The 115343-nt window shown below is 58.0% G+C and carries 102 protein-coding genes, 3 tRNA genes and 1 pseudogene (2 of these 106 cut by a window edge); 64 read left to right on the top strand and 42 right to left on the bottom strand.

Annotated features, from left to right (window positions below):
• The 3 genes in view from ACI514_RS09140 to ACI514_RS09130 are tightly spaced (at most 4 nt apart) and all read right to left on the bottom strand, a layout consistent with a single transcriptional unit that may run on beyond the window.
• Positions 1–744, bottom strand: the 5' portion of a protein-coding gene (locus ACI514_RS09140) for an HlyD family secretion protein (RefSeq protein WP_160058043.1). It extends 201 nt beyond the left edge of the window; only the first 744 of its 945 coding nucleotides appear in the window; it begins with the start codon at positions 742–744; its stop codon lies beyond the left edge, outside the window.
• A gap of 4 nt (positions 745–748) precedes the next feature.
• Positions 749–949 carry a DUF1656 domain-containing protein gene (locus tag ACI514_RS09135; protein WP_007914938.1) on the bottom strand — a complete coding sequence of 67 codons (201 nt, stop codon included), beginning with the start codon at positions 947–949 and terminating at the stop codon, positions 749–751.
• Complete coding sequence (locus ACI514_RS09130) at positions 939–3074, bottom strand: FUSC family protein (protein WP_405123583.1); 2136 nt, start codon at positions 3072–3074, stop codon at positions 939–941. The genes ACI514_RS09135 and ACI514_RS09130 overlap by 11 nt, the downstream gene beginning before the upstream one ends.
• 171 nt (positions 3075–3245) lie before the next feature.
• Between ACI514_RS09130 and ACI514_RS09125 the strand changes: the two genes are divergently transcribed.
• From ACI514_RS09125 to ACI514_RS09115, 3 genes are all read left to right on the top strand, one after another.
• A complete protein-coding gene (locus ACI514_RS09125; protein WP_160058045.1) occupies positions 3246–4301 on the top strand; it encodes a tetratricopeptide repeat protein in 1056 nt (351 codons plus the stop codon).
• Between the two features lie 132 nt (positions 4302–4433).
• Positions 4434–5936 carry an ATPase domain-containing protein gene (locus tag ACI514_RS09120; protein WP_405123582.1) on the top strand — a complete coding sequence of 501 codons (1503 nt, stop codon included), beginning with the start codon at positions 4434–4436 and terminating at the stop codon, positions 5934–5936.
• Positions 5933–7603 carry an ATP-binding protein gene (locus ACI514_RS09115; RefSeq protein WP_405123581.1) on the top strand — a complete coding sequence of 557 codons (1671 nt, stop codon included), beginning with the start codon at positions 5933–5935 and terminating at the stop codon, positions 7601–7603. The genes ACI514_RS09120 and ACI514_RS09115 overlap by 4 nt, the downstream gene beginning before the upstream one ends.
• Before the next feature lie 101 nt (positions 7604–7704).
• Here ACI514_RS09115 and ACI514_RS09110 read toward each other — a convergent pair whose 3' ends face one another.
• The 5 genes from ACI514_RS09110 to ACI514_RS09090 are packed head-to-tail and all read right to left on the bottom strand — an operon-like array spanning position 7705 to position 14255.
• Positions 7705–8082 (bottom strand): response regulator, encoded by a 378-nt coding sequence (locus ACI514_RS09110; protein ID WP_003225116.1) that lies wholly within the window; start codon positions 8080–8082, stop codon positions 7705–7707.
• A gap of 44 nt (positions 8083–8126) precedes the next feature.
• A complete protein-coding gene (locus ACI514_RS09105) occupies positions 8127–9341 on the bottom strand; it encodes a hybrid sensor histidine kinase/response regulator (protein ID WP_160058047.1) in 1215 nt (404 codons plus the stop codon).
• Complete coding sequence (locus ACI514_RS09100) at positions 9335–9928, bottom strand: chemotaxis protein CheB (RefSeq protein WP_160058048.1); 594 nt, start codon at positions 9926–9928, stop codon at positions 9335–9337. Before ACI514_RS09100 ends, ACI514_RS09105 begins: the two co-directional genes overlap by 7 nt.
• On the bottom strand, positions 9925–10758 hold the full coding sequence (locus ACI514_RS09095; protein ID WP_122600440.1) for a protein-glutamate O-methyltransferase CheR: 834 nt from the start codon (positions 10756–10758) through the stop codon (positions 9925–9927). Before ACI514_RS09095 ends, ACI514_RS09100 begins: the two co-directional genes overlap by 4 nt.
• Positions 10758–14255 (bottom strand): response regulator, encoded by a 3498-nt coding sequence (locus tag ACI514_RS09090; protein ID WP_160058051.1) that lies wholly within the window; start codon positions 14253–14255, stop codon positions 10758–10760. The genes ACI514_RS09095 and ACI514_RS09090 overlap by 1 nt, the downstream gene beginning before the upstream one ends.
• A gap of 263 nt (positions 14256–14518) precedes the next feature.
• Here ACI514_RS09090 and ACI514_RS09085 point away from each other — a divergent pair, with 263 nt between their 5' ends.
• The 13 genes from ACI514_RS09085 to ACI514_RS09025 all read left to right on the top strand — a co-directional run bounded on the left by ACI514_RS09085 (position 14519) and on the right by ACI514_RS09025 (position 32021).
• A complete protein-coding gene (locus tag ACI514_RS09085; RefSeq protein ID WP_405123580.1) occupies positions 14519–14881 on the top strand; it encodes a response regulator in 363 nt (120 codons plus the stop codon).
• Positions 14882–15056: 175 nt separating this feature from the next.
• Positions 15057–18881: a hypothetical protein gene (locus ACI514_RS09080; RefSeq protein WP_405123579.1), complete on the top strand. Its 3825-nt coding sequence runs from the start codon at positions 15057–15059 to the stop codon at positions 18879–18881.
• Positions 18882–19008: 127 nt separating this feature from the next.
• Complete coding sequence (locus ACI514_RS09075; protein WP_405123578.1) at positions 19009–20319, top strand: glycosyltransferase; 1311 nt, start codon at positions 19009–19011, stop codon at positions 20317–20319.
• A 169-nt stretch (positions 20320–20488) separates the two neighbouring features.
• On the top strand, positions 20489–21346 hold the full coding sequence (locus ACI514_RS09070) for a phosphatidylinositol-specific phospholipase C domain-containing protein (protein WP_160058057.1): 858 nt from the start codon (positions 20489–20491) through the stop codon (positions 21344–21346).
• 78 nt (positions 21347–21424) lie between these two features.
• Positions 21425–22330, top strand: coding sequence for an AraC family transcriptional regulator (locus ACI514_RS09065; RefSeq protein ID WP_160058058.1), 906 nt, complete (start codon positions 21425–21427; stop codon positions 22328–22330).
• 343 nt (positions 22331–22673) lie between these two features.
• Positions 22674–23984 carry a sugar ABC transporter substrate-binding protein gene (locus tag ACI514_RS09060; RefSeq protein ID WP_160058060.1) on the top strand — a complete coding sequence of 437 codons (1311 nt, stop codon included), beginning with the start codon at positions 22674–22676 and terminating at the stop codon, positions 23982–23984.
• A gap of 154 nt (positions 23985–24138) precedes the next feature.
• The gene (locus ACI514_RS09055) at positions 24139–25065 is read left to right on the top strand and encodes a carbohydrate ABC transporter permease (protein ID WP_160058062.1); all 927 of its coding nucleotides are present in this window, start codon (positions 24139–24141) and stop codon (positions 25063–25065) included.
• Positions 25066–25073: 8 nt separating this feature from the next.
• Positions 25074–25904 carry a carbohydrate ABC transporter permease gene (locus ACI514_RS09050; RefSeq protein ID WP_095120887.1) on the top strand — a complete coding sequence of 277 codons (831 nt, stop codon included), beginning with the start codon at positions 25074–25076 and terminating at the stop codon, positions 25902–25904.
• A gap of 163 nt (positions 25905–26067) precedes the next feature.
• On the top strand, positions 26068–27171 hold the full coding sequence (locus ACI514_RS09045) for a sn-glycerol-3-phosphate ABC transporter ATP-binding protein UgpC (RefSeq protein WP_331695689.1): 1104 nt from the start codon (positions 26068–26070) through the stop codon (positions 27169–27171).
• 15 nt (positions 27172–27186) lie between these two features.
• Entirely contained in the window at positions 27187–28659 is a 1473-nt protein-coding gene (locus tag ACI514_RS09040) for a mannitol dehydrogenase family protein (RefSeq protein ID WP_405123577.1), read from the top strand.
• A 247-nt stretch (positions 28660–28906) separates the two neighbouring features.
• Positions 28907–30403: a xylulokinase gene (gene xylB, locus ACI514_RS09035; protein WP_405123576.1), complete on the top strand. Its 1497-nt coding sequence runs from the start codon at positions 28907–28909 to the stop codon at positions 30401–30403.
• Between the two features lie 13 nt (positions 30404–30416).
• A complete protein-coding gene (locus tag ACI514_RS09030; protein WP_405123575.1) occupies positions 30417–31355 on the top strand; it encodes a carbohydrate kinase in 939 nt (312 codons plus the stop codon).
• Between the two features lie 45 nt (positions 31356–31400).
• The gene (locus ACI514_RS09025) at positions 31401–32021 is read left to right on the top strand and encodes a hypothetical protein (RefSeq protein ID WP_007912129.1); all 621 of its coding nucleotides are present in this window, start codon (positions 31401–31403) and stop codon (positions 32019–32021) included.
• A gap of 112 nt (positions 32022–32133) precedes the next feature.
• Here ACI514_RS09025 and ACI514_RS09020 read toward each other — a convergent pair whose 3' ends face one another.
• Complete coding sequence (locus ACI514_RS09020) at positions 32134–33435, bottom strand: OprD family porin (RefSeq protein WP_405123574.1); 1302 nt, start codon at positions 33433–33435, stop codon at positions 32134–32136.
• 374 nt (positions 33436–33809) lie between these two features.
• Here ACI514_RS09020 and ACI514_RS09015 point away from each other — a divergent pair, with 374 nt between their 5' ends.
• Genes ACI514_RS09015 through ACI514_RS09000 form a run of 4 tightly spaced genes read left to right on the top strand, consistent with a single transcriptional unit; the run spans position 33810 to position 39725 of the window.
• The gene (locus ACI514_RS09015; RefSeq protein WP_160058093.1) at positions 33810–35882 is read left to right on the top strand and encodes a type VI secretion system tip protein VgrG; all 2073 of its coding nucleotides are present in this window, start codon (positions 33810–33812) and stop codon (positions 35880–35882) included.
• The gene (locus ACI514_RS09010) at positions 35879–36730 is read left to right on the top strand and encodes a DUF4123 domain-containing protein (RefSeq protein ID WP_160058095.1); all 852 of its coding nucleotides are present in this window, start codon (positions 35879–35881) and stop codon (positions 36728–36730) included. Before ACI514_RS09015 ends, ACI514_RS09010 begins: the two co-directional genes overlap by 4 nt.
• A gap of 58 nt (positions 36731–36788) precedes the next feature.
• Complete coding sequence (locus tag ACI514_RS09005; RefSeq protein ID WP_160058097.1) at positions 36789–37583, top strand: hypothetical protein; 795 nt, start codon at positions 36789–36791, stop codon at positions 37581–37583.
• 12 nt (positions 37584–37595) lie between these two features.
• Positions 37596–39725: a lipase family protein gene (locus ACI514_RS09000; protein ID WP_160058099.1), complete on the top strand. Its 2130-nt coding sequence runs from the start codon at positions 37596–37598 to the stop codon at positions 39723–39725.
• Between the two features lie 243 nt (positions 39726–39968).
• Here the strand turns inward: ACI514_RS09000 and ACI514_RS08995 are convergent, their stop codons facing one another.
• Entirely contained in the window at positions 39969–40265 is a 297-nt protein-coding gene (locus tag ACI514_RS08995) for a hypothetical protein (RefSeq protein ID WP_007912147.1), read from the bottom strand.
• 78 nt (positions 40266–40343) lie between these two features.
• Positions 40344–40742, bottom strand: coding sequence for a hypothetical protein (locus ACI514_RS08990; RefSeq protein WP_160058101.1), 399 nt, complete (start codon positions 40740–40742; stop codon positions 40344–40346).
• A gap of 14 nt (positions 40743–40756) precedes the next feature.
• Between ACI514_RS08990 and ACI514_RS08985 the strand changes: the two genes are divergently transcribed.
• Together ACI514_RS08985 and ACI514_RS08980 are read left to right on the top strand one after the other, a co-directional pair.
• Complete coding sequence (locus tag ACI514_RS08985) at positions 40757–41026, top strand: DUF2790 domain-containing protein (RefSeq protein ID WP_160058103.1); 270 nt, start codon at positions 40757–40759, stop codon at positions 41024–41026.
• An 89-nt stretch (positions 41027–41115) separates the two neighbouring features.
• On the top strand, positions 41116–41514 hold the full coding sequence (locus tag ACI514_RS08980) for a hypothetical protein (RefSeq protein WP_160058105.1): 399 nt from the start codon (positions 41116–41118) through the stop codon (positions 41512–41514).
• Here the strand turns inward: ACI514_RS08980 and ACI514_RS08975 are convergent.
• Positions 41511–41780, bottom strand: a complete 270-nt coding sequence (locus tag ACI514_RS08975; protein WP_007912157.1) for a DUF1652 domain-containing protein — start codon at positions 41778–41780, stop codon at positions 41511–41513. The two genes, ACI514_RS08980 and ACI514_RS08975, sit on opposite strands and share 4 nt — an antisense overlap.
• Positions 41781–42147: 367 nt before the next feature.
• Between ACI514_RS08975 and eco the strand changes: the two genes are divergently transcribed.
• Both eco and ACI514_RS08965 read left to right on the top strand, forming a co-directional pair.
• A complete protein-coding gene (eco, locus tag ACI514_RS08970; RefSeq protein WP_007912158.1) occupies positions 42148–42633 on the top strand; it encodes a serine protease inhibitor ecotin in 486 nt (161 codons plus the stop codon).
• 21 nt (positions 42634–42654) lie between these two features.
• Entirely contained in the window at positions 42655–42960 is a 306-nt protein-coding gene (locus tag ACI514_RS08965) for an NIPSNAP family protein (RefSeq protein WP_064362707.1), read from the top strand.
• Between the two features lie 33 nt (positions 42961–42993).
• Here ACI514_RS08965 and ilvA read toward each other — a convergent pair.
• Positions 42994–43980, bottom strand: a pseudogene (gene ilvA, locus ACI514_RS08960) (threonine ammonia-lyase, biosynthetic); the annotation flags it as partial.
• A gap of 250 nt (positions 43981–44230) precedes the next feature.
• Between ilvA and ACI514_RS08955 the strand changes: the two are divergent.
• Positions 44231–44569: a DUF2834 domain-containing protein gene (locus ACI514_RS08955; protein ID WP_160058109.1), complete on the top strand. Its 339-nt coding sequence runs from the start codon at positions 44231–44233 to the stop codon at positions 44567–44569.
• A gap of 56 nt (positions 44570–44625) precedes the next feature.
• On the opposite strand, the gene ACI514_RS08950 is transcribed toward ACI514_RS08955, so the two are convergent.
• Complete coding sequence (locus ACI514_RS08950) at positions 44626–45399, bottom strand: class I SAM-dependent methyltransferase (protein WP_160058111.1); 774 nt, start codon at positions 45397–45399, stop codon at positions 44626–44628.
• A 159-nt stretch (positions 45400–45558) separates the two neighbouring features.
• Between ACI514_RS08950 and ACI514_RS08945 the strand changes: the two genes are divergently transcribed.
• The 3 genes from ACI514_RS08945 to ACI514_RS08935 all read left to right on the top strand — a co-directional run bounded on the left by ACI514_RS08945 (position 45559) and on the right by ACI514_RS08935 (position 47399).
• Positions 45559–46092 (top strand): tetratricopeptide repeat protein, encoded by a 534-nt coding sequence (locus tag ACI514_RS08945; protein WP_160058113.1) that lies wholly within the window; start codon positions 45559–45561, stop codon positions 46090–46092.
• 63 nt (positions 46093–46155) lie between these two features.
• Positions 46156–46638 (top strand): sigma-70 family RNA polymerase sigma factor, encoded by a 483-nt coding sequence (locus ACI514_RS08940; RefSeq protein ID WP_405124204.1) that lies wholly within the window; start codon positions 46156–46158, stop codon positions 46636–46638.
• Entirely contained in the window at positions 46638–47399 is a 762-nt protein-coding gene (locus ACI514_RS08935; RefSeq protein ID WP_160058115.1) for a transcriptional regulator, read from the top strand. Before ACI514_RS08940 ends, ACI514_RS08935 begins: the two co-directional genes overlap by 1 nt.
• Before the next feature lie 118 nt (positions 47400–47517).
• On the opposite strand, the gene ACI514_RS08930 is transcribed toward ACI514_RS08935, so the two are convergent.
• Both ACI514_RS08930 and ACI514_RS08925 read right to left on the bottom strand, forming a co-directional pair.
• Positions 47518–48819 (bottom strand): ATP-binding protein, encoded by a 1302-nt coding sequence (locus ACI514_RS08930; RefSeq protein WP_160058117.1) that lies wholly within the window; start codon positions 48817–48819, stop codon positions 47518–47520.
• A 4-nt stretch (positions 48820–48823) separates the two neighbouring features.
• Positions 48824–49525: a response regulator transcription factor gene (locus ACI514_RS08925; RefSeq protein WP_007912171.1), complete on the bottom strand. Its 702-nt coding sequence runs from the start codon at positions 49523–49525 to the stop codon at positions 48824–48826.
• Positions 49526–49791: 266 nt separating this feature from the next.
• Here ACI514_RS08925 and ACI514_RS08920 point away from each other — a divergent pair, with 266 nt between their 5' ends.
• The 3 genes from ACI514_RS08920 to ACI514_RS08910 all read left to right on the top strand — a co-directional run bounded on the left by ACI514_RS08920 (position 49792) and on the right by ACI514_RS08910 (position 54887).
• Entirely contained in the window at positions 49792–50949 is a 1158-nt protein-coding gene (locus ACI514_RS08920; RefSeq protein ID WP_160058118.1) for an efflux RND transporter periplasmic adaptor subunit, read from the top strand.
• Positions 50950–50964: 15 nt separating this feature from the next.
• Positions 50965–54063: a multidrug efflux RND transporter permease subunit gene (locus tag ACI514_RS08915; protein WP_405123573.1), complete on the top strand. Its 3099-nt coding sequence runs from the start codon at positions 50965–50967 to the stop codon at positions 54061–54063.
• Positions 54064–54245: 182 nt separating this feature from the next.
• Entirely contained in the window at positions 54246–54887 is a 642-nt protein-coding gene (locus tag ACI514_RS08910; protein WP_405123572.1) for a DUF1345 domain-containing protein, read from the top strand.
• A 63-nt stretch (positions 54888–54950) separates the two neighbouring features.
• Here the strand turns inward: ACI514_RS08910 and ACI514_RS08905 are convergent, their stop codons facing one another.
• The 3 genes from ACI514_RS08905 to ACI514_RS08895 all read right to left on the bottom strand — a co-directional run bounded on the left by ACI514_RS08905 (position 54951) and on the right by ACI514_RS08895 (position 60522).
• The gene (locus ACI514_RS08905) at positions 54951–57491 is read right to left on the bottom strand and encodes an autotransporter outer membrane beta-barrel domain-containing protein (protein ID WP_238785120.1); all 2541 of its coding nucleotides are present in this window, start codon (positions 57489–57491) and stop codon (positions 54951–54953) included.
• 182 nt (positions 57492–57673) lie between these two features.
• Complete coding sequence (locus ACI514_RS08900) at positions 57674–59644, bottom strand: Ig-like domain repeat protein (protein ID WP_160060104.1); 1971 nt, start codon at positions 59642–59644, stop codon at positions 57674–57676.
• A 41-nt stretch (positions 59645–59685) separates the two neighbouring features.
• Positions 59686–60522 carry a hypothetical protein gene (locus ACI514_RS08895; protein WP_405123571.1) on the bottom strand — a complete coding sequence of 279 codons (837 nt, stop codon included), beginning with the start codon at positions 60520–60522 and terminating at the stop codon, positions 59686–59688.
• A gap of 231 nt (positions 60523–60753) precedes the next feature.
• Here ACI514_RS08895 and ACI514_RS08890 point away from each other — a divergent pair, with 231 nt between their 5' ends.
• The 5 genes from ACI514_RS08890 to ACI514_RS08870 all read left to right on the top strand — a co-directional run bounded on the left by ACI514_RS08890 (position 60754) and on the right by ACI514_RS08870 (position 66075).
• Positions 60754–61782 (top strand): LacI family DNA-binding transcriptional regulator, encoded by a 1029-nt coding sequence (locus ACI514_RS08890; protein WP_160058124.1) that lies wholly within the window; start codon positions 60754–60756, stop codon positions 61780–61782.
• A 151-nt stretch (positions 61783–61933) separates the two neighbouring features.
• The gene (locus ACI514_RS08885) at positions 61934–62716 is read left to right on the top strand and encodes a sugar phosphate isomerase/epimerase (protein ID WP_160058126.1); all 783 of its coding nucleotides are present in this window, start codon (positions 61934–61936) and stop codon (positions 62714–62716) included.
• Positions 62709–63728 carry a sugar kinase gene (locus tag ACI514_RS08880; protein WP_405123570.1) on the top strand — a complete coding sequence of 340 codons (1020 nt, stop codon included), beginning with the start codon at positions 62709–62711 and terminating at the stop codon, positions 63726–63728. The genes ACI514_RS08885 and ACI514_RS08880 overlap by 8 nt, the downstream gene beginning before the upstream one ends.
• 57 nt (positions 63729–63785) lie before the next feature.
• Positions 63786–65084 carry an MFS transporter gene (locus tag ACI514_RS08875; RefSeq protein ID WP_405123569.1) on the top strand — a complete coding sequence of 433 codons (1299 nt, stop codon included), beginning with the start codon at positions 63786–63788 and terminating at the stop codon, positions 65082–65084.
• A gap of 13 nt (positions 65085–65097) precedes the next feature.
• Entirely contained in the window at positions 65098–66075 is a 978-nt protein-coding gene (locus tag ACI514_RS08870; RefSeq protein ID WP_160058131.1) for a D-glycerate dehydrogenase, read from the top strand.
• Positions 66076–66192: 117 nt separating this feature from the next.
• Here the strand turns inward: ACI514_RS08870 and ACI514_RS08865 are convergent, their stop codons facing one another.
• The 4 genes from ACI514_RS08865 to ACI514_RS08850 all read right to left on the bottom strand — a co-directional run bounded on the left by ACI514_RS08865 (position 66193) and on the right by ACI514_RS08850 (position 71727).
• Entirely contained in the window at positions 66193–67380 is a 1188-nt protein-coding gene (locus tag ACI514_RS08865) for a pyridoxal phosphate-dependent aminotransferase (RefSeq protein ID WP_405123568.1), read from the bottom strand.
• Positions 67381–67421: 41 nt separating this feature from the next.
• Positions 67422–69047 carry a methyl-accepting chemotaxis protein gene (locus ACI514_RS08860; RefSeq protein WP_405123567.1) on the bottom strand — a complete coding sequence of 542 codons (1626 nt, stop codon included), beginning with the start codon at positions 69045–69047 and terminating at the stop codon, positions 67422–67424.
• A gap of 201 nt (positions 69048–69248) precedes the next feature.
• On the bottom strand, positions 69249–70391 hold the full coding sequence (locus ACI514_RS08855; protein ID WP_405123566.1) for a glycerate kinase: 1143 nt from the start codon (positions 70389–70391) through the stop codon (positions 69249–69251).
• A gap of 217 nt (positions 70392–70608) precedes the next feature.
• Positions 70609–71727: a sugar diacid recognition domain-containing protein gene (locus ACI514_RS08850; RefSeq protein WP_160058139.1), complete on the bottom strand. Its 1119-nt coding sequence runs from the start codon at positions 71725–71727 to the stop codon at positions 70609–70611.
• A 171-nt stretch (positions 71728–71898) separates the two neighbouring features.
• On the opposite strand from ACI514_RS08850, the gene ACI514_RS08845 reads away from it, so the two are divergent.
• From ACI514_RS08845 to rarD, 4 genes are all read left to right on the top strand, one after another.
• Positions 71899–73209: an MFS transporter gene (locus ACI514_RS08845; RefSeq protein WP_160058141.1), complete on the top strand. Its 1311-nt coding sequence runs from the start codon at positions 71899–71901 to the stop codon at positions 73207–73209.
• A gap of 198 nt (positions 73210–73407) precedes the next feature.
• On the top strand, positions 73408–74421 hold the full coding sequence (locus tag ACI514_RS08840) for an aldo/keto reductase (protein ID WP_160058142.1): 1014 nt from the start codon (positions 73408–73410) through the stop codon (positions 74419–74421).
• Positions 74422–74533: 112 nt separating this feature from the next.
• Complete coding sequence (locus ACI514_RS08835; protein WP_160058144.1) at positions 74534–76639, top strand: acyltransferase family protein; 2106 nt, start codon at positions 74534–74536, stop codon at positions 76637–76639.
• A 151-nt stretch (positions 76640–76790) separates the two neighbouring features.
• Positions 76791–77672, top strand: a complete 882-nt coding sequence (gene rarD, locus ACI514_RS08830; RefSeq protein WP_405123565.1) for an EamA family transporter RarD — start codon at positions 76791–76793, stop codon at positions 77670–77672.
• A gap of 144 nt (positions 77673–77816) precedes the next feature.
• Here the strand turns inward: rarD and hppD are convergent, their stop codons facing one another.
• Both hppD and ACI514_RS08820 read right to left on the bottom strand, forming a co-directional pair.
• Complete coding sequence (gene hppD, locus ACI514_RS08825) at positions 77817–78893, bottom strand: 4-hydroxyphenylpyruvate dioxygenase (protein WP_007912211.1); 1077 nt, start codon at positions 78891–78893, stop codon at positions 77817–77819.
• Positions 78894–79138: 245 nt separating this feature from the next.
• Positions 79139–80086: a DMT family transporter gene (locus tag ACI514_RS08820; protein WP_405123564.1), complete on the bottom strand. Its 948-nt coding sequence runs from the start codon at positions 80084–80086 to the stop codon at positions 79139–79141.
• Between the two features lie 78 nt (positions 80087–80164).
• Here ACI514_RS08820 and ACI514_RS08815 point away from each other — a divergent pair, with 78 nt between their 5' ends.
• The 3 genes from ACI514_RS08815 (at position 80165) to ACI514_RS08805 (ending at position 83283) form a co-directional block, all read left to right on the top strand.
• Positions 80165–81034, top strand: a complete 870-nt coding sequence (locus ACI514_RS08815) for a LysR family transcriptional regulator (protein ID WP_405123563.1) — start codon at positions 80165–80167, stop codon at positions 81032–81034.
• A 112-nt stretch (positions 81035–81146) separates the two neighbouring features.
• Positions 81147–82682, top strand: a complete 1536-nt coding sequence (locus ACI514_RS08810; protein WP_160058152.1) for a cyclic diguanylate phosphodiesterase — start codon at positions 81147–81149, stop codon at positions 82680–82682.
• A gap of 235 nt (positions 82683–82917) precedes the next feature.
• Positions 82918–83283, top strand: a complete 366-nt coding sequence (locus ACI514_RS08805) for a histone-like nucleoid-structuring protein, MvaT/MvaU family (RefSeq protein WP_405123562.1) — start codon at positions 82918–82920, stop codon at positions 83281–83283.
• 219 nt (positions 83284–83502) lie between these two features.
• Here ACI514_RS08805 and ACI514_RS08800 read toward each other — a convergent pair whose 3' ends face one another.
• Positions 83503–84021: a DUF4946 domain-containing protein gene (locus tag ACI514_RS08800; RefSeq protein WP_160058156.1), complete on the bottom strand. Its 519-nt coding sequence runs from the start codon at positions 84019–84021 to the stop codon at positions 83503–83505.
• 139 nt (positions 84022–84160) lie between these two features.
• Between ACI514_RS08800 and gloA the strand changes: the two genes are divergently transcribed.
• A complete protein-coding gene (gene gloA, locus ACI514_RS08795; protein ID WP_405123561.1) occupies positions 84161–84682 on the top strand; it encodes a lactoylglutathione lyase in 522 nt (173 codons plus the stop codon).
• A 251-nt stretch (positions 84683–84933) separates the two neighbouring features.
• Here gloA and ahpF read toward each other — a convergent pair whose 3' ends face one another.
• The 3 genes from ahpF to ACI514_RS08780 all read right to left on the bottom strand — a co-directional run bounded on the left by ahpF (position 84934) and on the right by ACI514_RS08780 (position 88260).
• A complete protein-coding gene (gene ahpF / locus ACI514_RS08790) occupies positions 84934–86496 on the bottom strand; it encodes an alkyl hydroperoxide reductase subunit F (RefSeq protein WP_405123560.1) in 1563 nt (520 codons plus the stop codon).
• 124 nt (positions 86497–86620) lie between these two features.
• On the bottom strand, positions 86621–87184 hold the full coding sequence (gene ahpC, locus ACI514_RS08785) for an alkyl hydroperoxide reductase subunit C (RefSeq protein WP_007912224.1): 564 nt from the start codon (positions 87182–87184) through the stop codon (positions 86621–86623).
• A 137-nt stretch (positions 87185–87321) separates the two neighbouring features.
• The gene (locus ACI514_RS08780) at positions 87322–88260 is read right to left on the bottom strand and encodes a site-specific integrase (RefSeq protein ID WP_405123559.1); all 939 of its coding nucleotides are present in this window, start codon (positions 88258–88260) and stop codon (positions 87322–87324) included.
• Positions 88261–88437: 177 nt separating this feature from the next.
• On the opposite strand from ACI514_RS08780, the gene ACI514_RS08775 reads away from it, so the two are divergent.
• Positions 88438–89454 (top strand): DNA-binding protein, encoded by a 1017-nt coding sequence (locus ACI514_RS08775; protein ID WP_405123558.1) that lies wholly within the window; start codon positions 88438–88440, stop codon positions 89452–89454.
• On the opposite strand, the gene gorA is transcribed toward ACI514_RS08775, so the two are convergent.
• Both gorA and galU read right to left on the bottom strand, forming a co-directional pair.
• Positions 89451–90809 carry a glutathione-disulfide reductase gene (gorA, locus tag ACI514_RS08770; RefSeq protein WP_405123557.1) on the bottom strand — a complete coding sequence of 453 codons (1359 nt, stop codon included), beginning with the start codon at positions 90807–90809 and terminating at the stop codon, positions 89451–89453. The genes ACI514_RS08775 and gorA overlap by 4 nt on opposite strands.
• A gap of 128 nt (positions 90810–90937) precedes the next feature.
• The gene (gene galU, locus ACI514_RS08765; RefSeq protein WP_007912230.1) at positions 90938–91777 is read right to left on the bottom strand and encodes a UTP--glucose-1-phosphate uridylyltransferase GalU; all 840 of its coding nucleotides are present in this window, start codon (positions 91775–91777) and stop codon (positions 90938–90940) included.
• A gap of 258 nt (positions 91778–92035) precedes the next feature.
• Here galU and ACI514_RS08760 point away from each other — a divergent pair, with 258 nt between their 5' ends.
• Together ACI514_RS08760 and ACI514_RS08755 are read left to right on the top strand one after the other, a co-directional pair.
• Positions 92036–92221, top strand: a complete 186-nt coding sequence (locus ACI514_RS08760) for a hypothetical protein (protein ID WP_160058168.1) — start codon at positions 92036–92038, stop codon at positions 92219–92221.
• 130 nt (positions 92222–92351) lie between these two features.
• The gene (locus ACI514_RS08755; protein WP_405123556.1) at positions 92352–92645 is read left to right on the top strand and encodes a hypothetical protein; all 294 of its coding nucleotides are present in this window, start codon (positions 92352–92354) and stop codon (positions 92643–92645) included.
• 3 nt (positions 92646–92648) lie between these two features.
• Here the strand turns inward: ACI514_RS08755 and ACI514_RS08750 are convergent, their stop codons facing one another.
• Entirely contained in the window at positions 92649–92879 is a 231-nt protein-coding gene (locus ACI514_RS08750; RefSeq protein ID WP_007912247.1) for a hypothetical protein, read from the bottom strand.
• Between the two features lie 71 nt (positions 92880–92950).
• Positions 92951–93307, bottom strand: coding sequence for a hypothetical protein (locus ACI514_RS08745; protein WP_095120936.1), 357 nt, complete (start codon positions 93305–93307; stop codon positions 92951–92953).
• Positions 93308–93517: 210 nt separating this feature from the next.
• Here ACI514_RS08745 and ACI514_RS08740 point away from each other — a divergent pair, with 210 nt between their 5' ends.
• From ACI514_RS08740 to ada, 5 genes are all read left to right on the top strand, one after another.
• Positions 93518–93820: a DUF1883 domain-containing protein gene (locus ACI514_RS08740; RefSeq protein WP_016984992.1), complete on the top strand. Its 303-nt coding sequence runs from the start codon at positions 93518–93520 to the stop codon at positions 93818–93820.
• Positions 93821–93848: 28 nt separating this feature from the next.
• Positions 93849–94025: a hypothetical protein gene (locus ACI514_RS08735; RefSeq protein WP_160058170.1), complete on the top strand. Its 177-nt coding sequence runs from the start codon at positions 93849–93851 to the stop codon at positions 94023–94025.
• A 94-nt stretch (positions 94026–94119) separates the two neighbouring features.
• The gene (locus tag ACI514_RS08730) at positions 94120–94830 is read left to right on the top strand and encodes a 2OG-Fe(II) oxygenase (protein ID WP_160058172.1); all 711 of its coding nucleotides are present in this window, start codon (positions 94120–94122) and stop codon (positions 94828–94830) included.
• 5 nt (positions 94831–94835) lie between these two features.
• Positions 94836–95501, top strand: a complete 666-nt coding sequence (gene alkB, locus ACI514_RS08725; protein WP_405123555.1) for a DNA oxidative demethylase AlkB — start codon at positions 94836–94838, stop codon at positions 95499–95501.
• 87 nt (positions 95502–95588) lie between these two features.
• A complete protein-coding gene (gene ada, locus ACI514_RS08720; RefSeq protein WP_405123554.1) occupies positions 95589–96656 on the top strand; it encodes a bifunctional DNA-binding transcriptional regulator/O6-methylguanine-DNA methyltransferase Ada in 1068 nt (355 codons plus the stop codon).
• A gap of 27 nt (positions 96657–96683) precedes the next feature.
• Here the strand turns inward: ada and ACI514_RS08715 are convergent, their stop codons facing one another.
• Positions 96684–97667: an MDR family oxidoreductase gene (locus ACI514_RS08715; RefSeq protein ID WP_160058178.1), complete on the bottom strand. Its 984-nt coding sequence runs from the start codon at positions 97665–97667 to the stop codon at positions 96684–96686.
• A 187-nt stretch (positions 97668–97854) separates the two neighbouring features.
• Here ACI514_RS08715 and ACI514_RS08710 point away from each other — a divergent pair, with 187 nt between their 5' ends.
• The 11 genes from ACI514_RS08710 (at position 97855) to ACI514_RS08660 (ending at position 108663) form a co-directional block, all read left to right on the top strand.
• The gene (locus tag ACI514_RS08710) at positions 97855–100293 is read left to right on the top strand and encodes an autotransporter (protein WP_405123553.1); all 2439 of its coding nucleotides are present in this window, start codon (positions 97855–97857) and stop codon (positions 100291–100293) included.
• A gap of 98 nt (positions 100294–100391) precedes the next feature.
• Positions 100392–101456: an NAD(P)H-dependent flavin oxidoreductase gene (locus tag ACI514_RS08705; protein WP_405123552.1), complete on the top strand. Its 1065-nt coding sequence runs from the start codon at positions 100392–100394 to the stop codon at positions 101454–101456.
• A gap of 175 nt (positions 101457–101631) precedes the next feature.
• Positions 101632–102399, top strand: coding sequence for a molybdate ABC transporter substrate-binding protein (gene modA, locus ACI514_RS08700; RefSeq protein ID WP_405123551.1), 768 nt, complete (start codon positions 101632–101634; stop codon positions 102397–102399).
• A 1-nt stretch (position 102400) separates the two neighbouring features.
• Positions 102401–103081, top strand: coding sequence for a molybdate ABC transporter permease subunit (modB, locus tag ACI514_RS08695; RefSeq protein ID WP_160058195.1), 681 nt, complete (start codon positions 102401–102403; stop codon positions 103079–103081).
• A gap of 3 nt (positions 103082–103084) precedes the next feature.
• Positions 103085–104164 carry a molybdenum ABC transporter ATP-binding protein gene (gene modC, locus ACI514_RS08690; RefSeq protein ID WP_405123550.1) on the top strand — a complete coding sequence of 360 codons (1080 nt, stop codon included), beginning with the start codon at positions 103085–103087 and terminating at the stop codon, positions 104162–104164.
• Between the two features lie 72 nt (positions 104165–104236).
• The gene (locus ACI514_RS08685) at positions 104237–105259 is read left to right on the top strand and encodes a DNA topoisomerase IB (RefSeq protein WP_405123549.1); all 1023 of its coding nucleotides are present in this window, start codon (positions 104237–104239) and stop codon (positions 105257–105259) included.
• Positions 105260–105426: 167 nt separating this feature from the next.
• Positions 105427–107064, top strand: a complete 1638-nt coding sequence (locus ACI514_RS08680) for an ATP-binding cassette domain-containing protein (RefSeq protein WP_405123548.1) — start codon at positions 105427–105429, stop codon at positions 107062–107064.
• 71 nt (positions 107065–107135) lie between these two features.
• Positions 107136–107366, top strand: a complete 231-nt coding sequence (locus tag ACI514_RS08675) for a hypothetical protein (RefSeq protein ID WP_405123547.1) — start codon at positions 107136–107138, stop codon at positions 107364–107366.
• Positions 107367–107484: 118 nt separating this feature from the next.
• Entirely contained in the window at positions 107485–107715 is a 231-nt protein-coding gene (locus ACI514_RS08670) for a hypothetical protein (RefSeq protein WP_007912278.1), read from the top strand.
• Positions 107716–107979: 264 nt separating this feature from the next.
• Positions 107980–108264 (top strand): hypothetical protein, encoded by a 285-nt coding sequence (locus ACI514_RS08665; RefSeq protein WP_160058205.1) that lies wholly within the window; start codon positions 107980–107982, stop codon positions 108262–108264.
• Between the two features lie 237 nt (positions 108265–108501).
• The gene (locus tag ACI514_RS08660; RefSeq protein ID WP_174244458.1) at positions 108502–108663 is read left to right on the top strand and encodes a hypothetical protein; all 162 of its coding nucleotides are present in this window, start codon (positions 108502–108504) and stop codon (positions 108661–108663) included.
• 206 nt (positions 108664–108869) lie between these two features.
• On the opposite strand, the gene ACI514_RS08655 is transcribed toward ACI514_RS08660, so the two are convergent.
• From ACI514_RS08655 to ACI514_RS08620, 8 genes are all read right to left on the bottom strand, one after another.
• A tRNA-Leu gene (locus tag ACI514_RS08655) sits at positions 108870–108956 on the bottom strand.
• 196 nt (positions 108957–109152) lie between these two features.
• Positions 109153–109226 (bottom strand) — tRNA-Cys (locus tag ACI514_RS08650).
• 46 nt (positions 109227–109272) lie between these two features.
• Positions 109273–109348, bottom strand: a tRNA-Gly gene (locus tag ACI514_RS08645).
• A gap of 60 nt (positions 109349–109408) precedes the next feature.
• Positions 109409–109969, bottom strand: a complete 561-nt coding sequence (gene pgsA, locus ACI514_RS08640) for a CDP-diacylglycerol--glycerol-3-phosphate 3-phosphatidyltransferase (RefSeq protein ID WP_007950102.1) — start codon at positions 109967–109969, stop codon at positions 109409–109411.
• A gap of 32 nt (positions 109970–110001) precedes the next feature.
• A complete protein-coding gene (gene uvrC / locus ACI514_RS08635; RefSeq protein WP_127927157.1) occupies positions 110002–111825 on the bottom strand; it encodes an excinuclease ABC subunit UvrC in 1824 nt (607 codons plus the stop codon).
• Positions 111826–111827: 2 nt separating this feature from the next.
• A complete protein-coding gene (gene uvrY / locus ACI514_RS08630; RefSeq protein WP_016984198.1) occupies positions 111828–112469 on the bottom strand; it encodes a UvrY/SirA/GacA family response regulator transcription factor in 642 nt (213 codons plus the stop codon).
• Between the two features lie 127 nt (positions 112470–112596).
• On the bottom strand, positions 112597–113040 hold the full coding sequence (locus tag ACI514_RS08625; protein ID WP_405123546.1) for a GNAT family N-acetyltransferase: 444 nt from the start codon (positions 113038–113040) through the stop codon (positions 112597–112599).
• Positions 113037–113798, bottom strand: coding sequence for a carbon-nitrogen hydrolase family protein (locus ACI514_RS08620; RefSeq protein WP_405123545.1), 762 nt, complete (start codon positions 113796–113798; stop codon positions 113037–113039). The genes ACI514_RS08625 and ACI514_RS08620 overlap by 4 nt, the downstream gene beginning before the upstream one ends.
• A 615-nt stretch (positions 113799–114413) precedes the next feature.
• Between ACI514_RS08620 and ACI514_RS08615 the strand changes: the two genes are divergently transcribed.
• A protein-coding gene (locus ACI514_RS08615; RefSeq protein ID WP_160058216.1) for a 3-deoxy-7-phosphoheptulonate synthase crosses the window boundary here: on the top strand, positions 114414–115343 show its 5' portion. 147 nt of this gene lie beyond the right edge of the window; 930 of the gene's 1077 nt are visible here — the first part of the coding sequence; it begins with the start codon at positions 114414–114416; its stop codon lies off the right edge, out of view.

Here is a 115343-nt window from a genome sequence, read left to right as displayed (position 1 = left end):
GCCGCCGAAGGTCTCTCCGCTCATCAATTGCACCCGCACCCGATCGCCCTCTGTAATTCGCGGCAGTTTGGTTTCTTCGAAATAACCACTGATGTAGAACGAATCACTGTCGACCAGTGCCAATAAAGCGCCGCCGCTCACCGCGTAGTCACCTTCACGGGTCAGCAGGTTGGTGACATAACCGCTCACTGGGGACTCGACGCGGGTGCGCTGCAAGTCCAGTTCGGCCTGGGTCAGCGCGGCAATCGCCAACTGCACGTTCGCCTCGGCCAGACCGAGATTGGCCTGATTGCGTAGAAGATCCGCTTGGGCCACCGCGACATCGGTACTGGATTTTTCCCACTCTTCTCCGGAGATCGCAAAACCCTGCTTGAGTGTACGCCGCCGGCGTTCTTCGCTTTGCCTCTGCTTGAGCAAGGCTTCACTGGCAACGATGGCCGCTTGCGACTGACCCAGCGTTGCCTTCGACACTTCCACCGAACGCCGCGAGTGTTCCACCGCGAGGCGGTAGCGCGCCGGGTCGATCTCCATCAACAATTGCCCCTTGTCGACATGCTGGTTGTCCTGCACGGCCAGACTGACAATGCGCCCCGAGACATCCGCCGACAGCGTCACCACATCGGCTCTGACCCGGGCATCGCGAGTCCACGGCGCGCGGGTGTAATGCTCCCAGGCAAACCAGCCGAGCACGATCGCCAACAGCACCACTGCCAACGTGATCAATCGCGTGAATAACACTTTCAAGGCATCAGGCTCCCATCAGCAAAATCAGCGTGGCACAGACGCAGGCATACAAAGCGCCTTCGAACAGCGCCTCATGCCAGACCAGACGCAGTACGCCAAGTCGCCGCAAACCCCAGTCCAGCAACATGAAAATCGGTATGGCCAACAGTAACGCCTGGGCAATGGGCGGCAGGTAGACGCCGCCAATTTCGAAATCAATGGGCAAGGGCTGCTTCTCCTTCCGGAACAGAGTGCTGGATAGCGTCACCGTGGCGTTGCAGAAATGACACGACGATCAATAGGGCCACACGCATACGAAACAGCGACCAGACATGCTCATGACTGGCGATGTGCAGTTCATCCAGTTCATCGCCCAGTGTGTGCAGCGTGGTCAGCAGTGGCGCCAATTGCACATCCTGTCGCCCGGCGACATAGCGCCCGGTCTTGCGCACGGCCGATGCCAGACGCTGAGTAAAGGCATCTGTCAGCAGCGCATTGTTGTGCGCTTGCTGCCGCAACTGGTGCATGGCCACACCCAGTGCCACGCACGCCAGGCTGATTTCATAGAGTTGCTGCATGGCCCGGTTGTTCACCGCTGGCAGCAGGCCGAGCATGCTGGTCAGGCGATCGACCATGCGGCTTTCAAAGGCAAACTGTTGTTCATCGGTCGCCGGGGTTTTGCTCAGTGCATACACCTGCTCGCGCGCTTCGTTATACAAACGGCGAAGGCGCCACGCCGGGCGAAACGGGAAAATCCACGCGTAAACGATCAGGGCAAGCATGGCTGCACTGACATAGGCGCCGGCAAATTCGAACCATTGAATCGCCGTGTTCTGTCCGGTACCGACATTCTGCGGGCCGAGCATCAGAAAACTCGACAACCCCAACCCCATACCGATACCCGCCGTCGCCGGACTGGCCAGACCGATTGCGATCACATACAGCAGCGGTGCCAGCAACAACGCCAACAGCTCGAAATCACTGATCGCCGGCACCAGCATGAATTGATAGAACGCCGAGACCACCAGCGCCAGCCCCAAGCCTCGCGCATAACTCTGCGCGGCTATCAGTGGACGCGGGAAAGTAGCCATCAGCGAGCAGAGGATTCCCACCAGAATCATTCCGCCTCGCGCACCGTCCCACGCGGTTTCGATCCAGATCAACCCGGCCACCAGCAACGCAGTGAAGGCGCGGATCGCATTCATCGACGCCAAAGTGAAGTCCAGATGCAGAGGGCTGACCTGGCCACGATAGAGACAACTGGCCTCGCGCCCTTCCTGAATGGCATCACTCAACTCGAGAATCTGCTCGAGTTGCTGCAACAGCCGCGCCTGCTCCCAGCGCAACGCCCAGGCCAGCGAGCGCAAGGTGGCGCTCATGTCTTCGGTCAACTGCTCGGCTTGATACGCCAACGCCTCGAACTGTTGCTGCAGCTTGATGAATTGCTGGCGTGTGGGCTCGGGCAGCGATCGCCCCTGCTCCGCCAACTGATCGAGAAGCGCCAGTTCGTCCGCACGCAGTCGCTGGATCTCCAGCGGCAGATCACCCTCCCAGCGCTCGGTGAGCAGTTCGCGCTGATGGCGTAGCGCGGTCAATCGCGAGGTCAACAACATCAGCTGGTTGCCCAACAGCAGTACCAGATGGTTGGCGCTGCGCAACCGTGGCGCATCGAAATACAAGTGCCGGCGCAGGCCTTCGAGGGCACTGATCTCACCGAGCAATTGCATTTGCCGGCGCTGGAAATCGGCCTCGCTTTCTTCCGTGCGAAGCACCGCCGCAGCGTGACTGGCGGCCAGTTTGATAACCTGATCGACCTTGGCGAAATACCCCTTGGCCACCGCTTGCGGGCGTGCCGTCAACAGGCTGACCACACACACGCAGGCCACGGCCAGCAAGGTTTCGGTAACGCGGGTGACGGCCAATAAAAAGGTGCCGTCCTGATCCGGAATCGCCAGCAACGCCACCACCACGGCGGTGTAACCACTGAGCACAAAGGCTTGCGAACTGGTGTAGCGCAGCAACGTACCGCCCGCCGTGCACAGCGCCAGCCACAGGGCCAGAGTGGTAATGAATGGCAGCGGTGCCTGTGGAAAGATGGCCATGATCAATACCGCCACCGCCGCCCCGAGGGTCGTGCCGATCACCTGACCGAAGCTGCGTGCCAGCGCCATCCCGGCCAACGGCTGGCTGACAATGACCACTGCCATGATCGACCACTTCGGCTGATCGAGATCGAACAAGAACGCCAGGTACAGCGTCAGCAAGCCCGCCGCAATGGTTCGCAGGGCAAACAGCAGTGCAGCCTGACCGGGGTGGATCACGGCTCGGAAATAATTGAACAGGGCTTGCATGGGCACACTCATCGAAACGACTTCTGCAAGCGTAGACACTGCATCGAAAGCCTGACGGGTAACTGAGTCGACGCAGCTTGTAGGGCGATTCGCATGCACAGGGTTTGACTCGTGGCCCGCGCTGACCGAAGCTTGCCGCTCTGCTCAAGAACGCCTGTTTCGGAAACCTGCATGCCTCAGTCTCGCCGCTACCTGCTTATCAGCCTGGGCCTTGTGCTTATCGTCGTCGTAGCCTGGTTGTCGGTGCGCAGCACCGTCCCGGTCATACCCGATGCAATCAAGCACGGTTATAGCGAAGCGCTCGATGCTGCCCGTAAGGGTCAACCGGGCGCAGCGCGTCAGTTGTATCAGCAACTGGGCCGCCCGGACATATCGGTGAAACGTCGCGTGTGGCTGCACGGTGAGCTGGCCAATTACCCCAGCCCGCAAGCGTTGAAACTGGCCGACACCGACCTGCAGAACGAAGCCCCCGCCGTGCGGCTGGCGGCAATCAAAAGCGTGGTGGGACTGGTGCCGGGCGGGCAACGCAGCCTGTTGCTCGGGCCGATGCTCGAAGATGAAGATCAAACCGTGCGCTTTGCCGCGATCAACGCCCTCCTCGGTTTGACCCCCGATGAACTGGGCCTTTACTTCGCGCCACTACAACAAGCGATCGACGGCTGGGAACAAACGCTCAAGGCGCTGCCGGAAAGCGCTGCCAACTATGCGCAACTGGCCCGGCTGCATATCCACAACGCAGAACTCAAAGAGGCGCAGGTCGCGCTCGACAATACGCTGCGCCTGGAGCCCGGCAATCTGCAGGCGCTGGTGATGCAGATCGATGTCCTCGACCGCCAGGGCCAAACCGACGCCGCTCGGCAACTGCTGGTCAAACAGCTCAAAGCGCAACCTGATTCTGCCTACCTGCAACATGCCTTGGGTCTTTGGCTGTTGCACCACGATCAGCGCGAATACGCTCTGCTCGGTTTGTCCAAAGCCGTTGAGCTGGAACCCGATAACAAGGATTACCGCTACGACCTCGCGACCACCCTGCACAGCGCCGAAGAACTGGAAGCGGCGCAAAACCAGTTGCAGGAAATCGTTCAGCGCCACCCCGCTGACCGCAAGGCGCGGGTTTTGCTGATCAATTACTGGAAAGAAAGCGGGCAATTGCAGAACGTGCAGATTCTGTTGGCGCAGCTGGAACAGCTCAACCCGGATGATCCGGCCTTGCAGCAGGGTCTCTGAGCCACTTTCGACAGCTCGATCGACACATCTCGCAAGGAATTTCGGAACTGCCATCACGCCAAAGGGTCAAGTTAATCAGGCCGCTCGATTCTCCCGACGGCCTCGCTTCCCCTAGTCATGAGAGGGCATTTTTTGTCTACTTCTAACGAGTTGATCAGTGCGAAAGCCGCTACCGGCATTGTGGGTCTGGATGACATCCTCGCCGGTGGTCTGTCTCGCGGTCATGTTTTTTTGCTGGAGGGTGAACCCGGTACCGGCAAAACCACGGTCGCTTTGCATTTTCTCCTGGCCGGCGCGAAAGCCGGCGAACGCTCGTTGTACATCACGCTCTCGGAAACCGAGCGCGAACTAAGGCAAGGGGCGTTGTCCCATGGCTGGACGCTGGATGACAACATCAAGATCTTCGAGCTGACACCCCCGGAAAGCCTGCTCAATGCTGAACACCAGCAGAGCCTGCTGTATTCCTCCGACCTGGAACTGGGCGAAGCCACCAAGCAGATTTTCGAAGCAGTCGAACGCTTCAAACCTACGCGTTTGGTGCTCGACAGCCTGTCGGAGATCCGCTTGCTGGCGCAGAGCTCTTTGCGTTATCGCCGGCAGATTCTGGCGATCAAGCATTACTTCGTGCGCTACAACGCGACCGTGTTGCTGCTCGATGACCTGACCACCGAGTCCCTCGACAAAACCGTGCACAGCGTGGCCCACGGGGTGATTCGTCTTGAAGAACTGACACCCAACTACGGCGCCGAGCGGCGACGCGTGCGGGTGGTCAAGTACCGTGGCCAGAAGTATCGCGGTGGTTTTCACGACTTCACCATCATGGGCGATGGCGTGCATGTGTTCCCGCGGCTGGTGGCGGCTGAACACCGCGGCGAGTATGCGCGCTTGCAGTTGACCAGCGGCATTCCGGAAATGGACGCTCTGCTCGGCGGCGGCATCGAAACCGGCTCCAGCACGCTGATTCTCGGCCCTGCCGGTACCGGTAAGTCGCTGATTTCGATGATCTTCGCCGCCGCTGCCGTATTACGCGGGGAAAAAGCCGCGCTGTTTATCTTCGATGAAGAACTCGGCCTGCTGTTCGAACGGATGAAAAACATCGGCATCGACCTCAAGGCGCTGCAAGCCACCGGCAATTTGTTGATCGAACAGGTCGACGCCGCGGAACTGTCGCCGGGTGAGTTCTCTCATCGCGTACGCCGCTGCGTCGATGAAGGTCAAATCAAAACCGTGGTTATCGACAGCATCAACGGCTATCAGGCGGCAATGCCAGAAGAAAACGCGCTGGTGCTGCACATGCACGAGCTGCTGCTGTACCTCAACCGCAAAGGCGCGGCGACCTTCATGACAGTTGCCCAGCATGGTCTGGTCGGCGACATGCAAGCGCCGGTCGACATTACTTATCTGGCTGACACGGTGATTCTGTTGCGCTACTTCGAAGCACTGGGCAAAGTCCGCCGCGCGATCTCGATCATCAAGAAACGCACCGGCAGCCACGAATCGACCATTCGTGAATACCGCATTTCCACGCAAGGCATGACCATCGGTGAACCGCTGGAAGCCTTTCAGGGCGTGCTACGTGGCGTCCCCACCTACCTCGGCGCGAGTAATCCGTTGCTGCAGGAAGAGCACTTGTGACGGTCCAGGTGCCGCTGGCCGAACGGGCGCTGATTCTGGCGCCCGTGGGTCGCGACAGCCAGATTGCGCTGATGATCCTCAAAGAGGCCGGCTACGGCGGAGTCGTCACGCCCGGTCTGGGTTCGCTGTGCACGGAGCTCGAGCAGGGCGCCGGTTTGTTGCTGGTCGCCGCCGAAGCCTTGCGCGGGCCGGAACTGGAAGCTTTGTTCCTGCATCTGGAGCAGCAGCCGGCCTGGTCGGATCTGCCTATTGTGCTCTTGACCCATCACGGCGGCCAGGAACAAGGCCCCTCCTCACGCCTTAGCGATCTGCTGGGCAACGTGACATTTCTTGAGCGTCCGTTTCATCCGGCAACACTGGTCAGTATGGTTTCTGCCGCATTGCGCGGCCGACGACGACAGTACGAGGCCCGCGATCGGCTGATTGACCTGAGTGAAAGCGAACGGCGCCTGCAATCGACGCTGGAAACCCTTGAGCAACAGGTCGAGGAGCGCACCGCACAGCTGCGCCACAATGAAGAAGCGCTGCGCCAGTCACAGAAAATGGAAGCGGTCGGCCAACTCACCGGCGGCATCGCCCACGACTTCAACAACATGCTCACCGGTATTATCGGCAGCCTTGAGTTGCTGCGCCGGCGCTTGGCCCGTGGGCGTCTGGACGACCTCGACAGCCTGATCGATCTGGGCGTGACCTCGGCCAACCGTGCCGCCAGTCTGACCCACCGCCTGCTGGCGTTTTCACGCCGACAATCGCTCGATTCAAAAGCCGTGCAGATGAACACCCTGGTGCTGTCCATGGGTGAGCTGCTGCAACGCAGCCTCAACGAAAGCATTCAGCTGGACATGCGCCTCAACGACAAGCTGTGGGTGGCCGAGGCCGACCCCAATCAACTGGAAAGTGCCCTGCTCAACCTGGTGATCAATGCCCGCGACGCCATGCCCGACGGCGGAAAATTGGTGGTCGAGACCAGCAATCAGGTGCTCAAGCGCGAATTCACCGAGGCCTACAGCAACCTTGAACCCGGTGATTACGTGATGCTCAGTGTGACCGACAACGGCAGCGGCATGCCGCAAAGTGTCATCAACCGTGCATTCGATCCTTTTTTCACAACCAAGCCGATTGGCCAGGGCACCGGGCTGGGCCTGTCGATGATTTACGGGTTCAGCAAGCAGTCACGCGGACATGTCTCGATCGACAGCGAAATTGATGAAGGCACCACGGTCCGGCTTTATCTGCCGCGTTTTCGCGGCGAAGAACTGTCCAGTCCGGACTCCGCTATTCAACAAGCCCCGGATGCGCTGGATGGCGAAACCGTGCTGATCGTTGAAGACGACCCGGCCGTGCGCGTGTTGGTCTGCGCGGTACTTGGGGAGTTGGGTTATGCCTTCGTCGAAGCCTGGGATGCCGACAGCGCCGTGCCGATTCTGAACTCGACGCAACGCATCGACCTGCTGATCAGCGACGTCGGCCTGCCGGGCATGAACGGCCGGCAACTGGCAGAAGTCGGCCGTCAGTATCGGCCGGGGCTGAAGGTTTTGTTCATCACCGGATACGCCGAGCACGCAGCGGTGCGTGGCGGGTTCCTCGATTCGGGAATGCAGATGATCACCAAACCGTTCACCTTCGATCTGCTGACCGCCAAGGTACGGGAGATGATCAAAAGCTGAAACGCTGAAACTGTAGGAGCTGCCGCAGGCTGCGATCTTTTGATCTTGTTCTTGATCATCAACATCAAAAGATCGCAGCCTTCGGCAGCTCCTACAGGGCTTCAGGCGAGCAATTCCTGAATTTTTTCCTGCAACACATCCAGGTCGAACGGCTTTTCCAGGATCGGCGCCTTGCGCGTGATCGGGCTGCCGGTTTCGCGGATTTCCTGCGGGTAACCGCTGATGAAAATTACCTTCAGGTCCGGGCGCAATTTGACCGCCGGTTCAGCGATCTGCACGCCGGAGATCCCGCCCGGCAAGCGGAAATCGGTGATCAACATGTCCAGATGCGGCTTGCTCGCAAGAATCTCGAACGCCTGCTCGCCGTTTTCCGCCTGCAACACGCGATACCCCTGCCCCGACAAGTAATCCGTCAGGACCATCAAGATAACCGGTTCGTCCTCGACGACGAGTACTACATCTTGTGCATCTACGCTCATGGGAAGCCTTTGTTCGGTCAATAGCTGCTGATACGACCGTACGGTCAATCAGAGGTTGCGTCGGATGTGCCGTTTTCCTGAATTGGCAGACAAACGCGAAACAGGGCGCCTTCGTTGATTTCACTCTCGACGACGATGGAGCCGCCATGGGCGGCGATGATCTGTTCGGAAATGAACAGACCCAGCCCGAGCCCGGCCACTACCGTCTTGGCGGAAACCCGTTCGAACTGTTGGAAAATACGCTTCTGGTTCTCCTGGCTGATGCCGATGCCGCGATCCTGCACCTCGACCCGCGCCTCATCGCCTTCACGGTAAACGCGCACCTGAATCGGGCTGCGACCGCCATAGCGCAGGGCATTGGTAAGCAAATTGGTCACCACCTGCTCGATACGGAACTCGTCCCAATTGCCTTCCACCGGCGCTGGCGCGGTAAACGACACTTCAGTTTCGGCAGCTTCAATCTGTTGCGCGAAGTTTTGCAGCAGGTTGCTGACCAATTGCACCAGATCGAAACGGCTCGGGCGGATCGACAGTTTGCCGGTGCGAATGCGCGACACGTCGAGCATGTCTTCGATCAGGCGGATCAGGCTTTTGATCTGCCGTTCATCGCGGTCGACCATGGCGTGCATCTTGTCCAGGGTGAATGCCGCTGCGTTGTCCCGAGCCAGGTGCATCTTGCGCAACTGGGTTTCGAGAATCAGGCCGTTTAGCGGCGTACGCACTTCGTGAGCGACGATGGACATGAAGTCATCACGCATACGCACCGCCTGCTCCAGCTCCAGCTGGGTGCTTTGCAGCTGTTGCAGCAGCGCTTCCTGCTCGCGTCGAGCCTGTTCCAGCGCTTCGAGCTGTTGCTTCATCGCCTTGCTCTGGCGGTACAGATCGACGAAGACATTGACCTTGCTCTTCACCGCATGGATATCCAGCGGTTTGTGCAGAAAGTCCACCGCCCCGCTCTCGTAACCCTTGAACGCATAATTGAGTTCACGGCCGGCGGCGCTGACGAAAATGATCGGGATGTTCTTGGTTTTCTCGGTGCCGCGCATCAACTCGGCGAGTTCGAAGCCGTTCATGCCCGGCATCTGCACGTCGAGGATGGCCATGGCGAACTCGTGTTGCAGCAGCAACGACAGCGCCTCATCCGCCGACAACGCTTTATAGACGGTACGGTCTTCACGCTTGATCAGCGCTTCGAGTGCCAGCAGGTTCTCCGGCAGATCGTCGACGATCAGCAGTTTGGCTTGGATATTACTCAGCATGCGATTCGTTCCAGCTCGACAAGCAGACGGCCGATGCCGTGAATGGGTAGGACATGATCCGGCTGCTGAATGTTCAGTGCAGCCTGGGGCATGGTGGCGACTTGCGCCTCTTCGGGATCCTGGACAATGGTCAATCCGCCACAGCGTTTGACCTGCGCCAGCCCGCGCGCGCCATCGTGATTGGCGCCGGTGAGCAGGACAGCGGCCAGTGATGAACCGTACGCGTCGGCGGCCGACTCAAACAGGTAGTCGATCGAAGGCCGGGAATAATGCACGCGGTCCTCAAGACTCAGCGACAGGCTGCGATCCTGCTCCACCGAAAGGTGATAACCCGGTGTGGCGAAATAAACCGTGCCGGGGGTGATGTCCTGCTTGTCCGTCGCCTCTTCGACCGGCAGCATCAGGCGCCGGGCGAACACCTCAGCCAACTGGCTGCGGCGCTCTTCAGGCAGGTGCAGCACAACAATGATCGGCAGCACGAAGCCTTGGCGCAGCGGCCCGAGCAGCGCGAGCAAGGCCTCAACGCCACCGGCGGAAGCACCGACCACTATCGCCTCGACGCGAGGTAAAGCCACGGCCTCGTTCATGTTTTGCGGTAGATCCGTTCTTGTTTCACCAATGCTTCGAACTGGTTGGCGTAACTGGAAAAATCCAGCGTCTCTTTGCTGCCGAGCACCAGAAAGCCGCGATGGCAAAGCGATTCATGGAACAAGCCAAACGCCCGATCCTGCAGCTTCTTGTTGAAGTAGATCAGCACGTTGCGGCAGGAAATCAATTGGGTTTCGGAGAACACGCTGTCCGTCGCCAGACTGTGGTCGGCGAAGGTCACGTTCTCGCACAGACTCTTGTCGAAAATCGCGTAACCGTACGCTGCCGTGTAGTAGTCGGCAAACGATCGCTGACCGCCGGCCTGCTGATAGTTGGCCGTGTACGCGCGAACATTCTCCATCGAGAAAATCCCCTGCTTGGCCTTGTCCAGCGAACGCGGGTTGATATCAGTGGCATAGATGATCGTGCGATCGAGCAGGCCCTCTTCGCGCAACAAAATCGCCATCGAATAGACCTCCTCGCCCGTGCTGCACCCGGCGATCCAGATCTTGATCGACGGATAGGTGCGCAGCAACGGCACCACTTCCCTGCGGATCGCGAGGAAGTGCGAAGGGTCGCGAAACATCTCGCTGACCGGGATCGTCAGCAATTGCAGCAGCTGCATGAAGGCCGTCGGATCGTGCAGAACCTTTTCCTGCAATGCCGAAATCGTCGCGCACTCGAACTGGCTCAGTGCGTGCTGTACCCGGCGCTTGATTGAAGCACCGGAATAATCGCGAAAATCGTAGCTGTACTTGAGATAAATCGCCTCAATCAACAAGCGCAGTTCGATTTCACTGTTTCGTTCGGCTGGTGTACTGCGTTCCACTAAATGCGTTCCATCTTCGGTAACCACACGCGAATCAACGAGAACAGCCGATCCAAATCGATGGGCTTGGCCAGGTAATCATTGGCGCCCGCCTGCAGGCAGCGCTCCTGATCGTCCTTCATGGCCTTGGCCGTTACCGCGATGATCGGCAGCTTGCGCCAGCGCGGATCCTTGCGGATTTCAATGGTGGCTTCGAAACCGTCCATTTCCGGCATCATTACGTCCATCAACACCAGATCGATGTCCTCGACTTCATTGAGTCTTTCAATCGCCTCACGGCCGTTCCGGCCGATCACCACGACTGCACCTTTGGTCTCCAGCGCGCTGGTCAGGGCGAAAATGTTGCGCACATCGTCGTCCACCAACAGCACTTTGCGACCCTCGAAGACCTTGTCGCGGCTGCGCGCAGTCTTGAGCATCTTCTGCCGTTCATGGGACAACTGCGATTCGACTTTGTGCAGAAAGAGTGTGACCTCGTCCAGCAGACGTTCTGGCGAACGTGCACCCTTGATGATGATCGAACGCGAATACTTGCGCAGTTCGGCTTCTTCATCGCGGGTCAGGTTGCGCCCGGTATAGACAATCACTGGCGGGAACGAGCATATGTCCTCGGTCGACATGCGCTTGAGCAGGTCATTGCCGAGCATGTCCGGCAGCTTCAAATCGATAACCATGCAGTCGTAGATCGTCGTGCGCAACAGCTCCAAAGCATCTTGCGCGAGGCCGACAGCGGTGATTTCGATGTCTTCGTCGCCGATTAGCCGCGCAATGCTTTCGCGCTGCAAATCGTCGTCCTCGACCAACAGCACACGTTTGACCTTCTGGGTCAGCTTGGCTTCGAGGCGGGCGAACACGTCCTTGAGCTCTTCGCGAGTGGTCGGCTTGACCGCGTAACCGATCGCGCCCATGTGCATGGCCGCTTCGACACGGTCTTCGACGGAAATCACATGCACTGGAATATGGCGGGTTTCGGCGTGTTCTTTCAGGCGCTGCAACACGGTGAGGCCAGAGTGATCGGGCAGGCGCATATCAAGCAGGATCGCGTCAGGCACGAACTCTTTCGCCAGGTCGTAACCTTCGTCCGCACCGTGGGCTACCAGGCACTGATAACCGAGTTCATGCGCCAGATCGTAGAGGATGTGCGCAAAGTTCGGCTCGTCTTCCACCACCAGAATGCAGCGCGTGGCGAACGGTGCCTTGTCGCGGTCGTCGGCGAAGCGCGGAATGTGCACCGGCGCCAACGGCGAAACCGCGACGGCGGGCGCGATACTCGGTGTTATGGACTGCGTCGGCGGGGTGAAGGTCAACGGCGCGGACGAGACTTCACTGGATTCGTCGTACTGCTGCGGCAGCACCAACGTGAACACACTGCCCTGCCCCGGCGCGCTGCTGACGCTGATCGAACCGCCGAGCAGGGTCGCCAGATCTCGCGAAATCGACAGCCCCAGCCCCGTGCCGCCGTATTTGCGGTTGGTGGTGCCGTCAGCCTGGCGGAACGCTTCGAAAATGCTTTCCTGCTGATCGGCGGCAATGCCGATACCCGAATCGCGCACGATGAACGCAATCCGATCATCAGGCTGGCCAGCGATCGTCAAACTGACGGTGCCCTTTTCGGTGAACTTCACAGCGTTGGACAGCAGGTTCTTGATCACCTGTTCCAGACGCTGACGGTCGGTGAACAACATCGCCGGCGTGCCGGGTTGCAAATCGACACTGAAGGTCAGCTGTTTGTCTGCCGCCAAGGGCTCGAACACATTGCGCAGGCCTTCGGCCAGACGCGCGACGCTGGTGTTCTCGGGAATCACTTCGAGCTTGCCCGCCTCGACTTTGGAGATGTCCAGAATGTCGTTGATCAGGTTGAGCAGATCATTACCGGCCGAGTAAATCGACTCGGCAAACTTGACCTGCTCGGCGCTGAGGTTGTCCTGCGGATTCTCCGCCAGCAACTTGGCCAGAATCAGCGAACTGTTCAGCGGCGTGCGCAGTTCGTGGGACATGTTGGCGAGGAATTCGGACTTGTACTTGCTCGAGCGCTGCAACTCTTCGGCGCGTTCTTCGAGCTGGACCTGGGCCTGATTGAGTTCGGTGTTCTTCAGGTCCATGGCGTCGCGCTGCTCGGCCAGGGTCTGCGCCTGTTCGGCAAGTTGCTCGTTGGTCTGCTCCAGTTCGACTTGCTGGGTTTCCAGATGCGCCTGGGATTCCTTTAGAATCCGTGATTGTTCTTCCAGTTCTTCGTTGGCGGTTTTCAGCTCTTCCTGCTGCACCTGCAACTCTTCGTTGAGCTGTTGGGTTTCGGCCAGCACTTCCTGCAAGCGTTGACGGTAGCGCGCAGCTTCGATGGAGGTGCCGATGTTGCCGGCAATCAGCTCCAGCAGTTCGATATCGCGATCATTGAGCGGACGCAGGAAACCCAGTTCGATCACGCCATTGACCCGATCGTCATCACTGGTGGGCACCACCAGCACGCTGTGCGGCAAACCTTCGCCCAGCCCTGAGCTGACTTTGAAGTAGTCCGACGGCACGGAGTCCAGACGAATCAGCCGCGCCTGTTGCGCCACCTGACCGACGATGCCTTCGCCGCTGTAGATCGACTGGTCTTGCTCTTCCTGCTCGCGGGAGAACCCGTAAGTGGCCACACGCTTGAGGCCGCCATGTTCTTCACGCACATACAGCGCAGCGACGGCGGTGCCGAGGTATTGCGCGCAAAATTGCAAAATGTTGCGCCCCAACAGATTCAGCGTCAGTTGCCCCAGCACCTGCTCGGCCAGTTCGGTCTGACCATTGCGCAACCACGCCTGTTGCTCCAGACGCACGGCACTGGCTTGCTGTGCGGCCAGGTTGGCGCTGTAGTTGGTCGAAAGGTTGACCAGATCACGTCGGCCAATATAAGCCAGCAAACCACTGATACCCGCGATGAACACGAGGTAGAGGCTGATGCTCCAGATCGTGGTGCGGCGCACCTCTTCATTGCGCGTCGTGCGCAGGACCTGTTCGGTTTCGATGACGTCTTCGAATTGCTTGCGGATCTCGTCGGTCAGGCGCTTGCCGCGACCGGCCTTGACCGCGCCCCGGTAATCGCCGCTGGATCGCTGCAGATCGATCATCGATTGCGCGTAATTGGCCCACTCGGTCTGCAACGCCTGCAGGCGGCGCAGACGATCGGTTTGCACCGGGTTATCGGCCGTCAGTTCGAGCAACGTATCGAGCGCCACGGTAATGCGCGGCTTGGCCGTTTCGTACGGGTCGAGGAAGTGCTCATCACCGCTCAGCAGAAAACCACGCATGCCGGTTTCCAGGTCCACGGTGAGCTTCACCGCTTCATTGGCGTTATTGATCACCCGGTCGGTGTGCTCCACCCATTGGATCACCGACAGCAGGTAAGTAATCAGCGATACGAAAAACACGGCGCTGAGCACACCGACGCCCAAGGGCAGACTGATGTTGCGGCTCAGGAGTTTGCGAAACCGTTGCTCATCAACCGTAGACGGAGAGGACATGGGGCAGCCTTGTCGAACTGTTGAAAAACAGGCAGTTTGCCCCAAAACGGCGGTGTGGATCCATTTTTCTCACACCTTTCGCTGCAAATTCCTACACTCACCGGCATGTTCGCGCCTCTGAACAGTTATCCTTGCGCCCCCGTCTGCGGCTATGCTTTTTTTGCGTCGGTCGGGGAACTTGTGGCACTGCGCCACTTACTGATGAAAGAGCCCGGCACTTTTGATCGACCGGCGACCCTGAACTGACTTTCGAGAGCCTTATTATGTCTGCCACCCCATCCACCATCCTGGTCGTAGAAGACGACAACATCGTGCGCATGCTGATTGTCGATGTGCTGGAGGAGTTGGAGTTCGCGGTGCTCGAAGCGGATGGCAGCGAACAGGCACTGGAAAAGCTTAAAGACTCAACTCAGCAGATTGATCTGATGATGACCGATGTCGGCCTGCCGGGCATGGACGGCCGTGAGCTGGCGACCGAAGCACGCAAACTGCGCCCCACCCTGCCGATTCTGTTTGCCAGCGGTTATGCCGAATCCATTGAAGTGCCTAAAGATATGCATGTCATCGGCAAGCCGTTTTCGATTGATAAGTTACGCGACAAAGTAAAAAGCATTCTGCAGAAATAATTAATATTCTTTCATCGTGCCTCTTCAAACAATGACGAAGGGGCATCACTGCCCGCCTCCACCCCGCGTAATACCCAACTTTATTAATAGCTGAATAATGCACTTACATAGCAACACTTGATGCGCAACAAATAACAAATGAGGATATCCAGCACATCAGACAAATGGATTTCTCATGAACATCACCAACATAAACCGGGCAACTCACGAAGATTTCTTGAATCCCGTTCGCCACACTCAACTCGACCACGCCGAACGCTTGGAAGTCATATACAAATTAAAACAGCGCCAAGACAAGGCCAGCCCCTCGCAAGCTATTTCTCTGGCAGGCGCAACCCTTACACTCGAATCCGGCTCAACGCTTGAGCGCGCGTTGCAACCTGGCCGGAAAATGCTGCAGAGGCTGTGTGAGCAGGAGGCCTTCAAAAAACTCACGGCTACGTTGAAACTTCCTGATGACTCACATTTTGCAGTGACGGCAAAAGGTGAAATACATGCAACTCACTCGGGAAACACCCTGGAGTTTGCCAACGCATTTAAACTTGCCCCCAACCTCAAAGATGACTTTTTGACACTTGTTGAAATGGCGGAGCTAGCCGGAGGCAGTATTTCCCTGGCTGAACAAATCGAGCTGGGACAATGGCTGAAATTTCATGATTTTCTGATCCCCCAAACCGCCGCTGAATGTTCCAGGCTAACAGTATTCATGGAGCTACCGCCTCCAGTGGCACCATTGTTTGGTAACTATTGGGAAATGATCAAGTCTGGAGTCGACAACGCGGTCACGCTTTCTGCGGATCAACGTAACGAATTCCGTAGACTCATCACGAGTTACTTGAAGGGGCAGTCGCTACTGGAGCACCTGTCGCACAGCATCTTTGGCGGGCAGGCGACACCGTTCAAACGCTCGGAAGCTGAGCCTGTTCTTGAACGACTGGTTTCCAGTCCCATTGCTCTTGAATGGGCCAAGGCCTATGTGCGCGATCTGGACTGGTATGGTGCGCGAGAAAATCAGCCACAATCAGATGAATCACTCAAGCAGTTGATGCTGACTTCCCTGCTGCTCGATCTTCATCCTCGCATCGGTGAGTCAGAGCCGCGTAATCGGGTGGCAGGTTTCGATTTATACGCCGTCGAGCATATTGAGAAATCTTTCGCCGACGTTCAGACAGCATTCGAACAGCACCTCATCCAGCATCACCGGATCAGCGAAAAAAATGCAGCGTTGGCCGCTCACTTGTTGCTCGCGGAGGCCGCGCCGGAATTTCTGGTGAAAGATCTGCCGACAACCCTGGCGTTGGGGACCCCGCAGTGGGTCGAATTCTGCCGAATCGTCGCAGTGCAGGAAACCATCGCGCCGGGGTCGACACGCTCGATGACCTATACCCGTTTGCAAGCACTATCGAAGCAGGGTCCGGTTTCAGGATTCGGCAAAACACTCGACGCACTGGCGGCAGGCGACGCGGTAATTGATTGGGCGGTACTCAACAAAATCATCACTGCGGATGACGTAGCGAAATCGATCCCGAGCGCCCTGGAAAAAGCGTCCGTTGCTTACGCCCGGTTTGCCGGAACACTCGCCGAGACGGCCGAAACTCTGACCCGCCCATTGCCTACCCGCAGAAGTATTTCACTGGACATCCTCAAGCAGGTCGCCAAAGGCTGCAGCTATCTGGAACATGACGTCATGTATCAGAAGAAAAATGCGGTGTGGGCAGATGCCTATGGCGAGCGGGTTTATCTATCGCCGGTAGAACTGCACATGTCCAATGACCTGGCGACCCAGGAATGGGACGTGAAGAAAGGAGAAAGCATCTACACCGCGTTCCCTCGCATGCTGCCGAATCTGATTGCGCCAGACGGGGAGTTTCATCGACAGTTCAATCGCGATTACCTGACGCACATGAAGGCAATGGGCACGCACTTGAAGCAGGCGTTTTGCGCAATGCCTATTGCAGACAGAACGCGCTTGCTGAAAGGCAAGGTGACGATTTTCAGTCTCAGACCCTCCGTTGCCAAACTCCAGACGCCCGCCGGCGTGTCAACCAATCCCCTATCGTCGACCCTTTACTCAGTCCTGGGTGCCACCTCACGCAAACCGACGGAAAGTCATAAAGAAATAGAAGAGTCAAAGGGTCGCTATGGTGTGGTCCTTTGTTCCGAGTTCGAAGGCCGGATGACCTGTTACGAACTTTTTACTCTGCACGGCACCTGTCGCGAAAACCCACAGTTGGCCGCGCTGATTGAAAAAGAAAACCTGCTGAGTACCAGCGTACGCAGCGACGCTACAGGCTACTCGCTGCCAGCGACAGTGCATCCACTGCCGACGAATATCGAGTGTTATACCCATGGCGTACCGCCCGGCCTCGTTGACGTCAGTTCGGGCGTGATCGATAAGATCGGGCAGTTGCCGGCATCTGCGCCCCCCGAAGAAATCAAAGGTTATTACCAGAGTTTCTACTCGACCGAATTCGACTCGTTGACGAATTTCGTACTCAAGCACCGACCGATCGCTACCTTTGATGAATTGGTCAGAGAATGTTGGGGGCAGACTCGCCTGGAGGCTGTTCGCGCCAAACGGGAAGCGGAACTGGACACCTTTCTTAATTTCGTGGTGCCGTTCAAATCCTGTATCGAAGACTTGAGTTCGGACGATGTCGAGCGACAAGTTCAAGGGGCTGGGGCGTGTGCGCTGGAAGCGGCGATGACTATTTTGCTGGTCGTCGGTGCCGTTGCTCAGGTTGTCAGCATCGTCGCCAAAACCATGACCGTTGCCACCAAAGCCAGCGCACTGGCCAAAGTGGGTCTGGGGCTGGTCAATAATGTATTCAACCCACTGGACGGCGTACCCGACCTGCTGTTCAAGGGGGGGAAACTGTTGCGCAAGGGATTCAACAAAGGTTTCGCCGAGCTGGAAAATGTGCTGTCCGATGCCCGTAAATGGTCGGGCACTCCCCCTCAACGCCACTTGGCCGCGACGATTGATCCAGACACGATTCGCCTCGCCGACTGGCGACCTGCGCAAGCGTCCGATGACCTCGTTCAGGTCTGGGCGACACGACACAATGATGAATGGTTTGCGCTGAACTTACGGGGCGAGGCCTGGGGGCCGGCTCTGAACAACATCAGGCCGCGAGAGAAGTTTTCATTCTTCAGGCTATTCAAACGAACAACGCCGTGGAGTTACACAAAAGCCTACTTGAAAAGAGCCACGCCCCTTGCTCAGGGCAAACTGGACAACACACTCCAACTACTGTCGCAGATCGAAAATGACGACGTCAGGTCTGTTTTCAAGTACGTTTTTGGTACGGATTCGGACGAAGCCATCAACTACGTGAGAAAGAATTTGCGGGCGATGCGCAGGGATCTCGAATTGCTGAGCCCACGCCATATGTCTTTTCGTCAACGTGGCAACGATACACTCGCCGCGTTAAAAACCACGACCTATGGAAACTGGAAAGCCAGTGTTGAAGCGGGTACACACCTGAATGACAACGCGACAAAGTTCCTTGCGATCTATCCTGATCAACTGGATGAATGGTACCGAGTGGCCAGGTACGACGATGCCCGGATGGGCGATGTGCTTGTCCACGAAATGTCTCACGGTACGCCAGGCACGCTTGATTTCTACTACGGAGAAGTCCACGCCGGTGTCATCCCGGCAGAATACGATGCGGTAGGCTTGATGGACTTCGCTCGAAATCCTCACCGAGCAAACCCGGGTAATCTGTACAACCCTCACAACGCTTTTGCGGTACCTGATGGCTTCAAAGAGTTCAAGGCGAATATCAACAGCTGGCCGAAATTCGTACAGGACCACCCAGCATTGATCAATGCTGAATCCTATGCAGTGGCGGTCGCGCTGATCGATCAGAGCCGGACCCATCGGGCCACCTTTGTGTTTAACCTTGCCACCCTCCGGCATGCCATAGACAGTAAAGAAGCAGGGGAATTTCTGAACGGGCCGCTCCTGCTGAATCTGGCGACCCCGCATTTCTAAAGCCGGTTTACGCATAATGCCGAGCTGCGGTATTGAAGGGTATTTTTGACAATCGGGCGCATGCCTTACCCCTGTGGTTTAATTGCGCCCTTTTTTACCCCTCGTTTGTCGTGAAGGAATGTTGTCCATGATTCAACCCGTCGCTACCAAAGTCCTGGTCATCGGTTACGTCTGGCCAGAACCACGCTCCTCAGCGGCGAGCGGGCACGTCATGCAGATCCTCGAAACATTCCTGCAACAGGGTTGGGACATCACCTTCAGCAGCCCGGCCGGCCCAGGCGAGCACAAGGCGGATCTTGCCGCACTCGGCATCCGCGAAGTCGCCATCGAACTCAACAACAGCAGCTTTGATCACTTCATCAGCGAACTGGCGCCGGACATCGTTTTGTTCGACCAGTTCATGATGGAGGAGCAGTTCGGCTGGCGGGTGGAAAAATACTGCCCTCAGGCCCTGCGAGTGCTGGAAACGTCGGACCTGCAAAGCCTGCGACATGCGCGTCATCAGCGTCTGAAGTCTCGTCTCAAGGTCAATCCGGACCAGAATGATTTCAGTGATGTATTTGCTCCAGACCTGCGCGACGAATTCGGGCTGATGGCCGAGACCGATCTGGCCAAACGCGAAATCGCTGCGCTGTATCGCTGCGATCTGAACCTGATGATCTCCGAAGTGGAAATCCAGCTGTTGATCGAACAGTTCGGTTTGCCTCGACAGTTGCTGCACTGGTGCCCGTTAATGATCGACCCGCCTGCGGCCACCTCTGCAAACTTTGCAGATCGGGCGAACTTCCTGAGCATCGGCAACTTCCGTCATGCGCCCAACTGGGATGCCGTGCTATGGATGAAAACCACGATCTGGCCGCTGATTCGCCAGCAATTGCCCCAGGCACAACTGCACATCTACGGCGCTTATACGCCGCCAAAAGCCACCGCGCTGCATAACGCCAGCGACGGTTTCCACATCATGAACTGGGCCGAAGATGCATTGCAGGTCATGTCTGCCGCCCGCGTCTGTTTGGCGCCGCTGCGCTTTGGGGCCGGGATCAAGGGCAAACTGGTCGATGCCATGCTGTGCGGCACGCCTAGCGTCACCACACCGGTTGGCGCCGAGGGCATGCACGGCGATCAGACCTGGCCAGGCTGTGTCACGAGCAGTGCAATCGAATTCGCCAACAATGCCGTTGCGCTTTACCAGAACGAGGCGCGTTGGCAGGAAGCCCGTCTGGCAGGATATACGCTATTGAAACAACGCTACCCACAGTCAGTACATGGTTTGGCGCTGATAGAGAAACTGCGTTATTGCCAACTAAACTTGCAGGAACTCAGAGCCAAGAACTTTACGGGCAGCATGCTTCGCCATCACTCACATAAAAGCACTCAATATATGTCGCAATGGATCGAAGCAAAGAATCGTCATACCACAAAAGATAAACCTCTATAAAAAAACAACAGCCGAACCAACATTAAATCAATATCAAAATAACAAAAACAACCAGCATCAATTTTAATATTGCCAACATACAACGCCTGCCCTTATAAAAACCTGCAAGCGCTACTTATCTAAATCATGACGGTAGCGCGCCTCTAAACAAGTTAATGCAGGTAAAACAATGAACACTCAATACAGCAATCATCAATGGATGACGGCGACACCCGCTATCGATACCCTGTCGCTTTTCGAACTGACCTTGCCGGGCACACACAACGCTGGCACTGACTGGAAAGCCTCTTACCCTTTTTTCGGCCCGCCGCGCCACTGGCTGGCGTGTCAGCACGATACGTTCTACAGCCAGCTTCGAAACGGTTCCAGAGTTCTCGACATACGTTTGACCTACGATCAAAACGCCGAGGGTCTCGGTAAATTCCCCATGCATCACGGTGGACACCGCAACTCCCGGACGCTAGGACATCTGGTAACCGACATCAACGATTTTCTCGCTAAAAACCCTGACGAGTTCATCATTGTCGACTTCCATGATTTGGCAGGCAGCAACTTCGACTTCAAATACTTCAACGAAATAATCATTCGTTTTCTGGGTGAACGACTGATACCGAGAGGCAACCGCTCGCTTAGTCTGGAACAACTAAAACGCATCAGCCCCATGCAGCGGGTTTTGGTTGCGGCGCGCTCTCATCAGGCTCTTCACAGCGGTGTCTTTATCGATTCGATCAATCACCAATGGTCCGGAAAAGACATTACCACTGCGAAAGAGTTACAACAGTTCATCGGCAACGTACTGGAGAATTCTTTCAGCGTCTGGGCCCCTTGGTCTTTATCAGCAACCAGCTACAGTATCGCCGGCGGGCCGGTGGATATTCATAGCGATCTTGACGTCTGGTTTGACCCTGCGAAAAGTGACTGGGCGCAACAGTGCAATATCATCAATGTTGATTTCATCGAAGAGTCGCGCATTGTCGAGTTTTGCCGCGCAGCCAACCTGAACAAGGTGCGTCAGCGTAACGCCTGATCGGCCAACTTTACCTACTGGCACAAACGGACCGGAAAGAGGCATGATCGGCGGCGAGAACAAAAAAAGCGCCCCGCCATGACCCGAACCGCCCGCGTGACCGACCCTTCATACGAGTTGATGGATGACCATAACGGGTTGTCCATCATCTACCGCCAGCACGGTTTTCCATGCCCGCTGGTGCGCTGGCATTTCCACAAGGAATACGAGCTGCACCTGATCGTCGCCAGCTCCGGCAAGGTGTTCATCGGCGACTACATCGGCAATTTTTACCCCGAAACCCTGTTTCTCACCGGCCCTAACTTGCCGCACAACTGGATCAGCCAGGTGGCCGAGGACGAGGTCGTTGAGAAGCGCGACATGCTGGTCAACTTCACCGACGAGCTGTTCGAGAGTGGCCATCAGGTGTTTGCCGAACTGAAAACCCTGGCGCCCCTGCTGGAACGTGCGCAGTACGGCATCGAGTTTCGCTGCAAGCGTACCATCCGCCAGGCCATGACGCTCATGCAGCGAATCGCCGACAGCAAGGGCATCACCCGCCTCGGGCACTTTTTCATCCTGATGGAGTTGCTTGCCGCCAGCGATGATTTCCAGTTGTTGTCCGGCGCCACCACCCCGCAACTCGCCGATGAGCACAACATCGATCGCACCAACCGGGCGGTCGATTACATCTTCAGCCACTACGCCCGGGATATTTCGCTGGAAGAAGTCGCCGACCATCTGGGCATGACGCCGACTTATTTCAGTCGTGTATTCAAGCAGGCCACGGGGCGCAATTTCATCGAGTTCGTCAATCGCCTGCGCATCAGCAAATCCTGCGAGCTGCTGGCTGATGGTGACAAACCGGTGACCGAGGTGTGTTTCGAATCCGGCTTCAACAATATTTCCAATTTCAATCGGCGCTTTCAGCAGCTCAAAGGTATGACGCCGTCGCATTACCGCCGGCTCGCGGTGCAGCGCCTGACTGAACAGAACCACCACTGACAACCCAATTCCCCTGTAGGAGTGAGCCTGCTCGCGATAGCGGTGTGACAGCTTGCAGAAATGTTGGCTGACATTCCGCTATCGCGAGCAGGCTCACTCCTACAAGGGGCTGTGTCGGCATCAGAAACCTGTACGCATTCGATAGCACCTCGACGCTGGAAAGCCCTGCCTTGCATTCACCACACCAAAGCCCAGTGCAAAAAAGTATCGACAAAAGTGCTAGGGATGATTTGTCAGTCCTGCAATTGAAGGCTGTAATCAGCGCACATTCTTCCTGCACAGGAAGACACAAAAACAATAACTGTCCTTCTGTAACCCGCTGGGTGCAGAAAAGGAGTGCACGATGCAACCGACTGCAAAAGCTCTGCTTGCCCTCACCTGCATGACCCTCAGCAGCGTCAGCCTTGGCGCCCAGACCCTGACCATCGCCACCGTCAACAACAGCGACATGATCCGCATGCAAAAGCTCTCGAAAACCTTCGAGACCGAGCATCCGGACATCAAACTCAATTGGGTCGTGCTGGAAGAAAACGTCCTGCGCCAACGCCTGACCACCGACATCGCCACTCAGGGCGGGCAGTTCGACGTGTTGACCATCGGCATGTACGAAGCGGCACTGTGGGGCGCCAAAGGCTGGCTGGAACCGATGAAGGATCTGCCGGCCAGTTACGCCCTCGACGACGTGTTCCCGTCGGTGCGTGAAGGCCTGTCAGTCAAGGGTTCGCTGTACGCCTTGCCGTTCTACGCGGAAAGCTCGATCACCTATTACCGCACCGACCTGTTCAAGGATGCCGGGCTGACCATGCCCGAGCGTCCGACCTGGGAACAGATCGCCGGCTTCGCCGAAAAACTCACCAATAAAGACAAAGAGCAGTACGGCATCTGCCTGCGCGGCAAGGCCGGTTGGGGCGAGAACATGGCGCTGATCACCACCGTCGCCAACGCCTATGGCGCGCGCTGGTTCGATGAGCAGTGGAAACCGGAATTCAGCGGCCCTGAGTGGAAAAACGCGCTGAACTTCTACGTCGACACCATGAAGAAATCTGGCCCGCCGGGCGCTTCCAGCAACGGTTTCAACGAAAACCTCGCACTGTTCAACAGCGGCAAATGCGCAATGTGGGTCGATGCCAGCGTCGCCGGTTCGTTCGTTACCGACAAAACTCAAAGCAAAGTCGCCGATCACGTCGGCTTCACCTTCGCCCCGCATCAAGTGACTGACAAAGGTTCGGCCTGGCTGTACTCCTGGGCGCTGGCGATTCCGACCAGTTCCAAAGCCAAGGATGCAGCGAAAGAGTTCAGCGCCTGGGCAACTTCCAAGGAATACGGTGAGTTGGTGGCCAAAACTGACGGCATCGCCAACGTTCCGCCGGGCACCCGCGCCTCGACCTACAGCGACGCTTACATGAGCGCCGCGCCGTTCGCCAAGGTCACGCTGGAATCGTTGAAAGCGGCTGACCCGAGCAAACCGACGCTGAAACCGGTGCCGTACATTGGCATTCAACTGGTGACCATTCCTGAGTTCCAGGCCGTGGGCACCCAGGTTGGCAAGCTGTTCTCGGCAGCGCTGATCGGCCAGACCACGGTGGATCAAGCTCTGACCGCCGCGCAGCAAACCACTGAACGCGAGATGAAGCGCGCCGGTTATCCCAAGTAACCGCAACAGCTCGCTCCTGCCTTTTGTAGGAGTGAGCCTGCTCGCGATAGCGGTGTATCAGTCACCGACGGTGTTGGATGGAAAACCGCTATCGCGAGCAGGCTCACTCCTACATTAGATCTTCATAGGTCTGTATGACTCGGTTGTGATCGCCATGAATACTTCAACTGCCAAAGCCCACCTCGACCTGTCGCCACCTGCGCGCAAGGTCCGCGTACGCAATCCCGGCTGGTTTCTGGTCAGCCCTTCGGTGGCCCTGTTGCTGCTGTGGATGATCGTGCCGCTGGGCATGACCATCTACTTCTCGATGATCCGCTACAACCTGCTCTACCCCGGCGAAAACGAGTTCGTCGGGCTTGAGAACTTCACCTACTTTCTGACCGACTCGGGCTTCATGCCCGGTGCCACCAACACGCTGTTGCTGGTCGGTAGCGTTTTGCTGATCAGTGTGGTGTTGGGCGTATTGATCAGTGCATTGCTGGAGGCCAGTGAATTCCTTGGTCGCGGCATCGTCCGGGTCATGCTGATCTCGCCGTTCTTCATCATGCCCACGGTCGGTGCGCTGATCTGGAAGAACCTGATCTTCCATCCGGTCTCGGGGATTCTCGCCTACGTCTGGAAACTGTTCGGCGCGCAACCGGTGGACTGGCTGGCGCACTACCCGCTGCTGTCGATCATCATCATTGTTTCGTGGCAGTGGCTGCCCTTCGCCATCCTGATCCTGATGACCGCGATGCAGTCCCTCGACCAGGAACAAAAAGAAGCCGCGCGCCTCGACGGTGCCGGGCCGATCGCGATCTTCTGGCACCTGACCCTGCCGCATCTGGCGCGGCCGATTGCTGTGGTGGTGATGATCGAAACGATCTTCCTGCTGTCGGTGTTCGCCGAGATTTTCACCACCACCAACGGCGGCCCCGGCTACGCCTCGACCAACCTCGCCTACCTGATCTACAACCAGGCGCTGGTGCAGTTCGACGTCGGCATGGCCTCGGCGGGCGGCTTGATTGCCGTGGTCATCGCCAACATCGCCGCGATCATTCTGGTGCGGATGATCGGCAAAAACCTGACTGACAAAGCCTGAGGCCTGCCATGACTCTTCAACAATCCCGCCGGCTGCAAAGCCTGCTGCTCGGCACCCTGGCCTGGGCCATCGCGATCGTGATTTTCTTCCCGATCTTGTGGATGGTGATGACCAGTTTCAAAACCGAAATCGACGCGTTCGCCACGCCGCCGCAGTTCATCTTCACGCCGACGCTGGAGAACTACCTGCACATCAATGAGCGCAGCGACTACTTCAGTTTCGCCTGGAACTCGGTGGTGATTTCCTTTAGCGCCACCGCGTTGTGCCTGCTGATCGCGGTGCCCGCCGCTTACTCGATGGCGTTCTACGAAACCCAGCGCACCAAAGGCACGCTGCTGTGGATGCTCTCGACCAAGATGCTGCCGCCGGTGGGCGTGCTGATGCCGATCTACCTGCTGGCGAAGAGTTTCGGCCTGCTCGATACACGCATCGCGCTGATCGTGATCTACACGCTGATCAACCTGCCGATCGTGGTCTGGATGGTTTACACCTACTTCAAGGACATCCCCAAAGACATCCTCGAAGCCGCCCGCCTCGACGGCGCCACGCTGTGGCAGGAAATGGTCCGCGTGCTGTTGCCGATTGCCAAGGGCGGCCTCGCCTCGACCGTGCTGCTTTCGCTGATTCTGTGCTGGAACGAGGCGTTCTGGTCGCTGAACCTGACCTCGTCGAAAGCCGCGCCACTGACCGCGTTGATCGCCTCGTATTCAAGTCCGGAAGGCTTGTTCTGGGCCAAGTTGTCGGCAGTCTCGACCCTGGCGTGTGCGCCGATCCTGATCTTCGGCTGGATCAGCCAGAAGCAACTGGTGCGCGGCCTCTCCTTCGGTGCCGTGAAATGAAGATCCCGAACCCGACACATCCCCCTGTAGGAGTGAGCCTGCTCGCGATGAGGCCGTGTCAGTCGCCATCATTGTTGAATGACACTCCGCTATCGCGAGCAGGCTCGCTCCTACAAAAACGCGTTCGATTCAACTGAATAATAAATTGCGGAGGCCCATCCTCATGGCTAACCTGAAAATCAAGAATCTGCAAAAAGGCTTCGAAGGTTTCTCCATCATCAAAGGCATCGACCTTGAGGTGAACGACAAGGAATTCGTGGTCTTCGTCGGCCCGTCGGGCTGCGGCAAATCCACCCTGCTGCGGCTGATCGCCGGTCTGGAAGAAGTCAGCGACGGCACCATCGAACTCGATGGCCGCGACATCACCGAAGTCAGCCCGGCCAAGCGCGATCTGGCGATGGTGTTCCAGACCTACGCGCTGTACCCGCACATGACCGTGAAAAAGAACATGTCGTTCGCCCTCGACCTCGCAGGCGTACCGAAAGCCGAAGTCGAGAAGAAAGTCGGTGAAGCGGCGCGCATTCTCGAACTCGGGCCGATGCTTGAGCGCAAGCCAAAACAACTCTCCGGTGGCCAGCGTCAACGCGTGGCGATTGGTCGCGCCATCGTGCGCAATCCGAAAATCTTCCTCTTCGACGAACCGTTGTCCAACCTCGACGCCGCGCTGCGCGTGCAGATGCGCCTTGAGCTGCTGCGCCTGCACAAAGACCTGCAAGCGACGATGATCTACGTGACCCACGATCAGGTCGAAGCGATGACCATGGCCGATAAAGTCGTGGTACTCAATGGCGGCAAGATCGAACAGGTCGGCTCGCCGCTGGACCTGTATCACAACCCGGCGAACCTCTTCGTCGCCGGGTTCCTCGGCACGCCGAAAATGGGCTTCCTCAAAGGCAAGATTGCCCGCGTCGACGGCCAGAGCTGCGAAGTCTCGCTGGACGCTGGTACGCGCATCACCCTGCCCTTCAACACCGCCAATTTGAGTGTCGGCAGCGCCGTGACCCTCGGCATTCGCCCGGAACATCTGGAACTCGCACAACCGGGCGACTGCACCCTGCAAGTCACCGCTGACGTCAGCGAACGCCTGGGCAGCGACACCTTCTGCCACGTCACCACCAACGCCGGCGAAGCCCTGACCATGCGCGTGCGCGGTGATCTGGCCAGCCGTTACGGCGAACAATTGAGCCTGCACCTGGACGCGGCTCAGTGCCATTTATTCGATGCCGAAGGTATCGCGTTGACCCGTCCGCTGCGCGCTGCGGCCTGATTTCGAGAACTCCCGATGAAACTCAATCAACAAAATCTCCATCGTCTGGCCAGCGAAGTGCAACTGCCGGCCTACAGCCTCAACGACACGCGCCAAGGCATCGCCCACATCGGCGTCGGCGGCTTTCATCGCGCACATCAGGCGTATTACACCGATGCGCTGATGAACACCGGCAAAGCCCTCGACTGGGCGATTTGCGGCGTCGGCCTGCGCACTGAGGACCGCCGCGCCCGCGACGATCTCAAGGAGCAGGATTACCTGTTCACGCTGTTCGAACTCGGTGACAGCGACGACACCGAAGTGCGCGTGATCGGCGCGATTCGCGACATGCTGCTGGCCGAGGACGGCGCGCAGGCATTGATCGAGAAACTCGCCGATCCGCAGATCCGCATCGTCTCGCTGACCATCACCGAGGGCGGTTACTGCATCGACGACAGCAACGGCGAATTCATGGCGCACCTGCCGCAGATTCAGCATGATCTGGCCCATCCCGAGGCGCCAAAAACCGTGTTCGGTTTCTTGTGTGCAGCCCTGGAAAAACGCCGCGCGGCGGGTATCCCGGCGTTTACCGTGATGTCTTGCGATAACCTGCCGCACAACGGCGCCGTGACGCGCAAGGCGCTGCTGGCGTTTGCCACACTGCGTAACAGCAACCTGTGCAGCTGGATCGACGCCAACGTCAGTTTCCCCAATGCCATGGTCGACCGCATCACCCCAATGACCAGCACCGCGCATCGCCTGCAACTGGCCGATAAACATGGCGTCGATGACGCCTGGCCGGTGGTCTGCGAACCGTTTGTGCAGTGGGTATTGGAGGACAAATTCGTCAACGGGCGCCCGGCCTGGGAAAAGGTCGGCGTGCAGTTCACCGACGATGTTTCGCCCTACGAAGAAATGAAGATCAAACTGCTCAATGGCAGCCACCTGGCGTTGACCTATCTGGGCTTTTTGAAGGGTTATCGGTTTGTTCACGAAACCATGAACGATCCGCTGTTCGTGCGTTACATGCGCGCCTATATGGATCTGGACGTGACCCCGCAACTGGCGCCGGTGCCGGGCATTGATCTGACGGATTACAAAAACACATTGGTGGCGCGTTTTTCCAATCAGGCGATTGCCGATCAGCTGGAGCGGGTGTGTTCAGACGGCTCGTCGAAGTTTCCCAAGTTCACTATTCCTACCATCAACCGGTTGATTGCCGATGGGCAGGAGACCAAGCGTGCGGCTCTGGTGGTCGCTGCGTGGGCGTTGTATTTGAAGGGGGTCGATGAGAATGGTGATACCTATTCGATCCCGGATCCGCGCGCGGCGTTTTGTCAGGCGTTGGTGGAGGATGATGCTTTAATCACGCAGCGGTTGTTGGCGGTTGAGGAGATTTTTGGCACGGTGATTCCGCGTTCGGCGGAGTTTGTCGCGGCGTTTGAGTGGTGCTGCAACAGTTTGCGCGAAGAAGGTGTGACGCGGACTTTGCAGCGGATTCTGGATTGAAAAGCCCCTCACCCTAGCCCTCTCCCGGAGGGAGAGGGGACTGACCGAGGCGTTCTTGCGGAATACATCGACCTGAAAGTCCGGAGTCGAACTCAGGTTTTGAACAGCCCCGGTTGAGAGAACCGGAGTCGAACTCAGCTTTTGAACAGCCCCCCGATCGGCTCCCTTTCCCCCTCGCCCCCTTGGGGGAGAGGGCTGGGGTGAGGGGGTAAGCTCTTGATCTTCACCACACCCGAGTGGTTCACACATGACAACACAACAACTGTTCCTAGGCATCGACTGCGGCACCCAAGGCACCAAAGCCATCATCCTCGACGCCATCAGCGGCCAAGTCCTCGGCCAAGGCGCCGCCGCACACACAATGATCAGCGGCGCCAACGGCCGCCGCGAGCAAGACACCCAGCAATGGCTGGAAGCCTTCACCCTCGCCACCCGCCAGGCATTGCTGGCGGCGAATGTCGACGGCCAGTCGATCCTCGGCATCGGCGTCTCCGGCCAGCAACACGGCCTGGTCCTGCTCGACGATCAAGGTGAAGTCCTGCGCCCGGCCAAGCTCTGGTGCGACACCGAAACCAGCGCCGAAAACGACCGCCTGCTGGTTCATCTGGGCGGTGAAAAAGGCTCGCTGGAACGCCTCGGCGTAGTCATCGCACCCGGCTACACCGTATCGAAACTGCTCTGGACCAAAGAACAGCACCCCGTGGTGTTCTCACGCATCGCACGCATTCTGCTGCCGCACGACTACCTGAACTTCTGGCTCACCGGCCGCGCCTGCAGCGAATACGGTGACGCTTCCGGCACCGGCTATTTCAACGTGCGCACTCGCCAATGGGACTTGCAACTGCTGCGCGACATCGACGCCAGCGGACGCCTGCAAGCGGCGCTACCTGAGCTGATCGATGCGCACCAAAGCGTCGGCACCCTCCTCCCGGCCATCGCCGAACACCTCGGCATCAACCCCAACGCGCTGGTATCGAGCGGTGGCGGCGACAACATGATGGGCGCCATCGGCACCGGCAATATTCAGCCCGGCGCGATCACCATGAGCCTCGGCTCCTCTGGCACGGTGTACGCCTATTCCGAAGTACCAAAAGTCAGCCCGGACGCTTCGGTCGCGACCTTCTGTTCGTCCAGCGGCGGCTGGTTGCCGTTGATCTGCACCATGAACCTGACCAATGCCACCGGCGCGATTCGCGAGTTGTTCGACCTCGATCTGCAGCAGTTCAACGACCTCGTCGCCCAGGCTCCCATCGGCGCCGACGGCGTGAGCATGCTGCCATTCCTCAACGGTGAACGGGTGCCCGCCCTGCCCCACGCCACCGGCAGCCTGCACGGCTTGACGCTGGATAACCTGACCCAGGCCAATCTGTGCCGCGCGGCCGTCGAAGGCACCACCTTCGGTCTACGTTACGGACTGGATTTGCTCCGCCAGAATGGTTTACAAAGCCGCAGCATTTGCCTGATCGGCGGCGGCTCGAAAAGCGCGGTGTGGCGGCAGATCGTCGCCGACATCATGAACACCCCGGTGATCTGCACCGAACAAAGCGAAGCCGCCGCCCTCGGCGCAGCGATTCAGGCGGCATGGTGCAAATCCTGGTCGAACGGCCACGAAGACACACTCGCCGATCTGTGCCAGCGCTGCGTGAAACTCGATTCAAGCAGTGAAACCCTGCCGATCGCCGCCAACGTCGCGGCGTTCCAGCAGGCCTATGAACGCTATCAACAGCATGTCGCAACCCTATAAAGAGCAAACAATTATGTATTTGGTGTGTGGCGAAGCCCTGTTTGATTTTTTCAGTGAAGACGACGCCAGCGGTCTGGCCTCGAAAGTGAATTTCAAGGCGATTGCCGGCGGTTCGCCGTTCAACGTCGCCGTCGGTTTGCGCCGTCTGGGCGTGGACTCGGCCTTGTTCGGCGGGCTGTCCACCGACTACCTCGGCCGCCGCTTGCAGCGAGTGCTGCAGGATGAAGGTGTGCGCCCGGACTATCTGGTGGATTTCGCCGCGCCGACCACGCTGGCCATGGTCGCCGTCGGTGCCAATGGCTCCCCGCATTACAGCTTTCGCGGTGAAGGCTGTGCCGATCGGCAACTGAGTCTTGCGCATCTGCCAGAGCTGAGCGCTGAGGTGCGCGGCTTGCACATTGGCTCATTCTCGCTGGTGGTGCAGCCGATCGGCGACACCTTGCTGACGCTGGTACAGCGCGAAAGCGGCAAACGCCTGATCACCCTCGACCCCAACGTGCGCCTTAATCCCGAGCCGAATATCGACCTGTGGCGCGAGCGCATCGCGACGCTGGTACCACTCGCCGACCTGATCAAGGTCAGCGACGAAGACCTGAGCCTGCTCTACCCCGAACAGGACCCGCAACGGGTGATCGAAGGCTGGCTCGAACATCGCTGCCAGATCGTTTTCCTCACCCGGGGCGGCGACGGCGCCAGTGTGTTCAGCCGCCAGCATGGCAACTGGTCGGTGCCGGCGGCCTCAGTGAAGATCGCCGATACCGTTGGCGCCGGTGACACCTTCCAGGCCGCGCTGATCACCTGGCTGACCGAGCACGGTCTGGATTCGGTCGAAGGCGTGCAGCAACTCGCTCGCGAGCAGATCGACGCCATGCTCAAGTTCGCCGTACAAGCCGCCGCACTGACCTGCAGCAAGACTGGCCCGGATCTGCCCTATCGTCATCAATTGAGCTGAGCGCGTAGACTGTCGGCCTTTTTGCGCACGACGGGATAACGGCTTTTGAATTACAGGCAGACGCTTGGACTACTGACACTGGCAACGCTACTGAGCGGGTGCGGCACCTCGCCGCCCCGCTCGCCGGAAGACATTTGCGAAATCTTCCGCGAAAAAAGCGACTGGTACGACGCTGCGCAAGTCACGCAAAAACGCTGGGGCGTGCCGATTCAGGTGCCCTTCGCGATCATGTATCAGGAATCCGGCTACCGCTACGACGCCAAGACTCCGCGCAAATACTTGCTCTGGGTGATCCCGTGGGGCCGCGTTTCGACCGCCTCGGGTTATGCGCAAGCCAAAGATGAAGTCTGGGCCGACTACCAGAAAAGCACCGGCCGCAGCGGAGCCGATCGCGAAGACTTCGACGACGCCATCGACTTTGTCGGCTGGTACATGGACAAGACCTATTCGATCAATGGCGTGTACAAGTACGACGCCTATAACCAGTACCTCAACTACCACGAAGGCTGGGGCGGATTCCGCAACAAGACCTACGCGAGCAAAGCCTGGCTGATGCCAACGGCGCGCAAAGTGCAGAACCGTTCGGATGTGTATGCGCGGCAATATGCCGGGTGCAAGGAAGATTTGAATCGCGGGTTCTGGAGCCGGTTCTGGCATTGGCTGTAAAAGCTCCGGGATCCCGTGTAGGAGCTGCCGAAGGCTGCGATCTTTTGATCTTGGTTTTTTAAAATCAACGTCAAAAGATCGCAGCCTGCGGCAGCTCCTACATTGGGAGCCGTTACAGGACGGAGAAGCTATAACTCACAATCAACCGGGTCTCATCCACATCCCGGGCAAACTTCTCATAATTGGTGCGATACGTAGCATTCCTCAAACGCAAACTCACATCCTTGAACGTGCCCGTCTGAATCACATACTTCAACTCGCTGTCGCGTTCCCACTCCTTGCCTTCCTGATCACTGCCCAACACCTTGATGTGATCACCGTTCACATAGCGAGTCAGGAAGCTCAAACCATTAATGCCAATGGCTTTGAAGTCATAGTCATAACGCAACTGCCACGAGCGTTCCTGCGCAGCGGCAAAGTCGTTGACCTGCACATAGTTGACCAGATACGGATTGCTGCCATCGAGGTACGGCATCGAGTTATCGCCGTTCATGCGCTGCCAACCGGCGCTGAACGTGTGGCCGCTGTGCGCATAGGACAGCATGCCGCTCAACGCACGGTTATCGATGGAACCGGCCTTGGCATCACCGCTGTCGGCACTTTTCAGCACGCGCAGATCCGCCTTAAGAACACCGCCAGCTAACGGTTGATTACCCAACAGCCCGACAAAGTGCTGACGATAAATGTCTTCAAGTTCAGCGTAGTGATACTGCGCAGTCAGGCGATCGTTGATCTTGTAGTCGAAGCCGTACATGTCGAAATGGTCGGCAGTGGTGTTGCAGGCGTAACGCTTGTTCTTGCAGTGCACGCGGATGTCTTGCGAATCGGTGGAATCGCGCGCGGTGTACTTGTCCAGACGCGCGGCCATGAAGGTCAGGTCTTTCAGCTCTTTAGAGGTGAGCATGGCGCCGTTGAACATCGTCGGCAGCAAACGACCGTCGTTGTATTTCAGCAACGGCAGATCCGGCAGCAGCGCGCCGTACTTCAGCACCGTGTTCGAGACCTTGACCTTAGCGGTCAGGCCCATTTTCGCGTACTGACCTTTCGAGCCGCGCGGGTCGTTGCCGCTCGATGGCAACAAGCCGCTGTTGCTGCGGTCCGGGCTGGAATCGAGTTGAAAGCCAAGCATGCCCAGCGCATCAATACCAAAACCCACGGTACCTTCGGTGTAGCCCGATTGCAGGTTGAGAATAAAGCCCTGTGCCGACTCTTCACGCTTGGAGGCGCCCTGATCGTTCGTGGTGTGCCCATCACGGAAATCGCGGTTGAAGTACACCGTGCGCGACTCGATTTTCGCCGTGGTGTCTTCAAAGAATCCGCTGGCCTGAACCTGTGCGGTAAAACCTGCGCACAGCACAAAGGCTCCGAAGCCAAACGACTGGCGCGGGGTGATGAGGGGAAATGGGGGACGCATGAAAAACTCCAACAATGCAGCGTTTGCGCAAGCGCGCAACAAGCCAGAAAAATAGCTCCCGTCCCGGGTCGGATTGAACCAGGAGAAAGTGAACACGCAGGGGTGAGCGGCAATGATGGCAGATGGCTTTGACGTGCTACAGGCGACTTTAGTCTGAATCTGACTGAGGATTCTTCAACGCAGGGTCGTGGGAAAAGTTGCCGGCAATCAACGCCAATTCGCAGCAAACACCCGGTTTCATTGGGCGAAACACCCGAACTAAGGGTTTTCCCTATACCGCAAACCTGCCAGACCTACGGCTTTTGTGCCTTGAACGGTGCCGCCGAATCCTCCATCATCCGTCACCTGCTTATTCAACGGACGGAATTCAAGGCATGCTGGACGCCAACGCAACCCACATTACCCTCACGCTTGAAGGCGCCAACGCCGACCTGCAAGTCCTCAGCTTCACCGGTCGCGAAGCCCTCAACCAACCGTTCCGTTTCGACCTCGAACTCGTCAGCGCGCGCCCCGACCTCAAACTCGAAGAGCTGCTGCACAAGCCCGGCGTCCTGACTTTCGGCCCGACCGGCGAAGGCAAGATCCACGGTCTGGTCTATCGCATCGAGCAAGGCGACTCCGGCAAGACCCTGACCCGTTACAGCCTCAGCCTGGTGCCACAACTGGCATACCTGCGGCACAACCACGATCAGCAGATTTTCCAGCAACTGACCGTGCCGAAGATCATCGCTCAGGTCCTGGAAGATCGCGGCATCCTCGCCGACGCCTACAGCTTCCAGCTCAACGCCGAATACCCGGAACGCGAGTACTGCGTGCAGTACGACGAATCCGACCTGCATTTCATCCAGCGCCTGTGCGAGGAAGAAGGCATTCACTTCCACTTCCAGCACAGCAGCAGCGGCCACAAACTGGTGTTCGGCGACGACCAGACCGTTTTCCGTAAGCTGAAACCGGTGAGCTACCAGCAAGACTCCGGCATGGCCGCCGACAAACCAGTGATCAAACGCTTCAACCTGCGTCTGGAAACCCGCACCACCCGCGTCAGCCGCCGCGACTACGACTTCGAAAAACCGCAGATCCTCCCCGAAGGCACCGCGAAAAGCACCTTTGCCCCGGACCTCGAAGACTACGACTACCCCGGCCGCTTCACCACCCGCGAGCGCGGCAAGTTCCTTTCCACCCGCGCGCTGGAACGCCATCGCAGCGACTACAAACTCGCCGAAGGCAAAGGTGACGAACCAACCCTCACCAGCGGCCATTTCCTCACGCTCGCTGAACACCCGCGCGCCGAGTGGAATGAACTGTGGCTGCTGCTGGAAGTCTTCCACGAAGGCAAACAACCGCAAGTACTCGGCGAGAACGTCACCAGCGACGTCACCGAGAACAAAAGCGATTTCCACCAGGGCTACCGCAACAGCTTCCTCGCCACCCCGTGGGACGCGCACTACCGCCCTGCCCTTGAACACCCGAAACCGAAAGTCCTCGGCAGCCAGACTGCCGTCGTCACCGGCCCCGCAGGCGAAGAAATCCACTGCGACCAGTACGGCCGCATCAAAGTGCAATTCCACTGGGACCGCGACGGTCAGTCCAACGACAAAACCACCTGCTGGATGCGCGTCGCCAGCGGCTGGGCCGGCGCGGCTTATGGCGGCATCGCCATCCCGCGCATCGGCATGGAAGTCCTCGTTACCTTCCTCGAAGGCGATCCCGACCAGCCGCTGGTCACCGGTTGCCTGTACCACAAGGAAAACGTCGTCCCCTACGACCTGCCGGCAAACAAGACCCGCAGCACCTTCAAAACCCTGAGCTCACCGGGCGGCAAGGGCTACAACGAATTCCGCATTGAAGACAAGAAAGGCGTCGAGCAGATCTATATCCACGCCCAACGCGACTGGGACGAAAACATTGAGCACGATCAGAAGATTCGTGTCGGGAATGAACGGCACGACACCGTTGAAGCCAATACGCTGAGTGAGTTCAAGGTTGAAGAGCACCGGATTACGCATCTGGATCGTATCAGTGAGATGCGCGCGGATGATCACCTGACCGTGGGCGTGACTCAGCATGTGAAAGTAGGTACGGCGCAGTTTGTCGAGGCCGGGACAGAGATTCACTATCACGCGGGTGAGAAAGTGGTGATCGAGGGCGGCATGGAGCTGACCGCCAAGGCGGGCGGGAGCTTTGTGAAGGTGGATGCCGGTGGTGTGACCATCAGCGGGGCTGAGGTGAAGGTGAATACCGGTGGTGCGCCTGGGGTGGGAACCGGGATCGGGATTCTGGAACCTGTCATACCGTGGGCCGCAGCGAAAGACAAAGCAGGTGCCCTGCTCGTCCCGGCCGCCGCACAGATGGCCTTGGCCAAAGCCGCTCGCGCTGCCGGCGACATACGTTGCCCGATCTGCGAAGCCTGCCGCGAAGGCAAATGCGATCTGGGAGCTACAGCATGAGCGAAGCACTCAACAACTGGCTAGGCGAACAGGCCAGACTCAATCGCGTGCTGATTCTGGCACTGGACAGCCTCGCCGAACCCAATCCGGTCACCTCGCTGTATAGCGCCGGCGTCATGCAACGCTCGGTACAACTTTACCGCCGTACCGAATACGCGCAGTTCGCCGCCATCAGTCCATGGCTGACCGAATTACAGAACCCGGGCAACGATGCGTTCCGCAAACTACTCGATGACCCACAGCGCAACTGGGGCTGGATCGGCAGCATGGACAAGGCTGATCTCGACAGCCTGACCCAGCACTGGATCGCTCGCATGGTCATCGACGAAGACGGCGAGCGCTCGCTGTTCCGTTTTCAAGACAACCGGGTTCTGGCCCGCTGCCTGGGCAACATGAAGGAAATCGAATGGCCGCTGCTGCTGGGTCCGATCAGCAGTGTGCTGTATTGGGAGGAGAATCAGTGGAGAAGTGCGGATAACGGCAAACCAGGCATGTATGCCGTACCTAACCCGGCACCATGGCTTCAAGCCCCTACGCCGCCAGAGCGAACCCGCGAAATCTTGCGTGCGAACCTCAAGCGCTGGTTGCTGGTGTATCACGCCGAAACCGCCGCAAAACTCTCAGAAACCCGCCCGATCCTCGAATGGCTGGAAGAGCAGATGGACCTGCTCCAGGCCTGGCAATGGAACACGCCAGAGCAGCGGGAGTTCATGTTGACCCTGCGCCTCGACCCCAGGAATGCCGAGGACCTGGCTTGGCAGCCCTTACCTGGAGAAACGCCGGAGAAGCATTTTGAGCGGTGTGAACGGTTTTTTGCTAAACACAGCGACGACTACGCACTGAATTAATATCGAAACTTTGGGTGTCGCTCGCTCGAAACGATCGCCCGAGTCAAAGGACAATCAAATGCGTCATCGCAATATTTCCAATGGGTTTGTTCGCAGCATCATGATCGGGTTGGGTGCGATTGGGGCTACTGGCTGTTCGGTTGCTCAGCAAGACAGTTTTACTTTAGTGACTGAGCTTCCCCCCGGGTTTCAGATATTGGTTGAAGCGCAATATGTGCCTCGGATGGGTGAGACGTGTTCTGTTCCAGTGAAGAAAGGCCGTGAACATCCGGGTTTCAAGTTCTTCGAACAGAAACGCAGTGAGAAAGCTCAAACTGCGAACTTTCAGGTTGCCCTTACAAGTGTGGAGGGCGGATGTCCGCTGGTTTTGGATAATCTCGACTATGAGATTTACGCCAAATACGCTGCTGGTCCGGTAGACGTAGGCAAAGACTATTCGGGAATCCAGTTTGAGGACGGCCCGACTGATGGGACTCATCCACCGTCTCCACTTAAGTTGCAACGGGAGTGCGAGTGGCTATTCCGCACTGTCGGGTCCAATCGCGTTATAGCAAAAATCCTTAAATGCGCTCCGGTGGCGACGCAAGAAGAAAAAAATGGTGCTATCGCCGAAGGGCCCTTGAAGCGTCCGCAGTTAGTGGGGAAGACATTGAGAGTCACCTTCACTGTGTCCAATGATGAGAGGCCGGCCGTAGGTGACAATTGGGTGAAATTTCCGAAAGGATGGAAGCGTTGCATGGGCAAGAGTCTGGAAGATCCCTATGCGTTCTGTCGCGGTAACACTACCGATTTCAAACCTTTCAAAATGCCGGACGGGCGAGATTGCACGATCTACCCGACGTGTACGGAATAAGGACATTCATCAATGACGGTCAAAAAAGCAGCACAACCACTACTAAAAGATGCCAAAGAGCCCTGCCCACTCAGAGGCACCAAAGTTCGATTTCGGCTAGTTGACGAGTCCGGGAATGGCAAGCCCTATGCCGGGCTTAAATATGTGGTCACCGACAGCGTTGGACAGCGATATGAAGGTACGCTAGACGCCACCGGTTTTGGTGAAGTTCTAAACCACTACGAAGGGCCTGTCGTGCTGACCGTGGATCAGCCTTACACCGGTAGCGAAGAAGACTATAACTGGTTGATGAGCCGGCCAAACTACCCGCTGAAAGTCAGCGAGCTGCAGGTTCGAGCCGAAAAAACGCGATTCATCCGTAAAGATGGCCAAAGAGTTGACAACAACCCAGCAAAATCTGAAGCGGATCAATTTTTTCATGTCGAAGTACGCCACCTCGTTGAAAAAAGCTCGCATCTCCCTCCGGAGTCAAAAGCCAAATACCCTCCCAATCAGAATCTGCTAAAAGTACTGGGCGACATCGGTTTCGGTCCGGAGCAACCAGATCTTTGGGGTGTTGCCCTGGTACCGAACACACTCACAGTTCTGGAAGTGCGCCCGCTGCGGGCTTTCCGCCCAATGCTCTCGAGAGACAACAAGTTTAGTGCATTGAATTTGTATCAACTCTCATTGTTTGCGGCATTGAGCTATTGTGACTTCGGACAGTCACCGGCGGAGCAGCCTACTGATACGGTGAGTTTCCCCCTCGAGCCCAGCGTAGGAAATATGTTTGGAGAGGGTATGGCTTGTTATAAGGAGTCTTGGAAGATTAACGCGCAGCAGTCTGCTGCGTACTATCCGCTTTATGAAGACGTCCCATACTCCAAGCGTTTCGAAATTTTGCCATTCGATCCGACTTTGTATGAACAAAACAAACCGCAACAGGGGGGCAAGCAGGAACACCCTGCAAAGTGGCATTTCTTTGATGACAGTAAAGCTGATGGTGGAACTAACACCCAAGCGTTCATGACACATCATGACGAGGTTGTTCTTATTTCCATACGTGGAACATTAGAACTCGTCGACTTTGTTCGAGATACCGATGCGGAGCAAATTCCTGTAAATCCTGGCGTAGGCAAAGCTCACCAAGGCTTTTACCAGGCCTATCAAGCAATGAGGGAATTCGTCCAAGCTTACCTCGACAGTTTCCATGTTGATCAAAAAGTAATTATCTGTGGCCACAGCCTTGGAGGAGCCATTGCGACATTACTCGCAGAGGCGCTCAGGCAAAGCGCAAAAAATTACGACATTTTGCTTTATACATATGGTTCGCCCCGAGCAGGGGACGCAGATTTTGTTCAGGGTGCAACGGCCTTGGCGCACCACCGCATGGTCAACGACAACGACCCGATCCCAAGCGTACCGGCACCGTGGATGAACACTCGTAAGAGAATCTGGGTCCCAGGTGTGGTGCTCAGCTTTATCACGGCGCCACTGGGCGCGTTGATTTTTGCCTTGGGTTTAAGTCGAACAGGTGGTTCGGCTTACGAGCATCAGGGCGACCTGCATCACTTTATGCCTGTGCACTTCAAAGGCCGTGAGCAATCTTCGGTGCTGTGGAACCCGGGTTGCGAATCCATCGAGGAAGCCGCGTGCACCCGGGCAGTGAAAAAGTTCGGTGACTTGCCCGACCGGGCTCTATTCATCCAGCAACTATTCCAGATGCCTCACCACTACATGCTGCCATCCTACATTCCAAACGCATGGGCAACGTTGCGCCGCTGGCAGCAGACCCAGGAAGGCGGCGGAACGGTGGTAACAAAGACTGAATACGATCAGATCTACTTCCAACTGCAGGAAATGCAGGAACGCTTGAAAACCAAAGAGGCGGAGTTGAATAGCCCTTTCCAATCGGATCGCCGAGCCGCCATGCAGCAAGCAAGTGTGTTGCGGGCGGAAATCGGTCGATTGGACACCTCCCGCCAGCGCCTTCATACCCTGAGCTATCTCAAGCTCACACCTGAGGATATCTACGGTTCTGCCACTCAGGCGCCTGAACATGACCAGAACCTGCAACGCTGGCTAGCAAAGAAAGAGAACAATGTCGACGTTCAACTCGCGATGATTCCTCACGCGGGCAGCGCTCAACTAAGGACTGCATGATTTCGGTATGAACATGCTCCAAGCGAAAATTTCTTGCCGTGACGGCTCACGCACTTGCTATTGGAGTCGTCACATTGGGAATGGGTTGATGAACTTCAGCCTGTATAAGACACGAAGGATAATTCGCGTCTCCCGATTACCGACGACGTACAAAGAGAGTGAATGGTGATTCCGTACACTGAGACCTGAATGAATCACATGGCCAAGGGGAGTCCAGACAGACTCCCCTGCTTTCGCGTTTTGTTAAACCGGCGCCTTCCAACTCAACATCTGCTGCTGCGCGACCTGCAGCAAATCATTGCCATCCTGCGTCAGCAGGTAAAGCGCATGGGTGATGTGTGGAATGTCTTGCACGTCGGCGTGTTTGAAGCACAGGCAATGCAGGGTTTCGAGCAAGTCGGCGGCGGCGCGGATGCGCTGGACGGCGGCTTCGAGGATGTCTTTCGGGTTGGCTTGGGTGTCGATGAGCAGTGTCGGGGTTTCGGTGACATTGCTGCTGAGGGGGAGATAGCGGTTTTGTAGCAGTTTGATTATTGGCATATTGATTACTCGATTGTTTCAAAAGTAACCGCCGACACCGTGACCAAACGATGGGAGGCGGACCGTGTACAGGCTTGGTCAACCGAGAACAATCAACTCAGCTCGCCCGAAGGCGTCCTGCACACGGCCGCCACAGCTATGCACTTCACGGTCAAAGAACTCCGCGGTGCAAATGATGGCACATATGCAATCGATTATTCCCGGGTGACCAAACCCGAACCACTGATTTTGCAGCGGCAACCGACAATAACCGCCCCGCTCCAGCCGCCGAAAGCAGACAAGGCACCAGCCTTTGTAGGAATTCGCCAAACCTTCCAAAGAAAACCGCCGCACTCCCTGACAGCCGGCGTTCAGCTCGGTTAACCATCCCTTAACGCCGTGGTCAAAAACTCTACTGAACCGCACGCCCTCAGCCATTCTGGCTGTCGCCCAGTGCGGCAGGTTCGGGTGAATCACGCCGAACTCTAGAACCGTCACTCGGGAGTCCTTTCATGAACATTCGTCCTTTATTACTCACTGCCGCCCTCGCCTGCACCGCGTTTGCCGGGCTGGCCCAGGCCAATGACACCTCTGCCACGTCCAAAGCCATGCCGTATGAGTACGGCATGCCGCTGCATGTGGCCAAAGTGGTGTCGTTGACCGAGCCGCCAACGCAACTGTGCAAGGTGGTCACGGCCGACATGAAGTACATCGACAATGCCGGTAAGCCTGAGGAAATCAGCTACCGGAAATTGTCTGACGCGTGCAACTTCCAGAACTGACAGAAACGTCTGATTTGCGGGTTTGCGGTAGGCGTGGGGTGTTTCGGCGGTTATGCTCGGAGCCCTCCTCACTGCCGCAAGGATTCGCCATGCAGTTGTCGTTTCGCACGTTGTCGGGCTTCACTTGTTCGTTGTGTTTTTTGCTGGCGTTGGCCTGGGGCGTTTTCCCGGAGAGCCTGCTGGCGATCTGGAGCATCGAGTATTCCGACGCTGCGGGGTTTGTCGCGCGGCGCAGCGCGGTGCTGTTTGCGGCGTTGGGGGTGATGTTTTATCTGGTGCGCAACGCACCGCCGTCGCTGGGGCGCAATGCGCTGAGCAACGGGTTTATCGTCGGTTGTTTTGGTTTGGCGGTGCTGGGTTTTGCGGAATGGCTCAACGGTCATGCCGGCCCCGGGATTTTGCTCGCGGTGCTGGTCGAGTTCGCGCTGGGCCTTGGTTTTGTGCAGGCCCGGCGCGTGACGGTCGAACTGGGTGAAACGGTGCGTTAAACGACTCTGGAGCGTGGGCTGTAGTGATGTTGCACAGTTTGCTGGTTCAGATCCGAGCGCAGCCCGGCGATCAGTTCGTTGATTTCACGACAGCCATTGAGGTGGCTGGCGTCGATGCCACTGACCAGCAGATCGACCTGATCGGTCTGGTGATCGCCGAAAACCTTGACGGTCATCGACAAGTCCGGCGACAGCGTGCATTGGCAGCGTTTCGGCAGAAAACTGCTTTCAATGATATTGCGTAGTTCCAAGGCAGACAGAAACATGGCGAAACCCTCTCCTTACTGTGAGATGCCAATCAAGTATTCACGCTGACCGTTGCTGCCCCTACACGGGTGTGTCCCCGCTGTTTCCCTGGTGCGACAAGCGGTGGTACTGCGAAATGCCCATTGGAGTGTAGGCGCCCAAGGCCGGTGCGCCGCACTGAAAAGACGCATAAAGCGTGCCTTTCATCGGTTCATTTTCACCCTCATGAAATCAAGCACTTGGCGGCGGTGCCAGTATTTGGCTACTTGCAATTTGCAAGAATGGCCTTGGCGGGTACTGCAATTTGCAACTCGACGCTGGTTTGCAATCACGGCCCATGACGGTAAGAATGCCCGTCATCCACCCTACACCCGCACGGAGGCTTCCATGGGTTCTTTACGCGTCTACGCGACCACCGGTTTGTTCATCGCCAGCCTGTCCACCCTCGCCCACGCCGCCAAGCTTGAAGACGTCGCGCCGTTCCCGAAGGCTGAAGCCGGGTTCACTCGCCAGGTCATTCACTTGCCCAAGCAAGAGCAGGAAGAGAACTTCCAGGTGGAAATCCTCGCCGGCAAAACCCTTGAAGTGGACTGCAACCGCCAGCGTTTGGGCGGTGTTCTCGATGAGAAGAATCTTGAAGGCTGGGGTTATCCGTTCTATCGACTGGAAAAAGTCATCGGGCCGATGAGCACGATGATGGCCTGCCCGCCCGGCAGCCAGAAGAAACGCGCGTTCGTGCCGGTCGTCGGTGACGGTTTCATGCTGCGTTACAACAGCAAATTGCCGGTCGTGGTGTATGCGCCGTCGGACGTCGAAGTGCGATATCGCATCTGGTCGGCGTCGGACAAAGTCGGTACAGCCCTGCAGGAATAACCCGAACAAGGAGTGCGTCGTTTGATTACCTGCCATGTCCGATATGTCATTGATCCATACCAATTGCCCGAGTTCGAGGCCTACGCCAAGGCCTGGCTCGGCATCGTCGAGCGCTTGGGCGGCACGCATCACGGCTACTTCCTGCCGTCCGAAGGCGCGAGCAACATCGCTTATTGCCTGTTCAGTTTTCCGTCGCTGGCGGATTACGAAAGCTACCGGCACATCGCGATGACTGACCCGGAAAGCACCGCACTGGTGGCCAGCCTGGTCGAGAAGAAGTTTATCGTCAGCTACGAGCGCAGCTTCCTGCGCCCGTTACTGCCGTAAACCGCTTCACGCCGAGACGCTGCAGACTGCGGTGCGCTCGGCGACATGGCGCAGACTGTCGAAGTTGATATTGGCGCCCGAGTCGATTGCCACGAATGTCTGCTCGCTCACCCCGGTTCGCGCTACGTACTGCTTGATCCCGGCCACGGCCAAGGCGCCGGAAGGTTCGGTGATCGAGCGGGTATCGTCGTAGATGTTCTTGATCGCTGCGCAGAGGTCGTCATTGCTGACGGTGATCACTTCGTCGACGCAAAAGCGGCACACCTCAAACCCGAACGCGCCGATCTGCGCTACCGCCACGCCATCGGCGAACGTCCCCACCGTGGGCAGCACGACGCGTTGATCAGCTTCGAGCGCAGCCTTCAGGCACGCTGAATGTTCGGATTCGACGCCGATGATCCGCACTTCCGGGCGCAGGTATTTGACGTAGGCGGCGATGCCGGCGATCAGACCGCCACCACCTACCGGGATAAAAATCGCATCCAGCGAACCTTGATGTTGGCGGAGGATTTCCATCGCCACGGTGCCCTGCCCGGCGATTACCTCCGGGTCATCGAACGGTGACACGAAGGTGCGCCCGGTCTGTTCCGCCAGTTGCAGCGCATGGGCCAGCGCGAACGGGAAACTCTCGCCGTGCAGCAACGCTTCAGCGCCGCGACTGCGCACACCCAGCACTTTCAGTTCCGGCGTTGTCGCTGGCATGACGATGGTCGCCGCAATCCCGAGTTCGCGCGCTGCCAACGCCACGCCTTGCGCGTGATTGCCGGCCGAGGCGGTGATCACTCCGCGCGCCTTCTGTTCTTCACTGAGTTGTACCAGTTTGTTGTAAGCGCCACGGATCTTGAAGGAGAACGTCGGTTGCAGGTCTTCACGCTTGAGCAGAATCCGGTTGCCCAACGCCTCCGACAGCGCCGGCGCCGCTTGCAAAGGCGTGCGCACCGCAAGGTCGTACACCGGCGCGGCGAGGATCTTTTTCACATAGTGTTCAAGCAGGGTTTGCTGGTCGGGGCTGTGCGGCATGGTCGTCTCCTGACATTTTTTCAAAACCCCGGAGACAGAAAGTAAAAACCCGCCTCTAGGGCGGGTTGGGTGCTGCAGTCGTGAGCTAGCCCGCCAAATGAGGAATGGCGGTAATAATCATTGGCTGGCAGCGCGATACAGTCGAAGTCATGGGCTGGAAATTAGCCTGTGCGCTATTGGCGAGTCAATGGCCAATTTTGCGCGGCGGCGTTAGTCTGGCGACTCTCTCATCACACCACGGAAGGAATGCATGATGTCGATCGCCCTGCCCCTCACGGCTTTGCTCGCTTTTAGCGGTTACACCGTTTCGGTGATGCTCCAGGCTGAACAGTCGTTGATCGATTTTGGCATCAGCCTGATGTCGCGGCCCGATACGGCGCAGGTGGTGATTGATCTGTATCTGCTGGCCACGCTGGCGGGTATCTGGATGGTCAAGGATGCGCGGTCGCGTGGGCAGTCGGTTTGGTCGGTGCTGCCGTATTTGTTGTTGACGGCGGTTTTTGTCTCGGTTGGGCCGTTGTTGTATCTGGTGGTGCGTGGGGTTCGCGAACGACGCAAGGCGGTGGAAAAGTGCAGCCAGATACTATGAACACCTGAAACCCCTGTAGGAGTGAGCCTGCTCGCGATAGCGGAGTGTCGTGGGATTCAGCCCTTTTTCACGGCGACGAACGCGGCGGTTTCGTAAGGCACTGTCACCACGTCCCTGCCGCGTAACTCAGGCTCGGCGGCAATCAACGCGCGAATCTGCTCATCAACCTGCGCCCGCTGCGCCTCCGGCAGCGCGGCAATGAAACTGGTCGAGCGCACGCGGTTGAAGATCACATCTTCCGGTGAGCCGGTATGGCCATGGTGAAACCGTTCAACCTGCAGCGGCGCGAATGCCGGGTGCGGAAACGCTGTGCGCCACGCGCCGGTGTAATAGCGCGGCGTGTCCCCTTCCAGCGCATTGACGATGGCGTCCAGTTTCGGCACCCAACTGACCTGGGTGTCGCGCAGGTTCCAGATCAACCCCAACTTGCCACCGGGTTTAAGCACCCGGGCGATTTCGCTCAGTGCCTCGGTGCTGGCGAACCAGTGAAACGCTTGCGCGCAAATCACCACATCCACGGAAGCGTCGGGCAACGGCAAGTCAGTCGCCGTGCCGCTCACGGCCAGGACTTCAGGCCAGGCGTCCGAGAGCTTTTCCAGCATTTGCGCCACTGGCTCAACCGCGATCACTTGCGCACCGGTCGCTACCAGACGCCCGGTGAATTTTCCGGTGCCGGCGCCCAGATCGATCACGGTCTTGTGCCCATCCAGACCCAGCGTCGCGGCCAACCACTGACTAACCTGCGGCGGATAGTCCGGCCGCCCTTTGACGTAGCTGTCGGCAGCGGTTTTGTAGCCGGCAGCGGCTGAGTGATGGACGTGGTCGGTCATGGCAACGCTCCTTACGGCAAAACATCGGATCGACGGCAGACGCTCCCGAGCATAGCGCTTGAATTTACGCTGAACTTGAACAGTCACTGATAAAGCAATGAATAAAAATTCACGCTGTGGTGTTCAAAGTGAAACATAACCCCCTGTGGAGCCTTGCCCATGACTATCCGTTCCGTTATGTTCGCCGCCCCGTTGTTACTGGCCGCCGCGATGTCCAGCCAATTGGCCTTCGCCAACGGTGATGAAGAAGCTCCGGTACAGAAACCCGAATGCCCGAAAGGCCAGGTCTGGGACAGCAAAACGCAGAAGTGCGTGATGCAAGTCAGCAAAGCACTTTCAGATGCCGACCGTACCGATTATGCCTATCGCCTCGCCAAGGTCGGTCGCTACGAAGAAGCCCTGGCGCTGCTCGATACGCTCAAGCAACCGAAAACCGCCAAGGCCCTCAACTATCGCGGTTATGCCACGCGCAAACTGGGGCGCACTGATGAGGGCATCGGTTATTACCTGCAATCGGTGAAGCTTGATCCGCAGTATGCGCAAGTGCGCGAATACCTCGGCGAGGCCTATGTGATCAAGGGTCGCGTCGATCTGGCGCAGGAACAGTTGCAGCAGATCCAATCGATTTGCGGTACGTCCTGCGAGGAATACCAGGATCTGGCCGAAGCCATCAACGATTCATCGAAAACCTGAGCACTTATAAGGGCCGCCATCATCGTCAACGATCAGGCATTCAGAGCAGAACTCGGACAGCATCTGGCGCGATTGTGGCGCTACGGTTTGCTGCTGTCGCGCAATCGGCATTTGGCCGAGGATCTGGTGCAGGCCACGTGTGTGCGAGCGCTGGAGCGCGCCGGTCAATACGCCGCCGGCACGCGCATGGATCGCTGGTTATTGAGCATTCTGCATTCGATCTGGCTCAATGAAGTGCGCGCTCGACGCGTGCGTCAGGGTGCGGGTCAGGTCGATGCCGATGGGCAGCTGGCGTTCGATGGGGAGTATGCGGCGCAGACTCACGTGATGGCCGCGCAGGTGATTCGTCGCGTTGATGCCTTGCCGGAAACCCAGCGTGAAACCGTGTATCTGGCCTATGTCGAAGGCTTGTCTTACCGCGAAGTCGCCGAGATCCTGCAAGTGCCGATCGGCACGGTCATGAGTCGTCTGGCCACCGCACGGCTGAAACTCGCCGAATACCCGCCGTTGCAGGCTGTGCCGAAATCCACCGAAGGAGACCGTTGATGAACACACCTTCGGATGAGCAACTGGTCGCCTACCTCGACGGAGAACTTGAACGCGAATATCGCGATCAGCTCGACGATGCGATTGCCGAAGATTCGCTGCTGAGTCTGCGCGTGCAATGGCTCAGCCGCAGCAACCTGCCGTACAAGAACGCCTATGACGAACTGGCGCAACAGGCGCCGCTGGATCGCCTGCAAGCGCGGCTGGATGCGATTCCTTCACCGCAGCGTCCGGGCTTCAACCGACGCTGGTTTATCGGTGGCGCAGCCGCAGCGCTAGTGGCCGGTGGTGTGCTGGCTGACCGCTTGTTCCTCGGTTGGCATGCCGCGCAATCGAACAACTGGCGCGCACTGGTGGGCGATTACATGGCGCTGTACGTGCCGCAGACGCTTGATCATCTGGCCACGGACGACGCCTCCCAACGCGCGCAACTGCGCACGATTGACGCACGCCTTGGCCTGAGCCTTTCGCCAGCCACTTTGAAGCTACCGGGTGCCGAATTCAAACGGGCACAAATGCTTGAGTACGACGGCGTGCCGATTGCACAGATTGTTTATCTGGATGCGAAACACGGGCCACTGGCGCTGTGTGTGACCCGCTCGAACAGCGGAAGTCAGCCGCTGGCCCATGAGCGTCGGCATGAGATGAATGTGGTGTATTGGACTGAACGTGAGCATGCGTGGATGTTGATTGGCCGTAATTCGTCGGCGGAGCTGGAGCAGCATGCGGAACTGCTGCGCGCGCAACTGCTGAAAGTGTAAGAAAGCTGTAGGCCTGCGCCGTCTCTAAATCGCGGACAACCAGCGCTAAGATGGCGACTGATTCGGCGCCTTCGCGAGCAGGCTCGCTCCCACAGGTATATGTGTAGAGGCATGAAGCTCAGGCGGTAGTGGGCAGCCACAACCGGAAGCGCGCACCACCCAACGGCGAAGACTCAACCGTCAACGTCCCACCCTGCGCTTCCAGTGCCCGACGGCTGATCGCCAGGCCAAGCCCAAACCCACCTGTAGCCCGATCACGACTGCGATCCAGTCGATAGAACGGCTCGAAAATCCGCTCACGTTCGTCATCGGGAATGCCGATGCCGTCATCATCGACCCAGATCTCACAACCTGCGGCATTGACCTGCACGCCAATCTGAATGCGTTTCTCGCAATAGCGCATGGCGTTGCGCAGCAGGTTCTGGATCGCGCGCGCGGTCAGGCGCGGATCGAGCGAGAAGCGTTCGAGCTGGCCGTGCAGCAAGACATCGATGACGATTTCCGGTGATTCCAGCTCTTCATCGACACTGCCCAGAATGCTGTCGATGAACTCGTCCAGCGACACCTCGACCTGTTCCGGCAACTGCGCCGGGTTCTGCAAACGGCTGTAAGACAGCAACTCCAGCACCAGCTCATCCAGCTCGCGAATGTGCGCGACCAGCCCCAGCAAACGCTCGCGGCTGGCGGTCGGCAAGTCATCGGACAGCGCCAGCGCCAGGCCAAAGTCCAGACGCGTCAACGGCGTGCGCAGTTCATGGGACACGGCGTTAAGCAGATCACGTTGTTGGTTGAGCAGGTTTTCGATGTCGCCGGCCATGGTGTCGAAGACATTGGCGAGGCTGCCGATGTTAGAGCTTGGGGCGATTTCCGTACGCTCGCTCAAATGACCTTTGCCGAAGCGTTCGGCGGTGCCTTTGAGGCGTTCCAGATCACGCCAGTGCGGGCGCAACCACATCAGCAGACAGGCGAGCAGGCTCGCGCCGATCAGCACGTTGATGCTCCAGTACAACAGATTGACGTCCAGCGGATCCGGCGGCACAACCATTTGCACGGCGGTGGTGTCGTCCAGCGGCGTTACCGCCAGCGTGCGCCAGCCCCAATCGCCGATACGCACAACGTTTTCACCGCGACGCAGGCGCTCCTGCTCGATAGCGGTGAAATCGGCATCGTCGATGCGCGCCAGGACGATGTGCAGCGGCTGGAAATCCTTGTCCATCGACGCCGCCAGCGCCGGCCACTGCTCATGCGGCACCGCATGAAACTGGCGGGTGATCAACGATTGCAGGCCTCGCGAATAATCGAGGTTGTAGGTGACGAAGCGCTCGCGAAATGCCATGACCACCAGATCTGGCACCAGGTAAATCGCCGCGCTATACGAGATGATCGTAACCAGATAAAGGCGAAACAGGATGCGAAACATCAGCTCAGCATTCCCACTCGGAACGGCTGAACAGATAGCCCTTGCCCCACACGGTCTTGATCTTGCGCGCCTCGCCGGCGTGGTCGTCGAACTTGCGGCGCAGCTTGGAAATCGCCACGTCCACCGAGCGGTCGGTGCCGTTGAATTCGATACCGCGCAGGCGCTGCAGAATCTGGTCGCGGCTCAACACTTCGCCGGCGTGTCGGGCCAGCACCACCAGCAGGTTGTATTCGCCGCTGGACAGTTCGACCGGTTGATCACGCCAGGTCACGGTGCGTTCAGACAGATCGATACACAGATTGCCCATGAGGATGCGGTCATTGGCGGTCAGCGGTTCGCCGAGGCTGCTGCGGCGCAACAGCGTGCGTACCCGCGCCAGCAACACCCGTGGCTCGCACGGTTTGGTGACGTAATCGTCGGCGCCCATTTCCAGGCCCAGCACTTGATCGTGGCTGTCATCGCGGGCGGTGAGCATCAGGATTGGCAGTGTCGCCGAATCGGCGCGCAATAAACGGCAGACTTGCAGGCCATCAAGGCCCGGCAGCATCAGGTCGAGGATCACCAGATCGGGCGGATTGACCCGCGCTCGTTCACGCACGTGGTCGCCACGGCCGATCACGCTGACGGAATAACCGTTGCGCTCCAGGTAGCTGGAGATCAGTTCGGCGAGGGCGGTGTCGTCTTCGACCAGGAGGATGTTGGGCATGGGGTGATCCAGAAAGTGCTGTGGCGACTGATAAGGCTCATTCGCGAGCAGGCTCGCTCCCACACTTGGAATGCGATTCCTTGTGGGAGCGAGCCTGCTCGCGAAAGCTATTTATCTGTCGCAATAAATTTCAAGACCTGAAGGATATACGCCCTCGCCCGTCCCTGAGCAAAACCCTTACACAATTTCACACAGCGCCTACAAAGCTTCACCGCTAATCTCGGCGTCTGCCCGTAGGATGCGGGCATCAATATTGGGGGTTGTACATGTCGAACAAACTGCTGGCCGGGCTCGGCCTGATCGCGATGGCGCTGACACTGAGCGCCTGTGATTCATCCTCGAAGGCAGAGGATCAGGCGCCACCGGCCACGGTGCGTATCGAGACGATCGAAGCGCATCCCCTGACGATCAGCAGCGAACTCAGCGGCCGCATCGCCGCGCCACGCATCGCCGAAGTACGGGCACGGGTGGCCGGTGTGGTGTTGCAGCGCACCTTCCGCGAAGGCAGCGACGTGAAAAAGGGCGACGTGCTGTTCCGCATCGACCCGGCGCCGTTCAAGGCTGACCTCGACAGCGCCGAAGCCGCGCTGCGCAAGGCCGAAGCCAATGCGTTCCAGGCGAAACTGCAAGAGCAGCGTTACGCCCAGTTGATCGACGACCAAGCCATCAGCGGCCAGGACTACGACAACGCCCGTGCGAACGCCCGGCAGACTGCCGCTGACGTTGCGGCCAACAAGGCTGCCGTCGAACGCGCCAAGCTCAACCTTGGTTACGCCACCGTCACCGCGCCGATTTCCGGCCGTATCGGTCGTGCACTGGTGACCGAAGGCGCACTGGTCGGCCAGAACGAAACCACGCCGCTGGCACTGATCCAGCAGCTCAATCCGATTCACGCCGACCTCACCCAGTCGACCCGTGAACTCAACGAACTGCGCCGCGCGTTTCGCTCCGGGCAGTTGCAGGAAGTCGGCCAGAATCAGGTCAAAGCCACGCTGATTCAGGATGACGGCAGCCTGTATCCGTTGCCGGGCAAGCTGCTGTTCAGCGACATCACCGTCGACCCGGGCACCGGCCAGATCATCCTGCGCAGCGAATTCCCCAATCCGGACCTCGATTTGTTGCCGGGCAGTTTCATCCGCGTGCGTCTGGAGCAGGCAACCATCCAGAACGGCATCACCGTGCCGCAACGGGCCGTGCAGCGTGACAGCGCCGGTATTGCCCAGGTGCTGACCGTTGATGAGCAAATGCGCGTCGCCGAGCAACCGGTGCAACTCGGCGCGGTGCAGAACAATCGCTGGATCGTTACCGGCGGCCTCAAGCCCGGCGACCGTATCGTCATCGAAGGCCTGCAACACGCCCGTCCCGGCGAAAAAGTGCAGATCGACGACACCCCTCTTCCACTTGCCCAGACCTCTGGTCAGTAAGCAGGACGCTTTTCTATGCCGCAGTTCTTTATCGACCGTCCGGTGTTTGCCTGGGTCGTCGCGCTGTTCATCCTGTTGGCCGGTGCGCTGGCCATCCCGCAGTTGCCGGTGGCGCAATACCCCGATGTCGCCCCGCCGCAGATCGAAATCTACGCCGTGTATCCCGGCGCTTCGGCGCAGACCGTCGATGAAAGCGTGGTCAGCCTGATCGAGGAAGAGCTCAACGGCGCCGATCACCTGCTGTATTTCGAATCGCAAAGCAGCCTTGGCAGCGCGACGATCAAAGCCACGTTCCAGCCGGGCACCAACCCGGAGCTGGCGCAGGTCGACGTGCAGAACCGCCTCAAGGTGGTCGAGTCGCGCCTGCCGCAAGCGGTCAATCAGCAAGGTTTGCAGGTCGAAAAAGTCTCGTCCGGTTTTCTCCTGCTGATCACCCTGACGTCCAGTGACGGCAAGCTCGATGACGTGGCGCTCAGCGATTATCTGGCGCGTAACGTGATGAACGAGATAAAGCGTCTGGATGGCGTCGGCAAGGCACAGTTGTATGGCGCTGAGCGGGCCATGCGCATCTGGATCGATCCACAGAAACTGATCGCGTTCAACCTGACTCCGGCTGACGTCAATGAAGCCATTGTGGCGCAGAACGCCCAGGTGTCTGCCGGCAGCATCGGCGATCTGCCGAATCCGTCCAGTCAGGAAATCACCGCGACCATTCTGGTGAAGGGGCAGTTGTCGACGCCGCAAGAATTCGCCGACATTGTGCTCAAGGCCAATCGCGACGGTTCGACCGTGCGCATCCGTGACGTCGCGCGGGTCGAAATCGGCAGTCAGGAATACCAGTTCGGCACGCGCCTCAACGGCAAGCCGTCGACCGCTGTCGGCGTGCAACTGTCGCCGGGGGCCAACGCGCTGAACACCGCGACGCTGGTGCGGGCGAAGATGGATGAGCTGGCGCGCTACTTCCCGGCCGGCGTGGAATACAAGATCCCGTACGACACTTCGCCGTTCGTCAAAGTCTCGATCACCAAAGTGGTTTACACCTTGGGCGAAGCGATGCTGCTGGTGTTCGCGGTGATGTTCCTGTTCCTGCAGAACGTGCGTTACACGCTGATCCCCACGCTGGTGGTGCCGGTGGCGTTGATGGGTACGTTCGCGACCATGCTCGCGCTGGGTTTCTCGATCAACGTGCTGACCATGTTCGGCATGGTGCTGGCCATCGGTATTCTGGTGGACGACGCCATCGTGGTAGTGGAGAACGTCGAACGGATCATGGCCACCGAAGGCCTGTCGCCCAAGGAAGCCACGCGCAAGGCGATGACGCAGATCACCGGCGCGATCATCGGCATCACACTGGTACTGGTGGCGGTGTTCATTCCGATGGCGTTCATGCAAGGTTCGGTCGGGGTGATTTACCAGCAGTTCTCGCTGTCGATGGCCACGTCCATTCTGTTTTCGGCGTTCCTCGCCCTGACCCTGACACCAGCACTGTGCGCGACGCTGCTCAAGCCGATTGCCAAAGGTGAGCATCATGAAAAGTCCGGGTTCTTCGGCTGGTTCAACCGCCGCTTCGAGCGCCTGACCGCTCGTTATCAGGGCTGGGTCGGCTATGCGCTGAAACGCAGTGGCCGTTATCTGCTGATTTACGTCGTGTTGCTGGTCGGGCTGGGCCTGTGCTTCGCGCGCCTGCCCTCCTCGTTCCTCCCGGTGGAAGATCAGGGTTACACCATCACTGACATTCAGCTGCCGCCCGGCGCCACCAAGAATCGTACGGTGGCTGTGGCGGAACAGCTCGAAGCGCATAACGCCGGCGAGCCGGGGATCAGCGACAGTGTGGTGATTCTCGGTTTCAGCTTCTCCGGCAGCGGCCAGAACGCAGCGCTGGCGTTTTCAACGCTAAAGGACTGGTCGCAGCGCGGCAGTGATGACTCCGCCAGCTCGATTGCCGATCGCGCCAACATTGCGCTGAGCGAGATCAAGGACGCCATGGCATTCTCGGTACTGCCACCGCCCGTGGATGGCCTCGGCACGTCGAGCGGTTTCGAGTTCCGCTTGCAGGATCGCGGCGGCCTCGGCCATGCGATTTTGATGCAGGCGCGTACTGAGTTGCTGGCTGCCGCCGAAAAAAGCCCGGTGCTGATGAATGTGCGCGAAAGCGCGCTGGCCGAAGCGCCGCAAGTGCAATTGGTGGTCGACCGCAAGCAGGCGAATGCCTTGGGCGTCTCGTTTGCCGACATCGGCAATGTGCTGTCCACTGCCGTCGGTTCCAGCTACATCAACGATTTCCCCAATCAGGGGCGCATGCAGCGTGTTGTCGTGCAAGCCGAAGGCGATCAACGCAGCCAGGTCGCCGATCTGCTGAAAATGCATGTGCGTAACAACGCGGGGCATATGGTGCCGCTGTCGGCGTTCGTGCAGGCCAACTGGATTCAGGGCCCGGCGCAATTGACCCGTTACAACGGCTATCCGGCGATCGCGATTTCCGGCGAACCGTCACCGGGGCACAGTACCGGTGAGGCCATGGCGGAAATCGAACGTCTTGTGGCGCAGGGGCCGAAAGGCCTGGGTCAGGAATGGACCGGGCTGTCGTTGCAGGAACGCTTGTCCGGCAACCAGGCGCCGATCCTGCTTGGGCTGTCGTTGCTGGTGGTGTTCCTGTGTCTGGCGGCGCTGTACGAGAGCTGGTCGATTCCGACCTCGGTGTTGCTGGTAGTGCCGCTGGGCGTGCTCGGCGCGGTGCTGGCCGTGACGTTGCGCGGCATGCCCAACGATGTGTTCTTCAAAGTCGGGCTGATCACCATCATCGGTCTGTCGGCGAAGAATGCGATACTGATCATCGAGTTCGCCAAGAGCCTGTATGACGAAGGTCACGACCTGATCGATGCAACGTTGCAGGCTGCACGTTTGCGCCTGCGGCCGATCGTGATGACGTCGCTGGCATTCATTCTCGGCGTTGTGCCATTGGCCATCGCCACTGGCGCCAGCTCGGCAAGCCAGCAAGCGATCGGCACTGGGGTGATTGGCGGGATGATTACCGCGACACTGGCGGTGATCTTCGTACCTGTCTTCTTCGTCGTGGTTATGAAGCTCGTACAACGATTCAGTAAACCCCACTGATACCAATTGTGGGAGCGAGCCTGCTCGCGAATGCGTCCGGTCAGTCAACATCAATTTTGAATGTACCGACGCTTTCGCGAGCAGGCTCGCTCCCACAGGGATTCTGTACACATCCTGCGTGGTGGTCACAGCTGTCATCGCTGGGCTAAGGTGTCTGAACCACCTTGGCCCATCGAGTCCCCATGCGCTTCCTCGCCCGCACCCACCCTCGCCTGTCCGCCGCTGCCCTGTTCGGCCTCGCTACTGGCCTGTTAGCGCCCGCTGATTCCATCGTCAGCAAAATCCTCATCGGCTGGAACGCCGGTGTCTGGACCTACCTGATCCTGATGTTCTGGCTGACCGTGCGCGCCAAGGCCCCGGACGTCAAACGCATCGCTGAAGTCGAAGACGAAAATGCCGGGCTGGTGCTGTTTGTGGTGTGCATTGCCGCGCTGGCCAGTTTGGCAACCATCACCTTCGAACTGGCGGGCAGCAAAGATCTGGAAAGCACGCGTAAGCTCATGCATTACGGGTTCACCGCGCTGACGGTGATCGGTTCGTGGCTGCTGACCGGGGTGATTTTCTGCGTGCACTATGCGAGGTTGTATTACACATGGGACGGCAAGGAACCGGCGTTGCGCTTTGCCGAAGGGCTGACCACGCCCAACTACTGGGACTTCTTGTACTTCTCGTTCACCATCGGTGTGGCAGTGCAGACTGCCGATGTCGGGGTGGCAACGCGAGATATCCGTAAAATCGTGCTGGCGCAGTCGTTGATCGGGTTTGTTTTCAACACAGCGATACTCGGATTTTCAATCAATATCGCCGCAGGACTGTTTGGCTGAACAAGCTCCGAACAAAAAAATGCCCTGACACTGTCAGGGCATTTTCAATTCACTGGTAACCGATCAGAAGAAGTAGCTGACTCGCAGGCTACCGCTCCAGTCCTGGCTCACGGTTGTCCCTTTGCTGCCACCGACCTGGCCGGAAACCTGCCATGTACGCTGAGCCGGTGTCCACTTGAGACCTGCGCCATACTCCACAGAGCTGCTGGCACGATCATCATCGAAGCTGTCGTCGTTGACTTTGACCTCGTTGGATTTGACGAACTCGTGATTGAACGCGGTCGACAGGCTTGGTTCCAGCAGACTGCCATTATCCAGCGTGATGACGCGCCCGCCGCGAACACCCACTTTGCCCTGAACAGACCGCATGGTATCGGCTTTGACTTGCAGGCCGTTGTCGAGCCTGTATTCATCGCTTTGCGCAACGCCCGTCGATACCTGCACCTGCGGCTCGACAAAATAATCATCCTTGAGACGCATATGTTTACCGATTGCTGCAGAACCACTTAATCCCAGAGACTTGTAGTCACCCTTCGTGCGGGTGCCGTCGCTCATGGTCACTTTGGCTTTGTTATCGAACTGATTGACTTTGGCCATGAGATTGACGAACACACCGCTGTCGACATCGAAGGTGCTGCCGTAAATACCCGCGTTCACACTGTCGACAATGGCGCTGGAACCGTATTTCAGATCGATGTCTGTTCGACTCGTGCCGACGAATCCACCGAGTACCCATGCACGCCCGGCAATATCGACGACCGTGTCGGCACCACCAGTAATACCGGTCTGATTCTGGGTGTAACCGTCGCCATACGCGTTGTCGACGTTGTACTGGTTACCGTAAGTGCGAACCCAAACGCTTTTGCTCAGTTTCACCGAGCTGTCATCCATGGCGCGCATCGAGGCCTCAGGGCGGATACTGAGACTGCGGTCACCCAACTGATCGCTGAGCATGGTGGCCTCGGCATTCAGGACACTGCGAGCACTGCCCGCCAAGGCCAGCGCGGTGTTACTCGAAGTACTCACGGTTTCCTTGTCCGGATTCAGGTACAGACCCTGACCTTCTTTGGCCAACCGATACACGAACGTACCCGCGTCAACCGTCTCACGTCCTCCCAGCGAAAAACTCGCATCGCCCGCAGCGATATTGCCGACCTTCACAGCTTCGGCCGTGACAGGCGTCGTGCCGGTAGCAGCGATTTGCAGTTGATGTTGCCCAGTGGCGTTGCCGGTGACATTCAGGAAATCGGTTTGCCCGGTAACCAGGTCAGTGCCCATTTCGACGGTGCCGTTACCGGACAGATTCACCACGTTCAATTGCAGGTATTGATCATGGGTGCCCATCCGCACCACACCATTGCTCAATTCCAGTTGCTGCACGGTGCTGTCAGCCGACATCGTCCATTGCGCGCCGCTATTAATGGCGACGCGTGCAGAATCAAAAATCCCACCTTGCAGAACAGCCTGATTGCTTAACTGGATGACGGCCCCTGCCCCAGGCAAAGCGTGCACATCACCGGTAAGGGTGCTGCCATCTACGCTGACATTCGCGACGTTTTGCAGATTGCCGTTCAGCGAAGAACCGTTTGCCAGTTGCACCGAAGCAGGGTTGCCAGTGTCTGCAAGTACATCGCCTGTCATTGACCCTGCGTTGAGATTGACCTGCGCGACGTTTTGCAAGTTACCGTTCAGCGTCGCGCCATTCTTCAAGGTAACGGCTGCCGAACTACCGGACTCGACGACGACATTACCCACAAGGTCGCTACGATCCGCCGAAAAGTTGGCCGCGGCACCGTCATTGACCTCAAGGCTCGTGCCGTTGGCCCCAATCAATCGGCTGCCATTGAGCAAATCGATATTTGCTGTAATCCCGCTCCGGTCCTGGAAGCCAACAACAATCGCGGAACCGGACTTGCCTTCAACGGTAGTGCTGTCCAGTGTCACCGTGGAGGTTCTGGCCCCGTTGATTTCCCGGCCTATCTGCAGACCGTTCAGCCCACCGGTAATCCGACTGTCCACTGCCTTGAGATCGGCATTGGAGATTCGGGCCCCGTAACTCGTTGCACTGGTGCCAGTGATCGATGAACTGGAAAGATTGATCTCGCTGAAGCCTGTCGCGAGAGCGCCGCCGTTTAGCGCGGAAACGGAGCTTGCATTCGTCAGAAAGACTTTCGAACCTATCTGCCCCGATACATTTCTGATCAGGTTCAGCCCGATATCGTCGCTGGTCACTTGAGTGTTCGAAAGGTTGGCAACGCTATCGCTTATCGAGATGGCACGGCCACCTCCAAGAAGGCTTATAGCTGCATTTGTGATATTGAACGTGGAGTTACGCTGGCCCTCGAGCCGCTCAATGTTTGCACCCGTAGCGTTGAACGTTGCCGTGTCGGCGACTACCGCCAGTGTATCTGCACCATTGGAAATGAGTGTGGAGCCTGGCTGTAACGTCCAGCTTTCAGAAGGCAAGGAGTTGTCAATTGTGTGAGTGCTACCACCTGGAACCACGGCACCGTAGACCGGAGCGCCGAAGAGCATCATTGAGGACAGTGCAGGCAAAGCACATCCTTTGACGAATCCATAGGAAAGATATGAGGTATTGGGCATAAATACGGCTCTTACATTGAGTTAAGGGCATTCTCGAGCTGCGGAAGACTACAGGGCCACTTACTCCCTTTATGTAGGATAAGTCTCTATTTGATGATGAAAATTGCTTCGTCACTGCAGGAACAACCACAACCTGACTCGCTAAACAAATAGAAAGCCAGGTTGGGTTATCAGGTCATCGGTTATGCCGGTTCATCACAGAACTTGCTGCTGGTGTTACGTACGTTGACTCTGTATTGACGTTTCGGTGAGTCATAAGTCGTTCCTGCAATCACCGTTGAGTACCATACCTGTATGTAGTTGTAGTCGGCAGGAGTGCCTGGCGGAGTAATCGGCCCTTGCAGGGTTTTCAGATACGTGAGAGTCACATCAAAAACGGTATCTGCCGTTGCGACCGCAGCCGGTTTGGTTTCCGTATGTGGCACACCAATCGGCGTGCTCAGACCTACATCTTCATAGCCGTGAACATGAACAGTTATATCCTGACCCGCAGGCAATGCTGCTTGCCCTTTCTCTACCGCCACTCGCCAGAGATGCGCACCTGCTACTACATCAAGCGCAGGGCAACTGACAACGGGATCTGTCGCATTAAACTCCCGAGCTATGTGCGGACGGAGATTAATCTCCGTTGCTTCAAACCTGACCGTAGTCGGAGTCTTCTGTTCTACGGTAGCGTCAACATCCGGATATTTGATATCACAGTAAGCCGGCCTTGTGCCGATACCATGAAATGCGACTCGGGCAAAAGGCACAGTAATGGAGGTAGAGAGATCTCCAACATCAATAAACTCATCCCCCATAAACTCATTATTGTAATAAAAACTCACGACTGCCTGGCGCTCCAGTGGCTCGCCCAGGTCCAACTCCCATAATTTGAAGGTAAATGTGACAAGCCCATTGAAATCCGCAGGCGTAATATGGTTCAGCTGAACAGTGACACCCGTCACTTCGACCGGTGGCAAGTTTCCATTGACAAGATCCGGAGCTGGAATTAACCCGATCGGCGGATAATCACCATTCAGGTATACCGTAGTCACCTGATTTGAATCTTCCGTGGGGGCACTTCCATCCTTATAGGTATACGTCAGCTTCGCAGGCAGTTCGCCCTTGGTCACACCGTAAACGGCATCGAACACATCATAGGTCAAGTCGAATTCCAGACCACCCGTAGCACCTAACTTCTTGCTGCCCAGGCTTTCGCCTTCCAACTTGACTTCGATGTCCGCGTTCGCCACTGCGTTGGTGGGCCGTCGCAAGATTACCCGGATATTCCGCACCACCGGATTGAAGTGCTTAAGTGTCAACGTAGTACTTAAATCAGTACCCGCGTCCGGCACTTCAAGAGGAAAGAACACCAAAGGCGGTGGCAAACTTACAGACAGCAAACGCCTCGCGGCCGAAAAAACACTAGGATATCCTGCCAGGTCAACAATGTTATTGGCATCCCAAAGTGCTGTAGTGCCAAACGCTCTTAGTTTGTCGGCCGGAATAATCAGTTCATCATTGGCATCCAGCTTACCCGAAATGATTGGGGTGTCTGAGGTAGTAATGGATCTCGGCCCCATATATATATTTTTAACATCATCCGCATGCTTGAAAGCATACGTATCGAGAAACTTGCAACGCAAACCACCCGGATTTGCATTGAACCACGCCGAATCCAGTACGTTACTGGCGGGAGCATTCGTAAAACTCACAGCGGGCACTGTACCCCTGCTATTAGGGGTTTTGGTCGCGTACGGCCCTCGAGTCCGTACTTGAATATCGGTCGGCGCACTCGAATGGTCATCGTTACCATCCGCGTCAAAAATCTTGAATTGAAACTTATAAGGAGTGGGATCCTCCGGAGTGGTGCGTTCAGCAATATTTGCGATAAGCACTCTGAACGTTAAAGGTTGATTGATACCGTCCAGTGATTTGGTTTCACCTGCAACCACCGAACCATCGGGCAGGATCACTTCTATTTGCGCTGTGCCACCGCCGCCTGCGTTCGTCAGACCATCAAGGTCAACTTCGATGTAACCTCTGTCGGCATCTTCCTTTTTAATTCGCGTATTCACCGTAAGATTCTTAACAACTGGCGGTAGAGAGAGAACACCACCTCCGAATTCCACACGTTCAGCATCACCCGTAACTTTTTCTTCGATAGTCATTTCATACACTCCATTATGAGACAAGAAACCGCTACTACTTATCACCCCGTCGTCCTGGGACGACTTTGACGCGCCCGGAATGAGCAGATCAATCTTGACCAAGGCTGGCGATGACTCTCCGACCAGCCGTCCGTTATTAAAAAAACGATATACAACCAAAGCCGAGCCCAGCCCCCCAGCGGCTGTATATACCGGGCGAACGGGATCGGTGTTTCGAATCCAGTTTTAATATCATTGTCATTAAGAGTTTTTTCAAAGCGACCAAATGCAGCTGCCACTTCGGCACCACTAGCATTCAGACTATTATATACCCGCCATTCTAATTCACCCGCATCAACAGGACGGCTCACTGTCTGAGCGGGAACGAAAACAACACCACCATTATTTATTTGAGTTTTGGAAAGGTTCCAATACCCATTTAGCGTGGCATCTAGAAACTCCGCCTCGGCAAGTTTCTGAACCGGTACCTGGGTATGATCAATCGTCAGCTGTCTACGCGGTGCGCGATCCGGATTTCCATCAAAGTCAGTCAATTCATAGTAAATCTCGGCCACTCCATCCTTGCTCAGCAGTGCAGGGCTCAAGACAACTTCTATTTCTTCAATAGCAACGGGAACATAATAAGCGTCATGAATTTTCGTGGTAATACGATCCTGTTCAAAAAAAACAACTAAATGATCAGGCCTGGCTGGATCGATGGAATACTCTTTCCATCTTGGTATTCGAGCAATGGTGCCGTTGGTCAGTTTTTCAAGAGGGATATAGCCTGCTGGGTCAGCAGGATCCACACCATCGACTTCAATAATCACCGCCAGCACATTTTTATCCGCAGAGACGGTTGATTTTGCAGGCAATAAATTTGATTTGATGCTGCTCATGGCAAGTGCCCGCGTTGTTTTATGAACAGGCTTCAAAGATTTGAATTGTTACCCTTTGAGAAAATTAGACGCCTAATACAACTCCTTGCCTACTGTCAGATCTGACAGGCTAGGCGACCGCTGGTCGGAAAAGTCAGTATTTTTCCGCGGTACCTAGCGCCTTACTACTTGACACGACTAAACAAATCACTATCGTCTGAAACCGGTTTCACACAATAAGAAGACGATGCCTTGAACACTTTTTCCATTGCCCAGCGCGCCCGTATCACCATGCTGGACGTCGCCAATCATGCCGGGGTCTCCAAGGCCAGTGTCTCGCGCTTTATCGGCGATGATCGCGCCCTGCTCTCCGACGCCATTGCCCTGCGCATCGAACAGGCCATCAGCGAACTTGGCTACCGCCCCAACCAAATGGCTCGCGGCCTGAAGCGCGGGCGCACACGCCTGATCGGCATGCTGGTGGCCGATATCCGTAACCCTTATTCGATTGCCGTGATGCACGGGGTGGAAACCGCCTGCCGTGCGCACGGCTACAGCCTGGTGGTGTGCAACACCGACCGCGATGACGAGCAGGAACGCCAGCACCTGGCGCTGCTGCGTTCGTACAACATCGAAGGGCTGATCGTGAACACCCTGGGCCATCACCGTGACGAATTGCACGAGTTGCGCCGCGAGATGCCGATGGTGCTGGTGGATCGCAAGGTCGACGGGCTCGACAGCGACATGGTCGGGCTCAACAACCCACTGGCTGTAGAGATGGCGCTCACGCATCTGGAGCAGCGTGGTTATCGGGATCTGGTACTGGTGACTGAACCCTATGACGGCACCAGTTCAAGGATCGAGCGGGTCAGCAGTTTTCAGGCGCAGATCGCGCAGTGCTCGGGATTGACCGGTGCGGTGCTGGAAACCGGCGATGATCTGAGCGCGCAACTTCAAACCTTTTTAAACACACCCGCTGCCGGGCCGAAGGCGTTGCTTTGCGCCAATGGTGTGGCAGCGCTGACGGCGACAACTGCGTTGCGCCAGATTGGCTGCCGGCTGTTTGAGGATGTCGGGCTGATTGCCCTGGATGATCTGGATTGGTATCCGTTGGTGGGCAGCGGGATTACAGCGCTGGCTCAGCCGACGCAGGAGATTGGTGCGCGGGCGTTTGAGTGTTTGCTCAAGCGCTTGCGTGGGGATGGCGAGGCGGCGCGGGTGGTGGATTTTGCGCCGATGCTGGTTGAGCGTGGGTCGACCATTGGGATTTCAGGTGTTTGAGCTGACGCCTTCGCGAGCAGGCTCGCTCCCGCAGGTTGATCGCATTCCATTGTGGGAGCAAGCCTGCTCGCGAAGGCGTCCGAAAGGACAACACAGAAACACCTGATATTTTTTTGAACAAAAATGAAACCGGTTTCAGAGGTCGATAACAATGAATAAACCCGACGTTTCCATCAGCCTGTCCAGCTACGGCGCCGAGCTTGTGCGTCAGCGCGGGCAGGATTCTTTTATCGATGTGCTGGCTGCGGCCGGGGCCAATCGCATCGAGTGGCGCGAAGAGTTGCTGACCCGCGAAGAACCGGCGCAACTGGCGCACGCCACCCAGGCGCTGGGCCTGCAAAGCATCTATTCGTCGCCGACCGAGCTGTGGCTCGCCGGTCAGGCACAACCCAATCCAGAACTGATCACCGCCCTGCAACAGGCCGAAGCCTTTGGGTCGAAATGGCTGAAAGTGTCGCTGGGCTATTTCACCGACACCAATGACCTGCAAGCCCTGGCCGAACGTTTGAAACACAGTCCGGTGCAGTTGCTGGTGGAAAACGACCAGACCTTGCACGGCGGCCGCATCGAGCCGTTTCAGCGCTTCTTCGCCGCTGTTGAACAGCACAATCTGCCGATCAAAATGACTTTCGACATCGGCAACTGGCAGTGGCAGGACCAGTCCGCCACCAGCGCTGCGCGCCTGCTTGGCCGCCATGTCGGTTATGTGCACTGCAAAGCCGTGGCCCGTCGCGCCGACGGCAAACTGGTGGCGGTGCCGCCGGCCGTCAGTGATCTGCATCTGTGGGAACAACTGTTGCGGCACATGGCCCAAGGCGTTATGCGCGCGGCCGAGTATCCGTTGCAGGGCGATGATCTGGTGCAACTGACCACCGAGCACGTCGCCGCCCTCGCCCGCCTCGGCCAATCCCGTCTGGAGCCTGCTCATGTCTGAGATCGATATTCTTTCGTTCGGCGAAACCATGGCGATGCTGGTCGCTGAGCAGACCGGTGATCTGGCGGCGGTCGAGCACTTCCACAAGCGCATTGCCGGGGCCGATAGCAACGTGGCGATCGGGCTATCGCGCCTGGGTTTCAACGTCGCCTGGCTGAGTCGGGTTGGCAATGATTCGCTTGGGCGCTTTGTGGTCGAGACCTTGATCAAGGAAAGCCTGGATTGCAGCCACGTCGATGTCGATAAACAGCACCCGACCGGTTTCCAGTTCAAATCGCGCAACGACGATGGCAGCGACCCGCAGGTCGAGTATTTCCGGCGCGGTTCGGCGGCCAGTCATCTGTCGCCGCAGTCGATCAACGCCAGCCTGCTAAGCGCCCGCCATTTGCACGCCACTGGGATTCCTCCGGCGTTGTCGGCCTCGGCGCGGGAGATGTCTTTCGAACTGATGACGCGTATGCGCAATGCCGGGCGCAGCGTGTCGTTCGACCCCAATCTGCGCCCGAGCCTGTGGGCCAGCGAGGGCGAAATGATCACCGAAATCAACCGCCTCGCCGCCCTTGCCCATTGGGTGCTGCCGGGGCTGAGTGAAGGTCGTTTGCTGACTGGTTTTGACGATCCGGCAGACATTGCCGCGTTTTATCTCGATCAGGGCGCTGAGGCGGTGGCGATCAAACTCGGGCCGGAGGGTGCTTATTACCGAACGCATCTGGCGTCGGGATTTGTTGCTGGTGTGCCGGTGGCCAATGTCGTCGATACGGTCGGTGCCGGTGACGGCTTTGCAGTGGGGATGATCAGTGCCCTGCTCGAACATCAGAGTATTGCCGAGGCGGTGCAGCGGGCGAACTGGATTGGCAGTCGCGCGGTGCAGAGTCGCGGGGATATGGAAGGGTTGCCGACCCGCCTGGAGTTATCGGTTGAATTTGAGGCCGCCTTCGCGAGCAGGCTCGCTCCCACATTTGGAATGCATTCCCCTGTGGGAGCGAGCCTGCTCGCGAAGAGGCCCGCCTAGTCACTGCAAATAATTGAACCTGCTGCGACAAAAACAACAAGCTCAGGAGCAAGACCCATGAAAACCGCAACCCTTGCCACCCGCCGCTGGTGGTACATCATGCCCATCGTGTTCATCACCTACAGCCTGGCGTATCTCGATCGCGCCAACTACGGCTTCGCCGCCGCGTCGGGCATGGCCGAAGACCTGATGATCACCCCGGGCCTGTCTTCGCTGCTCGGCGCGCTGTTCTTTCTCGGTTACTTTTTCTTCCAGGTGCCGGGTGCGATCTACGCGCAAAAGCACAGCGTGAAGAAACTGATTTTCGTCAGCCTGATTCTCTGGGGCGGTCTCGCGACGTTGACCGGCGTGGTTTCCAACGCCTATTGGCTGATCGTCATCCGCTTCATGCTCGGCGTGGTTGAAGCGGCGGTAATGCCGGCGATGCTGGTCTATCTGTGCCACTGGTTCACCCGTGCCGAACGCTCGCGGGCCAACACGTTTCTGATCCTCGGCAACCCGGTGACCATGCTGTGGATGTCGGTGGTTTCGGGGTATCTGGTGCAGCATTTCAGCTGGCGCTGGATGTTCATCATCGAAGGCCTGCCGGCGGTGCTCTGGGCATTTATCTGGTGGCGCCTGGCCGATGATCGTCCGTCCGAGGCCAAGTGGCTCAACGACCAGGAAAAGCAGGACCTGGAAAGTGCACTGGCCGCCGAACAGGTCGGTATCAAAGCGGTGAAGAACTACGCCGAGGCCTTCCGTTCGCCGAAGGTGATCATTCTCGCGCTGCAGTTTTTCTGCTGGAGCATCGGCGTTTACGGCTTTGTGCTGTGGCTGCCATCGATCCTCAAGGCTGGCGCGCAAATGGACATGATCGAGGCCGGCTGGCTGTCGGCGCTGCCGTATCTGGCGGCGGTGATCGGCATGCTTGTGGTGTCGTGGGGTTCGGACAAGTTGCAGAAGCGCAAACGCTTTGTCTGGCCGCCGCTGCTGATCGCATCCATTGCGTTCTACGGTTCTTACGCGTTGGGCGCGGAACATTTCTGGTGGTCGTACACGCTGCTGGTGATTGCCGGCGCCTGCATGTACGCGCCTTACGGACCGTTCTTTGCCATCGTTCCGGAGATTCTTCCGGCCAACGTTGCCGGCGGTGCGATGGCGCTGATCAACAGCATGGGCGCGCTCGGTTCGTTCGGCGGTTCGTATCTGGTCGGTTATCTGAACAGCTCCACCGGCTCGCCCGGCGCTTCCTACCTGCTGATGAGCGGCGCGTTGCTGCTGTCGGTGGTGCTGACGATTTTTCTCAAGCCCGGCGCCAGTGATCGCGTCGTTGCCAAAGTCGTCGCCACGCCTGCCGTGCCGGCGCATTCCTGAAGAGACTTCTGCCATGAAAAAACAGGTCGTGTTGTACAAGAAACTTTCGCCCGCGCTGATGGCGCGCCTGCAAGAGCAGTGCGAAGTGACGCTGATCAATAGCCTCGACGCCGACGGTCTGATGCAACTGCGCGACGCCCTGCCCCGTGCCCACGGCTTGCTCGGCGCCAGCCTGAAACTCGATGCGGCGTTGCTTGATCTGGCACCGCAACTCGAAGCTATCGCTAGCGTTTCGGTAGGTGTCGACAACTACGACATCGCTTACCTGAGCCAACGCAAGATCCTGCTCAGCAACACCCCGGACGTACTCACCGAAACCACCGCCGACACTGGTTTCGCCTTGATCCTCGCCGCTGCCCGGCGCGTGGTTGAACTGGCGAACATGGTGCGCAGCGGCCAATGGAATCGCAACATCGGCCCGGCGCATTTCGGCACTGATGTGCATGGCAAGACGCTGGGAATTATTGGCATGGGTCGCATCGGCGAAGCATTGGCGCAGCGTGGGCATTTTGGTTTTGGCATGCCGGTGATCTATCACAGTCAGTCGCGTAAACCGGCAGTCGAAGCGCGATTCGATGCGCAATATCGTAGCCTTGAAGATCTGCTCCAGCAGGCTGATTTCATTTGCCTGACCTTGCCATTGACGGCGCAGACCGAAGGTTTGATCGGCGCTGAGCAGTTTGCGCTAATGCGCCCGGAAAGCATCTTCATCAATATCTCGCGGGGCAAAGTGGTGGATGAGGCGGCGATGATCGAGGCGCTGCGTCATCAGCGGATTCGTGCGGCGGGGCTAGATGTGTTTGAGCGCGAGCCGTTGCAGCATGATTCGCCGTTGTTGCAGCTTAGTAATGTGGTGGCGACGCCGCACATGGGTTCGGCGACGCATGAGACGCGCGAGGCGATGGCGCGGTGTGCGGTGGAGAATCTGTTGGCTGCGTTGAAGGGAGAGAGGCCGGAGAATCTGGTGAATCCATCGGCTTGGCAGGGCTGAATTAATCGGTGGCTGTAATGCCGCCTTCGCGAGCAGGCTCGCTCCCACAGGGGAATGCATATCCAATGTGGGAGCGAGCCTGCTCGCGAAGAGGCCGGGACAGGCAACCCAAAACAATCAGGCACTGCGCGCCTGTAACAACTGCGCCGCACAAAGCGCAATCCGCGCACAGGCATCCGCCAGTTTCACCCGATCCAACACCAAACCAATGCGGATATGCCCCGCCGCACTCGGCCCGAACGCTTCACCGGCGAGGACCGAAACCCCATAGCCTTCCAGCAATTGCTCGGCAAACGCCTGGGCTCCCAGCCCGGTCTGGCGAACATCGACCATCACGAACATGCCGCCATCCGGACGAATCGGGTACAGCCCCGGACAACCGCTTAGACGTTCGCACACCAGATCCCGGCGCAGGCGATACTCCTCGCGCATCTGCGTCACTTCCGGCAGGTCTGAGTGCAACGCAATCTCTGCAGCCTTCTGCACAAAATCCGGCAACCCGAACAACATGCTCAGCGACAAATTGACCAAGTGCTCGGCCAGCGATGTCGGCCCGATCATCCAGCCGATGCGCCAGCCGGTCATGGCGTGGGATTTCGACAGGCTGTTGATTGTCGCCGTGCGCTCAGCCATGCCCGGCAGACTCGCCGGACTGACGTGCTGCCCCTCGTACAGCAAATCGCTGTAGACCTCGTCGCTGATCAGCCACAAGTCATGCCGCACACACAGCGCCGCCAGCTCCTGCCAGATCAGCAGTGACAGACTCGCGCCGCTGGGGTTGTTCGGACTGTTTAACAGCATCGCGCGGGTTTTCGGCGTGATGCGCGCAGCGACATCAACCGGGTCGACACGAAAGCCGTTTTCCGGGCGCACCGGCACCGGCACTACCGTCGCGCCGCAAGCGCCAAACACGCCTTCGTAGGTGACATACATCGGTTCTGCAACAATTACTTCATCACCCGGATCCAGCAAGCATTGCGCCACCGAATACACCGCACATTGCGCGCCGGGCATGACGATCACGTGGTCGGCATCCACCGCTTGCCCGCTGCGCTGACGATGGCGTTCGGCAATCAGCGTGCGCAGCGCCGAACGGCCACGCACATCGGAATAATGGGTATCGCCGGCCAACAAGCTGTCGATTGCGCCGTGGACAATTGGCAGAGGCGTGTCGAAATCCGGATCGCCGATGCTCAGCAGCAGGATATCGACACCCTCGGCGCGCAACTCCAGCGCTCGGTCGTGAATCTGCCAGGCGGCGGCTCCCTCACCGGCAATTCGTTGGGTCAAGGCTGAATAGCGCATGTACGTCTCCTGATTGCGCGGTCTCCAGCCTTCACCGTATCTCAAATCACGAAACGCGCCACCATCGCATTCAAATCCACCGCCAGGCGCGACAATTCGTGGGTCGCGGCGCTGGTCTGATTGGCCCCGGCAGCCGATTGCGTAGCCAGATCGCGGATGTTGACCAGGTTGCGGTCGACCTCGCGCGAGACTTGCGCCTGCTCTTCCGAGGCGCTGGCGATGACCAGGTTGCGCTCGTTGATCTGGTGAATCGACTGGGTGATCTGCTCCAGCGCCACGCCGGCCGCGCGAGCCATTTCCAGGGTTGACTGGGTGCGCTGGTTGCTTTGCTGCATCGACGAGACCGCTTCGCCGGTGCCGTTCTGAATGCCGGCGACCATTTTTTCGATTTCCTGAGTCGACTGCGCGGTGCGATGGGCCAGTGCGCGCACTTCGTCCGCCACCACCGCGAAACCCCGTCCGGCCTCACCGGCGCGTGCGGCTTCAATGGCCGCGTTGAGTGCCAGCAAGTTGGTCTGTTCGGCAATGGCGCGGATCACGTCGAGCACTTTGCCGATGTCGCGGCCCTGCGCGGCGAGGCCTTCGATCATGTGCGCGGTGTTCTGCACGTCGTGGGTCATGGTCTGGATCGCGTCGACGGTTTTCACCACTTGATCGCGGCCTTCGCGGGCGGCGTGGGTCGACTGGTTCGAGGCTTCGGAGGTCGACACGGCGTTGCGCGCGACTTCTTCGACGGCGGCGGTCATCTCGTTGACGGCGGTGGCGGCCTGCTCGATTTCGTTGTTCTGCTGCTGCAGGCCACGGGACGCTTCTTCAGTCACCGCGCTGAGTTCTTCGGCAGCGGCGCCCAGTTGCGTGGCAGAACCGGCGATCTGCTCGATGGTTTTACGCAGGTTGGTTTGCATGGTGGCCAGCGCCTGCAACAACTGCGTCGCTTCATCCTTGCCGTCGATTTCGATGACTTTGGTGAGGTTGCCGTCAGCGATGGTTTGCGCGGCCTGCACGGCGCGGTTCAGCGGTGTGACGATGCTGCGGGTCAGCAACCAGGCCAGCAGCACAGTGGCAATAGCCGCGAACACGGCGACGATAATGATCCCCGTGATCGCGCTGTCATAGTATTGACCCGCCTGAACTGATGCTGCTTTGGCGTCGGAAGCATTCATGGCGATCAGTTTGTTGAGCTGCTCGCCCATCTGGTCGGTGCCGTCCTTGATCCGCGTGTTGATCAGGGCACGCATCTCGTCGACCTTGTCCTGGCGCGACAGCTCCATCATCTGGTTCTGCGCTTGCAGGTAATTGTCCAGCGTGGTCGCGAAGCTCTGGTACAACGCCCGTTCTTCCGGGCCGGCCGGCAGTGCCGCGTAACTGGCCTGCGCGGCGCGAACCTTGTCGACCAGGACGCCGATACGAGTCTGCGCTTCCTGCAACCCGGCCGCTTCGCGGTTGACCAGTACGCGGAACGACAGAATGCGCAAACGCAGGACGTTTTCTGTCACTACGGCAAGTTGCGTCACACTGGGAAGTTGCGTCGAATCCATCTCGACGGACGCCTGACGGATGATCGACATGCGGTTGACGGCGAACACGCCGAGCACGATCACCAGCAAGGCGATAAAGGCAAAACCGAGGAAGGCACGGGGCGCGATATTGAGGTTACGCAGGGACATAGTTGAGCTCTCGAAAGATAGAAACTACGAGCGTCCATGCGTCATCACTGGCCCGAGGGGGGCGGGCTCAGTCCGGCGTCACTGTTTTAGGAAGTTATGTGCGCGCCTGATAGCTGTATCGGCCAGGCTTTAGGAAGATTGCGGGTCAGGGGTAACTATTTTTCAGGGTGTTACAAGATTGAAACACCCTGTGGACCTGTTTCACACGTTGTGTTTCGCCATCTGCCAGACGCGGGCAATATCGGTAGCGCGTTCGCGCAACAAACGCGGAGCCTCGGCGCAGGCCTGCTCCAGCGTCATCGGGCCACTGGTCACGGCGAAGGCCGCATCGATGCCGTGATCGTAAAGTTCTTGGTAACCCTCGCCCAAGGTGCCGGCGATGACGATCACCGGCACGGCGTGCTGTTTGGCAATCCGTGCGACACCGAACGGTGTCTTGCCGCGCAAGGTCTGGGCATCGAAGCGCCCTTCCCCGGTAATCACCAGGTCGGCGCCTTTAACGGCTTCGGCGAGGCCGACCAGTTCGGCAACCACTTCAACCCCGGCTTGAAATTGCGCTCCAAGGAATGCCTTGGCCGCGAACCCCAAACCTCCCGCCGCGCCGCTGCCCGGTTCGTCGCGGACGTCTTTGCCCAACGCTTGCGCGCACAGTTCGGCGAAGTGGCCCAACGCCTGATCGAGTTGCTGCACCTGCGTCGGCGAGGCGCCTTTCTGCGGGCCGAAAATCGCCGAGGCACCGTGCGGGCCGCACAGCGGGTTGTTGACGTCTGCGGCGATATCGAAGCGCACCTGTGCCAGACGCGGGTCGAGTTCGCTCAGGTCCAGTTTTGCCAGTTGCGCCAACGCCAGGCCGCCAGGTACCAGCGATTGACTCTGCGCATCAAGCAACTTCACGCCCAGCGCCTGCATCGCCCCTGCGCCGCCATCGTTGGTCGCACTGCCGCCAATCGCCAGAATTACCCGCTGCGCGCCGGCATCCAGTGCTGCGCGAATCAGTTCGCCGGTGCCGAAAGTGCTGCTGATGCAGGCATCGCGTTGCCCCAGCGGCACCAGTTGCAAGCCGCTGGCCTCGGCCATTTCAATGATTGCGGTGTGGTTGTGCGGCAACCAGCCCCATGCAGCGTCGACAGCTGTGCACAGCGGGCCGCGCACGCGGGTGCGGCGCAGTTCGCCTTCGCAGGCGGCGAGGATCGATTCGACCGTGCCTTCGCCGCCATCGGCCATCGGGCATTTGACCAGTGTGGCCTGCGGCCAGACCTGGGCCAGGCCAAGGGCAATGGCTTCAGCGACGCCTTGGGCACTCAGGCTGTCCTTGAACGAGTCGGGGGCGATGACGATCTTCATGCGAATTCTCCGGTTGCAATGCCCCTCATGCTGCCAGTCGGCCCGCGCCTTGACGCCTGTCCGCTGCACAAGTGGCGGGGGCGTTTATTGTTCATTTTCACAAAAGGCTCTGCGGTGAATGTACCGCCGCCATCGCGAGCAGGCTCACTCCTACAGGGGAATGCATTCCAAATGTAGGAGTGAGCCTGCTCGCGATGGCGTCTTTGAAGGCGCCCAATCAGTTCGGATCAGTCTGCGGCAGCAACTGCACCCCAAGATACAGCGCCAACATCCCATCCAGCCTGAGCGGATCAACCCCGCTCAACTCGGCAATCCGCTCCATCCGATAACGCAGGCTGTTGCGATGAATCCCCAATGCATCGGCACACGCCTGACTCTGGCCATCGTGCTCACACCAACTGCGCAGCGTCGCCAGCAACTGCCCGTTGGCGTCCTTGGCGATCACTTTGCGCAAGGGTTTGAGCAGTTCGTCCAGCGCATCATCGTTACGATGCCGCCACAGCATTACCGGCAATCGATAGCGGTTCAGCGTCAGCAACCGCGAGTGCGGCAACACTTCCCGGCCATAGGCGAGCAAGTCGCCGACCCGTCGATAACAACGGCGCAATCCGGTGAGCCCATCAGCCTGTCCGCCCACGGCAATGCGCAGCACCTTCCAGCCCAGACCATCGAGTTTTTCCAGCAAGCGGTCATGCTCGACGTGCTGAGTCGCCGGGCGACACCACAGCAGCGATGACTTCGCCGAACTCACACACCAGCTATCGGGATAACGCGACATCAGCCAGGCACTCAGCGCCTCGACGGTTTGCCCCGGCCCATGTTCAAGGCCCAGCTCAAAAAGATACGGCACCCGCGTCAATTGCGGTTTGAGTCCAAGCTGTTGCGCTTCATCGACCAGACGCGGCGAGTCCCCCGCCTCGCTCAACAACAACGCCAGCAAGTCATCACAGCGCTGGCGCCGCCATTGCTGTTCGGCCTGTTGGTTGCGCTGGCCGACGAGCATCTCGGCGGTCATGCGCACCAGTTCTGCGTACGTACGCAGTTGCTCTGGTTCGCCGGTAATCCCGAGCACGCCGATCAAGCGTTGGTCGAGCAACAGCGGCAGATTGATACCCGGTTGCACGCCTTTGAGATGCACAGCGGTCTGCGCATCGATCTCCACCACGCGACCATTGGCCAGCACCAGTTGCGCGCCTTCGTGACGGGTATTGATGCGCTCCGGTTCGCCGCTGCCGAGGATCAGCCCCTGGCTGTCCATGACGTTGACGTTGTAGGGCAAAATGGCCATGGCCCGGTCGACGATGTCCTGGGCGAGGTCGTGATCGAGTTCAAACATGATGGGCAAGATCCTTGAAAAACGCGGCAGTCGGTTGTTCACCCGCACAGGGTCTGGCGGCAAACCCTGTGCTCAGGCACAAAGACAATCCGGCCAAAGGTGACCGAGACTCTCGGGGCGATCAACGTTACCCTTTGCATCGCAAAAAATCATAATAAAGAGAGAGCCGCTATGTCGCAGAGCGCCGCAGCTACCCAGACCATCGATGACGATAAAAACGCCGTCTACAAACGCATCACCCTGCGTTTGATCCCCTTCATTTTCATCTGCTACCTGTTCAACTACCTCGACCGGGTCAACGTTGGATTTGCCAAACTGCAGATGCTCGACGCACTGAAATTCAGCGAAACCGTGTACGGCCTCGGTGCCGGTATCTTCTTCATCGGCTACGTGCTCTGCGGCGTGCCGAGCAACCTGGCCCTGACCAGATTCGGCCCACGGCGCTGGATTGCCGTGATGATGATCACTTGGGGCACGCTGTCGACCTGCCTGCTGTTCGTCACCACCCCGACCGAGTTCTACACGCTGCGCCTGTTCACCGGTGCGGCCGAAGCCGGGTTCTTCCCGGGCGTCGTGTTGTACCTCTCGCAATGGTTCCCGACCTTCCGCCGTGGCCGGATCATGGCGCTGTTCATGTCGGCGATCCCGGTTTCCGGTCTGCTCGGCAGCCCGTTCTCTGGCTGGATTCTCAATCACTTCGCCGCAGGGCAAGGTGGTTTGGCCGGCTGGCAGTGGATGTTTCTGCTGCAAGGCATTCCTACCGTCATCCTCGGCGCCCTCGCCTATTTCCTCCTGAGCGACAGCTTCGCCAACGCCAAATGGCTGAGCCCGCATGAGCGTGCGGTGCTTGAGGCGGATCAAGCTGAAGACTTGGCGAACAAACCAAAAACCACCTCCGACTCGCTGTTGGCGGTGTTCAAGAACCCGGCGATCTGGGCGTTCGGCCTGATTTACTTCTGCATCCAGAGCGGCGTGTACGCGATCAACTTCTGGTTGCCGTCGATCATCAAGAACCTCGGTTTCAGCGATAACCTGGTGATCGGTTGGCTGAGTGCGATTCCGTATCTGCTGGCGGCGGTGTTCATGCTGGTGGTCGGGCGGTCGGCGGATTTGCGCAAGGAACGCCGCTGGCATTTGGTGGTGCCGATGCTGATGGGCGCGATCGGTCTGGTGATCGCGGTGAATTTCGCGGCCAATCCGGCGATTGCGATTCTCGGCCTGACCATTGCCACCATGGGCGCACTGACCGGCCTGCCGATGTTCTGGCCGGTGCCGACGGCGATGTTGAGCGCCGGTGCCGCGGCCGGTGGTCTGGCGTTGATCAACTCGATGGGGCAGATGGCTGGGTTCCTTAGCCCGTACCTGGTGGGTTGGGTCAAGGACAGTACGGGGTCGACCGATGCTGCGTTGTATCTGCTGGCGGCGGTGATTGTCGGCGGGAGTCTGCTGGCGTTGCGCATGACGCGGACGTTGCGGGCTTAAGGTTTTGATGAAAGAAAGAACGGCCCTTTTCAGGGTCGTTTTTCGTTGGGTATCTGGCTTGGTTTTTGTGGTGGTCTGTAGATCTTTTCCCCCTCACCCCAGCCCTCCCGAAACGTCGGATGAGCCAATATTCACTTTGCCGCATCGCACGCTTCTGGTATTTGATTAACCCTTTCCCACCGACAAAAGGATTTCGGCATGAGCTTTCGCATACTCGGGCACTCGGGGTTGCAGGTGTCCACCCTCACCCTCGGTACGATGATGTTTGGCGAGCAGACCAGCGCTGAGGATTCACTGCGTATCATCGACAAGGCCTGGGATCAGGGGATCAATTTCATCGACACCGCTGACGTCTACACCAACGGTCGCTCCGAAGAGATCGTCGGTGAAGCGATTGCCCGACATCGGCATGAGTGGGTGCTGGCAACCAAGGTCGGTTTCGGCCCGGTGGACGGTGTGCCGAATCGTAGCGGTTTGAGCCGCAAACACATTTTCAATGGCATCGATGCCAGCCTGACCCGGCTCGGCACGGACTATCTCGACATCTATTACCTGCACCGTGAAGACCACAACACGCCTCTGGAGGTCAGCGTTTCGGCGATTGGTGATCTGATTCGCCAGGGAAAAATTCGCTACTGGGGCCTGTCGAACTATCGCGGCTGGCGGATTGCCGAGGTGATTCGTATCGCCGACAAACTCGGCGTTGATCGCCCGGTGATCAGCCAGCCGTTGTACAACATCGTCAACCGTCAGGCCGAGACCGAGCAGATCACCGCGGCGCAAACCTATGGCCTGGGCGTGGTGCCTTACAGTCCGCTGGCCCGTGGCGTGCTCAGCGGCAAATACGCGCCGGACGCTACACCGGATGCCAACAGCCGTGCCGGGCGTCAGGACAAGCGCATTCTGGAAACCGAGTGGCGCGTGGAATCGCTGCGCATCGCCCAGCAGATTCAGCAGTACACCGAGCAGCGCGGCGTCGGCATGGTCGAGTTTGCGATTGCCTGGGTGTTGAACAACAGTGCGGTGACGTCGGCGATTGTCGGGCCGCGAACTGAAGCGCAATGGGATGCATACACCAAGGCGCAGACCGTGAAGATCACCGCAGCAGATGAGGCGTTTATCGATTCTCTGGTGACGCCGGGCCATGCATCGACGCCGGGATTCAACGATGTCAGTCATTTTGTGTCGGGGCGTAAACCGCAATTGGTTTAAGCATTTTCCCTTGTTCAGCAACAGCCGATACAATCGGCTGTTTTTCGTTGAAGCAAGCGCGATCAAACGGATGATTTGATTGAGCGTTCAGAAATAACCAAGGATTTAATACATGCTCAATCGCCCCGTTGAGGTATCCAGGAAGCCTTTGCGCGGGCTGCTGTTCAAACTGTTTGCCGATAAGTTTCCTGAGCCGGCAGCAACCGCAACTGTCGGGGATCGCAAACCCTCGATTGATTACCGTGCGGATATCGACGGCCTGCGCGCAATCGCGGTGTTGCTGGTGCTGATTTTCCACGGCGGCCTGACGTTCTTCCCGTCCGGGTTTATCGGCGTCGATATCTTCTTCGTGATCTCCGGTTATTTGACCACCGCAATCATCATGAAGTCGCTGAACAACGGCACGTTCACTTTCTCGGGGTTCTACACGCGGCGCATCTGGCGCCTGCAACCGGCCGTTATTGCGTTGCTGGGCGCAACGCTGATAGTCACAACGTTGCTTTACTTGCCCGATGACTATGTCGACTTTCTCAAAAGCGAGAAATACACCTCGTTAATCATCTCCAACCAGTACTTTTCCAAAGTAACCACGGGTTACGCCACGCCCGATGCGGCCAGTCTGCCGCTCTTGCACACCTGGTCGCTGGCCATTGAATGGCAGTGGTATCTGGCGCTGCCACTGGGCCTCTGGTTGCTCAACCGTTATCTGGCGAAAAGCCTGTTCAAAGCGGCGGTGCTCGGTTTGACCCTGGCGGCCATGGCGCTCGCGCTGTATCTGTCTTACTCGGCTCCTGAAAAGAACTACTACTTCTTCACTGCGCGAATCTTCGAATTGATGATTGGCTCCTGTGCGGTCATCTTCAGCACGCACACGTTCAGGCTCAATCGCCTGAGCGCCACGCTGGTCTGCGCGCTTTCGCTGGCGACAATCATCTACTGCGCCACCCTGGAAGATATCCTGCCGGGCTTTCCGCGATACCACGCCATTGCCGTGTGCCTCGCTACGGCGGCCTTACTGTTTAAGGGTGTTGGCGATGCGAGCGTCACCTCGAAACTGCTGGCGTTCAAACCCTTGGTGTTTATTGGCACGCTTTCGTACTCCTTGTACTTGTGGCACTGGCCGATCCTCGCAGTGATGAGTTACATGGGCATCGCGCTCACCCCGCCGATGACGATTGTTTACTTCGTCTGCACTTTCGCCACGGCCTGGCTCTGCTATGTGCTGATCGAAAACCGCTTTCGAAAGGCCCGGCTCGGCTTTACCAAAACCCTGGTCGTGCTGATGATCGTGCCGGCGATCGGCCTGTCTCTGCTCCACGCTGCCAGCGTCAGACAAGAAGGCTGGCCGAACCGCTTCAACCAAGGCTACAACGACGTGTTCAACGGCTTGAAAGCGTCTGTTCCGGCCAGTCGCGAGGGATGCCTGGGGGTCAGCGATGGCGCCGACCCTGGCTGTATATCGGGCGCCACACAGGCTGCACCGCAAATATTGCTGATGGGCGATTCGTTTTCGAATCATTACTGGGGCTTTGTGGAAACACTGGCCAAAGACGCCAATCTTGCCGTGCTCACACAGGGCTACCCGGCGTGCCTGGCCTTGCCCGATATCTACCTCTATGACGTGAATAAATACACGAACGGGCTGTATCAAAAATGCCACAACGCCGCTCAACGCTATTACGACATGATCGCGAAGCGGCATTTCAGGTATGTGATCGTGGGTCAGTTCTGGGAGGCCTATCTCGACGATGACATCGTCACCCAACTCGATGACCCGCGCAGCCCGGAACTGTCAAGACAACGCCTCGGCACAGCGATCCGCAAGGCCCTCGATATCATTGTCGAATCCGGTGCGACGCCGGTTTTTCTGGAAAATACGTTGCCCATGCCTGCGGGGATCAACACCTGCCTGCTGCAACAGGTCAAGCTGCGCGGCTTGATGGGCAGTGCCGAGCAAAGCAGCCTCTGCGCTACGGCGCCATGGTCTGGCGCAAAAGAGCCGGTGCTGGAACAACTGTTCAATGACCTGAAGACCGAATATCCCGGTTTGATCGTCATTGACCCGAAAATCGTGCAATGCAAAGACGACGCGTGTATGACCACCGTCGACGGTTTGCCGGTCTATCGTGATATTGGTCATATCACCGATTACGCCTCCTACAAGTTCGGCGAGATGTACCTGATGCGCTTCGGCAATCCGTTGAAGGTTGCGCAGTGACGTCGACTTTTAAGTCAAGGTCAAAAGATCGCAGCCTGCGGCAGCTCCCACAAGGAATGCGTGTGAATAATATTGAGCATCCGGCCAATATTCAGCACAAAAACCACGTATCCTTCGCGCCCGTTTGACCATCAACCCCCGCGAGGACAGTTTGTCTAAAGGTATCGCTCTATCGGTTTCAGCCTCGGTGCTGTTTGCCGTCATGTATTACTACACTTCGCTGCTCACACCGTTGAGTGGCGTAGAGATTTTCGGCTGGCGGATGCTGCTGACCGTGCCATGCATGACCGTGTTCATGCTGGTGTCCGGGGAATGGCGGCGGGTGCTGGAGCTGGTTCGTGTGGTCGCGGCAAAACCAAAACTGGTCGCCGGGTTGATCGTCTCGGCTGCCCTGCTCGGTGTGCAACTGTGGCTGTTCATGTGGGCGCCGCTCAACGGCTATAGTCTCGATGTTTCGCTGGGTTACTTCCTGCTGCCACTGGCGATGGTCCTGACCGGAAGGATTGCCTACGGCGAAAGCCTGTCGTACCTGCAAAAAGTCGCGGTGTTCTTCGCATCCCTGGGTGTTGTGAACGAGCTGTACCAGGTCGGCGGATTTTCCTGGGCGACACTGGTGGTCGTGGTTGGCTACCCGCTGTACTTCGTGCTGCGCAAATACCTGAAGACTGACAATCTTGGCGGCTTGTGGGTCGACATGACGCTGATGCTCCCCGTCGCCTGGTGGTTTGTGCACGGTGGCGAGCAAGGCTTTGGCGTGTTTGATCAGTACCCGGGGCTGATGTGGCTGATCCCCTTGCTCGGCCTGATCAGTGCGTCGGCGTTGGTGGTGTACATCATCGCCAGCCGCTTGCTGCCGTTCAGCCTGTTTGGCTTGTTGAGTTATGTTGAGCCGGTGTTGCTGCTCGGTGTGGCGTTGCTGCTCGGTGAGAGCATCAAGTCCGGTGAATGGCTGACGTATATTCCGATCTGGCTGGCGGTGATTGTGCTGGTGTTTGAAGGCTTTAAACACTTGATGCGCCAAAGCCGTCCTTAAAGCAAAAGATCGCAGCCTGCGGCAGCTCCTACATTTGGAATGCGTATTTCCTGTAGGAGCTGCCGCAGGCTGCGATCTTTTGATCTTGAAAGAAATCCCGGCCCTGCATCGCTGCAGGTCGGGATTTTTCATTTCAGTGGTCGATTACTCAGTGGCAAGTACACCACGACGCACCTGATCACGCTCGATCGATTCGAACAGTGCCTTGAAGTTACCTTCACCGAAACCATCATCGCCCTTGCGCTGGATGAATTCGAAGAACACCGGGCCCATCAGGGTTTCCGAGAAGATCTGCAGCAGCAGACGCTTGTCGCCCTGTTCCGAGGCGCCGTCGAGCAGGATGCCGCGCGATTGCAGCTGATCAACCGGTTCGCCGTGGTTAGGCAGACGGCCTTCGAGCATTTCGTAGTAGGTGTCCGGCGGCGCGGTCATGAAGCGCATGCCGATCTTCTTCAACTGATCCCAGGTCTTGATCAGGTCGTCGGTGAGGAACGCCACGTGCTGAATGCCCTCGCCGTTGAACTGCATCAGGAACTCTTCGATCTGACCCGCGCCTTTGGACGATTCTTCGTTCAGCGGGATGCGGATCATGCCGTCCGGTGCGGTCATCGCTTTCGAAGTCAGGCCGGTGTATTCGCCCTTGATGTCGAAGTAACGGATCTCGCGGAAGTTGAACAGCTTCTCGTAGAAGTTCGCCCAGTAAGCCATGCGACCGCGATACACGTTGTGGGTCAGGTGGTCGATGATCTTCAGGCCAGCACCGACCGGGTTGCGGTCAACGCCTTCGATAAACACGAAGTCGATGTCATAGATCGAGCTGCCTTCGCCGAAACGGTCGATCAGGTACAGCGGCGCGCCGCCGATGCCTTTGATCGCCGGCAGGTTCAGCTCCATCGGGCCGGTTTCGATGTGGATCGGCTGAGCGCCGAGTTCGAGTGCGCGGTTGTAGGCTTTCTGCGAATCCTTGACGCGGAACGCCATGCCGCAAACGGACGGGCCGTGCTCGGCAGCGAAGTACGAAGCAACGCTGTTGGGTTCGTTGTTGAGGATCAGGTTGATCGCGCCCTGACGGTACAGGTGCACGTTCTTCGAGCGGTGGGTCGCGACTTTGGTGAAGCCCATGATCTCGAAGATCGGCTCCAGGGTGCCCGGCACCGGCGATGCGAGCTCGATGAATTCAAAGCCCATCAGGCCCATAGGGTTTTCGTATAAATCTGCCATGGTGGCACCTCATCATTTCTTATCAATTAACCAGGGTTATTTGTCAGTCATGTGAGGTCGGTGGGTGGCGCGCAGGAGATGCCACGCACACTGCGGGCGAGGAAGTCACCGTAGATCAGTTGAAACCCGAATATCTTCATTGTCGACCCAAGGCTCTTGCGGGCGAGGCTTCTGCTGCCAGAAGACGATTATTATTGTATGCGTAACCCGATTCTACACAGCGTAAATAGGCTTGTCTGCTCTCTCTATAAAATCCGCTTTCTGGCGCCCGGTGCAAGGGGTTTGTTGCAGAGGTAAATGCCCGTCAGGATCAGTACGCCACCCCCATACATGGCCAATGTCAGTTGCTCGCCCAGCAACACAGCGCCGAAGACCACGGCCGTCAACGGGTTCAGCGCGATAAACACGCCGCTGCGCGTCGCGCCGATTTTACGGATGCCGTCGTAGTAACCGATGTAGGCGAGCGCCGAGCCGAGGATGCCGAGGTACAGCAGGCTCAGCCATTGCGGCAGCCCCAGATCATCCAGCGCCTCCCAGCTCAGTTCGCCGCGCACAGCCGCCAGAACCCACAACATGAACGTGCCGATCAGGATCGAGTACGTCACGGTCTGCACCGGCCCCAGCGTCTGATTCAGCTCACGGGAAAACAACGAGTAAACACCCCAACCCAGCACGCAGCCAAGGATCAACAGATCACCGATCCATGCGTCAGGCGTTGCAGCCAGTAATTGTGGATTACGGCTGACGATCACCAGGCCGGCGCCAACAATACAGGTCGCGATGCCAGCAACTTTCACCCGGCCCAAGCGTTCTTTGAACAGCCACCACGAGGCAAGACCGATCACCGCCGGGTTCAACGCGACAATCAACGAGGCCCGCGACGCGTTGATGTATTGCAGGCCGTAAAAAAAGCACAGGTTATAGAAGAAGATCCCGAAGAACCCCAGCAACGCCAGTTGCAACCATTGCCTTGGCGCCGGACGCGCCAAGGGGATCCGCGCTAGCCACAAGAAGCCGAGCAGCGCCGCACTGGCGAGCAAGAAGCGCAGGCTGGCCGCGAGGATCGGGCTCAGACCTCCGGCCAGAAAACGCCCGGCGACAAAGGTCCCGCCCCAGATCATGGTCACCGCCGCCAGTGTCAGATAAACCGGGATGTCGGACGATGTTATGTGCAGTTGCTCGACGTTGCGCATGAGGCTCCAGACCAAAGAACTTTAGGAATGCCGTATCATTCCCTTCATTTCTTGTCATCGTAAAATGAGCAAACACTCATGACCCTCACTCAACTGGAAGTCTTCTCGCTGGTTGCCGAGTTGCGCGGGTTTACTCTCGCGGCCCATCGGCTGGGGATTTCGCAGTCGGCAGTATCCCACGCGATGAAGTCGTTGGAGCAGGAACTCGGCGTCGAGTTGCTGCGTCGGCACTCTTCTTCAGTGGAACTCAGTGACATCGGAGAACAATTACTGCTGCGCGCCCGCGCCATGCTCGGGCTGGCCAACACCTTGCGCCAGGAAGCCGCCGATGCTCGCGGCATGAAAACCGGCACCCTGCGCATCGGCTCGTTCGGGCCAACCTCGTCGATCAAACTGTTACCCAGGATTCTGCGGCAATATCGACGGGCGCATCCGGACATCGAAGTGCACATCGATGAAGGGCCGGATCGACAAGTGATTCAATGGCTGGAAGAACGACGGATCGACATCGGTTTTGTGGTGCTGCCCGAGGAGCGCTTCGACACCTTTGCCTTGATCGAAGACCAACTGGTTGCCCTGCTTCCAGTCAGCCATCCGCTGGCAACACGCTCGGCGTTGAGCCTCAAGGAGTTGTGCGACGCGCCGTTTGTGCTGACCGAGGCTGGTTCTGCGGAACTGGTGTCGCGGCTGTTCATGGCCGCGCGTTTACAACCAAACATCCGCTATCGCTGCTCGCAACTGCTCAGCACCCTCGACACGGTCAGCCGTGGTGACGCCATTACGATTGTTGCCGAAGGCTCATTGCCGGAGGAGGCAACGCCGCGCTATGTGAAGAAGCCATTATTGCCGGCCGTACAGCGTCAGTTTGGCCTTGCTGTCCTTGATCAGCGCCAGGCGTCCCCCGCTACGCTGGCCTTTATCGAGCTGGCAACGCGAATGAAACACTGATGAGCGGCGCAAGCGCCTTCGGCCATCTATCCTCCCCCATGGCTGATGTGATTTGCGCGCCGTTATCCGGCCTGCCTTCGCGAGCCTCAATTCATCGCGACAGGATGCGCCCATGCCGTTAACCGTCAGACCCCGCCGCACGCGCCGCACGCGCATCGTTGTGACACTGCTCAGCGGTCTGCTTCCAGTGCTGCTGGGTAGTGCGATCCTTTACATGCAGGCTGAACGCACGCTGGAACAAAGTTCGCGAGAGACTGCAGAAGAGGCGTTGGGCCAGTTCGAGTTGATGCTCGACAACACCGCCCAGGCAGCCCGTGAACTGCTGCCACTGGCCGGCCAGACTTGTGAGAACGTCAAACTCGCCCTGCGCGAGCAAGTGACCCGCCGTCCATTTGTACGCTCGACCAATCTGGTGTGGGACGACAACCTCTATTGCAGCTCGCTGTTTGGCGACTTCAAGGAAGCCGTCAACGCGGGTGACTACAACCAGGGCAAATTGTGGCTGATGAATGGCAACCCGGTGACACCCGACACCGCCCTGTTGGTCTATCGGCTCAGCGAAGGTCGCGGCGGCGCTCTGACGACACTGGATGGTTACCATCTAAGCAATATCTTGCGTCTGATCGGACGGCACATGCTGTTGGTGTTGCAAGTGGGCGATAACTGGCTGTCGGCTGACGGCAAAGTCCACACTGGCGCCCTGCCCGCGTTGCCGATAGCGCAAAACACCCTGGAATCTTCCCGCTATGCGTTCAGCGTTTCTGCCGGTTTTCCCGAGGGCGAAACCTGGCGCTACATGGCCGATGAATATCCGCCATTGTTTAGTTTGTTGATCTTTTTTGGCGTGGTATCGGGTGCCATCGGCCATGTTTTGCAGAAGCGCTCCACGTCACCCAGCCACGAAATGCTCCGCGCGCTTGAGGCCGGCGAGTTCATTCCTTACTTTCAGCCCGTGGTGCACGGCGACAGCAAGAAATGGTCGGGAGCCGAAGTCTTGATGCGCTGGACTCACCCCAAAGAAGGGCTGGTGCGCCCAGATCTGTTTATTCCATTCGCCGAACATTCGGGGTTGATCGTGCCGATGACTCGCGCCCTGATGCAACAGACCGCCGCAGTGCTGGGACCGCTATCATCAACGTTCGCCCCGCCATTTCACATCGGCATCAATATCACCGCTAGCCATTGCAAGGACCTGGAACTGGTGGAGGACTGCCGGGAGTTTCTCGCCGCGTTCGTGCCCGACAGCATCAGCCTGGTGCTGGAGTTGACCGAGCGTGAATTGATCGAGCCGACCGACATCACCCGGCAACTGTTCGAGCAACTGCATGCACTGGGCGTGAAAATCGCGATTGACGACTTCGGCACCGGTCACTCAAGCCTCGGCTACTTGCGCAAATTCAACGTCGACTTCCTGAAGATAGATCAGAGTTTCGTCGCCATGATCGGCATCGATGCGCTGTCCCGACACATTCTCGATACGATTATCGAACTGTCGGCCAAGCTTGATTTGGGTATTGTTGCCGAAGGTGTCGAAACTCAGGCGCAAGCCGATTATCTGACGGCACATCATGTCAACTTTCTGCAAGGCTACCTGTTCGGCAAACCGATGCCTGCTGCGGACTTCATCAGCGCATTAACTCACCATTAACTAAGCCGGATTAAGACGAGCGTCCCGATCAGACGCACCAAATTGATACAAAAGACCGCTGTTGTTACATGAAGACAACATCAGGATTTACTCTTGGCGCATTAACTACTACAATTTTTTCACCCTGAGCAAGATTGGCAGGTGAGCCATTTATCACCGAGTCGCTTCAAGGCTCTTGGCTTATTAGCTTTGTTTGCGGTTGGTATCAGCCAAACACACTATTGGAGTAAAGATATTGTCCAGACTCGCTGAATTTCGTGCAGCTGAAAAGGCCCTTCAGGAACAGCTCAAGCAGCTGGAATCGCTGAAGAACGATGCCGGGCTCAAGAAAGAAATCGAATTCGAAGAAAAGCTCCAGGGGCTGATGAAAACCTACGGCAAAGGCCTGAAAGAAATCATCGCCATCCTCGATCCGAACCCGGCAAAATCCGGTCTGCAGACCTCTGCAGCACCTAAAACCCGCCGCGCTCGCGTGGTCAAGGTTTATCAGAACCCGCACACCGGTGAACTGATCGAAACCAAAGGCGGCAACCACCGCGGCCTGAAAGCCTGGAAAGAACAATACGGTGCTTCCACCGTTGATTCCTGGTTGCGCGGTTAATCCCCTGCCAACAAAAAAGCCCTGCATCATGCAGGGCTTTTTTATTGACAATATCTAACAAATGAAATGAATTTCATCGAACAAGTTACGAGTTTTCTGTAACGTTGCTGAGTCAGACCGCTAAACATTTTGCTGCGCGATGTTACGATCAGGGTCAGCGTTAAACTTTGTGCTTAATCCGTTCGGGTATCTAACCTTCGCCGTGAAGAGTGCAGCGGATTAAAGTTTCAAGCTGTTTCTCACCGTCACTATCTCTTCTGCGCTCGCCTTATAAACCTCAGCTTGTCCGGCGTAGGAAAGAACATAAGCCTTGTCCGCCTCGACCGCCGCCACCAAGGTTTGCGACAACACATGTCGACCGTTTTCGGTGATCGTGCAAGTGGTTTCCAGTGCCGGCAAAGTACCCAGCTTGGCCGGATGCACTTTGTTGCAGACACTTTGATAGCCACCCTGGAAGAAGTCCTTCTGTATCGACTTGCGCATCTCCAGCAGCACGCCCTGCAAATTGACCTGATGGTCCTTCTCAACCTGAGTCATGGTCAATTCCATCACCATGACCTGATTGCCATCGGCGTCATTCTTCACCGCACGCTGACGGGAAACCTGTGCACTTGTCTCAGGCAGTGCCTCGACTTCCCAGCCGGCCGGCCAGGTAATGCGCGGTTCGTCCGCCGATGCGCAGACAGCCACAAGCGACAACACAGAAAAAACAAACAGGGATTTGAACAGTCGGATCATTGCCGGGCGCACTCGCAGATTGAGCGGTAAAGTCTGAGGCCCGTCTGCACGCAGGGCAAGTCTGCCCTTTCATTTGGCGATGCTGGCAGGCATGCGTATCATTGCGTCCATTCACTCGCCCATAGTTATTGGAGGGCCCATGAGCCTGCACGAACTCAACACTTTCCCAGGCGTCACCGCCACCCCAGACAGCGCAACCCGCAACTACGTCTTCAACCACACCATGTTGCGCGTCAAAGACATCACCAAATCTCTGGACTTCTACACCCGCGTACTGGGTTTCTCGCTGGTCGAGAAGCGTGACTTCGCCGAGGCCGAGTTCAGCCTGTACTTCCTCGCACTGGTCGACAAAGCACAGATCCCGGCCGACGCCGCTTCTCGCACCGAGTGGATGAAGTCGATTCCGGGCATCCTCGAACTGACCCATAACCATGGCACCGAGAACGACGCGGATTTCGCTTACCACAACGGCAATACCGATCCGCGTGGTTTTGGCCATATCTGCATTTCGGTGCCGGATATTGTGGCGGCGTGTGCACGCTTCGAAGAGTTGGGCTGCGATTTCCAGAAGCGCTTGACCGATGGGCGCATGAAGAGCCTTGCGTTCATCAAGGATCCGGATGGTTACTGGGTTGAGATCATCCAGCCAGCGCCACTGTAAAAGCTGAAAAGCCCCTACCTAGCCCTCTCCCGGGGGGAGAGGGAAATGATTGGGGGATATTGGAGCATTACGTCGACTTGAACGATTGGCGCTGAATTCATAATCGACTGGATCGTTCAGGTCGACGGACAACGCCAGACACCTCGGTCGGCTCCCTCTCCCTCGGGAGAGGGCTGGGGTGAGGGGCCGCTTTTTACGCGCAATAAAAAACCCGTGATCGCTCACGGGTTTTTTCATTTCTGGCCTGGCCGTTATGCCGGGGCCGAAGTGCGGATCAGGTGATCAAAAGCACTCAGCGAAGCCTTGGCACCCTCGCCCACCGCAATCACGATCTGCTTGTACGGCACAGTCGTCACGTCGCCGGCAGCGAAGATGCCCGGAATCGACGTTTCACCACGGTTATCGACAATGATCTCGCCACGCGGCGACAGTTCGATGGTGCCCTTCAGCCAATCAGTGTTCGGCAGCAAACCGATCTGCACGAAGATCCCTTCCAGTTCCACAGTGCGCAACTCATCAGTGTTGCGATCTTTGTAACGCAGGCCGTTGACCTTCTCACCATTACCGGTGACTTCAGTGGTTTGCGCACTGGTGATCACGGTAACGTTCGGCAGGCTGTGCAGTTTGCGCTGCAGGACGGCGTCAGCGCGCAGTTGTACGTCGAACTCCAGCAGGGTTACGTGCGACACGATCCCGGCCAGGTCGATGGCTGCTTCAACGCCGGAGTTACCGCCGCCGATCACCGCCACGCGCTTGCCTTTGAACAGCGGACCGTCGCAGTGCGGGCAGTACGCCACGCCTTTGTTGCGGTATTCCTGCTCGCCCGGCACGTTCATTTCACGCCAGCGCGCACCGGTCGCCAGAATCACGCTTTTGGCTTTCAGGGTCGCGCCGCTGGCGAAACGGACTTCATGCAGCTCGCCATTTTTACCTGGGATCAGCTTATCGGCACGTTGCAGGTTCATAATGTCGACGTCGTACTGCTTGACGTGTTCTTCCAGCGCCGTGGCCAGTTTCGGCCCTTCGGTTTCCTGTACGGAAATGAAGTTCTCGATGGCCATGGTGTCGAGCACCTGTCCGCCAAAGCGTTCAGCGGCGACGCCAGTGCGAATGCCTTTACGTGCAGCGTAAATCGCTGCTGACGCACCGGCCGGGCCACCGCCGACAACGAGCACATCAAAGGCGTCCTTGGCGCTGATTTTCTCGGCCTGACGCTCGATGGCGCCGGTGTCGAGTTTGGCGAGAATCTCTTCCAGGCCCATGCGGCCCTGACCGAAGTTCTCACCGTTCAAGTAGATGCTCGGCACGGCCATAATCTTGCGATCGTTGACTTCGTCCTGGAACAACGCACCATCGATAGCGACGTGACGGATGTTCGGGTTAAGCACGGCCATCAGGTTCAGTGCCTGGACCACATCCGGGCAGTTCTGGCAGGACAGCGAGAAGTAAGTCTCGAAGCTGAACTGGCCTTTGAGCGAACGGATCTGCTCGATCACTTCAACACTGGCTTTCGATGGGTGGCCGCCGACTTGCAGCAAGGCCAACACCAGCGAAGTGAACTCGTGGCCCATCGGGATGCCGGCGAAACGCAGACTGATGTCAGCGCCCGGGCGGTTGATCGAGAACGATGGCTTGCGTGCATCGTCACCGCTGTCGATCAACGTAATTTGGCTCGAAAGACTGGCAACGTCTTTCAGCAGTTCCAGCATTTCACGGGATTTCGCACCGTCGTCGAGGGAGGCAACGATCTCGATCGGCTGGGTGACCCGTTCCAGGTACGATTTCAACTGGGCTTTAAGATTGGCGTCCAACATACGGGCGATTTCCTTTATTTGAGGCGAAAAAAAGCCCGAGCGAATCTCGCCCGGGCATTTTTATTGGGCGGTGCAGCGTACTTAAGAAGGTGCGGCGTACCGCCCTGAATTGCGTGTCACAGACTTAGATCTTGCCGACCAGGTCCAGGGACGGCGCCAGAGTGGCCTCGCCTTCTTTCCACTTGGCTGGGCAAACTTCGCCTGGGTGAGCAGCCACGTACTGAGCAGCCTTGATCTTGCGCAGCAGCTCGGAAGCGTCACGGCCAACGCCGCCATCGTTCAGTTCAACGATTTTGATCTGGCCTTCAGGGTTGATCACGAAGGTGCCACGGTCAGCCAGACCAACTTCTTCGATCAGCACGTCGAAGTTGCGGGAGATAGCGTGGGTCGGGTCGCCGATCATGGTGTATTCGATTTTGCCGATGGCTGGCGAAGTGTTGTGCCAGGCAGCGTGAGCAAAGTGGGTGTCGGTGGAAACGCTGTAGATCTCTACGCCCAGTTTCTGGAAGGCAGCGTAGTTGTCAGCCAGGTCTTCCAGCTCGGTTGGGCAAACGAAGGTGAAGTCGGCTGGGTAGAAGAACACGACCGACCACTTGCCTTTCAGGTCAGCGTCCGAGACTTGAACGAAGTCGCCGTTTTTGAACGCGGTAGCTTTGAACGGTTTTACTTGGCTGTTGATGATAGGCATTGATGACTCTCCGTCAGGGGTTATGAAGTTGATGGGTGAATCCTACCCACTCACTCGACGGATGGCTCATTGGCAAACCTGATGCTGCTGATTTGTTTTCGCTATTAGCTGACTGTATTAATAGAAGAAAACGATCTCTACGACGTAGCCGGTTTATCCGTAATCCGAGCCATCCCCTGGAATGGGCTGGCTTCAACATAGCGCATTGCGGACTTCATATCCTTCCAGCCAACGTAACTCATCAGGGATTTCAGATCCCAGCCGCTTTGATGGGCCCAGGTTGCGAAGCCTCGGCGCAGGGAGTGGCTGGTGTAGTTTTCGGCGGCAATGCCCGCGCGCTGCAACGCCTGGCGCAGCAGCGGGATGATGCTGTTGGCGTGCAGCCCCTCCTCGTTCAGATTGCCCCAGCGGTCGATGCTGCGGAAAACCGCGCCGCGCACCAAGGCTGCTTCGGTGATCCAGTCGATGTAGGCCTGCACCGGGCAGAGCTTGAGCAGCGCCGGGGCTTGATAGGTCTGGCCGAGGTTTTCCCGATCGCCCTTGCTGCGCGGCAAATACAAGGTGATGCCTTTGCCTGCGTGCGCCTGCACGTGTTCGATTTGCAAGCGACACAACTCATCACTGCGAAAGCCGCGCCAGAAGCCCAGCAGAATCAGTGCACGATCACGATAAGCCTTGAGGAGTAAGGGCCGATCCTGCTGTTCTCTCGCGGTTTGCACTTCATGTTCGAGCCAATCGATCACTCGCTGCAGATCCTGTAACTGCAGCGGCTCGGCCTGTTTCTCCTGCGCCGGGTGCAACGCTCGAATCCCTTTGAAGACCTTGCGCACCACCGGCGCCTTGGTCGGATCGGCAAAACCCTGACTGTTGTGCCACTGCGCCAGCGCCGACAGACGCAGCTTCAGCGTATTAATCGACAGCTCTTCGGCGTGCGCCACCAGATAACGCGCGACGCTATCAGCCGTCGCTGGCAGAAACCCACCCCACTTCACTTCGAAATGCTCGATGGCCGCGCGATAGCTGCGGCGGGTGTTATCGCGGGTGGCGGCTTGCAGATAGCGATCCAGATCGCTCATGGGCTGTTTTCTCGCTGGCGTACTGAGACAGGAATGCAGAAACGCATTTTGCCGTCTGACACTGGGTAATACCAGTATATCCCGCGTCTTTATTATCAAAGGTTTACCTTTATTTTTCGGATGGTACACTGCGTACTTTAGTGGCATGTACCACAGTACGTAACCGTAGGAGTTCACATGGCCCGTGGCGGCATTACCAAAGCCCTGGTGCAGATCGCGCGCTCCGCGATCCTCGCTCGTGGCGAACACCCGAGCATCGATGCAGTACGCATTGAAATGGGCAACACCGGCTCAAAAACCACGATCCATCGCTATCTGAAAGAGCTGGATGACGGCGCGCAGCCGGTTGAAGCCTCGGCAGAGCCGATCGATGATGAGCTGACCGCCCTCGTCTCGCGCCTCGCCCAACGCCTCAAAGAACAGGCGCAAGAGCCTATCGAGCAAGCCCGCGAGCAGTTTGAAGAACAGCGCGAAGCACTGGAGTCGGAGCTGAAACAAACGCGCCAGGCCCTGGAAAAGCTCGAACACGATCACGACATTCAAGGGGCTGCGCTAGAGCGTGAGTCTGAAGCGCTTGGCAACACCCGTTCGATGCTGCAAACCGAACAGACTCGTAATGCCGGACTGAATCAGGCATTGGCCGATTTTGAATTGCGTTTGCAGGACAAGGACGAGCAAATCCGCTCGCTGGAAGAAAAACACCTGCATGCCCGTGATGCGCTGGAGCATTACCGCAACGCCACCAAAGAGCAGCGCGAGCAGGAACAGAGCCGTCACGAAGCGCAAGTGCAGCAGATTCAGGCCGAGTTGCGTCAGGCGCAGCAAAGCGCGATGGTTCGTCAGGACGAGATCACGCAACTGCACCGCGACAACGAACGCCTGCTCACTGAAAACCGTGGCACGCAGCGCGAACTGAGCCTGATGCAGGATCAGCTCAAGCAAAGCAATCAGCGTCAGGATCAACTGCTCGAACAAGCGACCCGCGTCGACAGCGAGCGCACCCTCCTCCAGGAACGCTTGCGCGTAGCCACCCTGGAAAGCCAGACACTCAAACAGAGCATTGAGGAGCAGACGCTGCTCAACCAATCACTGGAAAAGGAATTGAACAAGGCTCAGGCAAGCCTGGAAGAAAGCCAGCGTCTGGCGGCTACCGTTGCGGCAGCGCCAGACTCTGCCAAACCGAAAGACGCTTAAGCGCCGACCGGCGTACGCATGGAGACAAACTCTTCGGCGGCCGTCGGGTGTACCCCGATCGTGTCGTCGAAGTCGCGCTTGGTTGCGCCAGCCTTCAACGCAATCGCCAAACCCTGAACGATCTCGCCAGCGTCCGGGCCGACCATGTGGCAGCCGAGGACTTTGTCGGTCTTGCCGTCGACTACCAGCTTCATCAGCGTCTTTTCCTGACACTCGGTCAAGGTCAGCTTCATCGGGCGGAAGCGGCTCTCGAAAATCACCACGTCGTGACCAGCCTCGCGTGCCTGTTCTTCGGTCAAACCGACTGTACCGATGTTCGGCAGGCTGAATACCGCCGTCGGGATCATCTTGTAATCCACTGGGCGGTATTGCTCAGGCTTGAACAGACGCCGCGCTACGGCCATACCTTCTGCCAGAGCCACAGGCGTCAGCTGCACGCGACCGATGACATCACCCAGGGCGAGAATGGACGGCTCGCTGGTCTGATATTGCTCGTCGACCTTGATGAAGCCTTTGTCGGTGAGCTGCACATCGGTGTTTTCCAGACCCAGATTGTCGAGCATCGGACGCCGGCCGGTTGCATAGAAAATGCAATCCGCTTCCAGCTCACGACCGTCCTTGAGGGTGGCTTTCAGGCTGCCGTCCGTCTGCTTATCGATGCGCGCAATATCGGCGTTGAATTGCAGATCCAGACCACGCTTGGTCAGCTCTTCCTGCAAATGCTTGCGCACCGAACCATCAAAGCCGCGCAGGAACAGATCACCGCGATACAGCAGCGTGGTGTTTGCACCGAGGCCGTGGAAAATTCCGGCGAATTCGACCGCGATGTAACCGCCGCCAACCACCAGCACACGCTTTGGCAGCTCTTTCAGGAAGAACGCCTCATTGGAACCGATCGCGTGCTCGCGCCCCGGAATCTCCGGAATCTGCGGCCAGCCACCGGTAGCAATCAGAATATTCTTCGCGGTAAAGCGCTCGCCATTCACCTCAACCTCATGCGGGCCGACAATCTTCGCGTGCGCTTCATGCAAGGTCACGCCGCTGTTGACCAGCAGATTGCGATAAATGCCGTTGAGGCGATTGATCTCGCGATCCTTGTTGGCAATCAGCGTCGCCCAATCGAAATTCGCTTCACCCAGACTCCAGCCAAAACCGGACGCCTGCTCGAAGTCTTCGGCGAAATGCGCGCCGTACACCAGCAACTTTTTCGGCACACAGCCAACGTTGACGCAGGTTCCACCCAGATAACGGCTCTCCGCCACCGCCACTTTCGCGCCGAACCCGGCCGCAAAACGCGCAGCGCGCACACCGCCGGAACCGGCACCAATCACATAAAGGTCAAAATCGTAGGCCATTTCTATCTCCTCGGCAGGGGATCAGCATACCTGCAGTCACCCATTGGGCAAGCACTGCCAGTCATATGGGGGCGCAAAATGAAAAAACCCGCCGAAGCGGGTTTTTCTTACAGACCAATCAAGCGCTCTTAGTAAGCCTTGCCAGTCTTGTAGAAGTTCTCGAAGCAGAAGTTGGTCGCTTCGATGTAGCCTTCAGCGCCACCGCAGTCGAAACGCTTGCCTTTGAACTTGTAGGCCATGACGCAGCCGTTCTGGGCTTGTTTCATCAGGGCGTCGGTGATCTGGATTTCGCCGCCCTTGCCTGGCTCGGTTTGCTCGATCAGGTCGAAGATGTCCGGGGTCAGGATGTAACGGCCGATGATGGCCAGGTTCGACGGTGCGTCCTCCGGCTTTGGCTTCTCGACCATGCTGTGAACGCGGTAGATGTCGTCGCGGATCATCTCGCCGGCAATCACGCCGTACTTGCTGGTTTCCTGCGGATCGACTTCCTGGATGGCGATGATCGAGCAGCGGAACTGCTTGTACAGCTTGACCATCTGGGTCAGAACGCCGTCGCCTTCGAGGTTGACGCACAGGTCGTCCGCCAGGACCACGGCGAACGGTTCGTCACCGATCAGCGGGCGACCGGTGAGGATCGCGTGGCCAAGGCCTTTCATTTCGGTCTGACGGGTGTAGGAGAACGAACACTCGTCGAGCAGTTTGCGGATGCCGACCAGGTATTTCTCTTTGTCGGTGCCTTTGATCTGGTTTTCCAGCTCGTAGCTGATGTCGAAGTGGTCTTCCAGAGCACGCTTGCCACGACCGGTGACGATGGAGATTTCCGTCAGGCCAGCGTCCAGAGCTTCTTCAACGCCGTACTGGATCAGTGGCTTGTTTACCACCGGCAGCATTTCTTTAGGCATGGCTTTAGTCGCTGGCAGGAAGCGAGTACCGTAACCGGCTGCTGGGAACAAGCATTTCTTGATCATATAAGTCCTTGAAAGGGCTGTGTGTACGAGTTTCGGCGCAGTCTAATCAGGCGGCGTGCACCTTACAATGCCCCGCACTGGCTAACCGATGTCAACATAGAGAAATATTCTTGCCGATAGTTCCATCGGCATACGGACGCAGCCAGATGAGCGTAGCTCAAAGCTGCCGGCAAACTGAATCACCATACGCTCATCGCCCCCCAATGCGAGCATTTGCCGGTATCATGGCGCCTTTGAACCAGCGAACGAGACAGATAGATGGCCGCGGTAAAAATCATCAACGGGTATGTGATCGACAAGAAAGACGGCAAGTGGACCCTGACCACCACCAATGGCGAGCACATCGCCGGGCCTTTCGACAGCGAGCAAATGGCGACCGATGTAGCGGCAGTGTTCACCGACACTCCGGCATCGGCCAAGCGCCGTGGCAAAGATCAGGACTGATCAGCCCCGACACGCCCCAGCCCTGCCCTTGTGCAGGGCTTTTTTGTGCCAGCGTACAAACAAGTGGCCAAACGCTATAACCTTTTCACACCGGCGCTGTCAGAGCGTCTAGTCCCCCTCGCTGAAGACCATGCACATGACCTTGAAAAAATTCCTGCCACTGATTGCGGTATTGGCACTGGCCGGCTGTGCCACCTCTCAACCCACGTACCTGAACAACGGCGAACAGGGGCTGTCGATCGATTGCTCCGGCGAAGCCAACTCCTGGGCGACCTGCTATGAAAAAGCCGATGCATCCTGCGCAGGCACTGGTTACCGCATCGTTGGCACTGACGGCACGCCCCAGCCCAAAGAGAGCGACAAAACCCTGGGCGTCGATGTCGGCAACTACAAGAACCGCAGCGTCGTCGTGGTCTGCAAATAGACCTTACATATGAATTTCGGCGAATTTGATCCCGAGTCCGCGTACGACTTCGATCAGATCGTCGAGGCGGTTGAACGACTCGACTTCGTCGTTTTCGTCGACCAGGAAGTAACTGCGTCCGGCGCTCTTCTTGAAAAACACGATCCACTCCCCCGGATTCGCCGGGTTCTGGATGACATGGGTGGCAGAGATCAGGCCCTCTACGTGGCGCTCCCGTACTTGCTCTCGCTTCATCGCGACTCCAGAAATGAAAATGCCGTCACAACATGACTGCGACGGCATCGGTGCTGATGACTATCAGTCTATCAGCCGGAAATACATGCATTGGCAGCGTTTCGCACGTCACGCGGACGCACTGGCACATTCGACATGCGCTCATGCAACTTGATGCTGCTGCCGCCGGAGCGATCTTCGATATCAAATACCGCTGCCGCGCCGGTGGAAAATTTCCCCGGGACGATGACCCGAACCCCGTCCTTGTGTGGCTGCATTTGCAGCGCGCCGCGGCTGTCCGCCAGCTTCTCGGCTAGGCATTGGGCATATTCATGGGGTTTCTTACCGGAGATTACGCTCACGGTCGGCAGCGTTTCATTGATTTCGGAAACACTCGCACAACCACCCACAGCCAGAACCAACGGCAGACACACCACACCCCACTTCATACAAAACCTCCGTTAAAGACCGTCCGACAGCACAAATGCCGTTTTTCTCCGGGGCCTTCTGCATTTAACCCGCATCCGATTGCGAATATCTGTTCAAAATTGTCAAACCAACGCCCGACGGCCAGATAATAACCCGTGCGGGCTGATAAACTGCGCGCAATTACAAGCTATCGTTTTGATTTTGTAGAAAAAGCCCTTCTGGAGGCGCCCATGAAATTCATTCACCAGCGCGAACACCTTAATGAAGACGACATCGTCGTCATCCAATGCTCGCAAATGTGCAACATCCGTCTGATGAACGACGCCAACTTCCGCAGCTTCAAGAACGGCGGCCGTCACACCTATCACGGCGGCGCCTTCGACACGTTCCCGGCCCGTATCACCGCGCCGAGCACCGGTTTCTGGAACATCACCATCGACACCGTCAACCGTCGGCCGATCAGCGTCACGCGCAAGCCGACCCTGACCCACTCGATCAAGATCATCCGTCGTTCCAGCACCAAACTCAGCTGAGACACGCCGTCCAACCAGAAAGGAATGCATGACCGTGGCCCAAACGACCAAATACGTCATCAAGTACAAACTCAACGGCGAGCGCCGCTTCGACTTTGCGCAACTGGAAAACGGCACTGAAGAAGAAGCCAAGGCTGCTCTGGATGCCCTTCACGGCCAGAGCGACGACGTGATCAGCGACATCGCCGTCAGCAAAGCGCTGTAAGCATCGTCAGCGAATTCGACCGCAAGCGGCGGAGTGTTCTGCCGCGAGGCCCTGCCTAGACTGACTTTCTTCGACCAAGCGTCAAGGAGTCAGCATGTCGATGTCACCTTCCCGGCTGGATTCGCTCGACTGGGCAAGTCTTGAGCAGCAACTGGATCAGCACGGCTACGCGATCATCCGTTCGCTGCTGCGGGCCGAAACCTGTGATCACTTGAGTGCGCTGTATCCGCAGACCGAACCGTTTCGCTCGCAGGTCATCATGGCCCGCCACGGTTTCGGTCGCGGCGAATACAAGTACTTTCGTTATCCCCTGCCGACAGCGGTAGAACGCCTTCGCGGCGCGCTGTACCCGCGCCTGGTTACGCTGGCCAATCGCTGGTACGAACGCATGAACCTGGCCGAGCGCTTTCCGGCGAGCCACGCCGAATTTCTTCAGCGCTGCCATGCCGCCGGTCAACTACGCCCTACCCCTCTCTTGTTGCAGTACGGTCCGCAGGACTACAACTGCCTGCATCAGGACCTGTACGGCGAAGCGGTTTTTCCGCTGCAAGTGGCGATTCTTCTGTCAGAACCCGGGCAAGACTTTATTGGAGGAGAATTCGTGCTCACCGAGCAGCGCCCGCGCATGCAATCTCGCCCGCACGTGCTGGACCTGACGAAAGGTGACGCAGTGATCTTTGCCGTCAACCAGCGCCCGGTCAAAGGTGTACGCGGTGATTATCGGGTGACCATGCGTCACGGCGTCAGTCGCCTGCACAGTGGAAAAAGGCATACCCTAGGCATCATCTTTCACGACGCCACCTGACCACCATGCCCCCGAACACTTTCGATCTGTTCGCCGATCATGAACCCGAGCAACGCCCCCGCACCGAACAGATTGGCGAGCAATCGTGGGTGCTGCACGGTTTTGCCCAGCCGCTGGTCGACCAGCTCCTCCCGGCGCTGGATGCGATTCTTGCCGCAGCGCCGTTGCGTCACATGGTCACACCGGGAGGTTTCAGCATGTCGGTCGGCACCAGCAGCTGCGGCGCCTTGGGCTGGATCACCGATCGCCACGGGTATCGTTACTCCAGCGTCGACCCGCTCAGTGATTTGCCATGGCCAGCGATGCCGGCCGTATTCTCGGAGCTGGCGCAGTCGGCAGCGGCACAGGCCGGATTTGCTGACTTCAACGCTGATTCCTGCCTGATCAACCGCTATGTCCCCGGTGCCAAGATGTCATTACACCAGGACAAAGACGAAAACGCCTACAGCGCACCGATCGTTTCGCTGTCACTGGGCTTGCCGGCAATGTTCCTGTTCGGCGGCTTCAATCGCAGCGACAAGAGCCAGCGCATTGCCTTGCTGCATGGCGACATGGTGATCTGGGGCGGCGTTGATCGCTTGCGCTATCACGGGGTGTTGCCGATCAAGCAGGGTCGGCATCCACGCCTGGGTGAACAGCGGATCAATCTGACCTTTCGCGTCGCCGGATAACCTGCAAAAGTTTGACCGCAAGGCCCGGAGTGTTGCGCCTTGCGACGCTGGTTAACCTGAATCAAACAGGTCAACGGATAACCCCTCATGAAAACGCTTTCGCCCCCCGTCAAGATTGAAAACGATCCACGCTGGGCCGCAGTGGTTGCGCGAGATTCACGGGCGGACGGGCAATTTGTCTACGCGGTGAAAACCACAGGCATTTACTGCCGCCCGAGCAGCCTCTCACGTTTGCCGAAACCACAGAACGTGGTGTTTTTCGATACGGCTGAACAGGCCGAAGCCGTAGGCTATCGCCCGAGCAAGCGTGCCAGCAAAGATCAGAGTGATGTGGCCGCGCAGCATGCCGCCACCGTCGCCATTGCCTGCCGCCAAATCGAATCCGCCGAGACGTTGCCGACGCTCAACGAACTGGCGCAAACCGCCGGCCTGAGTCCGTTTCATTTCCATCGCGTATTCAAAGCCGCGACGGGGTTGACGCCCAAGGGCTACGCGTCGGCCCATCGCTCGCGCAAAGTCCGTGAGCGCTTGGCGGTCGGAGGTTCGGTAACCGATGCGCTGTACGAAGCCGGTTTCAATTCCAATAGCCGTTTCTATGAATCAGCGGATCATTTGTTGGGGATGAAACCCGGCGACTATCGCGCGGCCGGGAAGAACAACGACATCCGCTTCGCCGTCGGCCAATGTTCGCTCGGAGCGATTCTGGTGGCGCAAAGCGAGCGTGGTGTGTGCGCGATTCTGTTGGGAGACGATCCGCATCAATTGGTGTGCGATCTGCAGGACCAGTTCCGCAAAGCCAACCTGATTGGCGCCGATACCGGATTCGAGCAACTGATCGCCAAGGTGGTGGGGTTTATCGAAGCTCCGGAGATTGGCCTGGATCTGCCGCTGGACGTGCGTGGCACGGCGTTTCAGGAACGCGTGTGGCAGGCGCTGCGGGAGATCCCGGCGGGCCAGACGGCCAGCTACGCCGAGATTGCCCAGCGCATCGGCGCACCGACATCCATGCGCGCGGTGGCCCAGGCTTGCGGGGCTAACCGTCTGGCGGTGGCGATTCCTTGCCACCGCGTGGTGCGCAGCGATGGCAATCTTTCGGGCTATCGCTGGGGCGTCGAGCGCAAGCGTCAGTTGCTGGAGCGCGAGACAACGTCTTGAGCGGACGTCCCTCCCCGTCGGCGGCAGTCAGCGATTGACGTCAACTACAACCCGTCCGCGAAGTTGCCCGGCGAGCAGTTTTGGCGCTGCATCGATGGCTTCAGTCAGGCCTATTTCATGGCTGATCAAGGCCAGCAAGGAGAAATCCAGATCCTTGGCCAGACGATCCCACGCCTTCAGACGGCGCGCCTTGGGCTGGGTGACGCTGTTGATACCGGCCAGGGTCACGCCGCGCAGAATGAACGGGGCGACCGAAGCCGGGAAATCCATACCTTGCGCCAGACCACATGCCGCGACCGTGCCTTCAGAGCGAGTACTGGCGCAGGCATTGGCCAAAGTATGACTACCGACCGAATCGATCACCGCCGCCCAGCGCTCTTTCGCCAACGGTTTGCCGGGCGCTGACAACGTTGCCCGGTCGATGATTTCGGCAGCGCCCAACTGCTTCAGATATTCATGTTCGGAGACCCGGCCAGTGGAGGCGACGACGCGATAGCCAAGCTTGCTCAGCAGCGCGATGGCAAAACTGCCGACGCCGCCATTGGCGCCCGTCACCAGCACTTCGCCCTGATCCGGCGTCACACCATTACGCTCAAGCGCCAGAATGCACAGCATCGCCGTATAGCCCGCCGTACCGATGGCCATGGCTTGCGCCGCGGTAAAGGCTTTGGGCAAAGGAATCAGCCAGTCGCCATTGAGCCGCGCCTTCTGCGCCAGACCGCCCCAATGATTCTCACCGACACCCCAGCCATTGAGCACCACCTGATCACCCACCTTATAGTCGGGGTGCGAACTGGCTTCTACGGTGCCCGCCAGGTCGATCCCCGGCACCATCGGAAACTTGCGCACCACCGGACTGCTGCCGGTAATCGCCAGACCATCCTTGAAGTTCAGCGTGCTGTACGCAACAGCCACGGTGACATCGCCTTCGGGCAATTGCTCTTCGTTGACTTGCTGCAGGTTGGCGCGGTAACCGCTGTCGTCTTTGTCGATCACAATGGCGTTGAACATGACTGCCTCGCAGAACTGTTTTCAGAATGTCGTGCCTTGAAATACCACATCGCAACACCCTGCCACATTCGACTTTGCGCCAATCGGCGAATCCACCGAGTATTTCCATGGCGGGCGACTATGCTTTTTCGACGGTCGTGGTTTCGCCGTTATTTCTTCAGAAACCGCTTTGTCGATGGAGCTGACAATGTCTTACCCGCGCTCGTTCTTCGCGATGTTGATGCTGTGCCTGCTGACATTCGGCAGTGCCTGGGCGGCGCCAGCCAGCGAGGCTCCGAGCGAGCCGGCCTGGCCGCAAGTCATCACTAGCGGCAAGGCGAAACTGACGGTGTACCAACCGCAACTCGACAGCTGGGACGGCTACACCCTCAATGCTCGCGCAGCCGTCGAAGCCACCGCTGCCGATGGCAAATCGACCTACGGGATCGTGCAATTCAGCGCGCATACGCTGGTCGACAAGACCACACGCTGGGTCGCGCTGGATCAGTACAAGATCATCAAAGCCGACTTACCGGCCGATGCCAGTCAAGCCAACACATGGGTCGCGGCACTGCAAAAAGATGCCGGGAACCGCAAGAAAACCATCTCGCTGGATCAACTCGAAGCGGCCGTCGGTGTACTGTCCGCCGAGCAGAAAGCTGACAGCGCCCCCCTGGAAAACACACCGCCGACCATCATCAGTTCCGACGTGCCCGCCCTGCTCGTCTATATCGATGGCGATGCGGCCTACCGACCGGTAGAGGGTACTGCGCTGCAGCGGGTGATCAACACGCGACCGCTATTGTTGAAGGACGCGCAAGGCAAACATTATCTGCACGTCTTCGATGGCTGGATGGTCGCCGACCAGCTCGATGGTGCCTACACGCGCCTGGCCTCACCGCCGACAGAACTGGAGAAAGCCAAGCAGACCGCCATTCAGAGCCGGCAAGTGGATCTGCTGACCGGACAAAGCGACCCTAAAGACAAGGTCCCCAGCCTTGCCAAGCCACCACAGCCAAAGATTTTCGTCGCGACCACGCCGACTGAATTGCTGGTCACTGACGGCGCGGTGCAATGGTCGCCGATTCAGGGCACAGGCTTGTTGTATGTCACCAATACCACCGGGCACATCTTCAAGGAAATCGGTGACCAGAACAGCTATGTGCTGATCTCCGGGCGCTGGTTTCGCGCCACCGATATGAATGGCCCGTGGACGTTCACCCCTGCAGACAAGCTTCCGGCAGATTTCGCCAACATCCCCGACGACAGCCCGAAAGAAAACGTCAAAGCCTCGGTTGCCGGCACCCCGCAAGCCAAGGAAGCGGCGATTGCCGCGACCATTCCACAGACGTCGGCGATCAAAAAAAGCGCGGTGAAAATGACCACGCCACAATTCGATGGCGAACCGCAGCTCAAGGCTATCAACACGACAACCCTGCAATATGTGGTCAACAGCGCCACGCCCATCATCCGTGTCGACAACGACAGTTGGTACGCGGTGGAAAACGGTATCTGGTTCACTGCCACTACCGTGACCGGCCCCTGGGTTGTGGCCAGCTCGGTGCCGGCGGTGATCTATTCGATCCCACCGAGTTCGCCCATGCATTACCTCACCTACGTCAAAGTCTACGAGTCCAGCGGCGATACCGTGGTGGTCGGCTACACGCCGGGTTATCAGGGTTCAAATCTGGATCCGGCCACGGGCGTCGTGGTGTATGGCACCGGTTATCCCTACACGCCTTGGGTGGGCGGCGTCTGGTATGGCCCGCCGGTGACTTACGGTTTCGGCGTCGCCATTCGCTACACGCCGTGGACGGGCTGGACCTTCGGTTTCGGTTTCGGCTGGAGCTGGGGCGGCAGCACCGTGGCGATGGGCTGGGGTTGGGGCGCGTACCCGTGGTGGGGCAATTACGGTTGGGGTTACGCCTGGGGACCGCACCTGTATCCGGCGCCACTGGCCTGGGGTGGCGCCGCTTACGGTTATCGCGGTGGCGCGGTGGCCTGGGGTCCGGGTGGCTGGGCCGGTACCACCGGTAATATCTACCATCAGTGGGGTAATCTCGCGACGGTCAGTCGCTCGGGCGCTGGGTACAACGCCTGGACCGGGAATCGCTGGGCCGGTCAGGTGGGTTCTTCCTATAACTCACGCACTGGCGTCGCGGCTGCCGGTCAACGCGGTGCCGTGCATAACGTCTACACCGGCAACTACGCAGCAGGGCGCAGTGGCGTGGCAGTCGGGCCAAACGGCGGCGCCATTGCCGGCGAACGCGTTACCGCCGGCAATGCGCGTAACGGCACGCAGGTCACCGCCAATCGTGGTGCCGTGTACAACCCCAACACCGGCAACACCACTCAATATGGCGGTGTTCGCGGGCGCAATGGCGGTGCGGCACGCGTGGGCGACAACGTCTACGCGGGACACGACGGCAACGTGTACAAGAAGACCGACAACGGCTGGCAATCGATGGTCGGGGGCGGCGCGACTCGCACGGCACCGGTCAATAACAATGCGCAGTTGCAGAACCTCAACCGTGAATCCGCCGCACGCAATTTCGGCAACCAGCGCACCAACAATTTTCACAACTCCTCGCAATTCATGAATCACTCGTTTGGCGGCGGAGGCGGTGGTGGATTTCATCGACGCTGAAAAACTGCACGGGTTGTTCTGAATTTCGAACTGGCTGCGGATCCGCTTTTACTGCTAAAAAACCGGCTTTGCCTTTCATAGTTTGGAGTACCGCCTTCATGAGCCAATGGCCAGACACGCGCATTCTTGACCTGCTCGGCATTGAACTGCCGATCATCCAGGGCCCGATGGCCGGCGCGACAAATTCGTCCATGGTCATCGCCGTGTGCAATGCCGGTGGCCTGGGCTCGATGCCGGCAGCGATGCTGAGCCTCGAGCAATTGCGCGAAGAGCTGAACACCATTCGCCAGCACACCGACAAGCCCTTCAACGTCAACTTCTTCTGCCATCAGCCACCGCCGGCCGATGAGCAACGTGCAAGTGACTGGAAGCATTTGCTGGAACCGTATTACCGCGAACTGGGCGTGGATTTCACTGCACCGACTCCGGTGTCCAATCGGGCACCGTTTGATGCGGCAGCCTGTGAAGTGCTGGAAGAGTTTCGACCTGAAGTCGTGAGCTTCCATTTCGGTCTGCCAGAGAAATCCTTGCTCGAGCGGGTCAAGGCAACCGGGGCGAAAATTCTCTCATCGGCCACGACGGTCGATGAAGCGATCTGGCTGGAACAGAACGGCTGCGACGCGATTATCGCCATGGGCTACGAGGCCGGCGGGCATCGCGGCATGTTTCTCAGTGATGATCTGAGCAGTCAGGTCGGCACGTTTGCCCTGGTGCCTCAGGTGGTTGATGCGGTGAAAGTGCCGGTGATCGCTGCCGGGGCGATTGCCGATGCTCGCGGTGTGGCGGCGGCGTTCTTGCTGGGCGCTTCGGCAGTACAGGTCGGCACAGCCTATCTGTTCACGCCGGAAGCGAAAGTCAGCGCAGCTCACCACAAAGCGCTGCGTACCGCCAAAGAGAGCGAAACGGCGATCACCAATATTTTTACCGGGCGACCAGCGCGGGGTATTCTCAACCGCGTCATGCGTGAGCTGGGTCCGATGTCGCCGACGGCACCTGCATTTCCCTTGGCCGGTGGTGCACTGATGCCATTGCGAGCGATCAACGAAGCCGAATTTGCCAACCTCTGGGCGGGTCAGGCATTCACTCTCGGCCAAGACATCGGCAGCGCTGAACTGACCCGGCAATTGGCCGAAGGTGCATTGGCAAAACTCACTCGCCAGTGACGCTAAACGGAGTGAGGATTCAAGCATCCTCACTTTGGCTTTAACCAACACTTCCTGTTTGGCGGCATTTCGCTATATATTTCTCTATATAGCGAATACACCCTCGCATCGGCGCAGTCCACCTCCACCTCCAACAACAACTGCCCTCTGCACCCGCCAACAACGGAGCTGTTACATGACCACTCGTGCCTCAAGTTTTGCCCCTGCCTGCCTGGCCTCATTGCTCGCCGTCTTCGCCATCGGCGCTGCTCAGGCTGATGAAGTACAGTTGGCGGTGGCAGCCAACTTTACCGCGCCGATCCAGGCCATCGCCGCCGATTTCGAGAAAGACACCGGGCACAAACTGGTCGCCGCCTACGGCGCCACCGGCCAGTTCTACACCCAGATCAAGAACGGCGCGCCATTTGAAGTGTTCCTCTCCGCTGACGACACCACCCCGGAGAAACTCGAAAAAGAAGGCGACACCGTCAAAGGTTCGCGCTTCACCTATGCCATCGGTACCCTGGCGTTGTGGTCGGCGAAAGAAGGTTATGTCGATGCCAAAGGCGAGGTGCTGAAAAACAACGAATACCAGCACCTGTCCATCGCCAACCCGAAAGCGGCGCCCTACGGCCTGGCCGCCACGCAAGTGCTGGAAAAACTCAAACTGACCGAAGCCACCAAAGCCAAGATAGTTGAAGGCCAGAACATCACGCAGGCTTACCAGTTCGTCTCCACCGGCAACGCCGAACTGGGGTTTGTCGCCCTGTCGCAGATCTACAAGGACGGCAAAGTCAGCAGCGGTTCGGCATGGATCGTCCCTGCGAGCATGCACGACCCGATCAAACAGGACGCGGTCATTCTGAATAAAGGCAAAGACAACGCCGCTGCAAAGGCACTGGTTGAATACCTCAAAGGCCCGAAAGCCGCTGCGGTGATCAAGTCCTACGGTTACCAGCTCTAAAATGTCGCTCACGAGTGCCGATTTCGCGGCGATCTGGCTTACCCTGAAACTGGCGTCCCTGACCACCGCGATCCTGCTGGTTATCGGCACTCCGATTGCCCTGTGGTTGTCGCGTACCCGCTCGTGGTTGCGCGGCCCGATTGGGGCGATCGTCGCCCTGCCCCTCGTACTGCCACCGACCGTAATAGGTTTCTATCTGTTACTGATGATGGGGCCGCACGGTTTTCTCGGCCAGTTCACCCAATGGCTGGGCCTGGGCACCCTGACTTTCAGCTTTACCGGGCTAGTGATCGGCTCGGTGATCTATTCCATGCCGTTCGTGGTGCAACCGTTGCAAAACGCGTTCTCGGCGATCGGCACCCGTCCTCTGGAAGTGGCCGCGACCTTGCGCGCCAATCCCTGGGACACATTTTTCAGCGTGATTGTGCCACTGGCGCGCCCCGGATTTATCACCGCAGCTATTCTTGGCTTCGCACATACGGTTGGTGAATTTGGCGTGGTACTGATGATTGGCGGCAACATTCCCGACAAGACCCGCGTGGTTTCCGTACAGATCTACGACCACGTCGAAGCGATGGAATATGCCCAGGCGCACTGGTTGGCCGGGGCGATGCTGGTGTTCTCGTTTCTGGTGTTGCTGGCGTTGTACTCCAGCCGCAAGACCCGCGCAGGCTGGAGCTGATTGATGATTGATGTACGTCTGAACATTGCTTATTCGGGTTTCAACCTCGACGTCGACCTGAACTTGCCGGGACGCGGCGTGACCGCGCTTTATGGGCATTCCGGCTCAGGTAAAACCACCTGCCTGCGTTGCATCGCCGGGCTAGAACGCGCCGAACAGGGCTTTATCCAGATCAACGACGAAGTCTGGCAGGACAGCGACAACGGCATTTTCGTCCCGCCACATAAACGCGCGCTCGGCTATGTATTTCAGGAAGCCAGCCTGTTTCCTCACCTGTCGGTGTTGGCCAATCTGCAATTCGGCCTCAAGCGCATCGCCAAGTCCCAGCGTCGGGTCGACATGGCGCAGGCCACCGAACTCTTGGGCATCGGTCATTTGCTAGAGCGCCATCCTCAGCATCTGTCAGGTGGCGAACGCCAGCGCGTCGGCATCGCCCGCGCGCTGCTGACCAGCCCGAAACTGCTGTTGATGGACGAACCATTGGCCGCTCTCGACAGCCAGCGCAAAAGTGAAATCCTGCCGTATCTGCAACGTCTGCATGACGAGTTGGAAATTCCGCTGTTGTACGTCAGCCATGCGCAGGACGAAGTTGCGCGGCTGGCGGACCATCTGGTGTTACTCAGCGAAGGTAAAGCGCTGGCCAGCGGCCCGATCGGTGAAACCCTCGCGCGCCTCGACCTGCCGATGGCGATGGGCGATGACGCGGGTGTGATCATTGAAGGCCAGGTCAGTGCTTACGATGCGCAATATCAGCTCCTGAGCCTGCAACTGCCGGCCACCGAGATGAGCATTCGCGTAACACATGCACCGATGAAGGTCGGCCAGACACTGCGTTGCAAAGTACACGCCCGGGATATCAGCCTGACCCTGCAGAACAGCGAGTTCAGCAGCATTCTTAATCGACTGCCGGTGACAGTGATCAGTGAACAATCAGCCGACAACGCCGCGCACGTGCTGATTCGTCTCGATGCGGGCGGCACCCCGCTGCTCGCGCGCATCACGCGCTATTCCAGAGATCAATTGTGCGTGCACGCGGGCCAGCGATTGTGGGCGCAGATCAAAGCGGTCGCGGTCCTCGCCTGAATCATTCGGCACGACGGCGATGGCGTGCGGTCAATCGTTTTACAGACCGCCGCGCCATCGAAGGAAACCGCCATGCCCGACACCGAGTTGATCGCCGAATTGCCATCCGACCTGCATTACGTCGATGACACCCAGCCCGGTATCACCCGCAAAAAACTGCGTGGCAAGTTCAGCTATTTCGAACCTTCGGGCCAACGCATCAACGATCCGGACGAAATCAAACGCATCAATGCCCTCGCGGTGCCGCCAGCCTATACCGACGTGTGGATCTGCCCCGACCCGCGCGGTCATCTGCAAGCCACCGGGCGTGATGCCCGTGGCCGCAAGCAATATCGCTATCACGCGCGCTGGCGCGAAGTGCGCGATGCCGACAAGTATTCGCGGCTACGCGAGTTCGGTCTGGCGTTACCTAAATTGCGCAAGCAACTGGAAGCGCTGCTGGCGGCGCCCGGCTTCAGTCGCGACAAGGTCATGGCTACGGTGATCACCCTGCTCGATGCCACGCTGATCCGCGTTGGCAACACGCAATACGCCCGCGACAACCGCTCCTACGGCCTGACCACCCTGCGTAGCCGACATGTCGAGGTCAACGGTAGCGCGATCCTGTTCCAGTTTCGCGGCAAGAGCGGCATTGAGCATCAGATCACCGTCAAGGATCGACGCCTGGCCCGGATTATCAAGCGTTGCCTGGAGATTCCGGGACAGAACCTGTTTCAGTACCTGGATGAAAACGGCGAGCGACACTCTGTCAGCTCCTCTGACGTCAACGCCTACCTGCAAACCCTGACCGGCGCCGATTTCACCGCCAAGGATTACCGCACCTGGGCCGGTAGCGCTTTGGCTCTGGCGGTGTTGCGCGAGTTGCAATGGGAGTCGGAGACCGAAGCCAAACGGCATGTGGTAGAGATGGTCAAAGGCGTCGCCAAGCAGTTGGGCAACACCCCGGCGGTCTGCCGAAAATGCTACATCCACCCCGCCGTGGTAGAAAAATTCATGCTCGGCGCCCTCGCTGAACTGCCACGTCCGCGCGTGCGCAAGGGCTTGCGTGCCGAGGAAGTGGCGTTGGCGATGTTTCTTGAGCGAATGAGCGAATGAGCGAAATGACCGACGTGCCTTGATCTGCTGCGCCGCGCCATCTAGGCTAGCCACCTTCCCCTCTTTCGGACGACCGCAGAAGTGAACAACTCAGCCTTCTAAAAATGTAATCGCGACACGCCGCCTCAGGCGCTTGTCAGTTTTCACGACATTTTTTCGAGGTGCCGATGACTCACGTCTCGCGTACAACCACACTCGTTTCCCTGAATCAACTGGGTTTTCAGTTCGCCAACGGCGCAACACTGTTCGAAGCCCTGAACCTCAATTTCGATGGTCAACCGACCGCTATCGTCGGGCGCAATGGTGTTGGCAAAAGTGTGCTCGCACGCTTGATCGCCGGGCATTTGCAACCCACTTCCGGCAGCGTGATACGTTCGACTTCTGCACACTACGTTGCACAAACCTTCATCACCACATCTGGGCAAACCGTAGCCGACGCGACAGGGACGGCCACAGTTTTCAGCGCGCTGGAACGACTGAAACTCGGCTGTGCCATAACCGAAGATTTCGACTTGATCGGCGAACGCTGGGATCTGGCGGAGCGCTTGCGGCAGATGCTCGATGATGCCGGGTTGGCCGACATCAATGCTGCGGATCTGACGGAACACCTCAGCGGTGGTCAGCAAGCCAGAATTGCCCTGATCGGTGCGCTGTTGAGGCAGGCGCAATTGCTGGTGCTCGACGAGCCCACCAATCACCTCGACACCGCCGGTCGACAATGGCTGATGAGCTCGCTTGATCGCTGGCATGGCGGGCTGATTGTCGTCAGCCATGACCGGCAACTGCTGGAACACATGCAGCGAATCGTCGAACTTACGCCTCTGGGGGCAACCATTTTCAGCGGCAGGTTTTCGGAATTCGCCGAGCATCGCCGAGTACATCGACAAGCGGCGCAGGCGCAACTTGATCAGGCTCTCAGCGAGCGTCAGCGCGAACGTACGCGACTGCAGCGCGAGCACGATACGATTCAGCGCCACGCGGCTGGCAGCCGGCGCAATGCGCAAACTGCCAACGCTTCTGGCTTCGAACGGGCGGCGATGAAAGCGGCCGCGCGGGACATCGTGGGACACGTAAAGGTCGGCCATCAGGCACGCAAATCCGATCTGGATGAGCGCGTTCGTGAGGCGTACGCCAATGTCCTGACGGACGACAGCGTGCTGATCAATCTACCGGGCAGTGTGGTTCCGAATAACCGCCGGGTGAGCACGCTGATCAACGCCTGCTTGCCATGGTTGCCGGCAGATGCGCTCAGCACTCGACTTGATCTCGCCATTCAAGGGCCGATGCGCATCGTTGTCAGCGGTCCTAACGGTTGCGGCAAATCAACGCTGTTGAGATTGCTGGCTGGCGAGTGGGCACCCATGAGCGGCGAGTGCATCACGCATGTGCCTTTTGCCTTTCTCGATCAACAGCTGAAACTGCTGGATCCCGATACATCCATTGTTGATCAATTGCTGGCACAGCAAACGCCTCTGAGCGAAGGCACGTTGCGCACCTTCCTCGCTCAACTGCAACTGGATGCGCAACGTGCCACCCGGCCTTGCGCTGCCCTCAGTGGTGGTGAACGACTGAAAGCTGCACTTGCGTTGGCGCTGTGGCGCCAGACGCCTGCGCAATTACTGCTGCTGGATGAACCCACCAATCATCTTGATCTGGCTTCAGTGGAAGCTTTCGAACAAGCCTTGCGGACATTTCCTGGAGCGATTGTCGTGGTTTCCCACGATCAGGCATTTCTACGGGCGTTAAACCCAAGCCATGATTTGACCTGGCACCGCGAAGGCTGGCGCTGGAAACCGATGAGCTGAGCTGTCTATTTTTTGCACGTTTGCCAAGGGCTTCTATAGTTGATCTGACACGAATCAGCTGCGGTGACGCCATGGAAGACATTTTCGTCGTGAAGCGTTGCAAGAAGATCACCATTTATGGTCGACGCGCCGGAGACAGTCGGCATGATCCAGCCGATGCGTGTAGCTGGTTTCGCATCTGCGATACACGCACTGGCGGTTTCATCGGCGATGGCTTTGACGCGGAAGAGGACGCTCGACGTGAATGCAAACGCCTCAACGTAGCCAGCGCCCCATCACCGGCCCGCCAGTCTTCCGTCTGATGCCGATCAGAAGCGGGTCTATACTGAAATCAGCTGAAGGAGCAGCGCCCCACGGCAGAAGGCTCGCAACACGCGGGCTTTTTGCTGCAGCTCAGGTTTCATAGAACGGAGGTGTTCCATGTCCGAAAAAGAGTCCATCACCACCCTCCTCACCTTGCTCGACGCTCGGCAAGCGCGCCTCGCGGCCGCCTGCAAAGAGATCGCCGACTGGGTCGATCACCAAGGCGGACACCCTACCGCCCTACGCATACGTGACCGGCTGAACGACATCGAAAAAGATGCTCCGCTGATTCGCAATACGCTATCTGCGCTCAAACCCCTTGATCGGCCACTGCCTCGGTTCAGATAACTTCTGACTTCGCCACGATCTCAGAAACTTGCCTCCAAGCGGTGACACGTCCGTCACCGCGCGCACGTGCGCCTGTTCTGGTTACTTCTCCAGCGATTGCATTTTTGACCTGACGACCGCATCTGCACGCCTACAGTGAAATCACTTCTATGGGCAGCAATCCTCCCACCCGCCCGCATGCGGGTGTTTTTTGCCTGAGTCCAAGCGCCGAACGGCGCTGTGCATGAGTTGTCAAAACTCATACATGTCGCAAAGGAGACAGTGATGGTTATCCATTTCAACGTCGACGGGCATCTGGCCTGTGGGCACCAAGGCAAACAACTTTCGGCAAGCCGCGAACTCAATCGTGTGAAATGCCGCAGTTGCCGCAATACCGATGCCTACAAACAGGCACGAAAGGATCAGCGCAACGCCACTCGCCGAATGGCTCGTCAGGCCAAAGCCTCGCACGGCGCCGCGAACTGGCGCGCAGAATGGATCGACCGCCTGACAACAATGGCCGGTCTTCAGCGCTTGCCTCGTGGATTCAGCGGGCAAGCATTCGTCTAGCAGTGCGTATTTGCAAGGCACGAAAAAGGCCTGCATGAGAAAACTCATGCAGGCCTTTGATATTCATGGCGCAACGCGGCACTGTCCGAACATTCTCGTGGACTGAATCCCGCCGATCTGCTGAGCCTCGCTGTAGCACAGATGAGGCACGGAAGGATGAACATACGTTCATCGAAAACATGGCTCGATGCGTCTAGGCTGCGGGTTCCGACATAGTGACTACAGGAGTAACCCACCATGTTCTCGCACGAAAGCATCCCGCTTGTTGCCATCTTCATCATCATGCTCATCGGCGTGCTTGCCGCCTTCCTGCACCCGATGCACGCGTTCTTCAGCTGGCTTAAGAGACGAAGTGAACGATCTTCATCTCGCTCTTCGAAAGAAGTGGACTCGCGCTGAATTTTTCCATACAAGCCCGGCTACGTCCGGGCATCTTTTCGGAACGCCCTGCAACCTGCCGATTGTAGCCACCGGATTCCCTTTCCTTTACCTAAAGCCCAAGGAGTGTGGGTGCGCCAATTCCGGCGCGCTTATGACCTGGATTGCTAACCCAGAAACAAACAAGGGCTTGCATCAGCTTTCGCCCGCAAACCCTTGATTCAAGATGGTGCCCGAAGCCGGAATCGAACCGGCACGCCCTTACGAGCGGGGGATTTTAAGTCCCATGCGTCTACCAGTTTCGCCATTCGGGCGGTAGCGCGGTGTTGCTGTCTTCTGCTGCACGGTAGCGATCCTGAAAGGATCCAACCTTGAACAGCAGTGCGGGAAATATATACATCACTTCCCGGTGAAGCAAGTTCGCAATGGCCGTTTTTCAAGACTAAATCTTGCAGCGCAGTGCAAATAAAAAAGCTCCGTAAATCATGGATCTACGGAGCTTGTTTATAGTGGAGGCCGAGGTCGGAATCGAACCGGCGTAGGTGGATTTGCAATCCACTGCATAACCATTTTGCTACTCGGCCTCAAAGCATCTGCTGTCAGTAGCACAACAACAAACACTGTACAAATTGGAGCGGGAAACGAGACTCGAACTCGCGACCCCGACCTTGGCAAGGTCGTGCTCTACCAACTGAGCTATTCCCGCTTGGTGATGCGCATTCTATAGAATTAAGAAGCTCCGTCAACCCCTTGATTCAAAAAAGTTTTATTTCTTTTCAACATCGGTCTTCAGGTGCGGCCAAGCTGCGCGAAGGTATTGAACCATCGACCACAATGTCAGCCCAGCAGAGACCATCAGCAACGCGTAACCCAGGATAACCCAGAAACTGAAGTCCTTCGGATTGGCCAGCAGGATCACCAACGCGAGCATCTGCGCGGCGGTTTTCCATTTGCCGAGATTCGAAACGGCTACGTGGGCACGGGCACCGAGTTCGGCCATCCATTCACGCAAGGCCGACACCACAATCTCGCGACCGATGATGACAGCAGCCGGCAGAGTGAGCCAGAGATTGCCGTGTTCCTGGACCAGAAGCACCAGTGCCACTGCGACCATGAGTTTGTCGGCGACCGGATCGAGAAACGCACCGAACGGCGTGCTTTGCTCCAGACGGCGGGCCAGATAACCGTCCAGCCAATCCGTCGCTGCCGCAAAGGCAAACACCGAGGCGGACGCCATGTAACTCCACTGGTAAGGCAGATAAAACAGCAAAATGAAGATCGGGATGAGCAGGACGCGTAGAACGGTAATCAGATTAGGGATATTCATCGGCACAACTGGCTACGAGGTGAAGGGGCATTCTACTCGCTATGCAGGTTTGCATAAATCGACTCTGCGAGCTTTTTACTGATCCCCGGGGCTTTGGCGATCTCTTCGATGCTTGCACGAGACAGCTCCTGCAATCCACCAAAATGTTTCAACAAATCACGACGCCGGGTCGGCCCGACGCCCGCAACGCCTTCCAGCGTTGACGTACGGCGGGTTTTGCCACGACGTGCGCGGTGTCCTGTAATAGCGAAGCGGTGCGCCTCATCGCGGATCTGTTGAATCAAGTGCAGCGCCGGCGAGTCGCCACGCAAGGTGAACTCGTGCGCCGCATCATTTAGATACAACGTTTCGAAGCCCGCCTTGCGAGTAGCGCCTTTGGCGACGCCGAGCAGAATCAGATCCGGCACGGCCAGCTCGTTGAGAACATCGCGAGCCATCGACAACTGACCCTTGCCACCGTCCACCAGCAAGATGTCCGGCAACTTGCCCTCGCCTTCCTTGAGTTTGCTGAAACGTCGCGTCAGGGCTTGGTGCATGGCGGCATAGTCGTCACCCGCCGTGACACCTTCGATGTTGTAGCGCCGATAGTCCGACTTGATCGCGCCTTCCGGGCCAAACACCACACAGGAAGCAACCGTGGCCTCACCACTGGAATGACTGATGTCGTAGCATTCCAGACGCTGCGGCGGCTCATCCAGGTTCAACACTTCGGCCAGGGCTTCAAACCGCGCGGCGGTGTGTTGACGGTTGGCCAGGCGTGCGCCCAACGCTTGCTCGGCGTTGGTCACGGCCAGTTGCTGCCAGCGCGCACGAGTACCGCGCACCCGATGACTGATGGCCAATTCGCGGCCACGCAGTTCATGGATCGCTTCGATCAGCGTCGGAAAATCTTCATGCACAACGTTGACGATCAGTTCGCTGGGCAAATCGCGCTCAGGGCTGCTGATGAAATATTGGCCAAGAAACGCGGCCATGACTTCCGACACATCCTCTTCGATTCCAACTTGCGGGAAGAAATTCTTGCTGCCCAGCACGCGCCCGCCACGGACACTGATCAAATGCACGCAGGCGCCGCCCGGATTGACGAATGCCGCAATGACGTCGATGTCCCCCGTGCCGCCTTCCATGCTCTGCTGATCCTGAACCCGGCGCAGTAACGCTATCTGATCCCGCAACTCGGCGGCTCGCTCGAACTCCAGGTTGATCGCAGCCTCTTCCATCGCCGTCGACAGTTCGTTGGTCAGCGCGTGACTACGCCCCTCAAGAAACATGACCGAGTGACGCACGTCTTCGGCATAAACCTCGGGCTCGACCAGCCCGACGCAAGGCGCTTTACAGCGTTTGATCTGATATTGCAGACATGGACGGGTACGGTTCTTGTAGTAGCTGTCTTCACACTGGCGAACGAAGAAGGTCTTTTGCAGCAGACTCAAGCTTTCGCGTATGGCGCCGGCGCTCGGATAGGGGCCGAAATATTTGCCTTTGGCTTTTTTCGCCCCGCGATGAATGCTCAGGCGCGGAAATTGGCCGTCGGACAGAAACACATAGGGATAGGATTTGTCGTCGCGCAACAGAATGTTGTACGGCGGCCGCCACTCCTTGATCAGCGTTTGCTCAAGCAGCAGCGCTTCGGTTTCGTTGGCGGTGATGGTCGTTTCGACCTGCGCAATGCGCCCGACCAACGCGGCGGTCTTCGGTGCCAGACCGGTTTTGCGAAAGTAGCTGGCCAAGCGTTTTTTCAGGTTCTTGGCCTTGCCCACGTACAGCAGGCGCGCATCGCTGTCGAACATGCGATAGACGCCCGGGCGCCCACTGACTGTCGACAGAAAAGCGCCGGAATCGAATGTTTCAGTCATGGTCAGAGGCTGGCATCAACCATGCCGTGACGAACCGCCAACAGTGTCAACTCGACATCGCTGCTGATCGAAAGCTTCTCGAAAATACGGTAGCGATAGGTGTTCACGGTTTTCGGCGACAGACATAACTTGTCGGAAATGATCTGTACCTTCTGACAGCCGACAATCATCAAGGCGATTTGAATTTCCCGCTCGGACAAGGCATCGAAGGGAGAGTCGTTGGACGGCTGGAAGGACTTGATCGCCAATTGCTGGGCAATCTGCGGACTGATATAGCGTTGGCCGGCAAATACCAGGCGAATGGCCTGGACCATTTCCGGCAAGCCCGCGCCTTTGGTCAGATAACCCGCAGCACCAGCCTGCAGCAAGCGTGTCGGGAACGGGTCCTCTTCACACACCGTTACTGCGACCACCTTTATATCCGGATGACTGCGCAACAGTTTGCGCGTGGCTTCCAGGCCGCCGATGCCAGGCATCTTGACGTCCATCAGCACCACATCGGGCTTCAACTCTCGGGCCTTGATCAGGGACTCTTCCCCGGATTCGGCCTGGCCAACCACTTGCAAGCCATCGATATCGGCCAGCATACGTGTAATGCCTGTGCGAACGAGATCATGGTCATCGACCACTAGCACCCTAATCAAGCAGACACCTCGCGATATGGTCATATTGGGATGCCGGACACCTTAGCAAAAAGTCCCCCACAGACCTAGCGGAAAGCGTCATTTAAAAAGTTTCAATTCGTCATTGAGGGCTTGCCGGCCGTGGGTTTCAGAGCACACATGTACTTATATCAAGCTGCATTCGCAGAAAACACTCATCCGTGCCCCGAACCTGTAGGCCTTTTCTTTCATACAAGTTTCTCGCCGGATTATTGTCGAATACGGTCAGGCGCAAAGCCGGGCGTGTTTCTTTGCGGGCCATGCCGATAACCTGATCAATCGCCCAGGAACCCGCACCTCGCCCCTGAAACGCTTCAGCAATCTGCAATTCACGAATGTACAGCGCGCGCATGTCCCGGCTGAGGCTGAGAAAACCCACCGGCGCATCACCTTGCACTATCAGCCAGTTCTGCCGCCCCGGCCACGCTACGTCAAACGCTTCGTCCTGCCATAACAAGTCATGGTGAATGTAATAGCGCAGCATGTTCTGACAGGTGAGATCGCGGGCAAAAGGCAGATCTTCCAGAACCGCAAGCCGTAACTGGAATGTCATTGGGCTTGCGCAACAGGAGCAACTCCCCCTTGCCAAACACCTTCGTTACGTCGGGCGACAACCAAAAGATCCCCAGCCCCCGTTGCTGCGACAATCAATGAACCATCCTCAGACCAGATGCAACTGCGCCCCGCAGATTGCCACCCGCCCGTCAGCCCACCGTGATTGGCCATCAGCACAGCCATCGAGTGTTGCCGAGCGTAGCCTTGAAGTATCGCCGTGTCGGCCGCATAGCCTTTCTCGCTGATCAAAACACCGGCGGCGTACAAGCCAGCGCCCTTATCTGCGGCCGTCGCAGCATGACTGGAATGCGTGAAATCCGCGCACACCGCCAACGCCACGACGCTCCCGGCGATATTCAGGGTCGGGCCACCGAAACCAGGTGCAAAAACAAGCTCCTCGCCCGTGTGCAAATGCTGCTTGCTGTAAACACCGAGAGAGCCGTCAGCGCCCAGCACCAGGGCACCGATCAGCACCGACAAACTGCCCTCCAACCGGATAGGCATACCGACAACGGCAGTCACCCCACGCTCTCGGGCCAAATCCCTCAGGCGACGCAGCACAGCATCTTGCGGGGCAATCGCCAATGCCGCCGCGTCCTGTCCTTCATAGCCTGTCAGCGACAATTCGGGAAAAACCAGCAACTCAACACCCTGCTCCGCTGCTGCCTCAATGAAGCGGCAATGTCGGGCAATGTTCCCGGGAAGGTCACCGGCAATGGAAATCATCTGGGCAGCAGCAATGGTCAGTGTCGACACGGTTCATCCTTGGTAATCAGGCAAAACCCAGAGTGTCGCCACTCTTGCGTGCGCCTGGCAATAGGCGTTTTGTTGATTACGCGATAGCAATTTCTGATTGCTGAGGCGTATCGGCCTCTAGTAAGCTCGGCGCATTCATCGGAGACAGACCATGTTCAACGCCCTCTCACAGCTTCGTACCGCCAGCGCCCTGCGCTCGGTTGCGGCTGCCCGGGTGAATGGCGTTTGTGCTCCGGTCAGCTTTTATTTTGGGTATTGGTTTAGCCACTGGCGCGCCTGATACCCAAACGGCGCCCATAACAACGGGTCGCCTACCAGAGAATTCTCAACCCCCGGTCGGCCTCCCGACCGGGGGTTTTGTTTTTTCAGCCCCTGATTTTTCAGCAACACACCAGACACTTTGAGGATTCACGAAATGAACTACGCCACTTATTACCGTTACGACAGCTTTAGCGCCTGGCGATTTACCAGCTTCCGCTCGGGACAGCCTGCCGCCTCCGATCGGTCACCTACAGGTGGCAAGCACACACATATAGCCAATACGGCCAACTGTCGAACACCCCAATAGGGCCGAGCGCGCGGGACGAACCCGCCGCCAGCCCAGGAAGACCGAATATGAACTCGTCCGTTTCTGCTCTGCCACTGTCCACCCTGAACCCTGCCAACGAAGCATTGACTCTGCGTCTACCCAGCTCGTTGCAACTCAAACAGCAATTGCCCCTGAGCAATGCCCTGAGCAAGCAAGTCGCCGCCCATCGCCAAGCGGTCCGCGCCATTCTCAATGGCCAGGATCAGCGTCTGCTGATCATCGTCGGTCCCTGCTCTATCCACGACCCCCAATCCGCACTTGAGTACGCCGGCAAGCTCGCTCGACTGGCTGAAGAAGTCAGCGGCGAAATGCTCTTGGTGATGCGCGCCTATGTCGAAAAACCGCGTACCACGGTCGGCTGGAAGGGCCTGGCCTACGATCCGCATCTGGACGGCAGTGATGACATGGCTGGCGGTCTCACCCTGTCGCGGGAACTCATGCTGGAAATGATCCGCCTCGGCTTGCCGGTGGCCACAGAACTGCTGCAACCGATGGCCGCCGGTTACTTCGATGACCTGTTGAGCTGGGTGGCCATTGGCGCGCGCACCACTGAATCGCAGATCCACCGTGAAATGGCCAGTGGACTGAGCATGCCGGTCGGCTTCAAGAACGGCACCGACGGCGGCGGCGCCATTGCGGTTGACGCCATGCGTTCGGCCGCCCATCCGCACCGGCATTTCGGCGTCGACAGCCAAGGTCATCCGGCCATCATTCAAACGTCAGGTAACCCCGATACTCATCTGGTACTGCGCGGGGGCCACAAAGGGCCGAACCATGATCGCGAGAGCGTGGCAAAAATCCACGCTGATCTGGACAGACTGAAGATTCCGAGCCGAATCATGGTCGACTGCAGCCACGCCAACAGTGGCAAGGATCCATTGCGTCAGCCAGGCGTCTTCAACGAAGTGCTTGAGCAGCGCTTGCAAGGTGACCGCGCGCTGATCGGCATGATGATT

The sequence above is a fragment of the Pseudomonas sp. M20 genome (assembly GCF_045037865.1).
In the GTDB taxonomy this organism is placed as follows: Bacteria; Pseudomonadota; Gammaproteobacteria; order Pseudomonadales; family Pseudomonadaceae; genus Aquipseudomonas.
The sequence above is the reverse complement of the archived record's forward strand: the minus strand, read 5'-3'. Positions and strand labels throughout refer to the sequence as shown.

Bases quoted from the DNA above. Each gene is read 5' to 3' on its own strand.
- ahpC (WP_007912224.1), bottom strand. From the start codon at position 87,184: ATGCCTATCATCAACAGCCAAGTAAAACCGTTCAAAGCTACCGCGTTC.
- gorA (WP_405123557.1), bottom strand. From the start codon at position 90,809: ATGGCCTACGATTTTGACCTTTATGTGATTGGTGCCGGTTCCGGCGGT.
- ACI514_RS09000 (WP_160058099.1), top strand. From the start codon at position 37,596: ATGACGGTCAAAAAAGCAGCACAACCACTACTAAAAGATGCCAAAGAG.
- ACI514_RS09105 (WP_160058047.1), bottom strand. From the start codon at position 9,341: ATGCTGAGTAATATCCAAGCCAAACTGCTGATCGTCGACGATCTGCCG.
- xylB (WP_405123576.1), top strand. From the start codon at position 28,907: ATGACAACACAACAACTGTTCCTAGGCATCGACTGCGGCACCCAAGGC.
- ACI514_RS08815 (WP_405123563.1), top strand. From the start codon at position 80,165: ATGACCCTCACTCAACTGGAAGTCTTCTCGCTGGTTGCCGAGTTGCGC.
- ACI514_RS09020 (WP_405123574.1), bottom strand. From the start codon at position 33,435: ATGCGTCCCCCATTTCCCCTCATCACCCCGCGCCAGTCGTTTGGCTTC.
- ahpF (WP_405123560.1), bottom strand. From the start codon at position 86,496: ATGTTGGACGCCAATCTTAAAGCCCAGTTGAAATCGTACCTGGAACGG.
- ACI514_RS08910 (WP_405123572.1), top strand. From the start codon at position 54,246: ATGCGCTTCCTCGCCCGCACCCACCCTCGCCTGTCCGCCGCTGCCCTG.
- ACI514_RS08705 (WP_405123552.1), top strand. From the start codon at position 100,392: ATGAGCCAATGGCCAGACACGCGCATTCTTGACCTGCTCGGCATTGAA.
- ACI514_RS08760 (WP_160058168.1), top strand. From the start codon at position 92,036: ATGGCCGCGGTAAAAATCATCAACGGGTATGTGATCGACAAGAAAGAC.
- ACI514_RS09050 (WP_095120887.1), top strand. From the start codon at position 25,074: ATGACTCTTCAACAATCCCGCCGGCTGCAAAGCCTGCTGCTCGGCACC.
- ACI514_RS09060 (WP_160058060.1), top strand. From the start codon at position 22,674: ATGCAACCGACTGCAAAAGCTCTGCTTGCCCTCACCTGCATGACCCTC.
- ACI514_RS08685 (WP_405123549.1), top strand. From the start codon at position 104,237: ATGCCCGACACCGAGTTGATCGCCGAATTGCCATCCGACCTGCATTAC.
- ACI514_RS08780 (WP_405123559.1), bottom strand. From the start codon at position 88,260: ATGAGCGATCTGGATCGCTATCTGCAAGCCGCCACCCGCGATAACACC.
- modB (WP_160058195.1), top strand. From the start codon at position 102,401: ATGTCGCTCACGAGTGCCGATTTCGCGGCGATCTGGCTTACCCTGAAA.
- ACI514_RS08680 (WP_405123548.1), top strand. From the start codon at position 105,427: ATGACTCACGTCTCGCGTACAACCACACTCGTTTCCCTGAATCAACTG.
- ACI514_RS09010 (WP_160058095.1), top strand. From the start codon at position 35,879: ATGAGCGAAGCACTCAACAACTGGCTAGGCGAACAGGCCAGACTCAAT.
- ACI514_RS08745 (WP_095120936.1), bottom strand. From the start codon at position 93,307: ATGAAGTGGGGTGTGGTGTGTCTGCCGTTGGTTCTGGCTGTGGGTGGT.
- ACI514_RS08835 (WP_160058144.1), top strand. From the start codon at position 74,534: ATGCTCAATCGCCCCGTTGAGGTATCCAGGAAGCCTTTGCGCGGGCTG.
- ACI514_RS08740 (WP_016984992.1), top strand. From the start codon at position 93,518: ATGAAATTCATTCACCAGCGCGAACACCTTAATGAAGACGACATCGTC.
- ACI514_RS08775 (WP_405123558.1), top strand. From the start codon at position 88,438: ATGGCCCGTGGCGGCATTACCAAAGCCCTGGTGCAGATCGCGCGCTCC.
- ACI514_RS08855 (WP_405123566.1), bottom strand. From the start codon at position 70,391: ATGAAGATCGTCATCGCCCCCGACTCGTTCAAGGACAGCCTGAGTGCC.
- ACI514_RS09125 (WP_160058045.1), top strand. From the start codon at position 3,246: ATGCCTCAGTCTCGCCGCTACCTGCTTATCAGCCTGGGCCTTGTGCTT.
- ACI514_RS09040 (WP_405123577.1), top strand. From the start codon at position 27,187: ATGAAACTCAATCAACAAAATCTCCATCGTCTGGCCAGCGAAGTGCAA.
- ACI514_RS08945 (WP_160058113.1), top strand. From the start codon at position 45,559: ATGACTATCCGTTCCGTTATGTTCGCCGCCCCGTTGTTACTGGCCGCC.
- ACI514_RS08730 (WP_160058172.1), top strand. From the start codon at position 94,120: ATGTCGATGTCACCTTCCCGGCTGGATTCGCTCGACTGGGCAAGTCTT.
- ACI514_RS08850 (WP_160058139.1), bottom strand. From the start codon at position 71,727: ATGTTTGAACTCGATCACGACCTCGCCCAGGACATCGTCGACCGGGCC.
- ACI514_RS09045 (WP_331695689.1), top strand. From the start codon at position 26,068: ATGGCTAACCTGAAAATCAAGAATCTGCAAAAAGGCTTCGAAGGTTTC.
- ACI514_RS09090 (WP_160058051.1), bottom strand. From the start codon at position 14,255: ATGTCCTCTCCGTCTACGGTTGATGAGCAACGGTTTCGCAAACTCCTG.
- ACI514_RS08975 (WP_007912157.1), bottom strand. From the start codon at position 41,780: ATGTTTCTGTCTGCCTTGGAACTACGCAATATCATTGAAAGCAGTTTT.
- ACI514_RS08750 (WP_007912247.1), bottom strand. From the start codon at position 92,879: ATGAAGCGAGAGCAAGTACGGGAGCGCCACGTAGAGGGCCTGATCTCT.
- hppD (WP_007912211.1), bottom strand. From the start codon at position 78,893: ATGGCAGATTTATACGAAAACCCTATGGGCCTGATGGGCTTTGAATTC.
- ACI514_RS08675 (WP_405123547.1), top strand. From the start codon at position 107,136: ATGGAAGACATTTTCGTCGTGAAGCGTTGCAAGAAGATCACCATTTAT.
- ACI514_RS09070 (WP_160058057.1), top strand. From the start codon at position 20,489: ATGAACACTCAATACAGCAATCATCAATGGATGACGGCGACACCCGCT.
- ACI514_RS08985 (WP_160058103.1), top strand. From the start codon at position 40,757: ATGAACATTCGTCCTTTATTACTCACTGCCGCCCTCGCCTGCACCGCG.
- ACI514_RS08755 (WP_405123556.1), top strand. From the start codon at position 92,352: ATGCACATGACCTTGAAAAAATTCCTGCCACTGATTGCGGTATTGGCA.
- gloA (WP_405123561.1), top strand. From the start codon at position 84,161: ATGAGCCTGCACGAACTCAACACTTTCCCAGGCGTCACCGCCACCCCA.
- ACI514_RS08665 (WP_160058205.1), top strand. From the start codon at position 107,980: ATGGTTATCCATTTCAACGTCGACGGGCATCTGGCCTGTGGGCACCAA.
- ACI514_RS08660 (WP_174244458.1), top strand. From the start codon at position 108,502: ATGTTCTCGCACGAAAGCATCCCGCTTGTTGCCATCTTCATCATCATG.
- ACI514_RS08870 (WP_160058131.1), top strand. From the start codon at position 65,098: ATGAAAAAACAGGTCGTGTTGTACAAGAAACTTTCGCCCGCGCTGATG.
- ACI514_RS08875 (WP_405123569.1), top strand. From the start codon at position 63,786: ATGAAAACCGCAACCCTTGCCACCCGCCGCTGGTGGTACATCATGCCC.
- eco (WP_007912158.1), top strand. From the start codon at position 42,148: ATGGGTTCTTTACGCGTCTACGCGACCACCGGTTTGTTCATCGCCAGC.
- ACI514_RS08880 (WP_405123570.1), top strand. From the start codon at position 62,709: ATGTCTGAGATCGATATTCTTTCGTTCGGCGAAACCATGGCGATGCTG.
- ACI514_RS09130 (WP_405123583.1), bottom strand. From the start codon at position 3,074: ATGCAAGCCCTGTTCAATTATTTCCGAGCCGTGATCCACCCCGGTCAG.
- ACI514_RS08955 (WP_160058109.1), top strand. From the start codon at position 44,231: ATGATGTCGATCGCCCTGCCCCTCACGGCTTTGCTCGCTTTTAGCGGT.
- ACI514_RS08810 (WP_160058152.1), top strand. From the start codon at position 81,147: ATGCCGTTAACCGTCAGACCCCGCCGCACGCGCCGCACGCGCATCGTT.
- ACI514_RS08980 (WP_160058105.1), top strand. From the start codon at position 41,116: ATGCAGTTGTCGTTTCGCACGTTGTCGGGCTTCACTTGTTCGTTGTGT.
- ACI514_RS08845 (WP_160058141.1), top strand. From the start codon at position 71,899: ATGTCGCAGAGCGCCGCAGCTACCCAGACCATCGATGACGATAAAAAC.
- ACI514_RS08710 (WP_405123553.1), top strand. From the start codon at position 97,855: ATGTCTTACCCGCGCTCGTTCTTCGCGATGTTGATGCTGTGCCTGCTG.
- ACI514_RS08925 (WP_007912171.1), bottom strand. From the start codon at position 49,525: ATGCCCAACATCCTCCTGGTCGAAGACGACACCGCCCTCGCCGAACTG.
- modA (WP_405123551.1), top strand. From the start codon at position 101,632: ATGACCACTCGTGCCTCAAGTTTTGCCCCTGCCTGCCTGGCCTCATTG.
- modC (WP_405123550.1), top strand. From the start codon at position 103,085: ATGATTGATGTACGTCTGAACATTGCTTATTCGGGTTTCAACCTCGAC.
- ACI514_RS09005 (WP_160058097.1), top strand. From the start codon at position 36,789: ATGCGTCATCGCAATATTTCCAATGGGTTTGTTCGCAGCATCATGATC.
- ACI514_RS09080 (WP_405123579.1), top strand. From the start codon at position 15,057: ATGAACATCACCAACATAAACCGGGCAACTCACGAAGATTTCTTGAAT.
- ACI514_RS08900 (WP_160060104.1), bottom strand. From the start codon at position 59,644: ATGACTATCGAAGAAAAAGTTACGGGTGATGCTGAACGTGTGGAATTC.
- ACI514_RS08715 (WP_160058178.1), bottom strand. From the start codon at position 97,667: ATGTTCAACGCCATTGTGATCGACAAAGACGACAGCGGTTACCGCGCC.
- ACI514_RS09055 (WP_160058062.1), top strand. From the start codon at position 24,139: ATGAATACTTCAACTGCCAAAGCCCACCTCGACCTGTCGCCACCTGCG.
- ada (WP_405123554.1), top strand. From the start codon at position 95,589: ATGAAAACGCTTTCGCCCCCCGTCAAGATTGAAAACGATCCACGCTGG.
- ACI514_RS09075 (WP_405123578.1), top strand. From the start codon at position 19,009: ATGATTCAACCCGTCGCTACCAAAGTCCTGGTCATCGGTTACGTCTGG.
- galU (WP_007912230.1), bottom strand. From the start codon at position 91,777: ATGATCAAGAAATGCTTGTTCCCAGCAGCCGGTTACGGTACTCGCTTC.
- ACI514_RS08735 (WP_160058170.1), top strand. From the start codon at position 93,849: ATGACCGTGGCCCAAACGACCAAATACGTCATCAAGTACAAACTCAAC.
- alkB (WP_405123555.1), top strand. From the start codon at position 94,836: ATGCCCCCGAACACTTTCGATCTGTTCGCCGATCATGAACCCGAGCAA.
- ACI514_RS08950 (WP_160058111.1), bottom strand. From the start codon at position 45,399: ATGACCGACCACGTCCATCACTCAGCCGCTGCCGGCTACAAAACCGCT.
- ACI514_RS08995 (WP_007912147.1), bottom strand. From the start codon at position 40,265: ATGCCAATAATCAAACTGCTACAAAACCGCTATCTCCCCCTCAGCAGC.
- ACI514_RS08905 (WP_238785120.1), bottom strand. From the start codon at position 57,491: ATGCCCAATACCTCATATCTTTCCTATGGATTCGTCAAAGGATGTGCT.
- ACI514_RS08930 (WP_160058117.1), bottom strand. From the start codon at position 48,819: ATGTTTCGCATCCTGTTTCGCCTTTATCTGGTTACGATCATCTCGTAT.
- ACI514_RS08820 (WP_405123564.1), bottom strand. From the start codon at position 80,086: ATGCGCAACGTCGAGCAACTGCACATAACATCGTCCGACATCCCGGTT.
- ACI514_RS08860 (WP_405123567.1), bottom strand. From the start codon at position 69,047: ATGTCCCTGCGTAACCTCAATATCGCGCCCCGTGCCTTCCTCGGTTTT.
- ACI514_RS08625 (WP_405123546.1), bottom strand. From the start codon at position 113,040: ATGACATTCCAGTTACGGCTTGCGGTTCTGGAAGATCTGCCTTTTGCC.
- ACI514_RS08670 (WP_007912278.1), top strand. From the start codon at position 107,485: ATGTCCGAAAAAGAGTCCATCACCACCCTCCTCACCTTGCTCGACGCT.
- ACI514_RS08915 (WP_405123573.1), top strand. From the start codon at position 50,965: ATGCCGCAGTTCTTTATCGACCGTCCGGTGTTTGCCTGGGTCGTCGCG.
- ACI514_RS09085 (WP_405123580.1), top strand. From the start codon at position 14,519: ATGTCTGCCACCCCATCCACCATCCTGGTCGTAGAAGACGACAACATC.
- ACI514_RS09030 (WP_405123575.1), top strand. From the start codon at position 30,417: ATGTATTTGGTGTGTGGCGAAGCCCTGTTTGATTTTTTCAGTGAAGAC.
- ACI514_RS08920 (WP_160058118.1), top strand. From the start codon at position 49,792: ATGTCGAACAAACTGCTGGCCGGGCTCGGCCTGATCGCGATGGCGCTG.
- ACI514_RS08885 (WP_160058126.1), top strand. From the start codon at position 61,934: ATGAATAAACCCGACGTTTCCATCAGCCTGTCCAGCTACGGCGCCGAG.
- ACI514_RS08840 (WP_160058142.1), top strand. From the start codon at position 73,408: ATGAGCTTTCGCATACTCGGGCACTCGGGGTTGCAGGTGTCCACCCTC.
- ACI514_RS09110 (WP_003225116.1), bottom strand. From the start codon at position 8,082: ATGAGCGTAGATGCACAAGATGTAGTACTCGTCGTCGAGGACGAACCG.
- uvrC (WP_127927157.1), bottom strand. From the start codon at position 111,825: ATGACTGAAACATTCGATTCCGGCGCTTTTCTGTCGACAGTCAGTGGG.
- ACI514_RS09015 (WP_160058093.1), top strand. From the start codon at position 33,810: ATGCTGGACGCCAACGCAACCCACATTACCCTCACGCTTGAAGGCGCC.
- ACI514_RS08935 (WP_160058115.1), top strand. From the start codon at position 46,638: ATGAACACACCTTCGGATGAGCAACTGGTCGCCTACCTCGACGGAGAA.
- ACI514_RS08895 (WP_405123571.1), bottom strand. From the start codon at position 60,522: ATGAGCAGCATCAAATCAAATTTATTGCCTGCAAAATCAACCGTCTCT.
- ACI514_RS09100 (WP_160058048.1), bottom strand. From the start codon at position 9,928: ATGAACGAGGCCGTGGCTTTACCTCGCGTCGAGGCGATAGTGGTCGGT.
- ACI514_RS09065 (WP_160058058.1), top strand. From the start codon at position 21,425: ATGACCCGAACCGCCCGCGTGACCGACCCTTCATACGAGTTGATGGAT.
- ACI514_RS08865 (WP_405123568.1), bottom strand. From the start codon at position 67,380: ATGCGCTATTCAGCCTTGACCCAACGAATTGCCGGTGAGGGAGCCGCC.
- pgsA (WP_007950102.1), bottom strand. From the start codon at position 109,969: ATGAATATCCCTAATCTGATTACCGTTCTACGCGTCCTGCTCATCCCG.
- ACI514_RS08800 (WP_160058156.1), bottom strand. From the start codon at position 84,021: ATGATCCGACTGTTCAAATCCCTGTTTGTTTTTTCTGTGTTGTCGCTT.